Annotated in this window: 70 protein-coding genes and 2 pseudogenes; 39 read left to right on the top strand and 33 right to left on the bottom strand. The window is 72.5% G+C overall.

Going from position 1 to position 81,268, the window contains the following annotated elements:
• The coding region (locus tag ABZ135_RS28545; protein WP_356699509.1) for a hypothetical protein at positions 1-223 on the top strand (223 nt) is incomplete at its 5' end.
• Positions 224-373: 150 nt separating this feature from the next.
• Here the strand turns inward: ABZ135_RS28545 and ABZ135_RS28550 are convergent.
• Together ABZ135_RS28550 and dapA are read right to left on the bottom strand one after the other, a co-directional pair.
• Entirely contained in the window at positions 374-2,059 is a 1,686-nt protein-coding gene (locus tag ABZ135_RS28550) for a ribonuclease J (RefSeq protein WP_356699510.1), read from the bottom strand.
• Between the two features lie 150 nt (positions 2,060-2,209).
• Positions 2,210-3,109, bottom strand: coding sequence for a 4-hydroxy-tetrahydrodipicolinate synthase (dapA, locus tag ABZ135_RS28555; RefSeq protein WP_356699512.1), 900 nt, complete (start codon positions 3,107-3,109; stop codon positions 2,210-2,212).
• 356 nt (positions 3,110-3,465) lie between these two features.
• On the opposite strand from dapA, the gene ABZ135_RS28560 reads away from it, so the two are divergent.
• Both ABZ135_RS28560 and ABZ135_RS28565 read left to right on the top strand, forming a co-directional pair.
• Entirely contained in the window at positions 3,466-3,705 is a 240-nt protein-coding gene (locus ABZ135_RS28560) for a hypothetical protein (RefSeq protein ID WP_356699515.1), read from the top strand.
• 53 nt (positions 3,706-3,758) lie between these two features.
• Entirely contained in the window at positions 3,759-4,331 is a 573-nt protein-coding gene (locus ABZ135_RS28565) for a PH domain-containing protein (protein WP_356699517.1), read from the top strand.
• Here ABZ135_RS28565 and ABZ135_RS28570 read toward each other — a convergent pair.
• The 6 genes from ABZ135_RS28570 to eccD all read right to left on the bottom strand — a co-directional run bounded on the left by ABZ135_RS28570 (position 4,328) and on the right by eccD (position 11,413).
• Positions 4,328-4,780 carry a hypothetical protein gene (locus ABZ135_RS28570; RefSeq protein ID WP_356699519.1) on the bottom strand — a complete coding sequence of 151 codons (453 nt, stop codon included), beginning with the start codon at positions 4,778-4,780 and terminating at the stop codon, positions 4,328-4,330. The genes ABZ135_RS28565 and ABZ135_RS28570 overlap by 4 nt on opposite strands.
• A gap of 5 nt (positions 4,781-4,785) precedes the next feature.
• Complete coding sequence (gene dapB / locus ABZ135_RS28575; RefSeq protein ID WP_356699520.1) at positions 4,786-5,538, bottom strand: 4-hydroxy-tetrahydrodipicolinate reductase; 753 nt, start codon at positions 5,536-5,538, stop codon at positions 4,786-4,788.
• A gap of 34 nt (positions 5,539-5,572) precedes the next feature.
• Positions 5,573-6,952, bottom strand: a complete 1,380-nt coding sequence (locus ABZ135_RS28580) for a pitrilysin family protein (RefSeq protein ID WP_356699522.1) — start codon at positions 6,950-6,952, stop codon at positions 5,573-5,575.
• Complete coding sequence (locus ABZ135_RS28585) at positions 6,949-9,162, bottom strand: polyribonucleotide nucleotidyltransferase (protein ID WP_356699524.1); 2,214 nt, start codon at positions 9,160-9,162, stop codon at positions 6,949-6,951. Before ABZ135_RS28585 ends, ABZ135_RS28580 begins: the two co-directional genes overlap by 4 nt.
• Positions 9,163-9,432: 270 nt before the next feature.
• A complete protein-coding gene (gene rpsO, locus ABZ135_RS28590) occupies positions 9,433-9,723 on the bottom strand; it encodes a 30S ribosomal protein S15 (RefSeq protein WP_132918941.1) in 291 nt (96 codons plus the stop codon).
• Positions 9,724-9,937: 214 nt separating this feature from the next.
• The gene (eccD, locus tag ABZ135_RS28595; protein WP_356699526.1) at positions 9,938-11,413 is read right to left on the bottom strand and encodes a type VII secretion integral membrane protein EccD; all 1,476 of its coding nucleotides are present in this window, start codon (positions 11,411-11,413) and stop codon (positions 9,938-9,940) included.
• A 181-nt stretch (positions 11,414-11,594) separates the two neighbouring features.
• On the opposite strand from eccD, the gene eccCa reads away from it, so the two are divergent.
• The 6 genes from eccCa (at position 11,595) to ABZ135_RS28625 (ending at position 19,949) form a co-directional block, all read left to right on the top strand.
• Positions 11,595-15,545 carry a type VII secretion protein EccCa gene (gene eccCa / locus ABZ135_RS28600; protein WP_356699527.1) on the top strand — a complete coding sequence of 1,317 codons (3,951 nt, stop codon included), beginning with the start codon at positions 11,595-11,597 and terminating at the stop codon, positions 15,543-15,545.
• Between the two features lie 125 nt (positions 15,546-15,670).
• Complete coding sequence (locus ABZ135_RS28605) at positions 15,671-16,108, top strand: hypothetical protein (protein WP_356699529.1); 438 nt, start codon at positions 15,671-15,673, stop codon at positions 16,106-16,108.
• Positions 16,109-16,119: 11 nt separating this feature from the next.
• Positions 16,120-18,300: a hypothetical protein gene (locus ABZ135_RS28610; RefSeq protein ID WP_356699531.1), complete on the top strand. Its 2,181-nt coding sequence runs from the start codon at positions 16,120-16,122 to the stop codon at positions 18,298-18,300.
• Between the two features lie 46 nt (positions 18,301-18,346).
• Positions 18,347-18,964: a hypothetical protein gene (locus ABZ135_RS28615; RefSeq protein ID WP_356699533.1), complete on the top strand. Its 618-nt coding sequence runs from the start codon at positions 18,347-18,349 to the stop codon at positions 18,962-18,964.
• A gap of 8 nt (positions 18,965-18,972) precedes the next feature.
• Positions 18,973-19,626 carry a hypothetical protein gene (locus tag ABZ135_RS28620; protein ID WP_356699535.1) on the top strand — a complete coding sequence of 218 codons (654 nt, stop codon included), beginning with the start codon at positions 18,973-18,975 and terminating at the stop codon, positions 19,624-19,626.
• Positions 19,627-19,715: 89 nt separating this feature from the next.
• Complete coding sequence (locus ABZ135_RS28625) at positions 19,716-19,949, top strand: DUF397 domain-containing protein (protein WP_345485215.1); 234 nt, start codon at positions 19,716-19,718, stop codon at positions 19,947-19,949.
• A gap of 75 nt (positions 19,950-20,024) precedes the next feature.
• On the opposite strand, the gene ABZ135_RS28630 is transcribed toward ABZ135_RS28625, so the two are convergent.
• From ABZ135_RS28630 to eccB, 7 genes are all read right to left on the bottom strand, one after another.
• Positions 20,025-20,333: a WXG100 family type VII secretion target gene (locus ABZ135_RS28630; protein WP_352080609.1), complete on the bottom strand. Its 309-nt coding sequence runs from the start codon at positions 20,331-20,333 to the stop codon at positions 20,025-20,027.
• 17 nt (positions 20,334-20,350) lie between these two features.
• Positions 20,351-20,677: a hypothetical protein gene (locus ABZ135_RS28635; protein WP_345485219.1), complete on the bottom strand. Its 327-nt coding sequence runs from the start codon at positions 20,675-20,677 to the stop codon at positions 20,351-20,353.
• Between the two features lie 31 nt (positions 20,678-20,708).
• The gene (locus tag ABZ135_RS28640) at positions 20,709-21,953 is read right to left on the bottom strand and encodes a S8 family serine peptidase (protein WP_356699537.1); all 1,245 of its coding nucleotides are present in this window, start codon (positions 21,951-21,953) and stop codon (positions 20,709-20,711) included.
• Between the two features lie 12 nt (positions 21,954-21,965).
• Complete coding sequence (locus tag ABZ135_RS28645) at positions 21,966-23,342, bottom strand: hypothetical protein (RefSeq protein WP_356699538.1); 1,377 nt, start codon at positions 23,340-23,342, stop codon at positions 21,966-21,968.
• Positions 23,343-23,360: 18 nt separating this feature from the next.
• Positions 23,361-23,834 (bottom strand): hypothetical protein, encoded by a 474-nt coding sequence (locus ABZ135_RS28650; protein WP_356699540.1) that lies wholly within the window; start codon positions 23,832-23,834, stop codon positions 23,361-23,363.
• 126 nt (positions 23,835-23,960) lie between these two features.
• Entirely contained in the window at positions 23,961-25,148 is a 1,188-nt protein-coding gene (gene mycP, locus ABZ135_RS28655) for a type VII secretion-associated serine protease mycosin (RefSeq protein WP_356699615.1), read from the bottom strand.
• Between the two features lie 119 nt (positions 25,149-25,267).
• On the bottom strand, positions 25,268-26,812 hold the full coding sequence (gene eccB / locus ABZ135_RS28660) for a type VII secretion protein EccB (RefSeq protein ID WP_356699542.1): 1,545 nt from the start codon (positions 26,810-26,812) through the stop codon (positions 25,268-25,270).
• A 191-nt stretch (positions 26,813-27,003) separates the two neighbouring features.
• Here eccB and eccE point away from each other — a divergent pair, with 191 nt between their 5' ends.
• The 8 genes from eccE to ABZ135_RS28700 all read left to right on the top strand — a co-directional run bounded on the left by eccE (position 27,004) and on the right by ABZ135_RS28700 (position 38,856).
• Entirely contained in the window at positions 27,004-28,329 is a 1,326-nt protein-coding gene (eccE, locus tag ABZ135_RS28665) for a type VII secretion protein EccE (protein ID WP_356699543.1), read from the top strand.
• Positions 28,330-28,535: 206 nt separating this feature from the next.
• Entirely contained in the window at positions 28,536-29,423 is an 888-nt protein-coding gene (locus ABZ135_RS28670; RefSeq protein WP_356699545.1) for a hypothetical protein, read from the top strand.
• A gap of 275 nt (positions 29,424-29,698) precedes the next feature.
• Positions 29,699-32,764, top strand: a complete 3,066-nt coding sequence (locus ABZ135_RS28675) for an SCO5717 family growth-regulating ATPase (RefSeq protein WP_356699547.1) — start codon at positions 29,699-29,701, stop codon at positions 32,762-32,764.
• Between the two features lie 206 nt (positions 32,765-32,970).
• Positions 32,971-34,860 (top strand): ABC transporter substrate-binding protein, encoded by a 1,890-nt coding sequence (locus tag ABZ135_RS28680; protein ID WP_356699617.1) that lies wholly within the window; start codon positions 32,971-32,973, stop codon positions 34,858-34,860.
• A gap of 132 nt (positions 34,861-34,992) precedes the next feature.
• On the top strand, positions 34,993-35,940 hold the full coding sequence (locus ABZ135_RS28685) for an ABC transporter permease (protein WP_356699619.1): 948 nt from the start codon (positions 34,993-34,995) through the stop codon (positions 35,938-35,940).
• Entirely contained in the window at positions 35,937-36,881 is a 945-nt protein-coding gene (locus ABZ135_RS28690; protein WP_356699549.1) for an ABC transporter permease, read from the top strand. The genes ABZ135_RS28685 and ABZ135_RS28690 overlap by 4 nt, the downstream gene beginning before the upstream one ends.
• Positions 36,878-37,852 (top strand): ABC transporter ATP-binding protein, encoded by a 975-nt coding sequence (locus ABZ135_RS28695; RefSeq protein WP_356699550.1) that lies wholly within the window; start codon positions 36,878-36,880, stop codon positions 37,850-37,852. Before ABZ135_RS28690 ends, ABZ135_RS28695 begins: the two co-directional genes overlap by 4 nt.
• Positions 37,849-38,856 carry an ABC transporter ATP-binding protein gene (locus tag ABZ135_RS28700; protein ID WP_356699552.1) on the top strand — a complete coding sequence of 336 codons (1,008 nt, stop codon included), beginning with the start codon at positions 37,849-37,851 and terminating at the stop codon, positions 38,854-38,856. Before ABZ135_RS28695 ends, ABZ135_RS28700 begins: the two co-directional genes overlap by 4 nt.
• Before the next feature lie 84 nt (positions 38,857-38,940).
• Here ABZ135_RS28700 and ABZ135_RS28705 read toward each other — a convergent pair whose 3' ends face one another.
• Together ABZ135_RS28705 and ABZ135_RS28710 are read right to left on the bottom strand one after the other, a co-directional pair.
• On the bottom strand, positions 38,941-39,882 hold the full coding sequence (locus ABZ135_RS28705) for a hypothetical protein (protein WP_356699554.1): 942 nt from the start codon (positions 39,880-39,882) through the stop codon (positions 38,941-38,943).
• A 141-nt stretch (positions 39,883-40,023) separates the two neighbouring features.
• Positions 40,024-41,169, bottom strand: coding sequence for a type III polyketide synthase (locus tag ABZ135_RS28710; RefSeq protein WP_356699555.1), 1,146 nt, complete (start codon positions 41,167-41,169; stop codon positions 40,024-40,026).
• Positions 41,170-41,394: 225 nt separating this feature from the next.
• Here ABZ135_RS28710 and ABZ135_RS28715 point away from each other — a divergent pair, with 225 nt between their 5' ends.
• Complete coding sequence (locus tag ABZ135_RS28715) at positions 41,395-42,642, top strand: cytochrome P450 (protein ID WP_356699557.1); 1,248 nt, start codon at positions 41,395-41,397, stop codon at positions 42,640-42,642.
• Between the two features lie 39 nt (positions 42,643-42,681).
• Here the strand turns inward: ABZ135_RS28715 and ABZ135_RS28720 are convergent, their stop codons facing one another.
• The 9 genes and pseudogenes from ABZ135_RS28720 to rimP all read right to left on the bottom strand — a co-directional run bounded on the left by ABZ135_RS28720 (position 42,682) and on the right by rimP (position 54,112).
• Entirely contained in the window at positions 42,682-43,653 is a 972-nt protein-coding gene (locus ABZ135_RS28720) for a bifunctional riboflavin kinase/FAD synthetase (protein ID WP_356699621.1), read from the bottom strand.
• Between the two features lie 1,695 nt (positions 43,654-45,348).
• Positions 45,349-47,031, bottom strand: a pseudogene (locus tag ABZ135_RS28725) (serine protease); the annotation flags it as partial.
• A gap of 173 nt (positions 47,032-47,204) precedes the next feature.
• Complete coding sequence (gene truB / locus ABZ135_RS28730) at positions 47,205-48,104, bottom strand: tRNA pseudouridine(55) synthase TruB (RefSeq protein ID WP_356699559.1); 900 nt, start codon at positions 48,102-48,104, stop codon at positions 47,205-47,207.
• Complete coding sequence (gene rbfA, locus ABZ135_RS28735; RefSeq protein WP_356699560.1) at positions 48,101-48,541, bottom strand: 30S ribosome-binding factor RbfA; 441 nt, start codon at positions 48,539-48,541, stop codon at positions 48,101-48,103. The genes truB and rbfA overlap by 4 nt, the downstream gene beginning before the upstream one ends.
• 29 nt (positions 48,542-48,570) lie before the next feature.
• Entirely contained in the window at positions 48,571-48,864 is a 294-nt protein-coding gene (locus ABZ135_RS28740) for a DUF503 domain-containing protein (protein ID WP_345485252.1), read from the bottom strand.
• A gap of 143 nt (positions 48,865-49,007) precedes the next feature.
• A complete protein-coding gene (gene infB / locus ABZ135_RS28745) occupies positions 49,008-52,073 on the bottom strand; it encodes a translation initiation factor IF-2 (protein WP_356699562.1) in 3,066 nt (1,021 codons plus the stop codon).
• 148 nt (positions 52,074-52,221) lie between these two features.
• Positions 52,222-52,503, bottom strand: a complete 282-nt coding sequence (locus ABZ135_RS28750; protein WP_356699564.1) for a YlxR family protein — start codon at positions 52,501-52,503, stop codon at positions 52,222-52,224.
• 95 nt (positions 52,504-52,598) lie between these two features.
• On the bottom strand, positions 52,599-53,603 hold the full coding sequence (gene nusA / locus ABZ135_RS28755; RefSeq protein ID WP_356699565.1) for a transcription termination factor NusA: 1,005 nt from the start codon (positions 53,601-53,603) through the stop codon (positions 52,599-52,601).
• A gap of 2 nt (positions 53,604-53,605) precedes the next feature.
• Positions 53,606-54,112 carry a ribosome maturation factor RimP gene (gene rimP, locus ABZ135_RS28760; RefSeq protein WP_356699567.1) on the bottom strand — a complete coding sequence of 169 codons (507 nt, stop codon included), beginning with the start codon at positions 54,110-54,112 and terminating at the stop codon, positions 53,606-53,608.
• A 160-nt stretch (positions 54,113-54,272) separates the two neighbouring features.
• Between rimP and ABZ135_RS28765 the strand changes: the two genes are divergently transcribed.
• From ABZ135_RS28765 to ABZ135_RS28780, 4 genes are read left to right on the top strand one after another with little or no spacing between them, the layout of a single operon-like run.
• On the top strand, positions 54,273-54,815 hold the full coding sequence (locus tag ABZ135_RS28765; RefSeq protein ID WP_356699569.1) for a hypothetical protein: 543 nt from the start codon (positions 54,273-54,275) through the stop codon (positions 54,813-54,815).
• Complete coding sequence (locus ABZ135_RS28770; RefSeq protein WP_356699570.1) at positions 54,812-55,228, top strand: ferritin-like domain-containing protein; 417 nt, start codon at positions 54,812-54,814, stop codon at positions 55,226-55,228. Before ABZ135_RS28765 ends, ABZ135_RS28770 begins: the two co-directional genes overlap by 4 nt.
• Positions 55,229-55,253: 25 nt before the next feature.
• Positions 55,254-56,138: an aminoglycoside phosphotransferase family protein gene (locus tag ABZ135_RS28775; RefSeq protein WP_356699572.1), complete on the top strand. Its 885-nt coding sequence runs from the start codon at positions 55,254-55,256 to the stop codon at positions 56,136-56,138.
• Between the two features lie 39 nt (positions 56,139-56,177).
• On the top strand, positions 56,178-57,086 hold the full coding sequence (locus tag ABZ135_RS28780; protein ID WP_356699573.1) for a slipin family protein: 909 nt from the start codon (positions 56,178-56,180) through the stop codon (positions 57,084-57,086).
• Positions 57,087-57,431: 345 nt separating this feature from the next.
• Here the strand turns inward: ABZ135_RS28780 and ABZ135_RS28785 are convergent, their stop codons facing one another.
• Positions 57,432-57,929, bottom strand: a complete 498-nt coding sequence (locus tag ABZ135_RS28785) for a GNAT family N-acetyltransferase (protein WP_356699574.1) — start codon at positions 57,927-57,929, stop codon at positions 57,432-57,434.
• A gap of 46 nt (positions 57,930-57,975) precedes the next feature.
• On the opposite strand from ABZ135_RS28785, the gene ABZ135_RS28790 reads away from it, so the two are divergent.
• Positions 57,976-58,917, top strand: coding sequence for a TIGR01777 family oxidoreductase (locus ABZ135_RS28790; protein WP_356699576.1), 942 nt, complete (start codon positions 57,976-57,978; stop codon positions 58,915-58,917).
• Between the two features lie 234 nt (positions 58,918-59,151).
• A complete protein-coding gene (locus ABZ135_RS28795; RefSeq protein ID WP_356699578.1) occupies positions 59,152-60,522 on the top strand; it encodes an NAD(P)/FAD-dependent oxidoreductase in 1,371 nt (456 codons plus the stop codon).
• A 10-nt stretch (positions 60,523-60,532) separates the two neighbouring features.
• Here the strand turns inward: ABZ135_RS28795 and ABZ135_RS28800 are convergent, their stop codons facing one another.
• On the bottom strand, positions 60,533-62,080 hold the full coding sequence (locus tag ABZ135_RS28800) for a regulator (protein WP_356699580.1): 1,548 nt from the start codon (positions 62,078-62,080) through the stop codon (positions 60,533-60,535).
• A gap of 326 nt (positions 62,081-62,406) precedes the next feature.
• Here ABZ135_RS28800 and lipB point away from each other — a divergent pair, with 326 nt between their 5' ends.
• From lipB to ABZ135_RS28820, 4 genes are all read left to right on the top strand, one after another.
• Positions 62,407-63,228, top strand: coding sequence for a lipoyl(octanoyl) transferase LipB (lipB, locus tag ABZ135_RS28805; protein WP_356699582.1), 822 nt, complete (start codon positions 62,407-62,409; stop codon positions 63,226-63,228).
• 102 nt (positions 63,229-63,330) lie between these two features.
• On the top strand, positions 63,331-64,284 hold the full coding sequence (gene lipA / locus ABZ135_RS28810; RefSeq protein WP_356699584.1) for a lipoyl synthase: 954 nt from the start codon (positions 63,331-63,333) through the stop codon (positions 64,282-64,284).
• A gap of 342 nt (positions 64,285-64,626) precedes the next feature.
• Complete coding sequence (locus ABZ135_RS28815; protein ID WP_356699586.1) at positions 64,627-64,836, top strand: hypothetical protein; 210 nt, start codon at positions 64,627-64,629, stop codon at positions 64,834-64,836.
• Positions 64,837-64,846: 10 nt separating this feature from the next.
• Positions 64,847-65,557 (top strand): DUF4191 domain-containing protein, encoded by a 711-nt coding sequence (locus ABZ135_RS28820; RefSeq protein ID WP_356699587.1) that lies wholly within the window; start codon positions 64,847-64,849, stop codon positions 65,555-65,557.
• A 90-nt stretch (positions 65,558-65,647) separates the two neighbouring features.
• Here ABZ135_RS28820 and ABZ135_RS28825 read toward each other — a convergent pair whose 3' ends face one another.
• Positions 65,648-66,115: an RDD family protein gene (locus ABZ135_RS28825; protein WP_356699588.1), complete on the bottom strand. Its 468-nt coding sequence runs from the start codon at positions 66,113-66,115 to the stop codon at positions 65,648-65,650.
• Between the two features lie 232 nt (positions 66,116-66,347).
• Here ABZ135_RS28825 and glnA point away from each other — a divergent pair, with 232 nt between their 5' ends.
• Positions 66,348-67,757 carry a type I glutamate--ammonia ligase gene (gene glnA / locus ABZ135_RS28830; RefSeq protein WP_356699590.1) on the top strand — a complete coding sequence of 470 codons (1,410 nt, stop codon included), beginning with the start codon at positions 66,348-66,350 and terminating at the stop codon, positions 67,755-67,757.
• A gap of 99 nt (positions 67,758-67,856) precedes the next feature.
• On the opposite strand, the gene ABZ135_RS28835 is transcribed toward glnA, so the two are convergent.
• Complete coding sequence (locus tag ABZ135_RS28835) at positions 67,857-68,810, bottom strand: hypothetical protein (protein ID WP_356699591.1); 954 nt, start codon at positions 68,808-68,810, stop codon at positions 67,857-67,859.
• Between the two features lie 220 nt (positions 68,811-69,030).
• Here ABZ135_RS28835 and ABZ135_RS28840 point away from each other — a divergent pair, with 220 nt between their 5' ends.
• The 4 genes from ABZ135_RS28840 to ABZ135_RS28855 all read left to right on the top strand — a co-directional run bounded on the left by ABZ135_RS28840 (position 69,031) and on the right by ABZ135_RS28855 (position 72,789).
• Positions 69,031-70,545, top strand: coding sequence for a hypothetical protein (locus ABZ135_RS28840; RefSeq protein ID WP_356699593.1), 1,515 nt, complete (start codon positions 69,031-69,033; stop codon positions 70,543-70,545).
• Positions 70,542-70,730, top strand: coding sequence for a hypothetical protein (locus tag ABZ135_RS28845; RefSeq protein WP_356699595.1), 189 nt, complete (start codon positions 70,542-70,544; stop codon positions 70,728-70,730). Before ABZ135_RS28840 ends, ABZ135_RS28845 begins: the two co-directional genes overlap by 4 nt.
• A 134-nt stretch (positions 70,731-70,864) precedes the next feature.
• Positions 70,865-71,587, top strand: coding sequence for a tRNA-dependent cyclodipeptide synthase (locus tag ABZ135_RS28850; protein ID WP_356699597.1), 723 nt, complete (start codon positions 70,865-70,867; stop codon positions 71,585-71,587).
• Positions 71,584-72,789: a cytochrome P450 gene (locus ABZ135_RS28855; RefSeq protein ID WP_356699598.1), complete on the top strand. Its 1,206-nt coding sequence runs from the start codon at positions 71,584-71,586 to the stop codon at positions 72,787-72,789. Before ABZ135_RS28850 ends, ABZ135_RS28855 begins: the two co-directional genes overlap by 4 nt.
• 84 nt (positions 72,790-72,873) lie before the next feature.
• Here the strand turns inward: ABZ135_RS28855 and ABZ135_RS28860 are convergent, their stop codons facing one another.
• Complete coding sequence (locus tag ABZ135_RS28860) at positions 72,874-73,149, bottom strand: hypothetical protein (RefSeq protein WP_356699600.1); 276 nt, start codon at positions 73,147-73,149, stop codon at positions 72,874-72,876.
• A 136-nt stretch (positions 73,150-73,285) separates the two neighbouring features.
• On the opposite strand from ABZ135_RS28860, the gene ABZ135_RS28865 reads away from it, so the two are divergent.
• A complete protein-coding gene (locus ABZ135_RS28865) occupies positions 73,286-73,645 on the top strand; it encodes an arsenate reductase family protein (protein WP_356699602.1) in 360 nt (119 codons plus the stop codon).
• A 2-nt stretch (positions 73,646-73,647) separates the two neighbouring features.
• On the opposite strand, the gene ABZ135_RS28870 is transcribed toward ABZ135_RS28865, so the two are convergent.
• Both ABZ135_RS28870 and ABZ135_RS28875 read right to left on the bottom strand, forming a co-directional pair.
• Positions 73,648-74,520: an alpha/beta fold hydrolase gene (locus ABZ135_RS28870; protein ID WP_356699604.1), complete on the bottom strand. Its 873-nt coding sequence runs from the start codon at positions 74,518-74,520 to the stop codon at positions 73,648-73,650.
• Between the two features lie 48 nt (positions 74,521-74,568).
• A complete protein-coding gene (locus ABZ135_RS28875; protein WP_356699605.1) occupies positions 74,569-75,483 on the bottom strand; it encodes a Gfo/Idh/MocA family oxidoreductase in 915 nt (304 codons plus the stop codon).
• 352 nt (positions 75,484-75,835) lie between these two features.
• On the opposite strand from ABZ135_RS28875, the gene ABZ135_RS28880 reads away from it, so the two are divergent.
• From ABZ135_RS28880 to ABZ135_RS28900, 5 genes and pseudogenes are all read left to right on the top strand, one after another.
• Positions 75,836-77,251 carry a hypothetical protein gene (locus tag ABZ135_RS28880; protein WP_356699607.1) on the top strand — a complete coding sequence of 472 codons (1,416 nt, stop codon included), beginning with the start codon at positions 75,836-75,838 and terminating at the stop codon, positions 77,249-77,251.
• Positions 77,248-78,444, top strand: coding sequence for a hypothetical protein (locus ABZ135_RS28885; protein ID WP_356699609.1), 1,197 nt, complete (start codon positions 77,248-77,250; stop codon positions 78,442-78,444). Before ABZ135_RS28880 ends, ABZ135_RS28885 begins: the two co-directional genes overlap by 4 nt.
• A gap of 145 nt (positions 78,445-78,589) precedes the next feature.
• A complete protein-coding gene (glnII, locus tag ABZ135_RS28890; RefSeq protein ID WP_356699611.1) occupies positions 78,590-79,621 on the top strand; it encodes a glutamine synthetase in 1,032 nt (343 codons plus the stop codon).
• A gap of 126 nt (positions 79,622-79,747) precedes the next feature.
• Complete coding sequence (locus ABZ135_RS28895; protein WP_356699613.1) at positions 79,748-80,677, top strand: hypothetical protein; 930 nt, start codon at positions 79,748-79,750, stop codon at positions 80,675-80,677.
• A 320-nt stretch (positions 80,678-80,997) separates the two neighbouring features.
• A pseudogene (locus ABZ135_RS28900) lies at positions 80,998-81,268 on the top strand (winged helix family transcriptional regulator); the annotation flags it as partial.

The raw sequence follows: 81,268 nt of genomic DNA on the forward strand, positions 1-81,268 counted from the left end.
CGGGGTATCAACTAATCTGGCGTTGATTTTTGGCACGCTGTTGAGTTCTCAAGGTGCGGACGCTTCCTTTGTACTCACCCTCGCGGGCTTTCCTCTGGGCGCTTCCTTCGTTTCCGACTCTATCAGATCTTTCCGATCCGATTTCCTCGGCGCTTTCCGGATCCAATTCGACTTCCGTCGTTTCGGGCCTTTCCAGCGGCTCCGACTTTATCAGAAGTTCTGAGTCGGATTTCCCGCCTCCCGGTTCACTCTCCTGGCACACAGCGGTGCCCGGCGCTTCCCGATCTGGCGGAGCCGTAAACGTACTGGAGCGGGGCGCCCCGATGCAAATCGAGGCGCCCCGCTCCTGGTCGAGCCCGTCGAGGGCCGGCCGTCAGACCTCCACGACCACCGGGAGGATCATCGGGCGGCGGCGGTAGGTGTCGGAGACCCACTTGCCGACCGTGCGGCGGATCAACTGCTGGAGCTGATGCGCCTCGACCACGCCGTCCTGGGCGGACTTGTTCAGGGCCTGGTCGATCTTGGGAAGCACCGCGTCGAAGGCGGAGTCCTCGATGCCGGAGCCCCGGGCGTGGACGTGGGGGCCGCCGACGATCTTGCCGGTCGTCGAGTCGACGACGAGGTAGACCGAGATGATGCCCTCCTCGCCGAGGATGCGGCGGTCCTTCAGCGAGGTCTCGGTGACATCGCCGACCGAGAGGCCGTCGACGTACACGTATCCCGCCTGGACCTTGCCGGTGATCCGGGCGCGGCCGTCGACCAGGTCGACGACGACGCCGTCCTCGGCGATGACGATGTGGTCCTTGGGGATGCCCGTCATCGCGCCGAGCTCGGCGTTGGCGCGCAGGTGGCGCCATTCGCCGTGGACCGGCATGAGGTTCTTCGGCTTGCAGATGTTGTAGAAGTACAGCAGCTCGCCGGCCGAGGCGTGGCCCGAGACGTGGACCTTGGCGTTGCCCTTGTGGACGACGTTGGCGCCCCAGCGGGTCAGGCCGTTGATCACGCGGTAGACCGCGTTCTCGTTGCCGGGGATGAGGGAGGACGCCAGGATCACGGTGTCGCCGGGGACGATCCGGATCTGGTGGTCGCGGTTGGCCATCCGGGACAGGGCGGCCATCGGCTCGCCCTGGGAGCCCGTACAGACCAGCACGACCTCGTCGTCCGGGAGGTCGTCGAGCGTCTTCACGTCGACGACCAGGCCGGCCGGGACCCGCAGGTAGCCGAGGTCGCGGGCGATGCCCATGTTGCGGACCATGGAGCGGCCCACGAAGGCGACCCGGCGGCCGTACTCGTGGGCGGCGTCCAGGATCTGCTGGATGCGGTGCACGTGGCTGGCGAAGCTGGCCACGATGATGCGCTTCTGGGCGTTGGCGAAGACGTTCCGCAGGACGTTGGAGATGTCGCGCTCGTGCGGGGTGAAGCCCGGGACCTCGGCGTTCGTCGAGTCCGTGAGCAGGAGGTCGATGCCCTCCTCGCTCAGGCGCGCGAAGGCGTGCAGGTCGGTGAGGCGGTTGTCCAGCGGGAGCTGGTCCATCTTGAAGTCGCCGGTGTGGACGACCATGCCCGCGGGGGTGCGGATGGCGACGGCCAGCGCGTCGGGGATGGAGTGGTTGACGGCGATGAACTCGCAGTCGAAGGGGCCGAACCGCTCGCGCTGCCCCTCGGCCACCTCGAGGGTGTAGGGGCGGATGCGGTGCTCCTGGAGCTTGGCCTCGATGAGGGCGAGGGTCAGCCTGGAGCCGATGAGCGGGATGTCCTGCTTCATGCGGAGCAGGTACGGCACACCACCGATGTGGTCCTCGTGGCCGTGGGTCAGGACGATGCCCTCGATGTCGTCGAGGCGGTCCTGGAGCGTGGTGAAGTCGGGCAGGATCAGGTCGATGCCGGGCTGCTCCTCCTCGGGGAAGAGGACGCCGCAGTCGACGATCAGCAGACGGCCGTCGTATTCGAAGACCGTCATGTTCCGGCCGATTTCACCGAGCCCGCCGAGCGGGGTGACGCGCAGGCCGCCCTTGGGCAGCTTCGGCGGGGCGCCGAGTTCGGGATGCGGATGGCTCAAAATCTCTCCTCACCACACGCGCCACGTACCGGCTCGGCACGTGGCGCGCATGACAATCGTGCACTTGCTGTTGTTTTCAGTTACGTCTGTGCGGTTGTGCTGTGCGGTGGTGCTGTTCAGTTACGCGTCTTCGGTTGTGAAGTCCGTTGATCAGATCTGTACCCCGCCGGCGGCCAGATCGACCGCGAGCTGGGCGGTCTCCTGTTCGGAGAGCTCCACGAGCGGCAGGCGCAGGGGGCCGGCCGGCAGGCCCTGGCGGGCGAGGGCGGCCTTGGTGGTGATGACGCCCTGGGTGCGGAACATGCCGGTGAAGACCGGGAGCAGCCGCTGGTGGACCTCGGTGGCCTTCTGGACGTCGCCGGCCAGGTATGCCTCCAGGAGGGCGCGGAGCTCGGGGGTGACGACGTGGCCCACGACGGAGACGAAGCCGCAGGCGCCCACGGAGAGCAGCGGCAGGTTGAGCATGTCGTCGCCGGAGTACCAGGCGAGGCCGGAGCGGGCGATGGCCCAGCTCGCGCGGCCGAGGTCGCCCTTGGCGTCCTTGTTGGCGACGATCCGGGGGTGCTCGGCGAGCCGGACGATCGTCTCGGTGTCGATGGGGACGCCGCTGCGGCCGGGGATGTCGTAGAGCATCACGGGGAGCCCGGTGGCGTCGGCGATGGCCGAGAAGTGCCGGTACAGGCCCTCCTGCGGGGGCTTGTTGTAGTACGGCGTGACGGCGAGCAGGCCGTGGGCGCCGTCACGTTCGGCGGCGCGGGCGAGCTCGAGCGTGTGGTGGGTGTCGTTGGTTCCGATGCCGGCGACGACGTGGGCGCGGTCGCCGACCGCCTCCAGTACGGCCCGTACGAGCTGCGATTTCTCCGCGTCGGTCGTGGTGGGCGACTCGCCCGTGGTGCCGTTGACGACCAGACCGTCGTTGCCCGCGTCCACGAGGTGGGTGGCGAGTCGCTGGGCGCCGTCGAGGTCGAGTGCGCCATCCGCCGTGAAGGGCGTGACCATGGCGGTGAGGACCCGCCCGAAGGGGGTCTGCGGAGTGGAGATCGGAGCCATGGGTAACACGCTACTCGCTGCTCAGCGCCGGGTGTCCCCTCGGGGGACGCGATATGAGGAGCCCGGCACTGCCTGCTCGGGGGTTCAAGCAGTGCCGGGTCCGTTCGATCAGCCTAGATGAACTTCACGAAACGTCGCAATCCGGACACTTCGCATAGGAAGTTCGTACATACGTCCGCTACGGGGCCACACGGCCGTTCTTGTGGAGAGCAGGGGGTGCGGCCGCCCACTTTCACGACGTCGTCCCACAGGATGAGATTGGGCCGCTTTGATGAGAAAACGGCACCAAACCCTCGGTTCGCTCGTCTGTACCTGTGACCGCACCACGCAGAGTGATCCGAAGGAGAGTGACCCTGATGTCGCGCCGGCGAGAGGCCGTCCCGTTCGCGTTCGTCGCGGAGTCCGACCGCTTCCGCAGTAACGTCACTCCGCCGCCTCGCGAACGCGCCACCGCCTCGCAGATCCTCGGCCGTACGCTGATCGGGCTGACCGTCGTCGCCGGTCTCGTCGGCTCCCTGGTCTTCGGCATGCCGTCCCTCCAACCCGGTGACGCGAGCGGGCACCGGCAGCAGTCCGAGGCTTCGCACGGCCGCTGAGGTAGCCTCACCGGGCACAGCCCAGCGAACGTGCTTGTGAGTGAGGATCTGTCGTGCCCCTGCCCTTTCTGACGGCCGACCGTGCTTTTGACACGACCGATGACATCGCGCTGCCGTTCGACGACCACGACCAGTGGCGTCGGCCGTACCGGCCGGGACCCTGGCGGGTCGGGCTGGCCGCGGTCGCGCTGCTGCTGGCCTCGTTCGTGCTGCTGGCCGCCGTCATCATCGCCGTCGCGGGGTCCTTCGGCGGAGCCCTGTTCACCTTCGGCCTGGCCGCGGTCGTCATCTGCGTCGCCCTGCGCCTGCTGCGCATGGGCGTGTGGGTGAGCCGGGCCGGGCTGCGGCACGTCGCCTTCTTCACGACGAGGACCGTCCCGTGGCCGCAGGTCACCGCCGTCCGCACGGTGCAGCAGCCCGTGCGCTGGCTGGGACTCCCCCGGACGGTGCAGGGACAGGCCCTCGTCCTCGTGAAGCGGGACGGTGAGCAGGCTCCCCTGCTCACCGACCACAACGCCGACTTCCTCTCCCGCGTCGAGGCGTTCGACCGCGCCGCGGACACCGTCGAGGCGTGGAACGCCGAATACACCGAGAGCGCCGCGTACGCGGGCCCCGAGGTCCGCTAGACGCCGGCCGTACGGCCTTCCCGCAGCGCGATCGCGCGCTGCATCGCCTTGCGGGCCCGCGGGGTGTCGCGGGCGTCGTGGTAGGCCACCGCGAGACGGAACCAGCAGCGCCAGTCGTCCGGCGCGTCCTCCGTCTCCGCCTTCCGCCGCGCGAACACCTCGTCGGCCGCGTCGCGGTCGATCCGGCCGCCCGCCGTGCGCTTCAGGTCGTCGACGGGCAGCCCGCCCTCGGCCTCCAGCTCCGCCGCCAGGCGGTTCGCCTGGCGCGCGAAACGGGTGTTCTTCCACAGGAACCAGGCGCCGACCAGCGGCAGCAGGAACGCCACCGCGCCCATGCCCATCGCGGCCGGCTCGCCGGTCAGCAGGAGCAGGACGCCCTCCATCCCCACCACCCCGAAGACGAGGACGAGGACGGTGGCGAGGAAGACGTACGTGATCTTTCCGCCCATGACCGTCAGCCCAGATCCAGGAAGTGCTCCAGGCCGAAGGTGAGGCCCGGGGCGGTCGTCACGCGGCGGGCGCCCAGGAGGATGCCCGGCATGAAGCTGGCGTGGTGCAGCGAGTCATGGCGGACGGTGAGGGTCTCGCCCTCGCCGCCGAGCAGCACCTCCTGGTGGGCGAGGAGCCCCCGGAGGCGTACGGCGTGGACGGGCACGCCGTCCACGTCCGCGCCGCGCGCCCCGTCCAGGGCGGTGGTCGTGGCGTCGGGCTGCGGGGCGCAGCCTGCCTTCGACCGGGCCTCGGCGATCAACTGCGCGGTGCGGGTGGCGGTGCCGGAGGGGGCGTCCACCTTGTTCGGGTGATGCAGCTCGACGACCTCGACCGACTCGAAGTACGGGGCCGCGATCTGCGCGAACTTCATGGTGAGGACCGCGCCGATGGAGAAGTTCGGAGCGATCAGGACACCGGTCCCCGGGGACTGGTCGAGCCAGCCCCTGAGCTGCGCGAGGCGCTCGTCGGTCCAGCCGGTGGTCCCGACGACCGCGTGCATGCCGTGGCGCACGCAGAAGTCGAGGTTGCCCATGACCGAGGCGGGGGTGGTCAGCTCGACGACGACCTGGGCGTCCGACTCGACGAGGGACTCCAGCCTGTCGCCGCGGCCGAGGGCCGCGACCAGTTCCATGTCCTCGGCGGCCTCGACGGCCTTGACCGCCTCGGAGCCGATACGGCCCTGGGCTCCGAGGACCGCCACGCGCAGCTTGCTCATTGCTCTTCCTTAGGGGGCTGGTGGTTCAGGAGACTCAGGAGACCGCTTGGTGGAGACGGTCCGCCTGCTTGTCCTTCAGCGGGCCGATCACCGACAGCGACGGCCGCTGCTCCAGTACATCGCGGGCCACCTCGCGCACGTCGTCGGGGGTGACCTCGGCGATCCTGGCCAGCATGTCGTCGACGGACATCTGGCTGCCCCAGCACAGCTCGCTCTTGCCGATGCGGTTCATCAGCGCGCCGGTGTCCTCGAGGCCGAGGACGGTCGAGCCGGAGAGCTGGCCGATGGCCCGGGTGATCTCCTCGTCGGTCAGTCCGTCGGACGCGACCTTGTCGAGCTCGTCCCGGCAGATCTTCAGCACGTCGTGGATCTGGCCGGGCCGGCAGCCCGCGTACACGCCGAAGAGACCGCAGTCGGCGAAGCCGGAGGTGTACGAGTACACGCTGTAGGCCAGGCCGCGCTTCTCCCGGACCTCCTGGAAGAGGCGGGAGGACATGCCGCCGCCGAGGGCGGTGTTCAGCACGCCGAGAGCCCAGCGGCGCTCGTCGGTGCGGGCCAGGCCGGGCATGCCGAGGACCAGGTGCGCCTGCTCCGTCTTGCGGCCGAGCAGCTCGACCTTGCCCGCCGTGCGGATGGTGCGCCGTCCGTCGCGCGGGGCGACCGGGACGGCGTCGGTACGGGTGAGGGCGCCGGCCTTCTCGAAGGCGCGGCGGACCTGGCGTACCACCGTGGCGTGGTCGACGTTGCCGGCCGCGGCGACGACCAGATGGGTCGGGTCGTAGTGCTTCTTGTAGAAGCGGGCGATCCGGGCCCGGTCGAGGGCGGTGACCGTCTCCACGGTGCCGAGCACCGGGCGGCCGAGCGGGGTGTCGCCGAACATGGTCCGGGCGAACAGGTCGTGGACCACGTCGCCCGGGTCGTCCTCGGTCATCGCGATCTCTTCGAGGATCGCGCCGCGCTCGACGTCGACGTCCTCTTCGAGGATGAGCGAGTCGGTGAGCATGTCGCAGACGACGTCGATCGCCAGCGGCAGGTCGGTGTCCAGGACCCGGGCGTAGTAGCAGGTGTACTCCTTCGCCGTGAAGGCGTTCATCTCGCCGCCGACCGCGTCGATCGCGGCGGAGATGTCGAGGGCGGACCGCTTGCGGGTGCCCTTGAAGAGGAGGTGCTCCAGGTAGTGGGTGGCGCCGTTGAGCGCGGGGGTCTCGTCCCGGGAGCCGACGTGCGCCCAGATGCCGAAGGTGGCGGAGCGCACGGAGGGCAGGGTCTCGGTGACGATGCGGAGGCCCCCGGGGAGGGTGGTGCGCCGGACCGTGCCGATGCCGTCCTTGCCCGGGAGAAGCGTTTGGGTACGGGCGACGGCCCGCCCCTCGGAAGAGGGGCGGGCCGTCGTCGCGGAACTGCGGGACGTCACTGGTCGGTGTCGTCCTTCGCCTCGTCGCCCTCGCCCTCGATCACGGGGATCAGGGAGAGCTTGCCGCGCTGGTCGATCTCGGCGATCTCGACCTGGACCTTGGAGCCGACCGCGAGCACGTCCTCGACGTTCTCCACGCGCTTGCCACCGGCGAGCTTGCGGATCTGCGAGATGTGCAGCAGGCCGTCCTTGCCCGGGAGCAGGGAGACGAACGCACCGAAGGTGGTGGTCTTGACGACCGTGCCCAGGTAGCGCTCGCCGACCTCCGGCATGGTCGGGTTGGCGATGCCGTTGATCGTGGCGCGGGCGGCCTCGGCCTGCGAGCCGACCTGGGCACCGATGTAGATGGTGCCGTCGTCCTCGATCGTGATCTCGGCGCCGGTGTCCTCCTGGATCTGGTTGATCATCTTGCCCTTGGGGCCGATGACCTCACCGATCTTGTCCACGGGGATCTTGACGGTGATGATCCGCGGGGCGTTCGGGGACATCTCGTCCGGCGTGTCGATCGCCTCCATCATCACGTCGAGGATGTGGAGACGGGCGTCGCGGGCCTGCTTGAGGGCCGCGGCCAGGACGGAGGCCGGGATGCCGTCCAGCTTGGTGTCGAGCTGGAGGGCGGTGACGAACTCCTTCGTACCGGCGACCTTGAAGTCCATGTCGCCGAAGGCGTCCTCCGCACCGAGGATGTCGGTGAGGGCGACGTAGTGCGTCTGGCCGTCGATCTCCTCGGAGATCAGACCCATGGCGATGCCGGCGACGGGGGCCTTCAGCGGCACACCGGCGTTCAGCAGCGACATGGTGGAGGCGCAGACCGAGCCCATGGACGTCGAGCCGTTGGAGCCGAGGGCCTCGGACACCTGACGGATCGCGTACGGGAACTCCTCGCGCGTCGGAAGGACCGGCACGATGGCGCGCTCGGCGAGCGCGCCATGGCCGATCTCGCGGCGCTTGGGCGAGCCCACGCGGCCGGTCTCGCCGACGGAGTACGGCGGGAAGTTGTAGTTGTGCATGTAGCGCTTGCGCGTCACCGGGGAGAGGGTGTCGAGCTGCTGCTCCATGCGCAGCATGTTGAGGGTGGTGACGCCCAGGATCTGGGTCTCGCCACGCTCGAACAGGGCGGAGCCGTGCACGCGCGGGATGGCCTCGACCTCGGCGGCGAGCGTACGGATGTCCGTGATGCCGCGGCCGTCGATGCGGACCTTGTCCTTGATGATGCGCTCGCGGACCAGCTTCTTGGTCAGCGCGCGGTAGGCGCCCGAGATCTCCTTCTCGCGGCCCTCGAAGGCCGGGAGGAGCTTCTCGGCGGCGAGCTCCTTGATGCGGTCGAGCTCGGCCTCGCGCTCCTGCTTGCCGGCGATGGTGAGCGCCTGGGCGAGCTCGCTCTTGACGGCGGCGGTGAGCGCCTCCAGGACGTCGTCCTGGTAGTCGAGGAAGACCGGGAACTCGCCGGTGGGCTTGGCGGCCTTGGCGGCGAGGTCCGACTGCGCCTTGCACAGGACCTTGATGAAGGGCTTCGCGGCCTCGAGACCGGCGGCCACGACCTCCTCGGTCGGCGCCTCGGCGCCGCCCTTGACGAGCTCGATGGTCTTCTCGGTGGCCTCGGCCTCGACCATCATGATCGCGACGTCGCCGTCCTCAAGGACGCGACCGGCGACGACCATGTCGAAGACGGCGTCCTCGAGCTCGGTGTGCGTCGGGAACGCGACCCACTGGCCCTTGATCAGGGCGACACGAGTGCCGCCGATCGGGCCGGAGAAGGGCAGGCCGGCAAGCTGCGTGGAGCAGGAGGCGGCGTTGATGGCGATCACGTCGTAGAGGTGATCGGGGTTGAGCGCCATGATCGTCTCGACGATCTGGATCTCGTTGCGCAGGCCCTTCTTGAAGGAGGGGCGCAGCGGGCGGTCGATCAGGCGGCAGGTGAGGATCGCGTCCTCGGAGGGGCGGCCCTCCCGGCGGAAGAAGGAGCCGGGGATCTTGCCGGCCGCGTACATCCGCTCCTCGACGTCGACCGTCAGGGGGAAGAAGTCGAGCTGGTCCTTGGGCTTCTTCGAAGCCGTGGTGGCCGAGAGGACCATGGTGTCGTCGTCGAGGTAGGCGACGGCGGAGCCGGCGGCCTGCTTGGCGAGGCGGCCGGTCTCGAAGCGGATGGTGCGGGTGCCGAAGGTGCCGTTGTCGATGACGGCCTCGGCGTAGTGGGTCTCGTTCTCCACTAGCGGTTTCTCCTACGTTTGCGTCTTTGCGCCCCGTGCCCGTATGGCTCGGGGCGGTGCGGGAGAAGCGCTGTCGTGGCGGGGCCGGTCTTCGATCGAAGCACCCGGGGACGATGCCCGGGGGCCACTACCGAGGACCGGCGTCGTGCCGGCTGCTTCTCACGCGGTGGTGTGGCGTTGTGTGACCAGACTAAGTGCCGGTGGGTACTTCGCGCACGTACAGCAAAGGGAGCGGCCCCCTGAAAGTGGGAACCGCTCCCTTCACGCGTCTTACTTGGCGCCGCCGGCCGCACCGCGGCGGATGCCGAGGCGGTCGACCAGGGCACGGAAGCGCTGGATGTCCTTCTTGGCCAGGTACTGCAGCAGGCGGCGGCGCTGGCCGACCAGGATCAGCAGACCACGACGGGAGTGGTGGTCGTGCTTGTGGGTCTTGAGGTGCTCGGTCAGGTCCGAGATGCGACGGGACAGCATGGCGACCTGGACCTCGGGGGAGCCGGTGTCGCCCTCCTTGGTGCCGAACTCGGCCATGATCTGCTTCTTGACGGCGGCGTCGAGAGCCACGCGGATCTCCTCTGGTTCGTGCGCCCACGAGTGCCCCTGGTCTTGTTCTCAGGGGAAACTTCCGTGACTCGGGAGCGAAGGTCCGATGAGCGCTGCTCCCAGACTTCACGGGATACCCATGGTTTTCCGGGAGCGCGTACACAAACGGCCGTCACCCAGCGTACCAGCTCGCGGGTACGCCCCCGCCGGGAGCCCCGGCCGCCCGGTCCGCCGGTCAGCCGGTCAGCGAGCGGGCCCGCATGAAGACGTCCAGGACGGCGAGGCAGAGCGGGACCAGGGAGAGCAGGACGAAGCCCTCGGTGAGGTCGAGCAGCCGGCCCCAGAAGGGCGAGAGGCCCTTGCGGGGGATGATCAGGCCGATCGCGGTGACGAGCGCGGCGCCGGCGGCGACGGCGGCCGACAGCCAGATCGTACGGATGTCCAGGCCGCCGCGGTCGCCGTAGAGGAGCAGGTCCTTGACGAGGTCGACCGGCGGGTTCAGGGAGAGGCCGAGGACCAGCAGCGCGATGGCGGCGAGGCCGGCCACCAGGACGCAGGTGATCTGCGCGGTGTAGCGGAAGAGCCGGGCGCGCAGCAGCATCGCGAGGCCGGCGGCCAGGGCGAGGAGCTGGCCCCACACGTTCCCGGCGAAGCCGAGGACGGCGCAGGAGCCGACGACGACCGCGGCGCAGCCGCCGACCAGGCCGAGCAGCATCTCGTGGCCGCGGCGGGCCTGCAGGGCGATCCGCTCGCCGTCGACGGGCTGGGCCTGCTCGTGGGCCGGCTGGTGCGGGTCGCCGAGGAACTCGTCGTCGGCGGCGCTGCGCGGGGAGGCGTAGCCGATGGGCAGGCGCGCGAAGCGGGCCGAGAGGCCGGGCAGGAAGGCGACCAGGCCGATGGCGACGGGCACGCAGACCGAGGCGGTCTGGGTGGCGGACGCCTCGGTGAGGATGGCGACGAAGGTGGCGAGGGTGCCGACGGCGGCCAGGAAGGTCGCCGCGACGAAGGGGGCGTCGCCGCTCGGGGTGAGCGCGACGAGGGCGACCGAGACGACGAGGACGGTGACGCAGCCGAGCAGGAACTGGAGCCGGCCCGGGCCCTGGCCCGCGTCGGGGGCGATGATCCCGGAGCCGGCGATCAGCAGCAGCGGCAGCGCGCCGAGGCCCAGGGCGACGGCGGTGGCCCGGTCGCCGTAGACGCGGGCGCGGACGCCGGCGAAGGCGGTGAGCAGCACGCCGGCCGCGCCGGCGATGACGCCGGGCAGGCTGTGCATGTCGTGACGGACCGGGTCGGCGTACCAGAGCACGAAGCCCATGAGGACGAGGAGCAGGACGCCGCCGACGAGTCCGGCGCCGCGCAGCAGGTCGTCGCTCCACAGGTGCCGGTCGCGGGTGACGGCGGAGGCGACGGCGTCGGAGACGTCGTCGTAGACGGCGGGCGGCAGGGACTGCGCGAAGGGGCGCAGCGAGAGCACCTCGCCGTCGAGGACCTGCTGGGCGGCGAGGGTGCGGGCGCCGTCGAGGACCGAGCCGTCGCGGCGGACCAGGTGGTAGCCGGTGGGGGCGCCGGCCGGCTGGGTCTGGCCGGTGAGCCGGAGGATCTCCGGGTAGACGTCGGCGACGGCGATGTCCTCGGGGAGTGCGACGTCGATGCGGCTGTCCGGCGCCACGACGGTGACGCGGCAGAAACCGGTCGCTGCGGTCGTACTCACGTGTCTGGACCCCCTGATTCGCGGTTGCGCACGATGCCGGGCCACCCTACCGGGCACCGGTGTCGGTCGCTGCAAGTAGGATCCTGGTCGTCTCGGGGGTCCGCATTGCACACAGCCGACGGGGGCGCCGGTGCGGAAGTTCCCTCCACGAGCCCGCCCGTAACGAGGGATTGATGCGCCGGTGAGCCAGATCGTCGTCAAACGCCCGCCGAGGTCCCTTCCTCCGGAAGTACCCAGCGAGGAACTGGTCCTGGAGCCTCCGCCGGAACTGCCGCGGGGACAGCAGGAGTCCGCCCTGATGCAGCTCCTGCCGATGCTCGGCATGGGCTCCTCCGTGGTGTTCTTCTTCATGACGCCGTCGCCGATCATGCGGATCATGGGCACGCTGATGCTGGCCTCGACGATCGGCATGGCGATCGCCCAGTTCGTCAGATTCCGCCGCGGGTCGCAGGGGCAAATGGCCGATGTCCGGCGGGACTACCTCAAATACCTCGCCCAGACCCGGCGTACGGTGCGGCGGACCGCGCGCCGGCAGCGGGACGCGCAGCTCTATCTGCACCCGGCGCCCGAGCAGTTGTGGTCGGTGGTCGCGGAAGGGTCGCGGGTCTGGGAGCGCCGGGTCGGCGACGCCGACTTCGCGCAGGCGCGGATCGGGCTCGGCGCCCAGCAGTTGGCGACGCCGCTCGTGGCGCCGGAGACGGCGCCGGTCGACGAGCTGGAGCCGCTGTGCGCGGGCGCGATGCAGCAGTTCCTCGCGGTGCACGGCACGCTGGACGGGCTGCCGATGGCGGTGTCGCTGCGGGCCTTCTACCACGTGACGGTCTCCGGTGACCCGGAGGCGGCGCAGTCCGCGGCGCGCGGTCTGGTCGCGCAGTTGGTGACCCTGCACTCCCCCGAGGACCTGATGCTGGCCGTGGTGGCGGCGCGGGGCGCGCAGGAGCGCTGGGACTGGACGAAGTGGCTGCCGCACACCCAGGTGCCGGGCACGGTCGACGGCGCGGGCACCAAGCGGCTGTTCGGGGACGACCTGGGCGAGCTGGAGCAACTGATCCGCTCGAAGCTGGACGGCCGGCCGCGGTTCAGCCGGGAGAACCAGCCGGTCCTGGACCAGCCGCACGTGGTGGTGATCCTGGACGGCGGGATGGTGCCGCCGGACTCGCTGTTCGCGGCGGCCGAGGGCCTGCAGGGCGTGACCATCGTCGAGGTGGTCTCGGGCGAGCTGGACGAGCCGCGCGGCGGTCTGTCCGTCGTCGTACGGCCGGGGCGGCTGCGCCTGGAGGCGGGCGGCGGTTTCGCGTACGAGGGCGTGCCGGACGTCATGTCGCTGCCGGCGGCGGAGGCGCTGGCCCGGCAGCTCGCGCCGCTGCGGATGGGCGGCGGGGACGACGACGAGCCGCTGCTCGCCAATCTGGACTTCACGGACCTGCTGAACCTGGGCGACGCGGCGTCGGTGGACGTGGCGCGCACCTGGCGGCCGCGGTCGGTGGCGGAGCGGCTGCGGGTGCCGATCGGTGTCGGCGAGGACGGTCAGCCGGTCATGCTCGACCTGAAGGAGGCCGCGCAGGAGGGCATGGGCCCGCACGGTCTGTGTGTCGGCGCGACGGGTTCGGGCAAGTCGGAGCTGCTGCGCACGCTGGTCCTGGGCCTCGCGGTGACGCACTCCTCGGAGACGCTGAACTTCGTCCTCGCGGACTTCAAGGGCGGTGCGACCTTCGCGGGCATGTCGCAGATGCCGCACGTGGCGGCCGTCATCACCAACCTCGCGGACGACCTGACGTTGGTCGACCGCATGGGCGACGCGATCCGCGGTGAGCTGCAGCGGCGCCAGGAGCTGCTGCGTTCGGCGGGCAACTACGCCAACATCCACGACTACGAGAAGGCGCGGGCGGCGGGTGCCCCGCTGGAGCCGCTGGCCTCGCTCGTGCTGGTCATCGACGAGTTCAGCGAGCTGCTCACGGCGAAGCCGGACTTCATCGACATGTTCATCCAGATCGGCCGCATCGGCCGCTCGCTCGGCGTACACCTGCTGCTCGCCTCGCAGCGCCTGGAGGAGGGCAAGCTGCGCGGCCTGGACACGTACCTGTCGTACCGGATCGGTCTGCGGACCTTCTCGGCGGCCGAGTCGCGCACGGCGATCGGCGTGCCGGACGCCTACCACCTGCCGTCGGTGCCGGGTTCGGGCTATCTGAAGTTCGGTACGGACGAGATGACCCGCTTCAAGGCGGCGTACGTCTCGGGCACGTACCGTACGGGCGGTCCGCGCCTGGAGGCCGGGCAGTTGCCGATCGAGCGGCGGCCCGCGGTGTTCACGGCCACGCCGGTGCCGGTGGTGTACGCGGCGCCCGACCCGGCGTACCTCACGGCGCAGCGGGCCGAGGAGGACGACGCGCTCGCGGACACCGTCCTCGACGTGATCGTGCGCCGTCTGGAGGGCCAGGGCGTGCCCGCCCACCAGGTGTGGCTGCCGCCGCTGGACCAGGCGCCCTCGCTCGACCAGCTCCTTCCGGGGCTCGCGCAGACCGCGGACCGGGGGCTCACGGCGACGGAGTACACGCGCCCGGGCGGCCTGACGGTCCCGCTCGGCCTCATCGACAAGCCGTTCGAGCAGCGGCGCGAGGTGCTGTACCGGGACTTCTCGGGCGCGGCGGGCCACATGATGGTGGTCGGCGGTCCGCAGTCCGGCAAGTCGACGCTGATGCGGACGCTGATCTCGTCGTTCGCGCTCACCCACACCCCGGCCGAGGTGCAGTTCTACTGCCTGGACTTCGGTGGCGGCGGCATGTCCTCGCTCGCCGACCTGCCGCACGTCGGCGGGGTGGCGTCCCGGCTCGACCCGGAGCGGGTGCGCCGTACGGTCGCCGAGGTGCTCGGCGTGCTCAACCGGCGCGAGGAGTTCTTCCGCTCGCAGAACATCGACTCCATCGCCACCTACCGGCGCAAGCGGGCGGCGGGCGAGCTGCCCAACGAGGCGTGGGGCGACGTGTTCCTGGTCATCGACGGCTGGGGCGGCTTCCGCAACGAGTACGAGGGCCTGGAATCCCTGGTCGCCGACCTCGCGGCGCGCGGCCTCGGCTACGGCATCCACGTCGTGATCACCGCGGCCCGCTACATGGAGGTCCGGGCGGCGCTGAAGGACCAGATGCTGGGGCGTCTGGAGCTGCGGCTCGGTGACGTCATGGACTCCGAGTTCGACCGCAAGGTCGCGGCGAACGTGCCGACGGGCGTGCCCGGGCGCGGCCAGGTGCCGGAGAAGCTGCACTTCATGGGCGCGCTGCCGAGGATCGACGGGTCGAGCTCGGCGAGCGACCTCGCGGCGGGCACGGCGGCCTTCGTCGAGGCCGTGCGCAGCGCCTGGCACGGGCCGGCCACGCCGCCGGTGCGTCTGCTGCCGCACAAGCTGCCGGCCGACCGGCTGCCGAAGGGCTTCGAGTTCCCGCAGCACGGCATCGCGATCGGCATCGACGAGACGCGGCTCGAGCCGGTCTTCGTCAACTTCGACACCGACCCGTTCTTCCTCATCTTCGGCGAGAGCGAGTCCGGCAAGACGAACCTCCTGCGGCTGATCGCCAAGCAGATCGGCGAGCGCTACTCCCCCGACGAGGCCAAGCTCGTCGTGGGCGACTACCGCCGTGCGCTGCTCGGCAGCCTGCCGGAGGAGCACCTCCTGGAGTACGCGCCGATGGCGAGCTCCATGCAGATGCACATGGAGGCGCTCTCGGGCGTCTTCGCGCGCCGCCAGCCGCCGCAGGACGTGACCCCGCAGCAACTGCGGGACCGAAGCTGGTGGTCGGGTCCGCAGGTCTTCATCATCGTGGACGACTACGACCTGGTGGCCACGAGCGCCGGGAACCCGCTGGCCCCGCTGGCGGAGTACCTGCCGTTCGCGCGGGACACCGGTGTGCGCTTCATCATCGCGCGCAACAGCGCGGGTGCCTCGCGCTCGATGTACGAGGCGTTCATGCAGCGCATCAAGGAGCTGGGCGCGCAGGGCGTGGTCCTCTCGGGCGACCCGTCGGAGGGCGACCTGCTCGGCAACGCGCGGCCGCGGCCGATGCCGCCGGGCCGCGGGTACTTCGTGTCGCGGCGCGGGGCGACTTCGCTGGTGCAGACGGGTCGGATGCCGGAAAGGTAAGACCCGTGACCGTCCGGACCGGCCACCCTCGTGGCGGAACCGGTCCGTCCGCGTCGTTGGACGTGAGCACTTCAGAAATGCAAACATCGCCGTAACCCAGCCCAAGGCCAGCCAAGGGGGAATCCATGTCGTTCGACGACGAGTGGGCACAGCAGAAGAGCGCCGTCATGGAGCGTCAGTCGACGAGCATGCAGCTCAACCAACTGCCGGCCGACCCGGGCGGGGGTGGCGGCGGGGGCGGACAGCCGGACCTCGCGACGTCGCCGGCCAAGAAGAAGGCCGCCGCCAACACCATCGAGACCCAGATCCAGCCGGACCTGAAGACGGCCGCGGACGCGGCCGACGAGGGCACCAACGGCGCCGTCGCCGAGTTCAAGGGCTGGGACACCTCCAGCGGCCTGAAGAAGGCCCACGAGCACTGGGACAGCCAGGTGAAGCGCCTGAACGCGCGCCTGGAATCGGAGAAGAGCTCGCTGCGGAACACGTCGACGCTGTTCCAGAACAACGACCTGACGACGGGGTACAGCTTCGCTCCGACGCAGTCCAAGGTCTCGGGAATCTAGGGGGAATCGCGATGCCGACGTACCAGGAGATCATGCAGACCGACCTGGGCAAGCTGAACACCGCCGCCGACGGCTGGAAGAGCATGGCGGAGAAGCTCAAGAAGGTCGAGGACCTCTACGAGAGGGAGGTCCAGAGCGTCGCCACCAAGAACCCGCTGTGGACCGGGCAGGCCCAGCAGTTCAGCGCGCAGAACTTCCAGATCACGCGCAACGAGCTCGACGCCGCGCAGAAGGAGGCGCTCGCCATGGAGTCGCTGCTCCGCGACGCCCATGGCACCTTCACCGAGCTCAAGGGCCGGGTGAAGGCGGCGGTCGACGAGGCGATAGCGGCCGGGATGAAGGTCTCCGAGTCCGGTAACGCGAGCTACGACTTCAGCAAGGTCAGCGAGAAGGAGGCGTACGCCATCCGCCACGACCCGGATCTGCGGGAAGTGGAGATGTCGTACACGCGCAAGATCAACGACGCGGTGAAGGCGGTCACCGACTTCGACGCCGACGTCAAGGTCGCCCTCCTCAACGCCTCCGGCGCCGACGGCACCGCCCCGCTGGGCTTCAACTCCAAGCCGGTCAACGACGTCCAGGCCGTCGAGGCGCTCGCCCTGTCGGAGAAGGTCCGCGAGGGCAAGGCGTCGAAGGAGGAGCTGGAGCACTACCGGGACCTGCTGAAGCAGAACTCCGACGACAAGCACTTCAGCGAGGCGTACCTGAACGCGCTCGGCGCCAAGGACACGCTGGCGATCGCGGACAAGATGAACCTGGCGGCGAACGAGCGGGGCATCCCGGCCGACCAGAAGAAGCTGTACGAGTCGATCCAGGCGGGGCTGGCGGACACGATCGCGTCGGGGACGAAGGACCCGAACAGCTATGCGTACCGGCCGTTCGTGGACGGGCTGAAGGAGCTGGGAAACAAGCACGTCGACGACGCCGGCATCCATGACAACGTCCCGACCCAGGGATACCAGGTCCTGGTCACCCTCATGAGCCAGGGGAACGCCGACGGCTACGGCAAGGAGTTCCTCAACGAGATCGGTCACGACATGATCGAGCTCGAGAAGAAGGACCCCAACCAGTGGCAGCACTTCAGGGACGTCCTCCGTCCCAACATCGCCGCCGACCCGCTGGACGGCCTGCTCAACATCATGAGCAAGGACCCGGCGGACGCCGAGTACTTCCTCGACCCGAAGGCCCCGGGGAACAACAACGACCACCTGAAGTTCCTGCTCACAGAGCGGGAGTGGCCGAAGATGGGGATGAACAACATCTACGGGCCTCCCATGACTATGGACGACCCCTTCAAGGCCACCGGCCTCGGCAACGCCATTCAGGCGGCGGCGACGGGCCAGGAGCCGGGCTCGAAGCCGGGGGAGGTCGGGGCGCACACCGAGGGTCAGGCGCGGGTCATGCACGACACCATCCTCCTCCTCGACAAGGACAAAAACGGCGACGAGTTCCCCGAGGACCTCAAGAACCTGCAGAAGCCGATCGCGCACGCCCTCGCGGACTACGTCGGCGACACGCACATCATCCTTAACGGTGACAACGCCGATTACGGCGGCAGCAAGGGCAAGGGCGAGGGCGAGATTCTCGGGTCCGGTGACAACTCGCACATCGCCGTGGGGCAGGGGAGCCTTGTCCGCGTCATGCGCGGTGTCGCCGAGGACAGCGAAGCCTTCGCCCTTCTGTACGAGTCGGAGCGCGCGTTCTCGGCCAAGGAGCTCGCCGAGGCTCCCGCGTACGAAGGTGACAAGGTCCACGGCCAGAGCTCGGACTGGGACCACCGCGCGAAGCAGGTCGGTGGGGCGCTGGGCGCCCTCAACGGGATCGGCGCCGATGTATACATCGACAAGGAGGACGACAAGGTCAAGTGGGCCGAGTCGACCGCCGAGTACTCGGCGAACGGCGTCAACAGCATCCTTGGCGAGATTCCCATCGCGGGTTCGGCCGCGAGTGCCATTGTCGACACCGCCAAGTACGAGTGGGTCAAGGACGTCACGGACGCCGCGGAGGAGGAGGGCAAGAAGGACTCCAGCGACAACTACTCCGCTGGTAAGGACGGCACCAACGACCTCTTGAACGCTTGGGGGGAGAAGAAGGGAATCACGAAAAGTGGTGCGTACAACTCCGCTAAGGACGCTGCGAACGGCGGCTACGAGGACGGCCGTGGTTCCGCAGCACAGCACTTGGGCAACTAGCCGGCGCACTACCGTGCGCTTCGCCGTGGCGGCTACGGTGGCTGTCATGCTCGCTGGGACCGCCTGCTCGGGCGATGCCCAGGAAGTCGCCGAGGACCGCCTGTGCAGCATCGATTCCGGCTCCGCCGAGGACAAGCTGCTCCGTCAGGTGATCCGGGCGGATTCCTACAGGACTCAGGTCGACCACACCGACAGTGGGTTCGTCGAGCGGATGCAGGAAGAGCTGCGAACCTACCCGGGCGCCGAGGCGACGAACCCTGTCCGTCAGTGCGGGTACGTCCCGAAGGGGGCCGTCGAGGGACAGGCGAGCGTCCAGTTCGACTGGGCACCCGCAGCCGACGCGAAGAAGGGCGCGGGCGTCATTGAGGGCACGCGCACGTATGACCTGAACGGCGCGACCGGAAGGTCCCACGACGTCAGCACGGATCTGTACGTCCAGTGCGACATGCCCGATGAGCTCAGTGGTGCGTCGAAGAAGGCCCTGCTGCATGCGAATGCTTCGTTCACCGTGAACCTCGGCAACGTCAAGGATCACGGCACGCAGGACCAGCAGATGTCGTTCGTGTACCAGATGGCACGCAGGGCCGCCGAGGTCCTCGGCTGCACGAACAACCCCCTCGCCAAGGACCCCGTCGTCAAGCCCCTCACCGAAAGCACCCCCTGATGATGCGCGTGAAGCACACTGCCCTGGGCGCCGCGAGCGCCGTTCTCCTCGCCACGCTGGTCGGGTGCGGCGGCGACGGGGGCGGTGCCGGCGGCTCCCTGAGTGTGGACAGGCTGATCACGCTCGCGGAGGAGGTCGGCAAGGACGGCGCCGACAACTGCCCGCTGCCGTACGACGTCAAGGAGGCGGCCGAGGCGGCGAAGGTCGGCGAGAGGATCCAGTTGGGTGCGGCGGACGCGGAGGCGGACGACCCCGTCGCTACCGCCGAGGGCAGCAGGACGACGGATGCGAATGCGCAGTCTCCCTGGGGCAGCAAGCCCGGTGCGTGGATCACCTGCTCGTACCACGTGGGTGACGAGAGCCTGGTCGTCCACACCGCCGGTACGGAAGCGGGGAGTGTGGTCAACCTCCTGCTGCCCACCACACAGAGCGCCTCCGGCATGAGCATCGACGAGGTGAGGGCCTACCAGGAGAAGGCCGACAAGGCGAAGCCCGGAGAGCCGGTGCCGACCAGCGGCGGGAACGTCATCACCGTACGGCTCGACTCCGGCGGCAAGGGCGACGTCGCCCTGCTGCTGACCGTCGGCGAGAACGACAAGAGCAAGCTGAAGCCGGAGCAGGTGCTCGAGCTGGCCCGGACCTTCGCCGATCAGGCGAAGTGAATCTGTGGATTCCGTCTGACAGAGGACCCGCCGGGGGTCGATCATTGACCCTGCGACGACGTTCCACCCGTACAAAGGAGCAGAGCCAGATGGGCACTCAGCAGGAGAAGGACGAGCTGTACGCGCTCGACATCAGCGGCGTCGAGTGGCAGGGCGCTCCGGGGACGAGCCCCGACGAGGAGCGCGTGGAGATCGCCCACCTGCCGGGCGGCGCCGTCGCGATGCGGTCCTCCCTCGACCACGACACCGTGCTGCGGTACACGAAGGCCGAGTGGGACGCGTTCGTCCTCGGCGCGAAGGACGGGGAGTTCGACCTCCAGTAGGCCGGCGAGACGTACGAGAAGGGGCCCGCTCCCGGAGGAGCGGGCCCCTTCTCACGTACCTCACGAACCCGAGGGTCAGTACGACTCGGTGAACAGGCGCGAAGCCTTGACGTCCGTGGAGCGGTAGCTGTCCTTGCCCTGCTCGACGATCTTCGCCGTCTGCTCGAGGCGGTTCTTCATGTCCTCGGCGCGCTTCTTGTACTTGCCCTGGAGGATCTCGTACTCGCGGTGCGCGTCACCGTCCCAGGTGTCCGTGACGACGCGGAGCGCGGCGTCCATCTCCTGGATGTCCTTGATGATGTTCTGCGAGACGGTACGGATGCGGTTCGCCATCTCCTGAACGCTCTCGTACCGGACCTTGGTCCCTGCGTTGTCGGCAGACATGGTGCTCCCCCTTTACGTCAGATGTTGTTGAGCGACGAGTTGTTGACGGCGGCGAAGGTGGCACGCACCTCGTCGTCGTTGGCGTTGCTGAGGTTCTTCGTCTCGCCGACGGCGTTCAGGAGAACGTTCAGCAGGCGACGGATGACGTCGTGGTCCTCGTTGAGGAGCGTCTGGGCCTGCTTGAAGCCCGCCGCACCCACACCGGTCCAGCCGGCGCTGCAGGTCTCGAGGATGTTGGCGAGCTCACGGGCCTGCTTGGTGACGGCGTCACCGGTCTCCATGATCTTGTTCTTCGCCTGGACGATCGGATCGTCTGCGAGTCCGAACCCACCCGGAGTGCTCATTGAAGCTCCTCGTTCTAGTCGATGGCGTTGTTCATGCGTCTGTCGACGCTCTCCTGCGTACGCCCGCCGCGACGACGAGGCCGATGACGGCCACGACGGCGACGGCACTCGCGACAATGGCCCAGAGCGGGAACCCGCCCTCGTCGGACCCTGCGGCCTGGTCCTTGACCTGGTCGCTGCCGCTTGCCCCCGTGTTTTCAGGAGAGGGGGAGGTTTGTGAAGCCTTGGCAGGCTGAGAAGGCTTGGAGGTCGTCGCCTGTCCGCCGCCTTGCGCGGCGAGCAGCGGGTTGACGTGGGGGTCGCCCGGATTCCCCTTGCCTTCGAGGAGCACCTGGGCGGGACGGACGGAGCCGTAGCCGATGTACTTGCTGGGCACGGGGCCGTTGTGGCCGGCCGTCTCCATCATGACCCGCAGGACCTGGTTGCCGGTCCAGTCGGGGTGAGCGGACCAGATGAGGGCGGCGGTGCCGGAGGCGATGGCGGTGGCCTGGCTGGTGCCCCCCTGGGCGCAGTACCTGTTCTTGTCTTCGATGCAACGGGAGGGGATGTCAACGCCGGGGGCAGCAAGTGCCAGGTGAGCGCCGTAATTGGAAAACTTCGCGATCTTGCCGCTGGTGTCGAGGGCGCCGACGGCCACGACCCCAGGAATCGCGGCAGGGTAGACCCTTATCCCGAGGCCCTCATTGCCCGCACCCGCGAAGATCAAAGCACCCTTCTTCTGGGCGTAGTCCACCGCTTCCCGCCACTTGGGGATCTCGGACTCGTCGGCTGGTCCGGCGAAGGAAATGTTGATCACGCGAGCGCCGTTGTCGACCGCGTAACGGATCCCCTTCGTCGTCGGATCCAAGAGACCGAAGGAAGAGCTGTCGGCGATCTTCACCGGCAGAATCTGGGCGTCTGGGGCGATGCCCTTCACGCCACCGTTGGTACCGCTGCCGGCGATGGCGATGGCCATGTTGGTGCCGTGGCGGTTCGTGTCCTTGCCGTCGACACGCCCCAGTCCCTCACCATTGAAGTTGCGTCCTGGCAGCACCTTGCCGCGCAGTTCCGACACAGTCGAGTCGACGCCCGTGTCGAGCACGGCGACGGTGATGCCCTTGCCCGTCGCCACCTTCCACATCTCGTCGGCCTTCATCGCGTCCAGGTACCACTGGCGCGACCGCATGTCCTCGGCCTGCGCCGCCGGCGCCGCGACGGTCCAGGTCGCGACGACGGCGGCCATGGCGCCGAGCAGGCCGATCGCTCGGTTGCGAGCGGCCCGGGTGAAGGGGGACATCAGAGAGTGCTCCTAGTCGATGACGGGCGGGACGATCGGCCGCTGGCCCGAGTTCCACGTCTCTTCGTCCTCGGACAGGTAGTCGGGACGGCGGCGCGACTGGCGTCGCTCCTCCTGGCCCGGCTCCGTCGAGGCGGGCGGACGGACCAGGCCCGTACCGCCGGGCGTGAACGCCGAGCGTCCCGTGACTCCGGACGCCGAGGGACCACCCACGGTTCCTCCCGGCTGCGTCGCCAGGCGACGACCGGCTCCGGCGCCGGGTCCACCGGCGGGAGCGCCGGGCCCGATGGCACCCGGGCCGTGCAGGCCGGCCGCACCGCGACCGTACTGAGAAGCCCTCTCCTCGCCGATGACGGTGGCCATGGGCGGCCGCCCCATCGGCGGAGTCATGCCGGGACGTCCGGGCACCTGTCGGCCACCCGTGATGCCCTCGGGCCGCGGTCCCGTACCCAGCGGGCTGGGCGTGAACGGGTTGCTGCGACCCGCAGGACCCGGAAGGCCCGGGTGGGACGTCCGACCCTGAGGACCGATCTGGGGATTGGTCTGCGGGCCGAGCGGCGGAGCGACGGGCGGCAGCACGACCGGCTGCGGGCCGTTCGTCGTCGGCGGCTGCACGGGCGGCGGCTGGACCGCGGGCTTGGTCGGCGCGTCCGGCGTGATGGTCACCGAGTCGAGGTTCGTGTCGATCTCGGACTCCGGCGGGCGGGTCGGCGCGGTCGGCGGCAGGGTGATCCGCTCGTCACGGATCTGCCGGTCGCCGCCGCTGGTCGTGATCGACTCCTCGGCGCGCCGGAGAGACGAGTGGTTGGACTCGGTGGAGCCTGCACTAGAACCGGTAGAGGACGACGCATAGCCGCCCGTGCCACTACCGCTTCCGTACTCGCTCTCCATGTCCGCGATGCTGCCACCCATCGGCTTGAACTCCGGCTGCCGCTCCGACGAGATCCGGTGGTTCGTCTCCGTGTAGTACGACGACAACCGCTCCAGCGCCGCGATGGCCTCCCGCAGCTTCGGGCCCGTCTCCGCCTCCTGGCGGGCCTTCTCCTTCTCCGGGTCCGCGAAGCACATGCCCGCCGGCTTGGGCACGGAGGACTTCGCCTCCCGCAGGGCCGCGCCCGCGCGCTTCATCTCCTCGGAGACGACCTTGGTGAAGTCGCCCAGGACCAGCGTCTCCGAGACCATGCCGGCGCCCCACTTGCGGAAGGCCTCGGCGCCCTCGCCCTCCCACTGGACGCGGGAGATGTAGTGCCGCAGGTCGGCCGCGATGTCGAGGATCTTCGGCACGGCCGCGGCGAGGGCCTCGCCGGTGCTGGTGATCTCCTCGGGCTTGGCGGACGCGATCATCGCGTACAGGGCGTCCAGGGACTTGCCCTCGAACTCTCCAGACATCTTGGTGCACTCCCCCGCTTAGCTGAATCCGCCGGAATCGCCGGTGTTGGTCGTCGGCTTGGGCGCCGGCTGGTTCGGGCCGGCCGGGCCGGTCGCCGGCTGCTGGCCGCCGCCGTGGCGCTCTTCGTAGTCTTCCTTGGTGGCCTTCTGGATCTCCGCGAAGCGCTGCCGCTCCTCTTCGTCCACCCCCGCGTAGCCCTTGTCGGCGATCTGGGCCCGGATCCCCATGGCCTCGATCGTCTCGCCGAAGATCTTCGTCAACTCCTCGAGCCGCGTGCGCACCTTCTCGTACGCCCCGTGCAGCTCGGTGGCCGCGGCGAAGCCCGTGCCGTACGAGGCCGCCGTGACCTTCTGCTCGCCGATCTTCTTGTGCTCGGCGGGCGAGCCCTTCAGATCGTCGACCAGCTTCTGCATGCGCGTCTGGAAGGTCTGGAGGGTGACGTCCCCGACTTCCAGACCCTGCTTGCCGCCGTCCCCGTTCGGCCCAGCCACTTCAGTTCCCCCTCGTCACACGCTCGAACTCGCTCACTCTAACGACTTGGTACGACAGTTCCAACTGCAAAGCTACCTAGGTATTCCTACTTACGGGATGGCCCGTGAGGTGATTCATCTGACGGTTCATCGGGTGGCCCCGCGTCGCCGGCTGTCCCGGATCACCACGGCCGCCCCCGACACGACCGCGACCAGCACCGCCCCGATGCCCAACGCGTAGGTGGCGAGCCGTTCGGAGCGCTCCTGGGGAGTCTCCGACATCGCCATGTGGGCCGGTTCCGGTGCCGGGGCCTTGGGGGGGCCGGGGTCCGGGGTGGGGCCGGACTGCGGCGGTTCGGGGCCGTCGGCGAGTGCCCTCACCGGGTCGATGACTCCCCAACCGACGTGGTTGTCGCGGCCGTTGATGGAGCGGATGGCCGTCTGCTCGATTCTCGTCACGATCTGCGCGACCGTCCACTTCGGGTACTTGGCGCGCAGCAGCGCCGCCACCCCTGCGACGTACGGGGCCGAGAAACTGGTTCCGTTGTCGACGCACTGGCCGCCGCCGGGCACCGTGGAGACGATGTCGACGCCGGGTGCGGCGACGCCCACGAAGGTGCCGGACTGGGAGAACGCGGCGCGTTCGTTGTTGCGGTCGGAGGAGGCGACGGCCAGGACGCCCGGGAAGGCGGCCGGGTAGGTGTCCTTCAGTTTGCCGTCCATGCCGTCGTTGCCGGCGGAGGCGACGACCACCACGTTCTTGGCGATGGCCCGGGCCACGGCCTTGGCCATCAGCGAGTCGGGGCCGAGCGGCTGGGTGGTGTCCTGGGAGATGTTGATGACCTGGGCGCCCTTGTCGACCGCGTAGTCGATGGCCTGCGCCATGGTGTCGGACTTGCCGCTGTTCTTCTCGTCGTTCTGCCGGATCGGGATGATCGTCGCCTCGGGCGCGAGACCGACGAAGCCGGTGCCCTTGCGGGGCCGGGCGGCGATGATGCCGGCGACCTTCGTGCCGTGGCCGACCTCGTCGACGGTGCCGTCGGTCTTGCCGCGCTGGTCGTTGCCGCTGCTCGCGCTCTCCTTGTCGGGCTTCAGGTAGTCCTTGCCCAGTTTGGCCTCGACGGCGGGCTTGAGCTGCGGGTTGACGTCGTCGACGCCGGTGTCGATGACGGCGACCTTGACGCCCTTGCCCTTGGTGTCCTGCCACAGCTCGTCGAGCAGCACCCGCTGGAGCGACCAGGGGATGCCCTCGATCTGCTTCTTCATCGGGAAGGTGCACTCGCCGCTGCCGTCGATGCCGACCGGGCTCTCGGCGGCCGCCGGGGGCGCCGCCAGGAGGCCGGTCAGGGTCGCGGCCGCGAGCAGGGCCGCCGTACGCCGCGCCGCGGCCGTACGCCGGGGCGCCGCCGCGCCCCGTACCGTCTCCGTACGCCGTGTCGTCACCTCGATCCCCCTCACGAACCCTGCGGCTGGCGTGCGCTGTTGGTGTCGAGGCGTGGGCCCTTCGACAGGAACTCCGACCACTCCAGCGGGACGAGCACCGGGGTGACCTTCTCGTAGCCGAGACGCTTCTGCGCGTCGCTGGGTTCCGGGCGCCCGTCGGTCTGCTGGTTCTGCTCGGGGGCGCCGATCTCGGAGCGGCCGGAGTCGCTGTCGCCGTTGGCCTGGACCGCGTAGCGCAGTCCGGTGTCGGTGACGAGGAAGAGCGAGCCGTCGGGCCGGGACTGGTTGCCCTGGATCTGGGTGTAGAGCAGGCCGGTGCCGGGGGTGACGTACGTGCTGGTGCCGCCGGCCGTGATGTCGGCGGGGTACTTGGTGCCGGCCCAGGTGGAGAGGGTGGGCCTGCCCTTGGAGTCCACGCTCTCCAGGACGGAGCAGACGGTGTCGCGGGAGCCCGCGCCGCCCACGGAGTTGACCTGGGCGGACTTGAGCTCGGGCCAGCGCAGTCCGGCGCCGAAGTAGGCGGAGTCGGGGCTGACCGACGCCTGGTCGACGGCGGACGCCTCGCCCTTCATGTCGAGCATGTCGGTCTGCGGGGACTGGATGAGCAGCCAGGCGGTGAAGCCGGAGACCGGCTGCACCTTGCCCTGGAGCACGACGTAGTGCTGGGGGCCGGAGCCGGTCTGGGTGAGGAGCACCATGCCGACCCGGTCCTGGGCGGGGGTGAGGCCGCCGTCGACGTGGGCGTCGGCGCCGACCGGGCCGGGGATCTGCGGGAAGTCGACGGGGCTGCCGGTCTTCAGGGTGGCCAGCCAGTCGTCGGTGACCTGCTGCGGCTCGCGGTTGACGCCGAAGAGCGCGGTGGTGAGGGCCTGGGACTTGTCGTTGACGCGGTACTTGGTGCCGGTGTGGTCGACCAGGTACTGGGCACTGTCCTTCTGCCCCTTCACGTACAGGATCTGACCGGCCTTCAGCTTGCTGCTGTTCTCGGTGCGGGCGAGGTCGCGCTGGGCGAAGAGGAAGGTGGCCTTCTGCACGCTGCCGCCGTTGCCGCCGCCGGGCTGCTCGCAGACGGCCCAGCGCTTGGCGGTGCCGGCGTCCTGGGCGGCGGGGAGGCGGTCGGGGGCGTACGGGATGCCGAGGATGGGGCCGCGCGGCGGCTTGCCCTCGTCGAGGGTCTTGTCGTCGACCTGGACGACCTGGAAGTCGTCGGGGTTGAGCAGCAGCCGCGCGGAGGCCAGGTTGAGGACCGGGTGGAGCAGGGTCTTCTTGTCCTTGCCCTTGCCGGTGGTGAGCACCACATAGCGGGTGGTGGACTGCTTGCCGACGATCACCTTGGTGCCGGGCTCGTCCCATCCCTTGGGCGCGGTCGGCTTGAACATGCCCCAGGCGCCGAAGCCGGCGATCACGAGCGCGCCGACGATCAGCCCGGGGAGCACCGCGCGCAGCGGCTTGGGCGCCCCCTCCTCCGTACCGGAGGGAGAGGGTTGGAGGAATGCCGCGACCGTGCGCTTCTTCGCAAAGGTGTACGCGTTGAGCTCGTCCCGCCGTGATGCCATGAGTCCCCATTTTCGTCAGGCGCAGTCTTCGCGCGGGAGTCCGGGGATCATGGCGCCCGGGCCCCGGCTGTCGGACCGGCCCCCTACTATGCCTGCTGTCCGCCCGTGCTCGTGGGGCGGGTAGGGTGATCCAGCCGCCAATGGCCTGGCGAGCGAGGGTGATCGGGACGAATTGAGGGGGATTCTCCATCATGGCTTCCGCGACGCGGACGCGGCCCGCTGCGGCCGTGTCCACTTCCGCGCCCCCCGCTGCCTCCTCGCAGGGGTCCGGTTCGCCGGTTCCGTCCTCGGTCTCGCCGAGGCTCCAGGCGCGCCCGGGACACTTCGGTGCGTTCCGATTGCAACAGCTCGTGCTGATCGAGGTGGCGGCGGCGCTGCTGTTCGTCGCCGCGGTCGTCGACAAGCTGCTCCTCGTGCCGGCCGGTGTGGTCGCGGCGCTGCTGGTGCTGCTCGCGGTGGTGCGCCGGCACCGGCGTTCGCTGCCCGAGTGGCTCTCCACCTTCCTGGCGCTGCGGGCCCGCACCCGCCGGGCGGCCTCCTTCACCGTGCCGGAGGGCACGGAGCCGGGGCTCGCGCCGGTGGTGGAGGCGGACCCCGCGCTGCGCACGTACACGTACAGCGACCGTGACCGGCGCCCGATCGGGATGATCGGCGACGGCACCTTCCTCACGGCGGTCGTACGGGTCGAGTCGGAGGGCTCGGCGCTGCGTCCCGACCGTGGGGCGCGGCCGCTGCCCGTGGGTCTGGTCCGGGACGTGCTGTCGGTGGACGGCATCCGGCTGGAGTCCGCGCAGGTCGTGCAGCACACGCAGCCCGCGCCGGCGCCGCATCTGCCCGCGCAGTCCATGGCGGCCCGCAACTACGGGCCGCTGCAGGCGCAGACGGGTTCGCCGGCGGTCCGCATCACGTGGATCGCGCTGAAGCTGGACCCGGAGCTGTGCCCGGAGGCGGTCGAGGCGCGCGGCGGCGGTCTGACGGGCGCGCAGAAGTGTCTCGTGCGGGCGGCGGACCAACTGGCGAGCCGGCTGTCCGGCGCCGGTTTCCGGGCCACGGTCCTCACCGAGCAGGAGCTCACCTCCGCCCTCGCCACCTCGACGTGCGCGAGCCCGATGGCGATAGCCCAGGCGGGCCGGGGCCAGGCGCCGGGGCGGCGCACGCAGGAGACGGCGCGCACCTGGCGGGTCGACGACCGGCGGCACACGACGTACTGGGTGGGGCGCTGGCCCCAGTTGGGCGGCGCGGGTGGCGCGGGGGCGTCGATGCCGCAACTGGTGGCGCTGCTGACCTCGCTGCCCGCGCTCGCGACGACCTTCAGCCTGACGCTGAGCGGTGGTGACCGCCAGGAGGTGACGGTCACCGGTCATGTACGGATCACCGGGCGCAGCGACGAGGAGCTGGTGGCGGCCCGGCACGAACTGGAGCGCGCGGCGCGCGGTGTGAAGACGGGTCTGGTGCGGCTCGACCGCGAACAGGTGCCCGGCATGCTGGCGACGCTGCCGCTGGGGGGTGCGCGCTGATGACGACTCCGGCGATGGGGCGACCCGGCCCGGGCGGACCGGTGGCCGGTGGACCGGTGGCGGGTGGACCGGTGGCGGGCGGACCGGTGGCGGGCGGGTCCGTGGCAGGCGGACCGGTGGCGGGCGGACCCGCGACGGCCGGGCGGATGGCCGGTGGGCCGGTGGCCGGTGGCCAGATGCAGGGTGCGCCGGTAGCGGGTGCGCCGGTGGCCGGTGGGCCGGGCGCGGGCGGACAGATGGCCGGCGGGCCGGGCGCGGGTGGCTTCGGGGCGGGCGGCGGTGTGTCCGGCGGGGTCGCGCCCGGGGCGCCGGGCGGGCCGGCCGGCGGTGCGCCCGCGCGGCGGTCCCACGCGGGCCGCGGGCGGGCCGCCCGGCGTACGGGGCGGGGCACGAAGCCCCGGTTCGGTTTCGGGCTCATCGGCCCGCGCCGCGACCGCCACTCGGTCCCCGTGGACCAACTGGGGGCGCTGGCGCTGCCGGTGGGCGACGACGGCGTGGTCGTGGGCGTGGACGCCGAGGGCCGGCCCGCGGTCCTTGGCATCAACCAGCCCAGCCCGTACGACGTCACGCTCATCGGCGGACTGTGGACCGCGCAGGTCCTGGCGCTGCGGGCGGCGGCGACCGGTGCCCGCGTCGCGGTCGAGACCGGCCGCGCCCAGGCGTGGACGGCGCTCGCGCAGGCGGCCGGCGGCGGGCAGCCCTGCGTCACCCTGCACGACGTGGGCCGGGTGCCGCCGCAGGGCGCGTCCGCGGGCAGCCCCGTGGTCGTGGTCCGCGACTGCGGCATGCGGCCGCCGCGCGGCCGGGTCGTCTCCGGCCCCTGGCAGTCGGTCGTCACGCTCCTCCCCTATCTGAGCCCGGTCGCCCCGCGGCTCCTCGAGAAGTCCTCGCTCGTCGGAGTGCAGCGGGTCTCCCCCGACGAGGCCGCGCAGATCGGCCGCATCATGGGCCTCCAGCGCGCGGAGTGGGAGGCGCTGTCCACGCTGGCCGACGGGGTGACGCTCTGGTGCACGCCGAACGACCGGCAGTTCGTGATGACACAGGCCACGGACGCCGAGACGGGACTGCTGGGCGGCGCCCGCCGGATGGACTGACCCCGGTCCGCCTTCGGGAAGACGGAACAAGAAGCGGACGCGGACACCGCGGACGCGAACACACGACATACAGCCGAACCTGTCCACTTTTGTACGGGTTTGGAGCGCCCGGGGTTTCACTCTCCGGTACCTGCGGGTCACTTGGGGGTCGCGTGCCGTCGGCGCGCGGGGCGGCGGCGGGCCTGCGGCCCTGCCGGGCGGACCCGATTGGCGTTTAGGGTGGGATGTGCCCGCCCACGACTGCACAAGGGTGCGCGACCACACCAGGAGGCAAAGTGAACCGCGATCGGGACGAGATCAACGGGGGTTGGAACCCGCCCGTCGACGATCAGTCCGACGCAGATCCCGCCGAGATGACGGGTGAGTTCACCATCGACTACACCCCGCCGGCCTGGTACACGCAGAACGCGTCGTCGGGCGGTACGGGGGGCGGTGCGCCGACTCCTCCGCCGCCGACCGGGGCGCCGCTCGCGGTCCCCGGCCAGCCGGCGAGCGGTGGTTACGAGGCGGCCTGGGCTCCGACGCCGCCGCCTCAGGCCGCGCCGGTGCCGCCTGCCGCGCCGGTGCCTCCGGCCACGCCTGCCGCGCCCGCTCCGGCGGCCGCCACCCCGCAGCCCGCAGCCCAGCCCGAGTCCGCGCCCGCGCCCGCGACGGCGTCGTTCGGCGGCGGGGACGTGGAGAGCGGGGCGACCATGCGCTTCTCCCCCGCCGCGCTGAAGCGCGAGATGGCGGAGCTGGCCGAGCAGCAGGGCGGCGCGACCGAGGCGCCGTCGGCGCCGTCGGCAGCGGCTCCGGTGCCCGCGCCGCTGGACACGGCCGGTCACGCGACCGCCTCCACGGACGGCCCCGCCACGGCTGCCGCCGTGGGATCCGACGACGTGTCGCGGCAGGCCGCGCAGCCAGAGCAGGTCACGCGGGAGCCGGAGTCCGGCGATGCCGACACGACCGGGCCCGTCACGGCCGACGGTGAGCGGACCGAGGACTCCGCGTCGGGCTCGGGGCCGGAGGGCGCCGCGCCGTCCGACGACGGCGCCGACCCGGCCGCCGCCGCGAGCACGGAGGCGGAGACGGAGACGGCATCCGAGGCCGGGACAGAGGCGCCCGAGGGCGGCGCCCCGGCGGACGGCGCGGCCGGCCCGGCCGAGGGCGACGCCGGCACGGCTCAGCCCGACCCCGGGAACCCGGCCGCGGCTCCGGCTCCGGCTCCGGCTCCGGCTCCGGCCGCAGAGACTCCGGCCGCGCCCACCACGCCCGCCGACCAGCCGCAGGACGCCGTACCGGCCGCCCCGCTGCCGCCCGTCGGTGCGCCGCTGCCGCCACAGACCCCCGGGCTGCCGCCGCTGCCGCCGTCGTTCCAGCCCGCGACGCCCGCGTCCGCGCCGCAGTGGCCCGCGCAGGGAGCCCCGGGCGGCGACCAGCCGGTGCCGCCGGCCGCGCCGCTGCCCGCCGCCGCGTCCTGGCCCGCGCCCCCGGTGCCGGGCGCCCCCGGCCCCGTACCGCAGCAGGGCGGTTACGGCTTCCCGCACCCGGGCCACCCCGGACAGTCCGGTCAGCCCGGACAGCCCGGCCAGCCCCCCGCCCCGGCACAGGCCCAGCCGCCCCAGGGCGGCTACGGCTTCCCGCATCCCGCCCAGGCGGGCCAGCCCGGCCAGCCCCCGTCCCAGGCCCCGGACCCCCAGGGCGGCTACGGCTTCCCGCACCCCGGCCAGGCCCCGCCGCAGCCCCTGCCGCACGCCGCCGCGCCCGGTCCCGTACCGCCGCAGGCCGGTTACGGCTTCCCGCATCCCGGTCAGATGCCGCAGCCCGCGCCCGCGCCCGGTTCGCCGGCGATCGATCCGCGGACCGGGGCGGCGTGGCCGTCGGCGGTGACGCACGACCAGCGCGAGCGCTCCGTGCCGGGCGCGCCGCTCGGGTACACCGCCGCCGTCGAGCTGTCCTCCGACCGGCTGCTGCGCAACAACAAGCAGAAGCCCAAGTCGAGCCGCAACCCGGGCGCTTCGGCACGCTTCAAGCTCGGCGGCAAGAAGGAGGAGGCGGAGCGGCAGCGGAAGCTGGAGCTGATCCGCACGCCGGTGCTGTCCTGCTACCGGATCGCGGTCATCTCCCTCAAGGGCGGCGTCGGCAAGACCACGACGACCACCGCGCTCGGCGCGACCCTCGCCACCGAGCGGCAGGACAAGATCCTGGCCATCGACGCCAACCCGGACGCCGGCACGCTCGGCCGGCGGGTGCGGCGCGAGACCGGGGCCACCATCCGCGACCTGGTGCAGGCGATCCCGTACCTGCACTCGTACATGGACATCCGCCGTTTCACCTCGCAGGCGCCGTCCGGCCTGGAGATCCTCGCCAACGACGTGGACCCGGCCGTCTCGACGACCTTCAACGACGAGGACTACCGGCGGGCGATCGACGTCCTGGGCAAGCAGTACCCGATCATCCTGACCGACTCCGGCACCGGTCTGCTCTACAGCGCCATGCGCGGCGTGCTCGACCTGGCCGACCAGCTCATCATCATCTCGACGCCGTCCGTGGACGGTGCCTCCAGCGCCTCGACGACGCTCGACTGGCTGTCGGCGCACGGGTACGCGGAGCTGGTGCAGCGGTCGATCACGGTCATCTCCGGGGTCCGCGAGACCGGCAAGATGATCAAGGTCGAGGACATCGTGCAGCACTTCCAGACCCGCTGCCGCGGTGTGGTCGTGGTGCCCTTCGACGAGCACCTGGCGGCCGGCGCCGAGGTGGACCTCGACATGATGCGGCCGAAGACCCGCGAGGCGTACTTCCACCTGTCGGCGATGGTGGCCGAGGACTTCGTACGGGCGCAGCAGGCGCAGGGACTGTGGACCGGTGACGGACAGGGCGCGATGCCTCCGCACATGGCCCCGCCGATGCCGGGTCATCAGGGCCAGCCCGTGCCGGGGCAGCCGATGCCCGGTCAGCCGATGTCGGGTCAGCCCGCCCCCGGCCAGCCGATGCCCGGTCAGCCCTACGCGCCGCAGCAGCCCGCGCCGGGTCAGCCGTACGGGGCCGCGCCCGTGCCCGGCCAGCCGTTCCCGCAGCAGCCCTACCCGCCGCAGGCGGCCCCCGGCCAGCCGGTTCCGGGTCAGCCGTACGGAGCACAGCCCGCACCCGGACATCCGTACGGGGCGCAGCCCGGGCCGGCCGGTGCGCCCGGTGTGCCGCAGGGCTGGCAGCAGCCCCCGGCGCAGCCGCTCCCGCCGCACGCCGACCCGCACGCCGACCCGCAGGCCCAGGGGCAACCGCAGGCCCAGGCCCCCGGCCAGGTGCCGCCGAACTGGCAGCAGCAGCCTCCGCAGGCACCGCCAGCCCCTCAGCAGTAAGGCGTCACAGGAGTAGACCAATGAGGCCCCGTACCGGTGTTCCGGTACGGGGCCTCGTGGCATTCCCGCAGACCACATGGGGTTTGAGGGATCGTTGACGACGGCAGATCACCGCTGATAAACCTTCGCTTCATCCATCGTCAGCCCAAGATCCACGGCACTTCCCCCGACGCACGCATCCCGACGCGAGGTCACGCCCCATGGTCATGGTCACGAAGGTCCCACCCCGTCCGGCCCCCACCCACAGAGCCGTCCGTCTCCTCGCCGCGGCCGGGGTCACCGCCGCCTCGCTCGTCGCGGTCCCCCAGGCGGCCCAGGCGACGCAGCCGGCCCAGGCCGCCCAAGCGGCGCAGGCGGCCCAGGCGGCGCGGGCGGACGACAAGCCCGCCGGCACGACGCTCACCGTCGCCGTCTCGCAGAGCGTCGACTCGCTCTCGCCGTTCCTCGCCCAGAAGCTCGTCTCGACCAGCATCCACCGGCTGGCCTACGAGTACCTGACCAACTACGACGTGAAGGACGCGCGCCCGATCCCGGGCCTGGCCACCGCGTGGAAGTCCTCGCCCGACAAGCTGACCTGGACGTACACGATCCGCGAGGACTCCACCTGGTCCGACGGAAAGCCGGTCACCGCCGAGGACGCCGCGTGGACCTTCACCACGATGATGACCGACCCGAACGCGGCCACCGCCAACGGCAGCTTCACCGCGAACTTCAAGAAGGTCACCGCGCCCGACCCGCGGACCCTCGTCATCGAGCTGAAGAAGCCGCAGGCGACGATGACGGCCCTGGACGTGCCGATCGTGCCCAAGCACGTGTGGGAGAAGGTCACCGACTTCTCGAAGTTCAACAACGACCGGCAGTTCCCGATCGTGGGCAACGGACCCTTCGTCATCACGGACTTCAAGGTCGACCAGTACATCAAGCTCGAGCCGAACAAGAAGTTCTGGCGCGGCGCGCCCAAGTTCGACGAGCTGGTCTTCAAGTACTACAAGGACGGTGACGCCGCCGTCGCCGCCCTCCAGAAGGGCGAGGTGTCCTTCGTACCGAACCTGACGCCCGCTCAGGCGGCCGCCCTGAAGACCCAGAAGAACATCAAGGTCAACGACGCCCCCGGCCGCCGCTTCTTCGCCCTCGCCACCAACCCGGGCGCCCGCGCCAAGGACGGCAGGACCTTCGGCAACGGGCACAAGGCGCTGCTCGACCCCGCGGTGCGCAAGGCGCTGTTCCTGGCCGTGGACCGGGCCACCCTCGTGGACAAGGTCTTCCAGGGCCACGCCGTCGAGGGCGAGGGCTACATCCCGCCGCGCTTCGGCTCGTACTTCTGGAAGCCGGCCGAGGGCCAGAAGCGGGCCTACGACCCCGCCGAGGCCGAGCGGGTCCTCGACGCCGCCGGCTACCGGAAGAACGGCGCCGGCAAGCGGATCGGCAAGGACGGCAGGCCGCTGGACTTCCGCATCCTGTGTCACGCCACCGACCCCAACGACAAGGCCGTCGGCAAGTACCTCCAGGAGTGGTGGGGCAAGCTCGGCATCGGGCTGAAGGTCGAGTGCCTGGACAGCGTCTCCGACCCGTGGGTGAAGGGCGACTACGACCTGGCCTTCGACGGCTGGTCGGTGAACCCGGACCCGGACTACGTGCTGTCCATCCACACCTGCGGCACGCTGCCCGCGACCCCCAAGGACACCGGCGCCACCGACAACTTCATCTGCGACCCGCAGTTCGACGCGCTCTACGCGCAGCAGGCCGTCGAGTACGACGCGGCCAAGCGGGCCGACATCGTCAAGCGGATGCAGTCGCGGCTCTACGACACGGGGTACATGAACATCCTCGCGTACCCGAACGCCCTGGAGGCATACCGCACCGACCACATCGCCTCCATCACCACCATGCCCGAGGCCGCCGGCAACCTGTGGGGCCAGGACGGCTACTGGAGCTGGTGGTCGGCCGTGCCCGCGGCGCGGACCTCCGACGAGGGGTCCGGCGACGGCTCGTCCACCGGCGTGGTGATCGGGATCGGCGCGGCCGTCGTGGTCGTGGTCGGGGTCGGGATCTTCCTCGGGCTGCGCCGCCGCACCACCGCAGACGACCGCGAGTAGCCCGTGACGAGCGCAAGCACCCCCGCCTCCGCCGTGGCCAGGACCGACGCCGGCACCGGGTCGGTCCAGGCCACGGAGGGCGGCGCACGGGCCGGCACCGCCGCCGCCTATCTCCGTCACGCGGCGGGGAAGCTGGCCGGCGCGGCCGTCTCGCTCCTCGCCGTGCTGGTCACCAGCTTCTTCCTGTTCCGGATCATCCCGGGCGACCCGGTGAAGACGATGACCCACGGGATGCCCACCACGGCCGAGCAACTGGCGACCCTGCGCAGGCAGTTCGGGCTCGATCTGCCGCTGTGGCAGCAGTTCACCGACTACTGCGCCAAGGCGCTGACCGGCGACCTCGGCATGTCGTACCAGTTCCGCGCCCCGGTCGGCGAGCTCATCGCGCAGAAGCTCCCGGCGACGCTGCTGCTGACCGGCACGGCCGTGCTGCTCTACTCGGCGCTCGGCCTGTGGCTCGGCACCCGCTCGGCATGGCGGCACGGCAGCCTCGGCGACCGGCTGAACACGGGCGTGGCGCTGACCCTGTGGTCGGTGCCGTCGTTCTGGCTCGGTCTGCTGCTGATCATCGTGTTCTCGGTGGGTGTCGGTCCCGTCCCCGGCCTCTTCCCGACCGGCGGCATGGAGTCCGGCACCGGCGAGACGGGCTTCGGGTACGTGCTCGACGTGGCCCACCACATGGTGCTGCCGGTGCTCACCCTGGTCGCCGTGGGCTACGCGCAGACCCTGCTCGTCATGCGGTCCTCGCTGCTCGACGAGATGGGCGGCGACTATCTGACCACCGCCCGGGCGAAGGGGCTGCGCGACGACGTCGTACGGCGCCGGCACGCCGTACCGAACGCGCTGCTCCCGACGGTGACGATGGTCTTCATCAACCTCGGTCATGTGGCGGCCGGTTCGATCCTGGTGGAGACGGTGTTCTCCTGGCCGGGGCTCGGCGGCCTCTTCTACCAGGCGCTCAGCGTGCCCGACCTGCCGCTGGTGCAGGGCCTGTTCGTGGTGTTCGCCGGAGCGATGATCGTGATGAACCTGATCGCCGACCTGCTCTATCCGCTGCTCGACCCCCGGGTGGGCCGATGACCTCACCGCCGAAGACCACACCGACGACGCCCTCGCCGGCGAAGGCCGCTCCGACGGCGGCCTCTCTGGCCCGGGCGCGCAGGCGCCGCACGGTCGCCCGCTTCTGGAAGCAGTACCGCGGTCACCGGGCGGGGCTCTACGGTCTGCTGGGGCTCGCCCTGATCGGGCTGCTCGCGCTCGCCGCGCCGCTGCTCGTCGGCGCCGACGTGCAGTCGGTGACGAAGGCGCCCGGCACCGCGCTCGAATCGCCGAGCGCCGCGTTCCCGCTCGGCACCGACCAGTTCGGGCGCTCGCTGCTCGGCCTGCTGATCTGGGGCGCCCGGATCTCGCTCCTGGTCGGCCTCCTCGCCGCGGCGCTGTCCGTCGCCATCGGCACCCTGGTGGGGATCGTCGCCGGGCACTACGGCGGCTGGTTCTCCACCGTGCTCATGCGGATCACGGACTGGTTCCTGGTGATGCCGGCGCTGGTCCTCGCGATCGTGCTCGCCACCGTGATGTCCCGGTCGATGTGGACGGTGGTCCTGGCGATCGGCGTGACGAGCTGGCCGACGACCGCGCGGCTGGTGCGGGCGCAGACGATCGCCGTCGAGTCCCGCCCGTACATCGAGCGGGCGAGGGCGCTCGGCGGCGGGCACGGGCACGTCATGACCCGGCACGTGCTGCCGAACGTGATGCCGCTGGTGCTGGCGCAGACCACGCTCGGCATCTCGACGGCCATCCTCACCGAGGCGACCCTGGCCTTCCTCGGGCTCGGCGACCCGACCGTGGTGTCGTGGGGCGGCATGCTCCAGGACGCGCGGGAGGCGGGCGCGGTCTCGTCCGGGCACTGGTGGTACCTGGCGCCGCCCGGGCTCGCCATCGCCCTGGTCGCGCTGGCGTTCACGCTGTGCGGGCGGGCGATCGAGTCCGTCCTCAACCCGAGGCTGGGGGTGGGGCGTTGAGCACGGAACCACTGCTCGAGGTACGGGATCTGAGGGTGACGTACGGGTCGGGGCCGGCCGCCGTCCCGGCCGTACGGGGCGTGGACCTCACCCTGCCGGCCGGGCGGAAGCTGGGCGTCGCGGGCGAGTCGGGGTGCGGGAAGTCGACGATGGCGCTCGCGCTGCTCCGGCTGCTCCCGGCCTCGGCCCGGATGACCGGGGAGATCCTGCTGGACGGCGAGGACGTGCTCACCATGAAGTGGGGGCGGCTACGGGCCGTGCGCTGGGCGGGGGCGTCGATCGTCTTCCAGGGCGCGATGCACTCGCTGAACGCGGTACGGCGGATCGGTGACCAGATCGCCGAGCCGCTGCTCGTGCACGGCCGGGCCACCCCGGCGGCGGCCCGCGCCCGGGTCGGTGAGCTCCTGGAGCACGTGGGCCTGCCGGCGGCGCGGGCGGCAGCCTATCCGCACGAGCTGTCCGGCGGGCAGCGGCAGCGCGTGATGATCGCGATGGCGCTGGCCTGCGATCCGCGGCTGATCGTGGCGGACGAGCCGACGACCGCGCTCGACGTGATGATCCAGGCCCAGATCCTGCGGCTGATCGAGCGGCTGGTCGCCGAGCAGGACATCGGCCTGCTGATGATCAGCCACGATCTGGCGGTGCTCGCCGACACCTGTGACCGGCTGGCCGTGATGTACGCGGGGCGGGTGGTGGAGGAAGGGCCGGCGAAGGCGGTGTACGAGGCCGCCGCGCACCCGTACGGGCGGGCGCTGTCCTCGGCGTTCCCCCGCATCGGCGACCCGGCCTCGCGGCGCGCCCCGCGCGGTCTGCCGGGTGACCCGCCGGACCCGGCCGATCTGCCGGGTGGCTGCACCTTCCATCCGCGCTGCCCGGTGGCGGTGGAGCGGTGCGCGGACCAGGACCAGGAGCTGCGGGAGGCGGGCGCGGGGCGCCGGGCGGCCTGCGTACACGTGGGGAGCACGTCATGAGCCCGGACGTTTCCGTGCCGTCCGCCGGACCGCTGCTGTCGGCGGAGGGGCTGCGGGTGGTGTTCCCGGGGCGGCGGGGCGCGCCGTCCGCGCGGGCGGTGGACGGGGTGGACCTGGACATCGGCGCGGGCGAGATCGTGGCCCTGGTCGGTGAGTCCGGCTGCGGCAAGACGACGCTGGCCCGCTCGCTGCTCGGCCTGGTCCGGCCGAGCGGGGGCACGGTGCGGTTCGCCGGCGCGCCCCTGTCGTACACGGGGAAGGCGCTCAAGGCGTACCGGAAGCGGGCCCAGTTGGTCCTGCAGGACCCGAGCGGTTCGCTGAACCCGCGGCACACGGTGTACGACGCGGTGGCGGAGGGGCTGCGGATCCACGGGTACGCGGGGGACGAGCGGGCCGCGGTCGCCGAGGCCCTGGCGCGGGCCGGGCTGCGGCCTCCGGAGCGGTTCTTCCTGCGCTATCCGCACGAGCTGTCCGGCGGCCAGCGCCAGCGGGTGGTCATCGCGGGCGCGCTGGTCCTGGAGCCGGAGCTGATCGTCGCGGACGAGCCGGTCGCCTCCCTGGACGCCTCCGTACGCGGGGAGATCCTGGCCCTGCTGCTGCGGCTGCGCGACGAGCTGGGCCTGTCGGCGCTGGTCGTGACGCATGACCTGGGTCTGGCGTGGAACATCGCGGACCGGGTGGCGGTGATGTATCTGGGCCGGATCGTGGAGACCGGTCCCGTCGAGTCGGTCCTGACGGCGCCGCGGCATCCGTACACGCGGGCGCTGTTGTCGGTACTGCCGGAGTCCGACGGCGATCCGGTGGTGCTGACCGGCGAGCCGCCGGACCCGACGCGGATCCCGTCCGGCTGCCGCTTCCATGTGCGCTGTCCCGTGCTGGCCTCGGGTGCGGCGGCCGGGGTGGCGGAGCGCTGCCGTACGGAGGACCTTCCGGTGCTCGCGGCGGGTGCGGACCGGGTGGAGACGGCCTGTCACTGGGCGCGGGAGGTGCGGGTGGAGGGCTGACCGGGCGGGGGCGATGCGTGAGGACGGGCCGCCGGTCCGGCCCGGCGGCCCGTCCTCACGTCGACTTCCGTCCGCCCGTGCTGCCTAGTGGGGCGGCTCGGCGGGGTGCTGCGGCGGGTGCGCCTCGGAGTTCGGCTCGGCCGGGTGCTGCGGCGGGTGCGCCTCGGAGTCCGGGGCGGCGGGGTCCTGCGGCGGGCCCGCGGGCTTCTGGGCCTGGGAGCCCTTCGGGAGGATCTCGCACGAGCTGATGGAGGTCCGCGTCGAGACGGACTTCACGGTGCAGGTGTCCCTGCCGACGCCCGCGTCCACCGTGCCCCAGTGCTCGCCCACGATCAGGACGGCACCGCCGGGGCCCTGGATCGTGTCGTCGCCGGGGCCCGACTGGATCATGCCGCCGGACTCGGGGCCGAGCGCGGCGGCCTCGATGGTGTCGTTCTCGCTGCCGCCGAGGACCCGGCCGGAGAAGTCGATCACCCCGGTCTTGATGGTGTCCACGCCGTCGTTGCCGGTGACGATGCCGCCGCCCCGGTTGAACTGGCCGGGCGCGCCGTGGACCGAGCCGGTGGTGATCTTGTCGTTGCCGTCGTCGCCGTGGACGACGGCGCCGAGCTTGGCCCCGTCGCCGTGCACGGTGGCCACCTTGATGATGTCGTTGCCGCGGTTGCCCCGCACCATGCTGAAGGTGGTCTGCGGCACCAGGTGCTTGGCGCGGATGACGTCGTCGCCCTCGCCGCCCATCACGGCCGAGTCGATGACCAGGCCACGGACCTCGATCATGTCGTTGCCCGTGCCGCCGGAGATGGTGACGCCCTCGATGTCGCTGTCGCAGAAGATGTGGTCGTCCTGGGGCGTGCCGTTGACCTGGGCGCCGGGGGGCGCGGGGACGTCGTTGATCCAGCACTGGTGCATGGGCACGCGGGCGGAGGCGTGGGCGGGCGCGCCGGTGAGGGCCGCGGCGGCGACCAGGACGGCCAGGGCGGCGGGGCCGCGCAGGGATCTGCGGAGGGAGGGTGGGGTGGCGGACATGGGGTTCTCCTCTGCGGTGTGGGGGCCGCGAACGCGATCGGGAAGACGCGCGGTCGGGCGGGAACGCGATCGGGCGGGAGGCCGGGCTCGGGAAGGGCCGGCCGGTGGAGGAAAGGCTCGGGGAGGGCCGGCCGGTGGAGGTCAGGCGGCGGCCGTACGGGCCGGGGTGGCGGCGCCGTGCTGGGGCGAGTAGCCCACGATGCGGCGGGCGCCGAGGCCGGACTCGGGCGCGGGCTGCTGCCCGTTCGTCCACCGGCCCAGGCACATCTCGGCGGTGATCCCGGGGCCGAAGCCGGCCAGGATGCCCCGCGCGCCCTCCGGCAGGCCGCCCTCCTCGAAGAGCCGGCGCACCGCGTCCAGGACGACGGCGCTGGCGATGTTGCCGTACTCCGTCAGGGTGGCGCGGCTGAAGCGGAAGTCCTCCGGGGGCACTTCGAGGAAGCGGCTGAGGTCGTCCAGGATGCGCGGGCCGCCCGCGTGGATGATGTAGAAGTCCAGCTTCCCGGCGTCCCAGCCGTGCTCGTCCGCGAGTTCGCGCAGCGCCGGCGCGAGCGGCTCCATCGTTCCGGGCACCCGCTTGTCGAGCAGGAAGTGGAAGCCGGTGGCGCGCACGCTGTAGGCGATCCAGTCCTCGGTGTCGGGCACCAGGTAGGAGTTGTTGCGCTCCAGGGCGATGCCGGTGCCGCCGCGGCCCCGCACGACGGCGGAGGCCACCGCGTCGCCGAACAGGCCGTTGGACAGCAGCGATCCGACGCCGAGGTCGGTGGGCTGGTAGCAGAGCGAGCAGAACTCGCAGGCCACGATGAGGACGTTGGCGTCCGGGTAGGCGGTGCAGAAGTCATGGGCGCGGTTGACGGCCGCGCCGCCCGCCGCGCAGCCGAGCTGGGCGATGGGCATCTGCCGGGTGTGGCTGGGGAAGCCCATGGTGTTGATCAGCCAGGCGGTGAGCGAGGGCATCATGAAGCCCGTGCACGACACGTAGACGATCATGTCGATGTCCTGGGGCCCCAGCCCGGCGTTGTCCAGGGCCTCCTTGATCACCGCGGGTACGCGGGCCTTCGCCTCGGCCTCGTAGAGCGCGTTGCGCTCCTGGAAGCCGGGATGCTTCAGGGTCTCCTCGATCGGCTGCACGATGTGCCGACGGGTGACCCCCGTGTTCCCGATCAGCCGCAGCGCGAGGGCCAGTTGGGGGTGGTCGGCATGGCGTGAGCGGGCGAGCTCGAGGGTCTCCTCCATCGTGATCACGTACTCGGGTACGGACACCGCGGGTTTGCACAGAGTCACCACGACACGCGCTCCTTCGTCTCGTTCGCCGTGAACTGGGCCCACACTCACCCCGTCGTCGCGAGCCCGCAACCGCGAGGGCGACCGGACGGTCGCGGAGCGTGACCGCCAGGCGGGCGAACCGGGCGGGTGCGGCGCCGCCGGAGGGCGGTACCGGCGCGTCCTCCGTTCAGGGGGCTGTCGGTCCCCGGCGTGTCGCGGTCGCCCACGGCCGGGAACAGCCTCCTCATGACCTCCGAACCCGTCACCTCCGGACCCGTCACGTCCGAACCCCCGGCCGCGCCGCGGCCCGTCCGCACCTGGGCGGTCGAGGACCTGCCGGCCCTCGAATTCGACCCGCTGCTGCTCGAGCTGCTGCACGAGGAGCCCGTCGCCCGGATCCGGCTGCCGTTCGGCGCGGACCACGACGCGTGGCTGGTCACCCGTTACGACGACGTCCGCGCGGTGACCTCCGACCCCCGGTTCAGCCGGACGGCCCTGCTGGACCGCCAGGTGACCAAGATGACCGGCCACATGGTGGCCTCCAAGGCGGCGCTGAACTACGCCGATCCGCCGTACCACACCCAACTGCGCAAGGCGGTGACGAAGGCGTTCACCGGGCAGTCGACCAAACGGCTCCGCCCGCTCGCCCAGGCGACCACGGACCGGCTCCTCGACGCCATGGAGCGCTCCGGGCGCCCCGCCGACCTGATGAAGCACCTGCACGGTCCGCTGCCGATGGCGGTGGTCTGCGACCTGCTCGGCATCCCCGAGGAGGACCGGGCGGAGCTCGCCTCCTGGCCGGACCTGATCCTGTCCTCCGGCCCCGGCCCGGAGAGCAGCCGGGCGGCGAAGGCGCAGATCCACGGCTACATCTCCCGGCTCCTCGACCGGCGCCGGGCCGAGCCGGCCGAGGACCTCGCCGGGGTGCTGGCCGAGTCCCTGGCCGAGGGCCGGATCGACGTCGACGAGGCCGTGTCGCTCGCCATGGCGATCCTGATCAGCGGCGCGCACGCGGTACGGAACAACAGCGCCAACATGGTCTATCTGCTGCTCACCCGGCCGGACCTGGCGGCCCGGCTGCGCGCCGAACCGGAGCTGCTCCCCCAGGCCGTGGACGAGCTGCTGCGCTGGATCCCGCACCGCAACGGCGTCGGCCTGCCCCGGATCGCCCTGGAGGACGTGGAGGTCGGCGGGGTGGTGATCCGGGCCGGCGAGGCGGTGTACGCCTCCTACCTGGCCGCCAACCGCGACCCGGCGGTCTTCGAGGACCCGCACACCGTCGACTTCGACCGTACGGGTGTCGGCCATGTCTCCTTCGGCCACGGGCCGCACCACTGCATGGGCGCGATGCTGACCCGCATGGAGTCCGAGGTGATGCTGTCGACGCTGCTCACCCGCTACCCGGAGCTGCGGCTCGCGGACCGGCCGGAGGACACGGTCTTCCAGTCCAAGGGCCTGATTCGCGGACCGAAGGAGCTGTGGGTCACCTGGTGAGGAGCGCCGGCCGGGGCCGGGCGCGGCACCGCGGGGGCGTCAGCCGGTGAGCGAGCGGCGGCCGTCGTCGTACGCGGCGGTCAGCTCACGGCACTTCTCGACGTCGTCGGCCATCGCCACGAGCAGGTCGTCGAGGGTGTCGAACTTGAGCATCCCGCGCACGTAGGCGAGGAAGTCGACGGTCACGTGCAGGCCGTACAGGTCGAGGCCCTCGCGGTCGATCGCGTACGCCTCCACGGTCCGCTCCGTGCCGTCGAACTGCGGGTTGGTGCCGACCGAGATCGCGGCGGGCATCCGCTCGCCGTCGGCGGTCAGCCAGCCCGCGTAGACGCCGTCGGCCGGGATCGCGGTGTGCGGCAGGGTCTCGACGTTGGCCGTCGGGAAGCCCAGCTCGCGACCGCGCTGGGCACCGCGCACGACGACGCCCTCGACGCGGTGCGGGCGGCCCAGGATCTCGGCGGCGCCCGCCATGTCGCCCTCGGCGACGAGCCGGCGGGCGAGCGTCGAGGAGAACGGCTCGCCGCCGCCCGCCGTGCCGCTCACCCGCAGGTCGATCACCTCGACGTCGTAGTCGTACGTGGCGCCGAGCTCGGCCAGGAAGTCGACGTCGCCGGCGGCACGGTGGCCGAAGCGGAAGTTGGGGCCCTCGATCACGCGCTTGGCGTGCAGCTTGTCGACGAGCACCTTCACGATGAAGTCCGCCGGGGAGAGCTGCGAGAACTCCGCGGTGAACGGCAGGATCAGCACCGCGTCCACGCCCAGCTCGCCCATCAGCTCCGCGCGCCGGTGGTGCGGGGCGAGCAGCGGCGGGTGGCTGCCGGGGCGGACGACCTCGGAGGGGTGCGGGTCGAAGGTGACGACCACCGAGGGGACGCCGAGCTCGCGGGCGCGCTCCACGGCCCGCCCGATGATCAACTGGTGCCCGCGGTGCACTCCGTCGTAGGAGCCGATGGTGACGACGCTGCGCCCCCAGTCCTGGGGGATGTCCTCCAAGCCACGCCAGCGCTGCACTGTGACCGCTCCTCGTCCGCCTGTACCCAAGTCCGCGTGTACGCCTGTTGGCGCAGGTCTAAGACTGCCATGAGCATGCGACTTCGTAGGCATCGGCATCGTGTCGCCCATGTCTCGGAGCGCGGCGCGGAGCTCGGCGGCGAGCTCCCTGCGGAGGAAGCGGGAGGCGCCGGTGCCGGGCGCGGTGAGGACGGGTCCGAGGGCGGCGGCGAGGGCGGCGCGGGTCGCGGGGAGCGTCAGGAGGTGGACGACCAGGGGATGCAGGACGCAGCGGGCCTCCGGGCCGTCCTCCAGGCGGCGGTCGACAAAGGCGGCGACCAGCGGCGCGCCCTCGGGGTGCCGCTCGGCGTATTCGGCGACGAGGGCGGCGGCCCGGCGGGCCAGGCGGGGCGGGCCGACCTCGGCGAGGACGCGCAGCACGGGCGCGGGGTCGGGGCCGTGGAGCCGGGCCCGGAGCGCGTCGAGGACCGGTTCGGGGTGGGTGGGCAGGGCGGCGGCGAGGGCGTCCACGGGCACGTCGGGGTCGGCGAGCGCGCGGGGCAGGAACCGGCCGCGGACGTTCGGGTCGCGGAGCAGCAGCCCGAGGGCGGCGCCGTGCAGGGGCCGGTCGTCGGGGCGGGCGAGGAGGGCGAGGGCCGCGTACCGGAGGGTGTCGCGGTCGGCGGCGGCCGTCACGTGGGGGGCGACGAGCAGGCCGTACGCCGCCGCGGCCGCGCGCCGCTCGGGGCGCCCGTCGTCGTGCGCCCACCGGTCGACGGCCCGGCACACCGCCGCCGGCTCGTCCTCGGCGAGCGCCGCGAGCAGCCCTTCGGCGAGCGGGTGGGCGGTGGCGACGAGGGCCTCGCAGAGATCGTCCACGGCGAGCGCGCGGTGGGTGTGCAGCAGCGCCTGGGCGGCGGTGCCGACGGTGGCGCCCGGGGCCGCGGCCAGGGGCCGCTCGTCCCCGAACCACCGGCACAGCAGGGGCTGCACCCCGCGCGGGTCGGCCATGAGCCGCTCGGCGGCGAGGTCGAGGAACCGGGGGCCGCGAGCGCGTCCGGACGGGGCGGGGTCGGCGACCACGAGCCGCCGCAGCAGATCGAGCCCCTCCCCCTCGCCGACCCGCAGCCGCCCCCAGAACTCCGCCCCGAACCCGCCGACCGCGCCCTCCCCGACCCGGTCGGCGAGCCGCCGCAGCACGGGCAGATACGGCCGCGCATCCCGCACCTCCCCGAGCACCCCACCGAGCAACCGTGCGGCCCACCAGCCCCCTTCCCCACGCCGCCCGAGCCGACCACCGGCACGGGAAGCGGCGGCCGCCCCGGGCCCTGCGGGTCCTCCGGCGCGCGGCGCGGGCAGCGGCGCCCCACTGGGAAGGCCGCCGCCACGCCCCACCGACGACCCCGCCCATCCGAGCGCGGCCCGGGACGGGTCGGGGGCTCCGCGCTCGACGCCTGGCGGCAGCCCGGCGGGGCCGGCCGGAGGCCGGACGGCCTCTGCGGCATCGGCGGCCCACGCCGCCTGCGCGGCCGTCGTGGCCGCGGGTGCCGCGACGGTGACCCCTCCCGGGGCCGGCCCGGTCGCGGCGGCCGCCCGGTGGCGGCCCCGGGCGGGAGGGGTGTCGTCGGGGGCGGCCGGGGCGGAGGGGAGGGCGTCGATCAGGTACGTCAGGCGCGGGGTGAGGCCCGTGGGGCCGTGGTCGTGGTGGAGGTGGTGGAGGGACTGGAGGACGGGGCCGATGCGGTGGTGGGGGACGGGGAGGGGGGCGGGGTGGTGGATCAGGGTGTCGAGGGCGCGGTCGATGTCGAGGTGGGCGCCCTGGAGCCAGTCGGCGAGCTCCTCGTGGGCGAAGCGGTAGCCGCTGCCCGCCGGGACGAGGAGGGACTCGGTGAGGACGGCGGAGGCCCAGCCGGTGCGCCAGGGGAAGAGTTCCTCGAAGGACGCCCGGTCCAGTTCGCCCTGGCCGGGGCCGAGGCAGCGGCGGGCGGCCTCGTGGACCCGGCCGCTGACCTTCGCGGCGAGGCGGCGCACGGCGGTGCCGCGCAGGACGGGGCGGCCCGCGGCGGCGATGCGGACGGCGACGCGCAGGCACATCAGGTCCAGGTGGGCCTGGAAGATCTCGTGCCGGTCGGGCCGCCCGGGCAGCTCGCCCCGCGCGGCCGCCCTGACCTCGCCGAGCAGCCGCAGCGCGAGCGGGTGGCGGGCGTCCTCCTCGGCGATGCCGTCGTCGGGGACGCCGTGGCGCCGCCGGGCTTCGGCCGCCTCCGCCTCGGTGAGGTCGCCCAGGACGACGGTCGCCGGCTCCGTCTCGTACAGCCCGCACGCCTCCTCCCAGTGCTCGGGCCGGCAGGCGACGAAGAGCCGGGCGCCGTGCTCGGCGAGCCACCGCTCGGTGGCGCCGGTCCAGGCGGCGAGGCGGTGGGCGAGCTGCGGCGGCATCTCCTCGGGGCCGTCGAGGACGACGACGAGGGGGCCGTGGGCGGCGGCCTGCTCGGGCGTGACGGAGGCGGGGTCGCCGGGTGTGCCGGAGGCGGCGGCGACGCGCCCGGCCCGCCGCAGGGCGCGGCCGACGGCGTCCGCGACGGAGCGGTCCTCGGCGTGCAGGTCGGCGCCGCGCAGCCAGACGGTGGGGGCGGGCTCCGGCGCGTGGGCGCGGGCCCGGGCCAGGCAGGCGAGGGCGGTGGTGCGGCCGGTGCCGGGGGCGCCGACGATCGCGAGGACGGTCGCGGTCCCGTCGTCGTGGACGCGGGCGGCGGGCAGGTCCTCGCAGGCGCCGGTCGTCGTCGCGGTGAGCTCCAGGACGCCGGCCGGGTTGAGGTCGTGGCCGTAGCAGGGGACGGTGGCGGCGTTGCGGCGCAGGAACGGGGCGAGCGGTCCGTCGGTCGGGAGGGGCAGGGCGTGGCCGGCGGCGCGCCGGTCGCCGTGCCGGGCGGTGCCGAGGACGGCGAGGACGGCGCCGGTGACGGGGTCGAGGACGGGCCCGCCGGCGGGGCCGCCGTCGTGCAGGGCCTCGGCGCCCTCGGTGCCGATGGCGAGTTCGAGCGCGGGGCCGGCGGTGGGGCCGAGCACGCGGGCCTCGCGCCAGCCGTGGGCGGCGATCCGCACGTACGTACCGGGTTCGAGGGCCTGCCGGGTGGAGAGCGGCAGGGGGCGGGCGTCCAGGCCCCCGGTGCGGACGAGCGCGAGGCCGCTGTCGGGCAGCGGGGTGATGTCGGCGGGCTCGGCGCGGACGGCGCGGCCGCCGGGGGTCCGCAGCAGCAGGCCGTCGGGGCCGGCGGCGGCGACGACCTCGTGGCCGGTGAGGACGGTGCCGTGGTGGTCGACGAGGAATCCGGTGCCCACGGCGCGGCCGGACGGATCCTCGATCCGTACCAGCGTCGCCCGGTCCCCGCTCCCCATGCTCCGACGGTAGGCGGCCGGTGATCACCGGGGCAGTGGGCCGGCCGAACGCGCCCCCTCGCGCTCCCCCCGTTCACTTCGAGCGCTTCCCCGAAGGGGTGAAGGGAGGGGAAGCGAGGGGCGGGGCACCCACAGGTGCCCCGCCCACGCGAGCCCGAGGGCCGCGCTCCGGCTCAGCCGAAGACGGCCAGGCTCTTCGCCTTGCCGCGCTGCGCCTCGACCAGGGCGAGCAGCCGCCCGTCCGGGCCGAAGACCGCGACCGGGCCCGGCGGATACTCCGGCATCTCCAGGCGGACGCCGTTCAGCAGCAGGCGCGCCCGCTTCTCGTCGACGTCCCAGCGCGGGAACGCCGCCGCGGCCGCGTCGGCGACCGGCATGACCGTCAGCTCCTCCTGGAGCTGGTCCAGGGTGCGGGCCGCGTCCAGCTTGTACGGGCCGACCCGGGTGCGGCGCAGCGCGGTCAGATGGCCGCCCACGCCGAGTCCGGCGCCGAGGTCCCGGGCGAGCGCCCGGATGTAGGTGCCGGAGGAGCAGACGACGGAGACGACCAGGTCGACGACCGGGGTGCCGTCCTCCGCGGTGGCCTCCCGCACGTCGTACACCCGGAAGGAGGAGACGGTGACCGGCCGGGCCGGGATCTCGAACTCCTCGCCGCCGCGCACGCGGGCGTAGGACCGCTTGCCGTCGATCTTGATGGCGGAGACCTTCGACGGGACCTGCATGATGTCGCCGGTGAGCTCGGCCACGCCCGCGTCGATCTGCTCGCGGGTGACCTTCGACGCGTCGACCGACGCCGTGATCTCGCCCTCGGCGTCGTCGGTGACGGTGGTCTGCCCGAGGCGGATCGTGCCCAGGTACTCCTTCTCGGTCAGCGCGAGGTGACCGAGCAGCTTGGTCGCCCGCTCCACGCCGAGGACGAGGACGCCGGTGGCCATGGGGTCGAGCGTGCCGGCGTGGCCGACCCGGCGGGTCCTGGCGATCCCGCGCATCTTGGCCACGACGTCGTGCGAAGTGAAGCCCGACGGCTTGTCGACGATGACAAGCCCGTCGGGCGTGGTGGTTGCCTTGCTCATTCGGCGGCTTCGTCCTCGCCGGGCTTCTTGTACGGGTCGGGTTCGCCGGCGAACGTGGCGCCCGAGGACGCCTCGCGCACCTTGGCGTCGGAGGCCCGCACCCGGTCGAGGAGGTCCTCCAGGTTCCGGGCGGTCTCCGGGAGGGCGTCGGCCACGAAGGTGAGCGTCGGGGTGAACTTGGTGCCCGCGGCCCGGCCGACGGCCGAGCGCAGGATGCCCTTGGCGCTCTCCAGGCCGGCGGCGGCGCTGGCCCGCTCCTCCTCGTCGCCGTAGACCGTGTAGAAGACCGTGGCCTCCCGCAGGTCACCGGTGACGCGGGTGTCCGTGATGGTCACGTGCGTACCCAGGCGCGGGTCCTTGATGCCGCGCTGCAGCTTCTCGGCGACCACCTCCCGGATGAGGTCCGCCAGTTTCTTCGCCCGCGCGTTGTCGGCCACTGGTCCTTCTCCTTCTTTGCCTTGCACATTCAGTCTTCATCAGTGTGGAGCCTGCGTCGCACCGACAGCAGTTCCACCTCGGGACGGGCCGCGACCAGCCGCTCACAGCGGTCGAGCACGTCCGACACGAACCCCGCGTCCCCCGCGACCAGCGCGACCCCCACACGGGCCCTGCGGTGGAGGTCCTGGTCGCCCACCTCGGCCGCGCTCACGGAGAACTTGCGCTGGAGCTCGGCGACGATGGGCCGGACGACGGAGCGTTTCTCCTTCAACGAATGGACGTCGCCGAGGAGCAGATCGAAGGACAGGGTCCCCACGTACATGCGGTGCCGGATGTCCCGCCGGTTCGGGTTCGACGGCCTGCCGGGCGACGGCCCGACAGGAACATCAAAACCGTACACGCAACGGCCGGGGCCGATCGACGGAAATACTTCCCGCCGACCGGCCCCGGTCTCAGCGCTGTGCGTTACGCGCGCGGCTTCTCGCGCATCTCGTACGTCGCGATGACGTCGTCGACCTTGATGTCGTTGAAGTTTCCGAGGTTGATACCACCCTCGAAGCCCTCGCGGATCTCGGTGACGTCGTCCTTGAAGCGGCGCAGACCCTCGATGTTGAGGTTCTCGGCCACGACCTTGCCGTCGCGGATGAGGCGCGCCTTGGTGTTGCGCTTGACCTCGCCCGAGCGGATGAGGACACCGGCGATGTTGCCCAGCTTGGACGAGCGGAAGACCTCGCGGATCTCCGCCGTACCGAGCTCGACCTCTTCGTACTCCGGCTTGAGGAGGCCCTTGAGCGCCGCCTCGATCTCCTCGATCGCCTGGTAGATGACCGAGTAGTACCGGACGTCGACGCCCTCGCGCTCCGCCATCTGCGCGGCACGGCCGGCCGCACGGACGTTGTAGCCGATGACGATGGCGTCGGAGCCCATGGCCAGGTCGATGTCCGACTCGGTGACCGCACCCACACCGCGGTGCAGGACACGGATGTCGACCTCTTCGCCGACGTCGAGCTGGAGCAGGGAGGACTCCAGGGCCTCGACCGCACCGGACGCGTCGCCCTTGATGATGAGGTTGAGTTCCTGGATCTGACCGGCCTTGAGCACCTTGTCGAGGTCCTCGAGGGACACCCGGCGGACGCGCTTGGCGAAGGCGGCGTTGCGCTCCCGCGCGGCGCGCTTCTCGGCGATCTGGCGGGCCGTGCGGTCCTCGTCGACGACGAGGAAGTTGTCGCCGGCGCCCGGGACGTTGGTGAGACCCAGGACCAGGACCGGAGTCGACGGGGTCGCCTCCTCGACGTTGTTGCCCTTGTCGTCGAGCATGGCCCGGACACGGCCGTACGCGTCGCCGACGACCATCGTGTCGCCGATGCGCAGCGTTCCGCGCTGGACGAGGACGGTCGAGACCGCACCGCGGCCGCGGTCGAGGTGGGACTCGATCGCGATGCCCTGCGCGTCCTGGTTCGGGTTGGCCCGGAGGTCCAGGGCGGCGTCGGCGGTGAGGACGACGGCCTCGAGCAGCTTGTCGATGTTCAGGCCCTGCTTGGCGGAGATGTCGACGAACATCGTGTCGCCGCCGTACTCCTCCGCGACCAGACCGAACTCGGTGAGCTGACCGCGCACCTTGGTCGGGTCCGCGCCCTCGACGTCGATCTTGTTGACCGCGACCACGATCGGCACCTCGGCCGCCTTGGCGTGGTTCAGCGCCTCGATCGTCTGGGGCATCACACCGTCGTTGGCCGCCACCACGAGGATCGCGATGTCGGTCGACTTCGCACCACGGGCACGCATGGCGGTGAACGCCTCGTGACCCGGGGTGTCGATGAAGGTGATGGCCCGGTCCTCGTCGTTGACGCGGGTGGCGACCTGGTAGGCACCGATGTGCTGGGTGATGCCACCGGCCTCGCCCGCGACCACGTTGGTCTTGCGGATGGCGTCGAGGAGTCGGGTCTTACCGTGGTCGACGTGACCCATGACGGTCACGACCGGCGGACGGGAGACGAGCTCTTCCTCGCCGCCCTCGTCCTCGCCGAACTCGATGTCGAAGGACTCGAGCAGCTCACGGTCCTCCTCCTCCGGCGAGACGATCTGAACGGTGTAGTTCATCTCGTCGCCGAGGAGCTGCAGCGTCTCGTCGGAGACGGACTGCGTGGCCGTGACCATCTCGCCGAGGTTCATCATGACCGCGACGAGCGACGCCGGGTTGGCGTTGATCTTCTCCGCGAAGTCGGTGAGGGACGCACCGCGCGACAGGCGAATGGTCTCGCCGTTGCCGCGAGGCAGCATCACGCCGCCCACGGACGGGGCCTGCATGGCCTCGTACTCCTGGCGCCTCTGCCGCTTCGACTTGCGACCGCGACGCGCGGGACCGCCGGGACGACCGAAGGCGCCCTGCGTGCCACCACGGCCACCGGGGCCGCCGGGACGGCCGCCGAAGCCGCCGGGACGACCGCCGAAGCCGCCGCCACCGCCGCCGGGACCACCCGGGCGACCGCCGCCGCCACCGGGACCACCGGGACGGCCGGCGAAGCCGCCGCCACCGCCGCCGGGACCGGCCGGACGACCGGCGAAGCCGGGACGACCGCCGCCGCCACCGGGACCGCCGGGACGACCGCCGGGGCCACCCGGGCCACGGCCGCCGGGGCCCGGACGCGGGCCGGCCGCGGGACGCTGCGGCATCATGCCCGGGTTCGGACGGTTACCGCCGGGCGCGCCGCCCGGACGGGGAGCCTGCGGGCGGGGCATGCCGCCCGGGGTCGGACGCGCACCCTGGCCCTGCGGACGCGGGGCGCCGGGCACGGCACCGGGGCCCTGCGGACGCGGCGCGCCCGGAACGGCACCGGGGCCGCCGGGACGCGGCGCGCCGCCACCCGGACGGGGCGTCTGGGGACGCGCCATGCCGGTGGAGCCGCCGGAGGTGAAGGGGTTGTTGCCCGGACGGGGACCGGCCGGACGGGCACCCGGACGCGGGGCCTGCTGGCCGCCGGGACGCGGGGACTGCTGACCGGGGCGCGGGGCCTGCTGGCCCGGGCGGGCACCGGTCGGACGCGGACCGGGGGCCGCGCCGCCGGGGCGCGGACCGGCGGCCGGGGCCGACGGAGGCGCGGTGAACTCCGGGGTGGTCGGAGCCGGGGCGGCGGGCGCCGGCTTGGGCGCGGCCGCGGGCTTCGGACCCGGGGTGGGACGGGGACCCGGGGCGGCGGGGGCCGCCGCGGGCTTCTCGGCGGCCGCGGGCTTGGGCGCCGGGGTGGGCGCTCCAGGCTTCGGGGCAGCCGGACGTGCGGCCTGCGCCGGGGAGGGCGCGGGGGCCGGCTTGGGGGAAGGCGCCGCCTTGCGGGGGGCGCCGGGCTTCGCCGCGGTCTTGCCGGCGTTGCCGCCGGGACCCTGCAGCGCGTCAGTCAACTTGCGCACGACCGGCGCCTCGATCGTCGAGGACGCCGAACGGACGAACTCACCGAGTTCTTGGAGCTTGGCCATGACGACCTTGCTCTCCACTCCGAACTCCTTGGCGAGTTCGTATACCCGGACCTTAGCCACTTCGCTCCTTTGAGGTCCGGTTACCGCCGGACCGTCGCTACTTCATGGGCGTACTCATCGCGTACTCATCGAGTGCTCATCGCAATCTCGACCTACTTCCAACTCGCGAGGTACCTGACCGCACGGGGTTCCGTGCCGTACTTCTTGTTCACTGCGGTGCCGCCTGCTCGACGTGGTGGCGCAGCGTCGCCGTGTCGAGCGGGCCCTGGGCCCTGAAGGCCCTCGGGAACGCCCGGCGACGGACCGCCAGGTCGAGACAGTGCAAGGCGGGGTGCACGTACGCACCCCGGCCGGGCAGCGTACCGCGATGATCGGGGACGCACTCGCCCTTATTCATCACGATCCGCAGCAGGTCGCTCTTGGCCGCTCGCTCCCGGCATCCCACACAGGTTCGCTCAGGGCACGCGCGGGCATGCGTCCGGCCAGACACTATTAAGTCTACCTCCCCGTAGCGACCTCACCCGTTCGGGGCAAAAATCGAACAGTCGTTGGCCAAAAAAGGTCTTCGCCGTGCGGCGGCGCCGCTCAGCCCTCCTGGTCCGACGGCCCGCCCGGCTCGGTGTCCGGGCGGATGTCGATCCGCCATCCGGTGAGCCGTGCGGCCAGACGGGCGTTCTGCCCCTCCTTGCCGATGGCCAGGGACAACTGGTAGTCGGGCACCGTCACCCGGGCCGAACGGGCGGCCAGGTCGACGATCTCGACCTTGGAGACCCGCGCCGGGGACAGGGCGTTCGCCACCATCTCGGCCGGGTCGTCCGACCAGTCGACGATGTCGATCTTCTCGCCGAGCAGCTCCGCCATCACATTGCGCACCCGGCTGCCCATGGGGCCGATGCAGGCGCCCTTGGCGTTCAGGCCCGAACGGGTGGAACGGACGGCGATCTTCGTGCGGTGACCGGCCTCACGCGCGATGGCGGCGATCTCGACGGAACCGTCGGCGATCTCCGGCACCTCGAGCGCGAAGAGCTTCTTCACCAGATTGGGGTGCGTGCGCGACAGGGTGACGGACGGACCGCGCACACCCTTCGCCACCCGCACGACGTACGTCCGCAGCCGCAGACCGTGCGTGTACTCCTCGCCCGGCACCTGCTCCTGCACCGGCAGGATGGCCTCCAGCTTGTCGTCCAGCTTGACGAGGACGTTCTTCGGGTCCTTGCCCTGCTGCACCTGGCCGGCCACGATGTCGCCCTCGCGGCGGGCGTACTCGCCGAAGGTGACGTCGTTCTCGGCGTCCCGCAGGCGCTGCTGGATGACCTGGCGGGCGGTGCTCGCCGCGATCCGGCCGAAGTCCGACGGCGTGTCGTCGAACTCCTTCGGCTGCTGCCCCTCCTCCAGCTCGGCGGGGTCTTCCTTCGCCCACACCGTCACGTGACCGGTGCTCTTGTTCAGCTCCACGCGCGCGTGGCGGCGGGCGTCCGGGGTGCGGTGGTACGCGATGAGGAGGGCCGACTCGATCGCCTCGACCAGCATCTCGAAGGAGATTTCCTTCTCCTGTGCCAAGCCCTTCAGGAGCTTCACGTCGATGTCCACGGCTACGCCTCCTCTTCCTTCTTGTCCTTGCGGTTGAACTCGATCTCGACACGCGCCTTGGCGATCTCCGTGAACTCCACCCGGCGGGCGGTGGCCTTGCGGCCCTTCACGCCCGGCACCTCGGTGTCCAGACCGTCCTCGTCCACGGCCAGGATGCGGGTGACGACCTCGCCGCCGCCGGCCTCGGGCGTCAGCAGCAGCTTCACCAGACGGCCGGTGGCGCGCACGTAGTGACGGTGCTGGGTGAGAGGGCGGTCGGCGCCCGGCGAGCTGACTTCGAGGACGTACTCGCCCTCGCCCATCGCGTCCGTCTCGTCGAGCTTCTCGGAGATGACGCGGCTCAGCTCGGCGCAGGCGTCCAGCTCGACACCCTCGTCCGAATCGACGATGACCCTCAGCAGTCCGCGGCGGCCGGCCCGGGACACCTCGATCTCTTCGAGGTCGAGGTCCTTCGCGTGAACGAGCGGCTCCAGAAGACCGCGCAGCCGTTCGCTCTGGGTGGTGCTCATCCGGGTGACTCCTCGGCCGCGTGTGCTGTTGTGGGTTCGTCGCGTGTCAGATCAAAGGGTATCCGGTCCAGGAGGGTGTTGCCGTCCACCGGGCCGGGGGCCGCGGGTACGCTCGCCTGCGGTGATCTTCGAAGATATTCGAACACGCGAGGGAGTAGGCGTGACGACAGTGGGCAGGCGCGCGCTCCTCGCGGCGGGCGCGGCGGCGACCCTCGCGGGCTGTACGTCCGGCGGGAACGACACCCCGAGGAAACCCGACGCGGCCGAACGGGCGGCACGCGCGGAGGCGGCCCTGCGCACCCGCTCCGCGAACACCAGCCGCGACCTGCTGCTGCGGTACGACGCCGTGATCTCCGGGCACCCGGCGCTCGCGGCCCGGCTCGCGCCGCTGCGGGCCTCGGTCGCGGCCCATGTGAAGGCGCTGGGCGAGGGCGGGGCGCCCCAGGCGCCCGGCTCCGCCGCGACCGGCTCCCCCTCCGGATCCCCGTCGCCCTCCCCCTCGCTCGCCTTCATCCGCGTACCCGCCGATCCGGACGCGGCGCTGAAGATGCTCACCACCGCCGTACGGGCGACCGCCGACAGCCACACCGCCGCCCTCCTGACCGCGCCGCCCGAGTACGCCCGGCTGCTCGCCTCCGTCGCCGCCTCCGGCGCGGCCCACGCCTATCTGCTGACGGCTCCGACCGAAGGGGGCCGGGGATGACCGCGCTCGACGCGGCCCAGGCCGCACTCGCCGCCGAGCACGCCGCCGTGTACGGCTACGGGGTCGTCGGCGCCCGCGTCGGCGACGCCCGGCGCCCCGAGGCCACCGCCGCCTACGAGGCCCACCGCGCCCGGCGCGACGCGCTGCGCCGCACCGTACGGGACCTGGGCGCCGTGCCGGTCGCCGCGGCCGCCGGCTACGCCCTGCCCTTCCCGGTGCCCGACGGCGCCGCCGCCGTCCGCCTCGCGGCCGTCCTGGAGGAGCGGATCGCCGGCGTCTACTCCGACCTGGTGCGCTCCGCCGACGGGCCGCTGCGGCGGGACGCGGCGGCCGCGCTGCGCGAGGCGGCGGTGCGGGCGGTCCGCTGGCGCGGCAGCGACGTAACCTTTCCTGGGCTCGCCGAACGGGCCTGAGCCGAGCCGAAGGAACAACGCACGTATGGGTTTCGAACCGCCGCAGCGACTGGTGCGGGCCCTCGGCGAGACGTACGGGGACGCTGCCGCGGCCGAGTGGCTCGGGAGGCTCCCGGACCTCGCCCGGGAGACGCTCGACCACGCCGGTCTCCCCGCCGAGCGGGTGATGGCCCCCGGCGGGCGCAGCAGCCTCGTCGTGCTAGTCCCCGACGCCGTCGTGAAGATCGCCCCCGGATTCACCCGGCCGGACCTGGAGCGGGACGCGCTCGCGCACTGGAACGGCTGGGGCGCGGTCCGGCTCCTCGACGAGACGGCGGAGGGCGCGCTGGTCCTGGAGCGGCTGCACCCCGAGGTGTCGCTGCGCTCCCTGCCGGAGGCGAAGGCGCTCCTGGAGGCCGCCGGGACCGTGCGGAGGCTGTGGGTGGAGCCGCCCGCCGGCCACGGCTTCGAGTCGGTCGCCGAGCGGACGGCCCGGCAGGCGTCGGCCATGGACCCCTACCGGGCCGACCCCGAGGCCGGCGCCCTGGTGGCCGCCGCGCTCGCCGCCCGCGACGAGCTGGTCGCCGGGCCCGCGGAGAGCCTGCTGCTGCACGGCTGCTTCCGGCAGGGCAAGGTGCTGGCCGGTGACCGGGCCCCGTGGCTCGCGGTCGGCCCCGAGCCCCTGGTCGGCGAGCGCGCCTACGACCTGGCGCGGCTGGTACGGGACCGGGTGGAGGACCTGGTGGCCTCCTCGGCCGGCGCGTCCTCGGCCCGGCGGCGGGTGAACAAGCTCGCCGACTCCCTGGAGCTGGACCGGGAGCGGCTGCGCGGCTGGACCCTGTTCCGCGCCGTCGAGTCCGCGACCCGGGCGCTGACGGCGGGGCGGCGGGCGGACGGGGAGCTGTTGCTGGAGTTCGCGGGCTGGCTGTAGGGGAATACCCTGGCTGTAACCCTTCCTGAGGGGGCCGTGATGATCGAAGAAATCCTGATGGCGGCCGCGGGGGCGGGGGCGGCGACCGCGGCGTACGTGGGCGCTGCCGCGCGGGTGGTGAAGCAGTACGAGCGCGGGGTGGTGTTCCGCTTCGGGCGGCTGCGCGGCGAGGTCCGCAAGCCCGGGTTCACCATGATCGTTCCCGTCGTGGACCGGCTCCACAAGGTGAACATGCAGATCGTCACGATGCCCGTCCCGGCCCAGGAGGGCATCACCCGGGACAACGTGACGGTGCGGGTGGACGCGGTCGTCTACTTCAAGGTGGTCGACGCGGCCGAGGCGCTGGTGCGGGTGGAGGACTACAAGTTCGCCGTCTCGCAGATGGCGCAGACCTCGCTGCGGTCGATCATCGGCAAGAGCGACCTCGACGACCTGCTGTCCAACCGGGAGAAGCTCAACCAGGGCCTGGAGCTGATGCTGGACTCGCCGGCGATCGGGTGGGGCGTGCAGATCGACCGGGTGGAGATCAAGGACGTCTCCCTGCCGGAGACGATGAAGCGGTCGATGGCCCGGCAGGCGGAGGCGGACCGGGAGCGGCGGGCGCGGCTGATCAACGCGGACGCGGAGCTGCAGGCGTCGAAGAAGCTGGCGGAGGCGGCGCATCAGATGGCGGACGCGCCGTCCGCGTTGCAGTTGCGGCTGCTGCAGACGGTCATGGCCGTCGCCGCCGAGAAGAACTCGACGCTGGTGCTGCCGATCCCGGTGGAGCTGCTCCGCTTCCTGGAACGCGCGGCGCCCGTGCCTCCGGGGCATCACGGGGCGGCCGTGCCGCCGCCGGTGCCGCCGTGGAGCGAGGCGTATCGGGCGGGGCGGGGGGCGGGGCAGGACGCGATCGAGGACCTGACCGGCACGTCCGTAGAACCAACCCCCCACGAAAACGGCGGCTGACCCCGCCCCCGTGCGGGCCCGCGCCCCGCGCCCGTGTGGGCAATCGTCCCGCAGGGCGGGACGGGTGGGCACACGGGACGGCGCCCATGCGGGCGCCTTCCGCACCTGCACCTGGCCGCACCACGAGCACGGCGCACCAGTGGTGGAGGTCAAAGCACCAGGAGCCTAGGCCCGGCAAAGGGCACCGTTCCGTTGTGCCCACCCGTTCCGCCCCAGCGGAACGAATGCCCACAACGGAGGTGGCGGAGGTGCCGGGCGGGCGCCGGCCCGGCGGGAGCGGCAGCCCGGGCGGGGCCGAGGGTGGGCACCGCACCAGCGGGGCGGATCCAGCAAACAGGGGCGGTGTCAGGGCGTCAGGGGGCGGCCCATCTGGATGTCGTCGACGTATTTTCCGGCCAGGAGGAACTCGCCCGGTAGGACGCCCTCGACGGTGAAGCCCTCGGTTTCGTAGAGGGTGCGGGCGGGGGTGTTGTGGGCGAGGACGCGGAGGGTGAGGCGGAGGGCGCCCTCCGCGCGGGCGCGGGCCGCCGCGGCCCGCAGGAGGGCGCGGGCGACACCCCGGCCGCGGGCGGAGTCCGCGACGGCGAGGCCCTGGATCTGGCGGACGTGGGCGTTGCAGGGCAGCGGCGTCGGCGGGACGACCCGGACGTAGCCCACGACCGCTCCCCCGAGCTCGGCGACCAGGTAGTGCCCGGGCCGGTGCCGCTCGTCGTAGAAGGGCTGCCCCGGCTCCGGCGCGGGCATCACCGCGTGGAGGGGCGACCAGGTGGTGCGGTCGAGTTCGGCCAGGGCCTGCTCGTCGGCGGCCCTGGCCTCGCGTATCCGAATCTCCGGCACGATCATGCGGGCCACTGTGCCACGTCGGGACGGCGAAGGGCAGGATGGGCCCATGCAGCCCTCCTCGCAACACGACTCCCCTCAGGCCGCACCCCGGGCGCGCCGCCGCGTCGCCGTCACCGGGGCGTCCGGCCTCATCGGCTCCGCCCTCGTGCGCTCGCTGCGCGCCGACGGCCACGAGGTGCTGCGGCTCGTCCGGCGGCCCGCCCGGACCGCCGACGAGGTGGAGTGGGACCCGGCCCGGCTCCACGTGGACGCCGCCGGTCTGGTCGGCGTGGACGCGGTGGTCCACCTCGCGGGCGCCGGCGTCGGCGAGCGGCGCTGGACCGAGGCGTACAAGAAGGAGATCCGCGACAGCCGCGTGCTCGGTACGCGGACGATCGCCGAGGCCCTCGCCTCACTCGCGGACCCGCCCGAGGTGCTGGTCTGCGGGACGGCTCTCGGCTGGTACGGCGACACCGGCACCCGGGCCGTGGACGAGAGCGCGCCCGCGGGCGAGGGTTTCCTGCCGTCGGTGTGCGTGGAGTGGGAGGCCGCGGCGGCGCCCGCCGAGGCGGCCGGGATCCGCGTGGCGTACGCCCGTACCGGCCTCGTGGTGGCCCGCGAGGGCGGGGCCTGGGGCCGGCTCTTCCCGCTCTTCCGGGCCGGGCTCGGCGGGCGGATGGGCGACGGCCGCCAGTACTGGAGCTTCATCTCCCTCCACGACGAGGTCGCCGCGCTGCGGCACATGGTCGACACGCCGTCGCTGTCCGGCCCGGTGAACCTGACCGCGCCCGAGCCGGTCACCAACCGGGAGGTGACGGCGGCGATGGGGCGCGTGCTGCGGCGCCCGGCGTTCTGCCACGTCCCCGCGCCCGCGCTGCGGGCCGTGCTCGGCGAGTTCGCGCAGGACGTGCTGGGGAGCCAGCGGGTGCTGCCCGGGCGGCTGTTGGAGACCGGCTTCGACTTCGCCTTCCCGACGATCGACGACTCGGTGCGGGCCGCCGCACCCTGACGCTGCGTCAACCCGAGGGAACGTCCGGCGAAGCGCCCGGCTGAGGCGTCCGGCTGAGGCGTCCGGCGGGGGTCGTGCGCCGGGGCCGCGTGTGCTCCCCCGTGCTGCGCGCACGCCCGTCGCGCGCGGCTTCCCGGGGCCGGAGCACTGCCTAGTCTCTTGCGAACTCGGGCATTCCGGGGGCTGCTTGGGGGCATAGGCCCCACACAGCGCGACCGACCTGGGGAGGGACACGTGCTCGACAACGCGGACGTCGTCGTCGTAGGAGCCGGGATCGCCGGGCTGGCGACGGCTCATCAGTTGACCGCGGCCGGTCTGTCGGTCAGGGTCCTGGAGGCCGCGCCGCAGGTCGGCGGCCGGATGACGACGGACACCGTCGACGGCTTCCGGCTCGACCGCCTCGGACCGCTGTTCACCGTCCCGGAGGTGGCGGGCGTGGCCCTGCGCCCGTTCGCCCCCGGGATTCTGGTGCACAGCGACGGGCGGTACGGACGGTGGGGCGCACCGCACACCCCCTGGGCCGCCCCGAGGGGCGGCGCGGGAGCCGCGCGGGGCGCCGGGGGCGTACGGGGCACGGGGTGGGGGTCTCCCCCCGCCCCCCGGGGCACGGGGGGCGCACGCGGGGTGGCGCGCGCCCTCGCCGGTGCCCCCCGCAATCCGGCCGCCTCGCTCGACCAGGCGCGCCTCGGGGCGTCCCTGGTGCGGCTCGCCACGACCCCGGCCCCGCGTCTGCTGGCCCGCACGGAGCGGGCCGCGCGCGAGGCGCTGTCGGCCCGGCTGCCGGCCCGCACCGTGCAGGGGGTGCTGCGTCCGCTGCTGGCCGCCCTCCTCGGCGATCCCGATCTGACGACCTCCAGCCGGCGCGCGGACCTCGCGCTGCGGTCCTTCGCGCGGGGCCGGCTCGGGGTGCCGGAGGGAGGGGCGGGGATGCTGCCGGAGCGGCTGGCGGCCGCGCTGCCGCCCGGCACGGTCCGTACCGGCGTGCGGGTCACGGAGGCGTCGATCTCCCGGGTGACGACGGCGGAGCACGGGGTGTTCGGCTGCCGGTCGGTGGTCCTCGCGACGGGCGGGCGGACGGCGGCCGAGCTGCTGCCGGGCCTGCGGGTCCCCGACTACCACGCGGCGACCGTGCTGCACCACACCGCGCCCGCCCCGCCGGCCGCCGATCCGGTGCTGCTCGTGGAGTCGGACCCGGGCGGTCCGGTGGCGCACACGGCGGTGATGAGCGCGGTCGACCCGAGCCGGGCACCGGCGGGCCGGACCCTGATCACCTCGACGATCCTGGGCACCCCGCCGGACGACACCGAGCGGCGGGTCCGCAAGCACCTGGCGACGCTGTACGGGGTCTCCACGGACGAGTGGGAGCTGGTGGGCCTGCACCACACCCCGCACGCCTTCCCGGCGATGCGGCCGCCGTTCGACCCCGAGCGCCCGGTGCGGGTCCTGTCCGGTCTCTATGTGTGCGGGGACCACCGCGCCACCGGCACCCCCGTCGGCGCCCTCTCCTCGGCCAGCCGCACCGCCGCGGCGCTCCTGGCCGACCTGGGCCTGCCGGCCCCGGAGACGGCGGCCGCCACCGCGGAGAAGGCGGAGAAGGCGGCCTGAGCGGGCGGGCTCAGCCGAGGGCGGCCACCCGGTCGCGGTAGGTGCGGACGGCGGGAGCGTCGCGGTAGGGCTCCAGGCGGCGCTCGAAGTCGCGGACGTACTCGACGGCCCGCGCCGAGCGCATCTCGGCGGCCTGCTGCGCGGCCTCGGCGCCCAGGGCGCACGCCTGGTCGATCTCGCCGAGCGCGAGCCGCGCCGAGGCGAGGACGACCCGGCAGAAGAGCCGGCTGCGGGCGTAGCCGGGGGCGCGGAGCTGGAGGGCGCGTTCGGCGTGCTGGGCGGCGGCCCGGTACTGCTGGAGGTCGCGGTGGCAGTGGCCGAGCTCGTCGGCGAGCTGGGCCTCGTCGAAGGACGTGGCCCAGTACGGCACCTCGTCGCCCGGCCGGGCTGCCTCCAGGGCCCGCTCGGCGCGGGCGAGCGCGGCCCCGCAGGTGCGGGAGTCGCCGAGCACGGCGTGCCCGCGCGCCTCGACGGAGTGCAGCAGGGCCTGCACGACGGGCGGGGCGGCGGAGCCGACGCCCTGCTGGGCGACCCGGGCGAGCTGGACGGCCTCCCGGCCGTGCCCGAGGTAGACGGCCTGGTGGCTCATGGTGACGAGCACGTACGAGCCGTAGGCCCGGTCCCCGGCCGCCTGGGCGAGCCGCAGCGCTTGGACGAAGTACCGCTGGGCGAGGCCGTGCGCGGCGATGTCGTACGAGGTCCAGCCGGCCAGCCGGGTCAGGTCGGCGGCCGCGGCGAAGAGCCGGCGCCCGACGCTCTCCCCGTAGGTGCCGCGCAGCATGGGCTCGGCCTCGTGCTCCAGGTAGCGGACGAGGGCCTGCCGGGCGTGGCCGCCGCCGTAGGCGTGGTCGAGGGTGCGGAAGAGCTCGCCGACGGAGCGCAGGGCCGCGATGTCACCGCTGGAGACCCGCTGTCCCGGGGCCCGGTCGGTGCCGCGCTGGCGGGGGACGGAGAACCGGCCCTGGGCGGGGACGCGCGGCTCGGCGGCCTGGCTCCGCGCACCGGCGCCGGAGGCCGCGCCCGCGCCCGGATGCGTACCACCGGCGCCCGCGCCCGGGTGTGTACCGCCGGCGGACGCGCCGACCGGTCCGCCGGCGTGCTCCCCGCGCGCGACCCGCTCGTCGGCCCGGCCGATCAGCCAGTCGCGGCTGGGGACGACGAGGCCGGCCGGGGTGAAGGCGATCTTCCGCAGTTCCGCGTGGCTGCCGGAGTCCTTGCGCCAGAGCCCGCTGACGATGTCGACGGCCTCCTCGGGGGTCGCCGCGAACTCGAGGCCCGCGTAGACCGGGGCGCAGGCGTCGAGCCCGAGGTCCTGTGCGGAGAGCCGGCGGCCGAGGCGGCGGGTGAAGACCTCGGCGATGAGGGCGGGGGTGGTGCCGCGCGGCTGCTGGCCGCGCAGCCAGCGGGTCACGGAGGTCTTGTCGTACCGCAGGTCGAGCCCGTGCTCCAGGCCGAGCTGGTCCACCCGTCTGGCGAGACCCGCGTTGGAGAAACCTGCTTCGGCGATGAGCGCGGCGAGCTGGCGGTTCGGGATGCGCTGCGGGGGTCGTTCCGTCATCAGCTATGCGGTCTCCTGCCTTCCGGGCCCGGGTGGCGGCCCGTACGGTCCCTCCTGGCCCTCATGGAACGGCGTGAATTTAGCGGCAGGAACCGCCCTGACCACCACCTTCGCCCCACATTCATCCGATCGTGTGAGGAACGGGAGGGCGGGTTGCCGCCGCGGGGTGACCGGCGGCGGCCGCGTGACCTCGCCCACCTGCCCGAGGGCGTTCCGGCGCGCCGCCGTACAGTGGCAGGGGCGCGAACGACGCATGGTGCCGAGCCGGCTCCCGCCCGGGACGATCCCCGGAACCCGGCCACCGGCACCCAGGAGGAGGCATGGCCGTGAGTGAGCTGCGATTCGTCCGTCTGGGCTTCGGCGCGGACGCCGTCGACTACCAGGTGGCGTGGGACAAGCAGCGCGAGGTGCACGCCGCCCGGTTCGCCGACGAGGTCGAGGACACCTGTCTGCTTCTGGAACACCCTCCCGTCTACACCGCGGGCCGGCGCACCGAGGACAGTGAGCGCCCCCTGGACGGGACGCCCGTGGTGGACGTGGACCGCGGCGGCAAGATCACCTGGCACGGCCCCGGCCAGCTCGTGGGCTACCCGATCATGAAGCTGCCCCGCCCGGTCGACGTGGTCGCCCACGTCCGCCGCCTGGAGGAGGCGCTGATCCGCACCGCCGCGGAGTTCGGCCTGGAGACCACCCGGATCGAGGGCCGCAGCGGCGTCTGGGTGCTGGGCGACCCGATCGAGCAGCGTCCCGCGCTCGGCGGCCTCTCCCTGGACTTCGACCCGCGGCTGAACGACGACGAGTTCGACCCCCGTCTGAACGGTCCGGAGTACGCCCCGTCCAACGCCGGGCAGCGCCGTGAGGACCGCAAGCTCGCGGCCATCGGCATCCGGGTCGCCAAGGGCGTCACCATGCACGGCTTCGCCCTCAACGTGAACCCGGACAACACCTGGTTCGACCGGATCATCCCCTGCGGCATCCGGGACGCCGGGGTGGCCTCCCTGGCGAACGAGCTGGGCCGGGACATCACCATCGACGAGGTGCTCCCGGTGGTGGAGAAGCACCTGCGCGAGGTCATGGCGCACGCGGACCTGAAGCCGCGCGAGATCGTGCGGGAGACGGAGCGGCCTGTGGAGACGGCGACCGCCTGAGGAATGCCGAGCCCTGGCCATGGGTTGGCCAGACGTAGCAAGGCAGGGAAGCAACGGGCGTACCCTGGTGTGCGCCGAAGAATCGAAGCTACAGGAGCCGATGTGTCCGCAGTCGCACCCGACGGACGCAAGATGCTGCGCCTGGAGGTCCGGAACAGCCAGACCCCCATCGAGCGCAAGCCCGAGTGGATCAAGACCCGGGCGAAGATGGGGCCCGAGTACAACAAGCTGCAGGGGCTCGTGAAGAGCGAGGGGCTGCACACGGTCTGCCAGGAGGCGGGCTGTCCCAACATCTTCGAGTGCTGGGAGGACCGCGAGGCGACCTTCCTCATCGGTGGCGACCAGTGCACCCGCCGCTGCGACTTCTGCCAGATCGACACCGGCAAGCCGCAGGCCCTCGACCGTGACGAGCCGCGCCGGGTCGGCGAGTCCGTCGTCACGATGGACCTGAACTACGCCACCATCACCGGCGTGGCCCGTGACGACCTGGAGGACGGCGGCGCCTGGCTGTACGCGGAGACCGTGCGCCAGATCCACCAGCAGACCGCCGAGCGCCCGACCGGTCACACCAAGGTCGAGCTGCTGGCCCCCGACTTCAACGCGGTGCCGGAGCTCCTGGAGGAGGTCTTCGCCTCCCGCCCCGAGGTCTTCGCGCACAACGTCGAGACGGTGCCGCGGATCTTCAAGCGGATCCGCCCGGGCTTCCGCTACGAGCGGTCCCTGGAGGTCATCACCAAGGCCCGGGACTACGGTCTGGTCACGAAGTCGAACCTGATCCTCGGCATGGGCGAGACCCGCGAGGAGGTCAGCGAGGCCCTGCGGCACCTGCACGACGCCGGCTGCGAGCTGATCACCATCACCCAGTACCTGCGCCCGTCGGTCCGGCACCACCCCGTGGAGCGCTGGGTGAAGCCACAGGAGTTCGTGGAGCTGAAGGACGAGGCCGACCAGATCGGCTTCTCCGGCGTGATGTCGGGCCCGCTGGTGCGTTCGTCGTACCGCGCGGGACGCCTCTACCAGCAGGCGATGGAGCGGCGCAGCCGAGCCGGAGCGTAGGTTGGGGGTCCGCCCGAGGGACGAGGGCGGGCACCCGGCCGCAGCGGTGGCGAGGCGGAGCGCGACCAGCAGTCGGAGCGGCGCGCGGGCGCGGTGGGCACGGCTCCGGCCGTCTGACCGCCGTACGCGAGGTAGTGCCGTACGCGAGGTAGTGCCGTACGCGAGGTAGTGCCGTACGCGACGTGATGCCGTACGCGAAGTGATGCGGCCGTCTGCCCGGACGGCCGCATCGGCGTGTCAGGGGCTTCATCAGTGTTTGACCATCGGGTCACGTCCTGGTAACACCAATCTGTGAGGCTGTTCTCACTCACCGCCACCGAGCGCTCACGGAGGCCCTCGCCCATGCAGGCCGCGCACATCCGAGCCACCGCGATCCCGTCCGTCACCGGCGCCCTGAGGGCCGTCGAGTCCCTGCTGCTCGCCCGTGGGCAGCGCACCGCCCGGCGCAACGCCTGGACCTCGGTCCTGGAGGACCGGCGCCGCGCCAGGGACCGGGCGGAGGCCCTGCACGTGTTGGAGGCCGTGGCGGGCCGGGCTTCCCGGGCCACGTAAACTTCAGGACATGGCGAGGAAGGCAAACACGGGCGGCGCTGACGCCGCGAACCCCGGGCGACTGAAGCAGATCGCCCTCACGTACAAGATGACCCGGAAGGCCGACCCGAAGGTCGGTCTCGTCGTCGCGGGCGTGGGCATCGTCGTACTCGGTGTCCTCCTCGCGATCGGCTTCCTCATCGATCACCCGGTCTACCTGGGCATTCTCGGTTTCGTTCTGGCCTTCCTGGCGATGGCGATCGTCTTCGGCCGGCGTGCCGAGAAGGCGGCCTTCGGGCAGATGGAGGGCCAGCCGGGCGCCGCCGCGGCGGTGCTGCAGAACATCGGGCGCGGCTGGACGACGACTCCGGCGGTGGCGATGAACCGCAACCAGGACGTCGTGCACCGGGCGGTCGGCCGCCAGGGCATCGTGCTGGTGGCCGAGGGCAACCCGAACCGGCTGAAGACGCTGCTCGCGGCCGAGAAGCGGAAGATGGCCCGCATCGTCCCGGACGTGCCGGTGACGGACATCATCGTCGGCAACGACGAGGACGCCGGCCAGGTGCCGCTGAAGAAGGTCCGCACCAAGATGCTGAAGCTGCCGCGGGTGCTGGCCGGTCCGCAGGTGACGGCGACCAACGACCGGCTGCGGGCGATGGGCGACCTGATGAGCAACATGCCGCTGCCCAAGGGGCCGATGCCGAAGGGCATGCGGATGCCTCGCGGCGGAAAGATGCGCTGACCGTACGCGAGCGTACGGAGAAGGGGGCGCCCCGGACCGGATCGGTCCGGGGCGCCCCCTTCTTCGTACGCTCGGATGCGGACCCGGACCTCAGATCCGGACCTGGACGGCGCCGGCGAAGCGGTCGTGCAGGCCGCGGCCGTCGCGGTCCCAGATGAGGGCGGGGATGGCGAGGCAGACGAGGACGCTGCGGACGACGACACGGAGCAGGCCGAGGCGGCCGCCGTGCACCGAGACGACCCGGAGGCCGAAGAGCCGCTTGCCGGGGGTGGAGCCGATGGTGCCGACCGTGAGCACGCTCAGGACCAGCAGGATGAGCAGGGCCCAGTTGCCGGTGGCCTGCCGGTAGCCGTCGGTGATCAGGCCGTATGCGATCAGCATGCAGAGGGCCCAGTCGACGGCGAGGGCGCCGAGGCGGCGGCCGGGGCGGGCGATCGAGCCGGGGCCCTCCTCGGGCAGACCGAGCTGCTGCCCCCGGTAACCGAAGTCGACGCCGGCTTCCTCGGCCGCGGCGCGCGGTCCGGAGAGCCATGATCCGAGTGCTTGCCTGTTGTCCACCCGACCACGGTACTGCGCCCGTTTTCGATCACTTCCGCCTGGGTGGGCATGCGGGCGGCGCGAGGGCGCGGGGTGCGGCGGCGCACCCGCCCCGGTTAACTTCGACGAAACAAATGGGTCATGCTTGAGAAATCCCGTCTGCCTATGGTCGGGTCCAGCGTGGGCCACCGCACTGGCCGCACGACCGAGCTGCAACCCCGCCCCTCCCCGGGCCGGGAGTAGGAGGAGTTGGATGTTCCAGAACGCCGACGAGGCCAAGAAGTTCATTCAGGACAATGACGTCAAGATGGTCGACGTCCGTTTCTGCGACCTTCCGGGCGTGATGCAGCACTTCACGATCCCGGCGACGGCGTTCGACCCGTCCGAGGAGCTGGCCTTCGACGGTTCGTCGATCCGCGGCTTCCAGGCCATCCACGAGTCGGACATGGCCCTGCGCGCCGACCTGTCGACGGCCCGCCTGGACCCGTTCCGCCGTGACAAGACGCTGAACATCAACTTCTTCATCCACGACCCGATCACGGGCGAGCAGTACAGCCGTGACCCGCGCAACATCGCGAAGAAGGCGGAGGCGTACCTGGCCTCCACCGGCATCGCCGACACCGCGTACTTCGGCCCCGAGGCCGAGTTCTACGTGTTCGACTCGGTCCGCTTCGAGACCTCGGCGAACCAGGGCTTCTACCACATCGACTCCGAGGCCGGCGCCTGGAACACCGGCAAGGAGGAGGACAACCGGGGTTACAAGGTCCGCTACAAGGGCGGCTACTTCCCGGCCCCGCCGGTCGACCACTTCGCCGACCTGCGCGCGGAGATCTCCCTGGAGCTGGAGAACGTCGGCCTCAAGGTCGAGCGCCAGCACCACGAGGTCGGCACCGCCGGCCAGGCGGAGATCAACTACAAGTTCAACACGCTGCTCGCCGCGGCCGACGACCTGATGCTCTTCAAGTACATCGTGAAGAACGTCGCCTGGCGCAACGGCAAGACCGCGACCTTCATGCCGAAGCCGATCTTCGGCGACAACGGCTCGGGCATGCACGTCCACCAGTCCCTGTGGACCGGCGGTGAGCCGCTCTTCTACGACGAGCAGGGCTACGCGGGTCTGTCGGACACCGCCCGCTACTACATCGGCGGCATCCTGAAGCACGCCCCGTCGCTGCTGGCCTTCACCAACCCGACGGTGAACTCCTACCACCGTCTGGTGCCCGGCTTCGAGGCCCCGGTCAACCTGGTCTACTCGCAGCGCAACCGCTCCGCCGCGATGCGCATCCCGATCACGGGCTCGAACCCGAAGGCCAAGCGCGTCGAGTTCCGCGCGCCGGACCCGTCCTCGAACCCGTACCTCGCCTTCTCGGCGCTCCTCCTCGCGGGCCTCGACGGCATCAAGAACAAGATCGAGCCGGCCGAGCCGATCGACAAGGACCTGTACGAGCTCGCCCCCGAGGAGCACGCGGGCGTCGCCCAGGTCCCGACCAACCTCGAGGCCGTCCTCAAGGCCCTCGAGGAGGACAACGAGTACCTCCAGGCCGGCGGTGTCTTCACCTCCGACCTGATCGAGACCTGGATCGACTACAAGCGCACCCACGAGATCGCCCCGATCCAGCTTCGCCCGCACCCGCACGAGTTCGAGCTCTACTTCGACCTCTAAGCCGGCGGCACGCCGAGCGGACCTGCCGAGGCCCGTCGCCCCTTCCGGGGCGGCGGGCCTCGCCGTTTCCGTATCCGTTGCCGTTTCCGTTTCGGCTTTTCAAGCCTCGGACGGCTCGGGGATCCGCCAGTCGTACCGATAGCGCTGCTCGGGCGGCAGGCCGATCGGGCCGACCGGGCCGAAGGACTTGACGAGGTAGCCGAAGACCTGGTGCTGCGCCTCCTCGGAGATCTCGTGCCAGGTCTCCGGGGTCACCGTCATGACCTCCCGCATCAGCGAGCGGTCCGACTCCGCCTCCAGCATCGCGAGGCGGTCCTCGCGGTCCATGGTCTCGTCGGCGTGCATGGCGGCGATCGACCGCTGGAGCAGGTTGGGCTCGACGGCGAGGCGCCGGAGCAGCAGGTCGCAGCCGTGCAGGTAGGCCGTGTGCATGTCGACGGCTTCCCGGTCGGGGTAGTGATAGCCGTACGGGGCGCCCTCCCCCGCGCCGAGATAGTCGCCCTTCAGGGTCTTGAGCAGGGCGCGCAGGGCCATCTCGGCGCCGCTCTCCTCGATGAGGCGCAGGCCGAGCTCCACCCACTCGTCCTCCGTCATCATCGGCTCGTGGGGCACGGTGAGGGAGGGGTGGATCTCGATGGCGTTGAAGGGGTTGATCATCAGGCCGAGGACCGCCTCGGGGGTCCATCGGCCGTCGTCGGTGCCCCAGCCCTGGGACAGGCCCAGTTCCCGGGCCGACTGGTGACCGCCGGACTCCCCCTCCCGTATCGCGCGCCACAGCTTCAGGAAGCGTGCCACCTCGCCGGCCGGGTCCCTCGGCGGGTCGACGCAGGCGGCCGCGAGCACTTCGACGATGGACTGCACGGTCTCCCAGCGCGGGACCGTGAGCCCCTTGAGCGCGGCGCGGACGCCCTCGTGGCTGACGACCGCGGGATGGTCGCCCTCCTCGATGAGCGTGCTGATCCTGCGCATGCTGGGGCGGCCGGCCGCGCGGTGGAGCTCTTCGAGGGCCCGCACCAGTTCCTGGTGCGCGGGGTGGGGCGGGGTGGTGGTCACGGTGCGGCGGGTCCCTTCGGCCGTGCGACGGTCCGGACGTGCGCGGGAGGCTGTCAGATGGCGTCAAGAGCCTAGAAGTCGCAGGCCACGGTGCGCGTGTCAGATTCCGCCAACTTCCCCGCGCGGCCCGTCAGACGGCGGCAAGTGGGGTGAGCGGCGCCGCAGCATGGAGGCAGCGCCGTGGCCGAACCGGCGCGTTCTCCCGAGGAGTTGAACCCCTGTGCACATCCCTGCCTACGCCCGTGCCACCATCCGGGCCGCGCTGCCGACCCTCCCCACCTCCCGGCAGGTGGGCGCCGTCGACTGCTGTCTGTGCGACGAGCCGTTCGGTGACCGGGCGGCCGTGCCGCTCGGTGACCGGGCGGCCGTGCCGCTCGGTCCGACGCCGGAGTCGGGTCTCTTCGGCTGCCGCGACTGCCTGACCCGGCTGGTCGCCAGGGCGCGCCGGGCGCGGGACGCGGACCGGTTGCGGGACGCGGAGCGGGCCCGGGACGAGGCCGCGGAGTGGGAGCCGGCCCGGGCGCGGCACCTCGCCCGGCTCGACCGGGTGCGCGAGGCGGCGGAGGCCGTGGCCGAGCTGGCCCGGGACGAGGCGACGGACGCGCGGCGGGTCGCGTGGCTCCTGGTGTCGCTGGAATCGGCGTACACCTGGCTGCCGGAGGCGCCGGAGCCGCCGTCGTCGGTGGGCGGCGAGGACGCGGAGCTGAGGGACGCGGTGTTCCGGCTCGACCTGGCGATGATCGCGGCGCGGGAGGCGGTGGCGGAGCGGCTGGCGTATCACGTGATCAACGAGGCCATGCCGGACGAGCCGGAGATGTGCGAGGAGCTGGAGTGTCCCGAGGACTGCACGGGGCGGCACGACTCCTCGCACATCGACTGCGGGCCGGACGCCGTCTTCGACGACCTGGCGGAGCACGGCGTCGCGGTGGAGAAGCCGGAGCCGGAGCCGCTCGGACCGGCGTTGCGGGCGCTGGTGGAGCGCGTGGCCGCCCGGCGCGGAGCCGAGGGCGGCAGCGGGGACGACGGCGAGCCGGGGGTGGAGGCGGAGGGGCGCCTTGCGCATGTGGTGGAGGGCGCGGAGTTCGTTCTCGACCACTTCGGCGTCCCCGTGGACGATCCGGAGGTCCTGCTGAGCGCGGCGGCGGTCGGTCTCGTCCACGACGCCTGGCGTGAGGGTCCGCTGGACGAGATCCACGCGAGGGAGGACGGGCCGGGCGACGGGGACATCCTCGCGCAGAGCGTCGATCTGTACCGCCGGGCGAGAACGGCCCTGCTGGCCGCGCGGGACGACGGCCCCGAGGCGCTGGCGGCGTTCGTGGCCGTCGCCTCGGACGTACGGCTGCGGTGGGCCGGTGGCTCCGGTTTCATGCTGCGGCACGGGGCGGCGGGACCGGACGACGAGACGCTCGCGGAGTTCGTCCGGCAGGTCGACCAGCGGGTCTGGTTCACCGGTGAGGTGATGCGGGCGCAGGGCTGGCGCGGGGCTCTGCTGCACCGGGCGGCCTCGGCGGCGTTCAAGGCGCCGGCCCATTTCGGCATGCCCGCCTGGCCGTCCGTGGTCGACGCGGTCGTGGCCGGGCTCGCCGCGACCGATCGCTCGGGGGCCCCGGAGGCGCTGGCGGATCCGGCGGCGGTGGAGGCGGCGTTGCGGGAGGCGCCCGACCGGCTGGGTGTGGAGGCGCTCGACTGGCTGGTGCGGCGGGGGTTGCTCGGCGCGCCGGAGGTCCTGGCGTGAGCTGGGACGCGATCGCCCTCTTCCTGCTCGCGCTGTTCGGGTGCGTGACGCTGGTGCTCGCCCAGGTCGGAGACGTACTGGACCGGCTGCCGCGGCTGATCCGCGCCTGGCGGGAGGTGCGGAGCGAGCTGCGGGACGGAGGCGGCGGTTCGGGTACGGCGAGTGACGAGCAGGTGAACGAATGACGAACACTCACTTCGTACCACTGGGTAGGGTGTTCACGCTCAGCGACTGATCGATAGCGTGTCGTCGTCGCGGCCGCCACACCCGGAGCACTGGGCTCCGCTGGGACTAGTTGGCGCGATGAGGAAATCCGAACGTGACTCAGGCGGCATACGCCCCTGCGGAGACGCTCCGACTCCAGCCGTACACCGACCACTGCCGTGTCATCGCCGACGAGGGCGCACACGTGGTCATCGGCGTCTCACCGGGAAACAGTTATTTCACCGCCCAGCGGCTGCGCGATCTGGCGCGCTGGGGGTTGGACCACTTCGAGCGGGTCGATCTCGTCTACACCGATCTGCATGTGGCCGACATGTACGAGGCACTCGGCTACGCGGCCGACGAGGCGCGGCGGAAGGCCGTGAAGAATCTGCGGGGGGTACGGGCGAAGGTCGGGGCGGCCGTCGCCGAGGCCGACCCGTCGGGGATGCGGATGCGGGCGCGCGGGATGTCGGAGTTCGGCGCGGTGCCCGCCTACCAGGAGCTGCACCGGCAGGTCGTGGCGGCGGTGGCCGACGACCCGGTGGTGCGCAGGACCTGTGACGCGCTGACCGGGATCTTCCTGGCCGGGAAGCTGACCCCGGGACAGGAGATCACCGAGCGGCAGCGGCAGGTGTGCCGGGCGTACATCTGCGCCGAGGTGCCGCTGTTCCTGGACACGCCCGCGATCCTCGGGGTGCCGTCCTCGCTCAACTGCTACCACCAGGCCCTGCCGTTGGCCGATCTGCTGTACGCCAGGGGGTCCGGACTGCGGGCCTCGCGCAATCAGGGGCACGGCATCCTCACGCCGGTCCGCCCCGCCGAAGGAGATGTGCGATGAGCCGTACCACCACCGTGGACCTGCCGGCCGAGCCGCCGGCGTTCCCGTTCGACTGGAACGGCACCCGGCTGCCCGCCGAGATCGAGGAGCTGCGCGCCGAGCCGGTGCGCAGGGTGCGGACCATCGCCGGGGCGGAGGCGTGGCTGGTCTCCTCGTACGGGCTGTGCCGGCGGGTGCTGGAGGACCCGAGGTTCAGCCTGAAGGACACCTCGGCGCCGGGGGTGCCGCGGCAGTACGCGCTGACGATCCCGCCGCATGTGGTGAACAACATGGGCAACATCACCGGCGCGGGGCTGCGCAAGGCCGTGATGAAGGCCATCAACCCGAAGGCGCCGGGCCTGGAGGAGTGGCTGCGGGCGCGGGCCGGGTCCCTGGTGGACGCCCTGGTCGGCGAGGGGGCGCCCGGTGAACTGCGGGGCGGCTACGCCGATCCGTACTCGGCCGGGCTGCACTGCCGGATCCTCGGGATCCCGGAGGAGGACGGGCCGCGGCTGCTGCGCAGCCTGGACGTGGCGTTCATGAACGCGCCCAGCGAGATCGAGGCCGCGCGGCTCAACTGGGACCGGGACATCGCGTACATGGTCGCGCGGCTCGACGATCCGGCGACCACCGGGCTCATGGCCGAACTCGCGGCGCTGCGCGACGATCCCGATTACGCGCATCTGACGGACGAGATGCTGGCCACGGTCGGGGTGACCCTCTTCGGCGCGGGGGTGATCTCCACCGCCGGTTTCCTGACGATGGCGCTGGTGTCGGTGCTGACCCGGCCGGATGTGCGGGAGGCGCTGACCGGGGGCGGAGCCGGGGTCGCGGGGGCGATGGACGAGCTGCTGCGGGTCAATCTGTCGATCGGCGACGGGCTGCCGCGGCTGGCCCTCGAGGACGTGTGGCTCGGTGACGTGCTGGTGAAGGCGGGCGAGCTGGTGCTGGTGCTCGTGGAGGCGGCCAACCACGATCCCGAGCACTTCCCCGAGCCGCTGGCCTTCCGGCCGGACCGGGAGAACGCCGCCGATCATCTGTCGTTCGGCGGCGGCGGGCACTACTGCCCGGCGACCGCCCTCGGCAAGCGGCATGCCGAGATCGCTCTGGAGACGCTGCTCGCACGGCTGCCGGGGCTGCGGCTCGCGGTGCCGGTGGAGCAGTTGGTGTGGCGCACCAACTTCATGAAGCGGCTACCCGAGCGGCTGCCCGTCGCCTGGTGAGCCGAGCTCCGGCCCGATAGGCCGCGAAAGGCCACGAGAGACGCAGGGCGCTGCCCGGCCCGGGGCCGGGCAGCGCCGTCGGGGTCAGCGGCCGTAGCGGATCAGGGCGCGGACCATGTGGCAGGTGGTGTCGGAGGGCGGGTGGATGCCGAGTTGGGCGGCGGTCGTGCGTATCTTCGCGTTGGTCGCCCGGGAGGGCAGGTAGACGCCCGCGTCGAGCAGGGCGATCGCGAGGCGCATGGCCTTCAGCCGGCGGTTGTGCGTGACGTACCACTCGCGGGGGCGGCCCGCGGGGAGCGGCTTCTTCTGGAGGGGCTTCCAGGGTTCGAGGGACGGTGTCCGGATCATGGCGACTGCCATGGGCGACCTCCTGGCGAACGGTGGGCGGGGGCCCTCCCCGGGACCCTCGCCTTCACCCCCGATTTTAGTGGCCACCACTGACAATCGCCCCTGGCCAGAACGGCTTTCACGAGGCCCGGGCGGTACGTTGGGGGGCATGGAGATCTGGATCAATCCGGCCTGTTCCAAGTGCCGGAGTGCGCTGACCCTGCTGGACGCCGAGGGCGCCGACTACACCGTGCGGCGCTATCTGGAGGACGTGCCGTCGCCCGGCGAGATCCGGGAGGTGCTGGAGCGGCTGGGCCTGGAGCCGTGGGACATCACGCGGACGCAGGAGGCGGCCGCCAAGGAGCTGGGCCTCAAGGACTGGCCGAAGGACGCGGCGAACCGGGAGCGCTGGGTGGAGGCGCTGGCGGCGCATCCGAAGCTGATCCAGCGGCCGATCATCACCGCGGACGACGGCACGGCGGTCGTGGCGCGGTCGGAGGAGGCGGTGCGGGACGCGCTGTCCCGCTGACCTCAGGGCGCGAAGTGGCGGGCGATCCGGGCGTGGGTGCCCGGCGGGGCCGCCACGGGCAGGGTGAAGTGGGTGGCGTCGGCCAGGGTCTCCGTCTCCACGCCGGGGACGGCGGCCCGCGCCCGGCGGGCCACGGCGGCCGGGTCGTGGGCGCGGGACCGGCCGGCGAGCAGCACCAGTGTCGGCGGCTTCAGGGCGGCCAGCCGCTCGGGGGCGGGCCGGGGTCCGCCGACGGGGCGGACGGTGGGGACGGTCGCGGCCAGGGTCTGGAGGCGCCGCCAGTCCGGGTCGAGCGCGGCGCCTCTCGTCTCCCAGTCGAGGAGGGCGGCGCTCCCGGCCAGGGTGGGCCGCAGCAGCACCGGCAGGGCGCGCAGCAGGAAGCGGGGGGCGTAGCCGGTGAAGCAGTTCGTGGGGTCGAGCAGGACCAGGCGGGCGACGCGGTCCGGAGCGGCGAGCGCGTGGTGCAGGGCGATCCAGGCGCCGTACGAGTGGCCGACGAGCCCCACGGGGCCGGTCGCCGGGCCGCCCGCCCGGCCGTCGAGGGTGCCGAGGGCGTCGAGGAGGGCGTCGAGCCAGTCGGTGAGGTCCCGGACGGTGCGGATCCGGCGGCGCGGGTCGGGGACGCTGCGACCGGGCTCGCCGACGAGGTCCACGGCGTGGACGCGGTGCGTGGCGCCCAGCGCGGCGGCCGTGCCGTACCAGCCGGTGGCGGTGGCGCCGCCGCCCGGCAGCAGGAGGACGGGCGGGGCGTCGGCGGGACCGTGGCTGATGAGGTGGGTGCCGCCGTACGGGGTGGGCACCGTGGTGGTCGTGGTGCCCGGCGGCCAGCCGGCGAGGACGGCGTCGTAGGCGCGGTCGAACGCTTCCTGGGCCATGCGCGAGTCCTCTCCCCCGGTCGGTCCGCGTCGTCGGCACCCTACCCGTCAGACCGTCACCAGGGGCACGGCCGCCGCTTCCGCCTCCGCCAGGATCTCCGTGAGCCGGGCCCCGAAGCGGACGTCGCAGGCGTGCGGCTCGCCGGTCCGTATCGCCTCCAGGAGGGCGTCCACCGCACCGGCGAAGGCGTCGAGCGCGCCGTCCCAGCCCGGCATCGTCGCCCGGCCCCGCTCGCCGTACAGGGAGAGCGCGGCCTCGGCGGCGGCCGGCGGGGCGCTGAGGGTGAGCGTCGCCGTGCTGCTCGCGCCCGAGGCGTGGCGCAGGACCAGGTGGCGGGTGTCGGCCGCGCCCGCCGCGCAGGTCACGGCGGTGACGTCGCCGAGGACCGGCAGGAAGACGGACAGCACGTGCGGGCCCACGTCCCACAGGCCGCCCTTCTCGCGCCGCCACGGCGAGGAGGCGTAGGCGCTGGACGAGCCGGGCGCGAAGAGGGAGCCGAGCCAGTGCGCCTCGCCCAGGAACCAGCCGCCCGCCGCCGCCTGCTCGTCGATCCAGCGGGCGGTGGACGGCGCGAACCGCAGGGTGCAGAACACCACGGACGCGACCCCGGCCGCCGTCACCGCCCCGGCGACCTCGCGGGCGGTCGCGGCGGAGGTCGCCACCGGCTTGTCGAGGATCACATGGCAGCCGGCCGCCGCGGCCCGGACCGCCAGCGGGGCCTGGACGTCCGGGGGCAGGGCGAGGGCGACGGCGTCGCTGGCCGCGAGGAGGGCGTCCACGTCGTCGTACGCCCGGGTGCCGCACGCGGCGGCCAGCGCGGCGGCGGCCTCGGGGCGTCTGCCCCACACCCCGCTGAACTCCACGCCCGGGTGGCCCGCGAGGGCGGGCGCGTGGGTGCGCTCGGCCCAGGGGCCGGTGCCGAGGAGACCGATACGGGGCTTCGTGCCGGGGAGCTTCGTCATGCCCACCAGTCTGCCGGGCCGCCGCGGCCCCCCGGCTCCGGGATCCCCCCGACCCGTCCCCGGTCCGGCCCGGAGCGCACGCTCCGGGCGCGCCCCCGCCACCCCGCGCGCCGGCCCGCTCCACCACCCGCTCGGGACCACCGGCTCGGGACCACCTGCTCGGGACCACCGGCTCGGGACCACCTGCTCGACGCCCGCCCGATATCCGGTGGACCGGCTCCCCTCCCCCGGTGCTAGCGTTCCCGGGCCGGCCGCGGGACTCCGGTGCGACTTCCGGGACCTGCCTATGAAGCAACGTATTCGCTGTTCGCGCCCCCATTCCCCGGCCGGCACCCGTGAACGGAGGGAAGGAATGTCGTCCGACCTCGTCGCCGCCGAGGACGTGCTCCTCTTCGTCAACGCGGCCGTCACGGCCAGCGGCCAGCGGGAGTTCCGCGCCACGGCCGAGGAACAGCGGCTCTCCCTCGCGTTCCTGCACGAGTACGTGCGCGTCAACTACCGGCCGCTGTACGCCGCCGCGCTCGCCCTCGACATCAACGACCACAACGCGGCGCTGATCGTCGAACAGCTCCTGCGCACGCCGGCGGAGGCGGGGCCCCGGGAGGGCCGGCTGATCGCGGCGCGGTTGGCGAAGCTGCCGCCGCAGCGCGTCTACCGGCTCTTCACGGCCCTGCGCGCCGCCGGGGTGAACAACCGGCGCACCCGGGCGATCGTCCGGGACTGGCTGGCGGGCCGCCCCGACCTGGCGCACGACGCCGTGAAGTACCGCTCCGGCCTCAAGGCCGCCGTGCGGCACGCCCGTCTGCCGCTGCCCGGGGAGCACGGCGCCGAGACCGGCGACTTCCTCTTCGCACCCGCCCGCCGGGCCCGTTACGCGCAGCCCGTCCTGGAGGCGTTCCGCCGGGCGCGCCACGAGCAGGCGGCGCTGTACGAGCTGCCGTTCACGGTGGCCGAGGGGTTCGCCGCCCGGCACGGCGTACCGCGTGAGGTGTTCCTGGAGCGGATGGCACCCCGGATGACGCGGCTTGAGCGGCTGCGCACCCGCCCGGCGGCGCCGGGGACCGATCTGTCCGTGATGCCGCTGACCCGGCTCGCGCTGTACGTGCTGTCTCTCCCCTTCGGGGAGAGGAGGGAGCGGCGGACGGAGCTGACCGGGGCGCTGCGGGCGGCGGCGCGGCGGGTGGCCGGGCCGCACGCCGGAAGCTGGGGCCGGGTGGCGGCGGTGCTCGACGACAGTTGGTCCTCGTCCGGTTCGGCGGTGAAGCGGCGCCGTCCGCTGGCGGTCGCCCTGGGCTGCCACTTCCTCCTGGAGGCACTGGCCGCGCCGGGCGCGTACACGGCGCACTGGACCTCCGGCGGGCGTGACCCGCTGCTCGTGCGGCCCTTCGGCGCGACGCCGCTCGGCATGCGCATCGTCGACGCCCTGGAGGACGCGCCGGAGCGGCTGCTGATCGTCTCGGACGGCTGGGACAACGCGCCGCCGGGGCTCGCTGGAGAGGTGCTGCGGGTGTGGCGGTCGCGGCTGGATCCCCGGCGGCGGACGAGCGCCGTCCATGTGAACCCCGTATACGACGCGGAGGTCTTCGACGTGCGCCGGCTCGCTCCCGGTGTGCCGACGGCCGGGATTCGGGACGCGGAGGACCTGCCGGCGCTGGTGGAGATCGCCCGGTTCGCGGAGGGCCGGGAGGGGCTCGCGGCGCTGCGGGCGTATCTGGACCGCCGGGTGGAGCTCTTCCTGGACGGGGCCGAGGACGGAGGCGGGCGGTGACCCGGATCGATCTGGCGGGGCTCCGGGTGCGGCCCGCCCAGGTGTGGGGCGGGGTGCGGCTGGTGCCGCTGGTGCGGGACGAGCCGATCGAGGGCCTGCGGCTGCACCGGGAGGTGTACGACGGCTGGGGCACCGCCTCGGTCGATGTCGGCGACGGCACGACGTACACCTCCTACATCCCGCACGGGCTGGTCGCCGACTGGTCGGAACCGGACGCGAACCAGGGCGGGGGCCCGGGCACGGCGGCGCGCCCGGGCGGGCGCGGGGAGGCCGCCTCGTACGGGACGCGGCTCGGCGACCGGGCTCCGGCGGCCGCCGTCCCCGTACGGCGGCCGGTACGGCGACTCGCGCGGCGCCGGCACGGCGAGCCGCGGCTGCGGTTCCTCCCGCTGCACCTCGCCCTGGAGGGCTATCTGTCCCTGCACTTCGGCGGTCCGTCCACGGTCTGGGACGAATGGTCCCGGCAGGCGGTACGGCGAGGGCTGTCGCCGCGCGCGGAGGCGGCGTACGCGGGAGGGCAGGTGCCGGGCCTCGCGGACGCCCTGCGGGTCTTCGAGATCCACCCGGGGCAGTGCGGGATGGTGCTGTACGCGGCCGACGCCCTGGCCGCGGCCTTCGTCGTGCCGCATCCCGACGACTACCGGCTGCTGCACCCGACCCTGGTGGAGGACCTGTTCGGGGAGCTCGTGCACCAGTACGCGCGCTACGGCGGGCCCGTGCCGGAGTTCACGGCCTCGCTCGACGGCGACCGCGTGCACTCGCTCGCGCAGCTCCGGGCCGCGGCGGACGCGCAGGCGCGCGAGTGGGCGGCGGCGCACGACGGGCTGATGGCGCGGGACCTGCTGGAGACGCCGTACGCCTTCGAGCGGGTCTACCGGGCCGGGCGCTTCGGCCTGTACCGCTTCCTGCCGCCGTTCCTGCGCTCGGGGCAGGAGCAGCACATCGGCGAGCTGATCACCGACCACCGGGGACGGACGGCCTATCTGAAGACCTTCCGGCTGTCCGAGGCGCAGATCCGGCGGGGCCATCTGCTGCGCAGGCTCGCGGACTGCGACTGGCACCTGGGGCGTACGGCGGAGGCGCTCGGCACCTCGTACGCCGAGCTGGTGGCCCGCGTCCGGCGGGCCGGTCTCGGGGAGCTCCTGGAGGCGCATGTGATCGCACGGCGGACACGCGTAACACGGGAAGGCTGAGTAACACGGGGTTCACAATCGGGCAACCGACGGGAAATCCCGTGTTGCGAAGCTGCGTGCGCGCAGACACGCCACCGCAGCTCTCGCAACGTCGCGAGCCGCCGCCCCGCCAGCACCCGCAGCACCACGCCAAAGGATGAGGCCCGTGACCTTCAAGGCTGAGTACATCTGGATCGACGGCACCGAGCCGACCGCCAAGCTCCGCTCCAAGACGAAGATCATCCCTGGCGAGGGCCTGCCCCTGGAGGAGCTGCCGATCTGGGGCTTCGACGGTTCCAGCACCAACCAGGCCGAGGGCCACGCCTCGGACCGCGTGCTCAAGCCGGTCTTCTCCTGCCCGGACCCGATCCGCGGCGGCAACGACGTGCTGGTGCTGTGCGAGGTGCTCAACACGGACATGACGCCGCACGCGTCCAACACGCGCGCCGCGCTGGTGGAGACCTACGCGAAGTACGCCGCCCAGGAGCCGATCTTCGGCATCGAGCAGGAGTACACCTTCTTCGAGGGCACCCGCCCGCTCGGCTTCCCGGTGAACGGCTTCCCGGCGCCGCAGGGCGGCTACTACTGCGGTGTCGGTGTGGACGAGATCCACGGCCGCCCGATCGTCGAGGCGCACCTGGAGAACTGCCTCAAGGCGGGCCTGGGCATCTCCGGCATCAACGCCGAGGTCATGCCCGGCCAGTGGGAGTTCCAGGTCGGCCCGCTGGCGCCGCTGGAGGTCGCCGACCAGCTCTGGGTGGCCCGCTGGCTGCTCTACCGCACGGCGGAGGACTTCAACGTCGCCGCGACCCTGGACCCGAAGCCGGTGAAGGGCGACTGGAACGGCGCGGGCGCGCACACCAACTTCTCCACCAAGGCGATGCGCGAGGGCTACGACGCGATCATCACCGCCTGCGAGGCGCTGGGCGAGGGCTCGAAGCCGCTCGACCACGTCAAGAACTACGGCGCGGGCATCGACGACCGCCTGACCGGTCTGCACGAGACCGCCCCGTGGGACCAGTACTCCTACGGCGTCTCCGACCGCGGCGCCTCGGTCCGCATCCCGTGGCAGGTCGAGCAGGACCGGAAGGGCTACATCGAGGACCGCCGTCCGAACGCGAACGTGGACCCGTACACGGTGACCCGCCTCCTGGTGGACACCTGCTGCGAGGCCCTGGAGAAGGCCGGCCAGGTCTGAGACCGGCGCTGACAGACCAGGGCTGAGGGATCGGGTCCGATCCGCACCTTCCCGGGAAGGGGGTGCCCGCCGTCACGGCGGGCACCCCCTTCCCGCGTTGTCAGTGCCGTCTGCCATCGTGCATCCATGCTCGACATCACAGTGCGGACCGAGAACGGGGAGAGGCGCGTCCGGCCGTCCGAGGAGGACCTGGCCGGGCTCGTGCGGCGGATCGGCGCGGAAGGAAACCGTTTCCTGATCCTGCAACGGATACCGGACCTGCCGGCCGTGTTCGCGCAGGTCTGGCACGACGGCTCCGGCCCCTACCAGGTGGAGCACCGGGCCGGGGCGCCCGAGCTCCATTTCGAGACGCGGCTCGACGAGCCGGCCGAGGTCGCGGAGGTCCTCACCGCGTGGGCGCGCGGCGGCGCCGACTTCGCCGCCTGCGGCGAGGCCGGGGGCATCGTGTGGGAGAACATGGACTTTCCGCCGGATCCCGCCGTGCCCGAACTCCCGGAGGAGATACGGGAGGAGCTGGAGGAGCGGGTGCGCGAGCTGCTGGTCTGCGGCTACGACGACCGGGCGAGGCTGACCGAGACGGCGGAGGACTATCTGGTCTCCGGCGACGAGCGGCCGGTGTCACGGCAGCAGGCCACGGCCCTGGTGGACCGGCTGTGGACGGAGCGGGTCGCGGAGACGGCCGCCTGGGAGGGCACGACGGACCCGGAGCGGATCACGGCCGCGTTCGCCGCGCTGGACGCCGCCGGGATCGTCGCCCGTGAGCACTTCACCTGCTGCCGCTCCTGCGGCACGGCGGAGATCGGCATGGAGGACGGTGCCGAGGAGGCACGGGGATTCGTCTTCTTCCACACCCAGTGCACGGAGGGCGCCGCGGCGGGCGGGCCGCTGTATCTGATGTACGGAGGGTTCGACGGGTCGCCGGCCACGACGGCCGCGATCGGCGGAGAGGTGGCCGAGGCGCTGCGCGGGCAGGGCCTGACGGTGGAGTGGGACGGGGATCCGGGTCAGGCGCTCCTGGTCACGGGGCTGGACTGGCGCAAGCGGCTGACGGGGTGAGGCACCGTCACTTTCGTGGGTGTTCGCGCCGGTCGGCGGGGCGGTGTGACGTAACCGGGGCTGCCCACCGCACTTCCCTCCTGGTTTAATAGGGATATGGCTGGCATCGAGAACGACACCGCGACGGGTCGCGACGACCTCGAGCCGTTCTGGCCTTCCCGTCAGCACCATGACTTCGACCGGTGCTGTCGGCGCGTGAGGAACGCGTCGGCCCTCTAAAGCCCCGACCGGTAGGTTCCGGTCCTCCGGCCTTCGGCCGACGCGCATGACGTACGCACGACACCGTCCGTCCGTGACCCGCGCGAAAGAGCTGATTCACCATGGCCCACACCCAGGCTGCCACCGCCACCCCCCTGACCGCCGCCCGCCCCCGTCTGCGGGCCGTCGATCCCGACGAGATCGCCGGTCTCGCGGGGGTCGCCGAGTTCCTGCCGCCCGGCGCCACCCTCCTGCCCGCCCCGCAGCACGCGCTGCCGACGCTGCCCGGCCGGCCGCCGATGGTCGGCTACCTGGTGCTGCTGCCCGCCGACTCCAGCTCCGGCTCGCCGAAGAAGGTCATCCACTCGGGGTCGCGGTCGCCGGGGCCCCGCT

The organism is Streptomyces sp. NPDC006339 (assembly GCF_040612775.1).
In the GTDB taxonomy this organism is placed as follows: Bacteria; Actinomycetota; Actinomycetes; order Streptomycetales; family Streptomycetaceae; genus Streptomyces.

What these genes read in the sequence shown, in the direction of transcription:
- ABZ135_RS28860 (WP_356699600.1), bottom strand. Translation starts at nt 73,149, where the DNA reads ATGGCAGTCGCCATGATCCGGACACCGTCCCTCGAACCCTGGAAGCCC.
- ABZ135_RS28570 (WP_356699519.1), bottom strand. Translation starts at nt 4,780, where the DNA reads ATGGGCGGAAAGATCACGTACGTCTTCCTCGCCACCGTCCTCGTCCTC.
- glnA (WP_356699590.1), top strand. Translation starts at nt 66,348, where the DNA reads ATGTTCCAGAACGCCGACGAGGCCAAGAAGTTCATTCAGGACAATGAC.
- ABZ135_RS28640 (WP_356699537.1), bottom strand. Translation starts at nt 21,953, where the DNA reads ATGTCCCCCTTCACCCGGGCCGCTCGCAACCGAGCGATCGGCCTGCTC.
- ABZ135_RS28605 (WP_356699529.1), top strand. Translation starts at nt 15,671, where the DNA reads ATGTCGTTCGACGACGAGTGGGCACAGCAGAAGAGCGCCGTCATGGAG.
- ABZ135_RS28855 (WP_356699598.1), top strand. Translation starts at nt 71,584, where the DNA reads ATGAGCCGTACCACCACCGTGGACCTGCCGGCCGAGCCGCCGGCGTTC.
- ABZ135_RS28630 (WP_352080609.1), bottom strand. Translation starts at nt 20,333, where the DNA reads ATGTCTGCCGACAACGCAGGGACCAAGGTCCGGTACGAGAGCGTTCAG.
- ABZ135_RS28800 (WP_356699580.1), bottom strand. Translation starts at nt 62,080, where the DNA reads ATGACGGAACGACCCCCGCAGCGCATCCCGAACCGCCAGCTCGCCGCG.
- ABZ135_RS28785 (WP_356699574.1), bottom strand. Translation starts at nt 57,929, where the DNA reads ATGATCGTGCCGGAGATTCGGATACGCGAGGCCAGGGCCGCCGACGAG.
- ABZ135_RS28680 (WP_356699617.1), top strand. Translation starts at nt 32,971, where the DNA reads ATGGTCACGAAGGTCCCACCCCGTCCGGCCCCCACCCACAGAGCCGTC.
- ABZ135_RS28815 (WP_356699586.1), top strand. Translation starts at nt 64,627, where the DNA reads ATGCAGGCCGCGCACATCCGAGCCACCGCGATCCCGTCCGTCACCGGC.
- ABZ135_RS28775 (WP_356699572.1), top strand. Translation starts at nt 55,254, where the DNA reads ATGGGTTTCGAACCGCCGCAGCGACTGGTGCGGGCCCTCGGCGAGACG.
- ABZ135_RS28740 (WP_345485252.1), bottom strand. Translation starts at nt 48,864, where the DNA reads ATGTACGTGGGGACCCTGTCCTTCGATCTGCTCCTCGGCGACGTCCAT.
- ABZ135_RS28865 (WP_356699602.1), top strand. Translation starts at nt 73,286, where the DNA reads ATGGAGATCTGGATCAATCCGGCCTGTTCCAAGTGCCGGAGTGCGCTG.
- ABZ135_RS28645 (WP_356699538.1), bottom strand. Translation starts at nt 23,342, where the DNA reads ATGTCTGGAGAGTTCGAGGGCAAGTCCCTGGACGCCCTGTACGCGATG.
- rimP (WP_356699567.1), bottom strand. Translation starts at nt 54,112, where the DNA reads ATGAGCACCACCCAGAGCGAACGGCTGCGCGGTCTTCTGGAGCCGCTC.
- ABZ135_RS28615 (WP_356699533.1), top strand. Translation starts at nt 18,347, where the DNA reads ATGCTCGCTGGGACCGCCTGCTCGGGCGATGCCCAGGAAGTCGCCGAG.
- ABZ135_RS28700 (WP_356699552.1), top strand. Translation starts at nt 37,849, where the DNA reads ATGAGCCCGGACGTTTCCGTGCCGTCCGCCGGACCGCTGCTGTCGGCG.
- ABZ135_RS28820 (WP_356699587.1), top strand. Translation starts at nt 64,847, where the DNA reads ATGGCGAGGAAGGCAAACACGGGCGGCGCTGACGCCGCGAACCCCGGG.
- ABZ135_RS28715 (WP_356699557.1), top strand. Translation starts at nt 41,395, where the DNA reads ATGACCTCCGAACCCGTCACCTCCGGACCCGTCACGTCCGAACCCCCG.
- ABZ135_RS28880 (WP_356699607.1), top strand. Translation starts at nt 75,836, where the DNA reads ATGTCGTCCGACCTCGTCGCCGCCGAGGACGTGCTCCTCTTCGTCAAC.
- ABZ135_RS28560 (WP_356699515.1), top strand. Translation starts at nt 3,466, where the DNA reads ATGTCGCGCCGGCGAGAGGCCGTCCCGTTCGCGTTCGTCGCGGAGTCC.
- ABZ135_RS28610 (WP_356699531.1), top strand. Translation starts at nt 16,120, where the DNA reads ATGCCGACGTACCAGGAGATCATGCAGACCGACCTGGGCAAGCTGAAC.
- ABZ135_RS28895 (WP_356699613.1), top strand. Translation starts at nt 79,748, where the DNA reads ATGCTCGACATCACAGTGCGGACCGAGAACGGGGAGAGGCGCGTCCGG.
- ABZ135_RS28875 (WP_356699605.1), bottom strand. Translation starts at nt 75,483, where the DNA reads ATGACGAAGCTCCCCGGCACGAAGCCCCGTATCGGTCTCCTCGGCACC.
- dapA (WP_356699512.1), bottom strand. Translation starts at nt 3,109, where the DNA reads ATGGCTCCGATCTCCACTCCGCAGACCCCCTTCGGGCGGGTCCTCACC.
- ABZ135_RS28790 (WP_356699576.1), top strand. Translation starts at nt 57,976, where the DNA reads ATGCAGCCCTCCTCGCAACACGACTCCCCTCAGGCCGCACCCCGGGCG.
- ABZ135_RS28625 (WP_345485215.1), top strand. Translation starts at nt 19,716, where the DNA reads ATGGGCACTCAGCAGGAGAAGGACGAGCTGTACGCGCTCGACATCAGC.
- eccE (WP_356699543.1), top strand. Translation starts at nt 27,004, where the DNA reads ATGGCTTCCGCGACGCGGACGCGGCCCGCTGCGGCCGTGTCCACTTCC.
- ABZ135_RS28635 (WP_345485219.1), bottom strand. Translation starts at nt 20,677, where the DNA reads ATGAGCACTCCGGGTGGGTTCGGACTCGCAGACGATCCGATCGTCCAG.
- ABZ135_RS28705 (WP_356699554.1), bottom strand. Translation starts at nt 39,882, where the DNA reads ATGTCCGCCACCCCACCCTCCCTCCGCAGATCCCTGCGCGGCCCCGCC.
- ABZ135_RS28770 (WP_356699570.1), top strand. Translation starts at nt 54,812, where the DNA reads ATGACCGCGCTCGACGCGGCCCAGGCCGCACTCGCCGCCGAGCACGCC.
- ABZ135_RS28780 (WP_356699573.1), top strand. Translation starts at nt 56,178, where the DNA reads ATGATCGAAGAAATCCTGATGGCGGCCGCGGGGGCGGGGGCGGCGACC.
- dapB (WP_356699520.1), bottom strand. Translation starts at nt 5,538, where the DNA reads ATGAGCAAGCTGCGCGTGGCGGTCCTCGGAGCCCAGGGCCGTATCGGC.
- truB (WP_356699559.1), bottom strand. Translation starts at nt 48,104, where the DNA reads ATGAGCAAGGCAACCACCACGCCCGACGGGCTTGTCATCGTCGACAAG.
- ABZ135_RS28690 (WP_356699549.1), top strand. Translation starts at nt 35,937, where the DNA reads ATGACCTCACCGCCGAAGACCACACCGACGACGCCCTCGCCGGCGAAG.
- ABZ135_RS28870 (WP_356699604.1), bottom strand. Translation starts at nt 74,520, where the DNA reads ATGGCCCAGGAAGCGTTCGACCGCGCCTACGACGCCGTCCTCGCCGGC.
- eccB (WP_356699542.1), bottom strand. Translation starts at nt 26,812, where the DNA reads ATGGCATCACGGCGGGACGAGCTCAACGCGTACACCTTTGCGAAGAAG.